This window comes from Arsenicibacter sp. R0_47 (assembly GCF_057652235.1).
Window position 1 is genome coordinate 1 of the sequence record NZ_JBYFCJ010000025.1, and the last position, 108,496, is coordinate 108,496.

Genomic DNA, 108,496 nt, shown 5'->3' on the forward strand with positions numbered 1-108,496 from the left:
ATCGATCAGTTTGCGGATGATTTTAACTCACTAATCGAATTTATGACCATGCATAGGGTTTTATGAGAAAGCCCTGTATTCAGGTGATATTTTACCATCCGGCACGCCGTTTGGTCCGCTGATATCGCGGTATTTCATATCCCCTACCTTCACATTTGTGCTCAGCTTAGGTGAGTTATTGACATCTTCCTGTGTCCGGTAAATGCCTTCCGACACGTAGCCATACCACTCATTAAACTGACTCCCTTTCCGTTTGATCTGGTCGCCCAGAAACTCCGTTCCGCCCAGATCGCCCATTATCGATGTAAACTGCGAGAGGTTACCCGACACGGAATACTTTAGCCCTCCTATGCGGTCACTCCACGACAGGTCGAGGTCAATGCCCTTTGTGCTCATTTTGCCGGTGTTCTGGTTTGGATTTTCAAACCCGACAAAGATGGGTATCTGGAGCGCTAACAGCATATCCGACGTTTGTTTCTGATAAACATCCCCGACAAACCGCAGCCGTTCATTAAAGAAATTCGCATCCAGGCCAATATTGGCAGAGGTGGTTTTTTCCCATGAAATATTCTCGATAGCATACTGAACCTGAGCTGCTGTCTGCTGCGACAGGGCCGCCCCTGACTGATAGAACAGCGCATTTCCGAAATTGATAATCCCCAGATACGGGTAATTACCGATCCGTTCGTTCCCCAGTGTGCCCCATGAACCCCGTAATTTCAGAAACGACAGTACTTTCTGATTTTTCAGGAAGGCCTCTTCACTGAGCACCCATCCGACCGAAAACGAAGGGAATACGCCCCAGCGATACTTACTGTTAAAACGCGAAGAGCCATCGCGCCGGATATTCGCCTGGAGGAGGTATTTTTCACGGAAAGCATAGGTCAACCGGCCGAAGTAAGACCGGTAAGCCGTCTCATAGGCAGACCCTGCATTATCTCTGAAGGTTATGGGTCCCTGATCCAGGTACGGGTAGCCATCAAACAGGTACTGATCCCGGGATGCCGACAGGCTCTCGTATTTGTTGTAATAATTTTCATAGCCCGCCAGCGCCGTAATATCATAATTGCCGAATGTCCGGGCATAGTTGGCCAGTAACTGCGTGGTCAGGGCGAGGTTTGTGTTACGGCCTTCCACGAGCCGGGTTGTTGCGTTGGCTCCGTTTTCAGAAAGCGTAACGACAAACTGGGTCGGATCGGTTGCCGAGAACGCATCAACCCGTTTGTTAAAAAATTTCTGATTGTTAAAATCAAAAATCGGGGCAAGAACACCCGTAATCTTCAGGCCGTCAATGGGTTTAATGTCAATTCCGACGCGGCCGCTGATCTGATTATAAAGGTTGGCATTAGTGCCACCGTATTTCAGCCGCGCCCATACGTTGGCACCTGCTTTTCCGTCGGCTACCCGGCCATCGGCCCACATTGCCGGATACACCGGGGAGGCAATCCGGATTTCGCCGAGCGGATCCCCGTGGGTCGGATCGGTGGTTGTCGTCCGTTTAAAGTTGAAATCGAAGGTAGCACTGAGGTATTTGTTCAGCGTAAAATCATTGTTCAACCGGGCAAAAATCCGCCGGTAATCCTTATTATCGTAGAAGCCGCCTACTTTTTCGTACCGGATCGATGCGTTTGATTTTATAAACTTTGACCCCGCCATCATGCTCAGGCTGTGGGTTTCACGGGGGGCATTCTGCCGCAGGGCTATAGCCATCCAGTCGGTATCCGGATACTTATCAGGATCGGCCGCGTGCTTTTCGGCATAGCCGTCGATCAGGTCCTTCGTAAATGTCGGGTATTGATTTGATCCATTCCCGGCATCATTCCACCGCAATTCATTGACCAGCTGCATGTACCGGACAACGCCCATTTTCTCTGGCAGCTGGGTCGGTTTGTCAACCCCGTTTTCGTAGGAATACTGGATAGAAACCTGATCCGATTTAGCCCGCTTCGTTGTAATTAATATAACCCCGGAAGCAGCCCGCGAGCCGTAAATGGATGAAGCCGCGGCATCTTTCAACACGGTAATGTTCTCAATATCGGCGGAGTTGACCTGGTTTACATCGGCAACCGGTATACCATCGACCATTACTAAGGGGTCTGAATTTCCGATGGTGGTCACCCCGCGTATCCGGATGGTTGCCCCGCCCATCGCCCCGCTCGATCCGCTGCGGGTTACGACTACCCCCGACATGGCCCCCTGAAGCGATTGCGAGACCTGGGTTTCGCGGCGTTCCTTAAACTGATCGGCCCCTATAGACGCTACGGCGCCGGTCAGATCCCGCTTTTTCTGGGTGCCATAACCCACGACCACGACTTCACTCAGCGAACGGTTGTCGGGCTGGAGCGTGATCGAAAGCGTTGTCTGCGTATTTACACTGACCTCCTGTGTCTGGTAACCAATGTACGACACCAACAGGACTGCGGGCCGTTCCGGTACGTTCAAGGTAAATGTACCATCGGCCTGCGTTGACGTACCCTGTTTGGTATTGTTAATTATGATGTTGACGCCGGGAATACCTTCATTGGTTTCGGCGGCAATTACCTTGCCTCTGATCTGAACATCCCGGCCGGACTGAGCCTGTACAAACCGGTTCTGTAGCAGGAGAAAAATCCCTAGCCATAAACCGGAATACAAGTTTAGGTTGCGTGTAAACAAGTACATTGGATTGTGAATTTAGTTATGAGTTTAGTAGACTGGTTCAATTCGTACATCCGGCAGGCACAACATGTCCTGCCCACAGTACCTGCCCGGACACTGACGTGCCGGTTGGTACCGCCGGAATAATTGTTTTCCCTGACGTAGTTTAATCTGCTGCGGTGTTAGTTGCGGTTTTGCGTCCCGAACACCTGAAACTCCCGGATGCCCGGGTAACCGGATGCGTCGTCAATGACCAGCCGGAATTTCCGGGCCACAACCGGTTCAATTTCCCTCGACCAGTTACCCATATTGGTATCGCTGGCCAGCCGTATCCATTTTCCGGCTTTTTCGTACTGAATGGTAAAATCCTTAATCTTCGATTTGTTGTAAACCAACTCGGAGACCGTTATCCGGCTGACTGATTCCGGCCTGCCCAGGTCAACCTCCAGCCAACCTTTCCGGGTAAACAGTTGCATTATAGAATCAGCCATGTAATGCATATTGCGGCCATAATAGCGATCGAAATTAACATCCGTTCGACGGCCCATTTTCCAGGCTGTTCCCGGATTGTCGTCAACAGCCGCGCCGGCATCATGCAGAAAGCTGCCCAATGCGCTTGACGCGCGGGTCGTCCGGCCGTAGGAAAGCGCTCCGCTGGTGCTGAAGGGCCGTATCAACCCCAGCGATGCGGCTGGCTTGTCGAGGGTGAGCGCCAGTACCGTAGCCACCGGATCCCGGCCCGAAGCCGGTAAGCGAATGGTCAGCCCACCCGCTTCCTGGCGGATGTCTACCGGTTGACCGTTCAGTAACCGCGCATTCCTGAGAACCGCATTCAGGGGAGGAAGCCGGATACTGTCAGGGCTTTCCGGAAATATATACAGGTACACCGTATTGTTGCGGTAACTGCTGACGTAATGCCGGGTAGGTGTGTAGGGGCCGCCTCTCAGTTTGTATATGGCTTCGGCATGCCGGTTAATCCAATCCCCCATTTCATTCGTGCGGCTCACAAAAGCGGCCGGAAATACCCCCGTACTATCAGGGCCAATGTTGAACAGCAGGTTGCCGTTACCCCCGATGCAGCGTAAAAGCGTCTGTACACACTCGGGCAATGGCCGCGGGGTATCCCCGAACTTCCACGCCCACTGGTGGCCCATATTGGTACAGGTTTCCCAGGGAACACGCCCGTAACCGGCCACAAAGTTTTCCGGAGTAGCATAATCAGCGTATGGGCCGACTCTGGCATGCGACTCGTCGGGTGTAAATGGTTCGAGCCGGTTGTTGATGATGATGCCAGGCTGTAACCGGCGGGCCAGCTCGTATACCTTTTTAGGATGGGCAGGACTTGGCCAGCCGTCGTAATCAATCCAGAGCAGGCTTATTTTACCGTAATTGGTCAACAGTTCCCGAATCTGGGTAAGCATACGGTCAACAAACAGGGCATTGGTCTCAGGATTGCGGCAATCGGGATCTTTCCAGTCACCCACCGAAAAATACCACCCGATCGCGAGGCCTTCCTTGTGTGCAGCCGCTGCCAGCTCCCTGCATACATCTCTGCCAAACGGAGACCGCATAATGTTGTAGGATATGGTTTTCGTATCCCACATACAGAATCCATCGTGGTGTTTGGCCGTCAATACCAGTTGCCGGAACCCGTTTTGCTTTGCCATCCGGACCCATTCCGTTGCGTTGAAGCGGGTGGGGTTAAAGCCTTTATAGAGTGAATCATAGCGGGCTTTTCCGTATGCCTGCCGTGACCAGCTTATCTCCTGCCCGATCCGGCTGACCGGCCCCCAATGAACAAACAGGCTTAACGGATTATCCCGCCAGCGCGCCAGCCGCCCGTCGTCTTTGCGCGGTCCTCCGGCCAGGGTGTGGCCTGCGATCAGTAAGGCGCAGCTAAGTAGTCTGAGATAGAGATGCATGGCAGTCAGGGGTTAATTGATATCCGGGCACTCACCGGCGGTGCGGCAGTGTGGCCCTTCATTCCATAGTACAGGATATACACATAGCACATGGCAGGCACGATAAACGCCGGGCGAATACCCTGCATGTCCGAAATAATGCCCATGACGGGGGGCACAATTGCGCCGCCCACGATACTCATAATCAGCAGCGATGAACCGGTTTTGGTGTAAGCGCCGAGCTTATGAATACTCAGCGTAAACAAAACCGGATACATGACAGACGTACACAAGCCGACAAGGCTCAATGCATACAAGGCCGGATAACCGGATGTCAGCATGGCTGTAACCACCAGCAGGCAGGCTCCGGCAGCACAAACGCACAATATCCGCGCAGGATCAGCACGTCGCAGCAGCCAGGCACCGGCAAGCCGTCCAGCCAGTACAAACGCCATAAAAAGCGTAATGAACAGCGCAGCCTTCTTTTCCGACATTCCCGGCAGCTGCTCAGCGTTGGCAAACCGGATCAGAAAGCTGACAATGCCCACCTCAGCACCCAGGTAACAAAACACCCCAAGGGCACCGAGCACCGTATGGGGGAACCGGAAAATACCGCGAAGGCGTACCGACGACTCACCTTGTTCAGTTAAGGCCGGCAGCGGTATGCGGGTCAGTAAGAGCCCAAGCAGTAAAAACAGCACGGACAAACCGATATACGGGACCTTGACCAGTTGAGCCTCGCTGTTTAAATAGGCAGCCAGCTGATCTGTATCCGGCTGAATTAGGCCCGTATCCGGCATAGTGTCCGCGTGCAACATAAACTGTGCCCCAATCAGCGGCCCGAGCGTTGCGCCGAGAGAGCCGACCGCTGCGGCCAGACTTAACCGGCTCGACGCTTTTTCCGGATCACCCAATACCGAAATATACGGCGTAGCGGTGACCTCCAGAAACGTAAACCCAGCGGCCATAATAAACAGGGCTCCCAGAAACAGCGGGTAGTACCGGGTTACGGCAGCCGGATAAAACAGGCCTGCCCCTACTGCTGCCGTCAGCAGTCCGGTAACCATACCCGCCCGGTAGCCATAGCGCCGGATAAACTGCCCGACCGGCAGTGCCAGCACAAAATACCCGCCGAAGAAGGCCGTCTGCACCAGTGAGGATTCCAGATCTGACAACTGACAGGCACGCTTCAGATGCGGAATTAACACATCATTGATATTCCGGCTCAGGTTCCAGATGAACATAAGGGTCATAACAGCCAATAACGGAACCAGAACGCGGGACGACGTTTTCATGCAGTTAAAGTTAAGTAAATCAGAAACCGTTCATATTATTCAGCGCTTTTGTGCCCGTACCCAAGCTCAGCCCCGCCACTTACGGGCAGGATACAGCCGGTGATGAAGCGGGCGGCATCCGACACCAGAAAGACAGCGGCATCCGCAATGACGTCGCCTTCGGGACAATAGCCCAGTGCATGGATCCTGTTAAGGTAATTTCCGATTGCAGCCGGATCCGGCTGATCAGCTGCCCATGTCCGTAACATCGGCGTCCACACGCCGGCCGGACAAATGGCATTGACCCGGATACCGAACGGGGCATAATCCAGAGCCATTGCCTTCGTCAGTGCATTCATTCCCCCTTTGGTAGCGACATAGGCAGCATGACGTGTCTGCCCGATTTCACCCACCAGGCTACTCGTGTTCAGGATGCAGCCTTTGGTCGCTTTCAGGGCGTCAATACCAAAACGTGTCGTCCAGTAAACGCTCTTCAGGTTCACTGCAAATAAAGCCTCCCACTCCTCCTCCTCCGTTTCGTGTAATGGCTTTGAGGAGTTAGCAATTCCGGCATTGTTATGGATAACATCCAGCCGGCCGAACTGCGTAAGTGCGGTGTCAATGGCCTGTTTCACATCCGCCCCGAGCTGCACATCCCCGGTAATACCGGTATGGCCTGCACCGAGCTCCTTTAGTAACCCGCTTAGCGCATCCGCATCCCGGTCCAGGACTACTACATGGGCACCGGCACGGGCATACGCCCGCGCGCAGGACTGACCGATACCGGATGCCCCGCCGGTGATTAACACGACCTTATCGAGTAATACGCTCATCCGTTCGTTGCGATTAAGTCACTGCTGCTGCCGGGTTCCTGTGGTACCTGATAGTAGCCGTCGACAATGGTTGCCGGTTGGGTAAAGTATTGCCGCAGATGCGGAATATGCTCCAGAAACAGGTTTTCATGGCCCATGCCGATATGATTAAACAGCACCAGATGCTGGTGGATCTGCCCCATATCACCCACGTGCGGCACAACCGGAATATCAAACTGCTTTGCCAGCAGACTCACGGTCAGAAATTCCGAGATTCCGCCTACCCGCACGGCATCAACCTGGCAGTATGCCATGGCGCCTGCCTGAAAAAAGTTTTTAAAGATAACTTTATTTGGTATGTGCTCACCGGTAGCCACTTTAACGGGCGCAATAGCATCAGCAATAGCTTTGTGGCCGAGTATGTCGTCAGGGTGAGTCGGCTCCTCTATCCAGAACGGATTGATGTGGCTCAACCGCCGGCAAACAGCCAGTGCTTCCGGGACATTCCAGCGCTGGTTGGCATCGAGCATGATGATGGCCTCCTCCCCTGCCGTCTCCCGGATAAGGGCTGCCCGGCGCAGATCCCGCTCAGGGTCATCGGAGCCGACTTTCAGCTTCAACGCCGTAAAACCATGAGCCATTGCCTTTCTGGTATTGTCAATAATTGCCTGATCGGCGTAATTAAACCAGCCTACCGACGTATCGTAGCCCCGGTACCCCGTTTGCAGCACGCCTGACCGGCCACTGCGGCCCGCCTGCGCCTGTGTGAGGAGATCGATGGCTTGTTGGCGGGTCAGTACATCCTCCAGATAACTTAAATCCAGCGTATTAACCAGCTGTTCGGGGGACAAGTCCAGTAACAGCTTCCACAGGGGAACCTGTCTGGTTTTCGCCCACAGGTCAAAACAGGCGTTGACGATGGCAGCCAGCGCCAACTGTACAACCCCTTTCTGCGGACCCAGCCACCGCAATGACGGTGCATCAGCCATGCGGCGGTAAACAGTACCGAAATCAGCCATTAATTCCTCAATTTCGTATCCGACCAGCGGTTGCGCTAAATACGTTATCGCTTTGCAAATCAGATCGTTTCCCGTACCCAGCGTAAAAGCCAGCCCGTTTCCTTCCAGCGCAGTGCCCGTTTTTAACACACACACAGCATAGGAATACTGCGGCGTTTGGTGAATGGCATCCGTACCCACCCCCTCCCCCAGTGTAAACCGGCGATCCTGCGTCGACAGGGCAGTAATGACATTCCGTTTCGGTTGGGCTGTAACCGGGCTCGTTTCCCCTGGGTACGAAGATGCTATCATGGAATTGTGGTAAACGTTACTGTATGTTCAGGAAAATGTTTTCAGTTGTTTCCGGTAATCACGGGGCGTAACCCCTTTTATGCGCTTAAACAGCCGGTTGAAATGGGTCAGATTATTGAACCCGCTTTCATAGGCTACATGCTCAATCTGATTGTAGCGGTCCTGCATCAGTTTGCAGGCATAGCCGATCCGGAGTTCGTTTACAAACTGCGTAAACGGTTTCTGGGTCCGGCTTTTAAAATACCGGCAAAACGAAAACTCATTCATATTCGCCAGCGATGAAATCTCCTCCAGCGGAATCTCACGTCTGAAATTGGCAAAAATAAACTGGAAGAGCCGCTCCATCCGCTGCTGGTCATTTTCAGAATAGCTGTTGATATAATCAGGGCTCGACAGAAACCGGTAGTCTGATGGGTCAGCGTTCATCAACCGGTCGATCAGTTTCAGAAACGCGGCAATTTTGTCCATGCCTTCCCGGTTAAACAGGGTTCTGAAGAGTGCAATCAGTTCCGTTTTCGTTTTACCCCCGTAAATAATTCCCCGGCGCGAAACAGTCAGCCAGTGGTCGAGTGCATTCCGGCACCCGAAGCCCTCCATCGTTCCGGCAAGCTGATCGGGATCAACATACATGGCCAGTGATTGGGCCCTGAGGTGTTCACTTCCCTGAAAATACGCCTTGTCGTTATACCAGACATGGGGTACGCCTGACCCCAGAAAAACTAATTCTCCGGGATCAAAATACTCAATGTTATCACCGACAATCCGCTGACCCGAACTCTCTACTATATACGTCAACTGGCATTCATGGTGAAAATGAAACTCGGTCGCGTAGTAAGGCTGAACGACTTCCTTCGTCAGAAACACTTTATTTGCTGAACTTATGCCTAGTATCGCCTGTACTGGTCTCATAAAAAATTGTCTGTCAGCCTGCTGCAGTTACTTTCAGCGGGTCTGACACATCCAAATGCTGTCTGTTAAACATCAGTCTGGCCGGTTGATAACCTCTGCTTTGAAAAGCAATCAGGGTAATTTAGTCCTACTAAATCCCCTGATTATTGCTTTTGTACAAAGTTATCTTAGATTTTGGCTGATGACAGGCCGGATGTTGACAATTACTAGCACAAAATTGACCTTTTCATGAAGATTCTTACCGTAACGGAACCTGCACATTGTAGGAATGCGACTGATCAATGGTCGTTGCCAGCAGCAGTACGGCCGGTTTACCCTTATCAAACCATAGCTGGGGCCGTTCAAGGTAGCCAACCGGTTCCACCTTACCGTCGGCCCAGTGAATCTGCAGTGTTGAGACCAGTGGATGTTTGGCAAGGTTCCAGTCGAACCCGTCCTTTGAGTCAAACAGCACCAGTGACCGGCCGGCTTTGGTAAACGCACCGTGCATGTCTTTTACAATCGCCCAATACTGGTCACCCTGATACCAGATAAACGGATCTTCGGCCGGGAAGTCCGTGCCTTTGGCATTAAATACAGTATCGGGATACTTTTTAAACGGGCCGGTTGGCTTGTCAGCCGTAGCAACCATGTGTACTACCGGCCCGCCAAACACGCCTGGACGTTTTTTGCCGACAGCTTTGTAGACCATTAAATACCCGCCGTCAGGCCGTCGGGTAATGGACGGGTTACTGGTCAGCAGGGCATCCGGCGCGTTGGCATCCGGACTAACGTCGATCAACGGCGTGTCGGTACGTACCCAGGGGCCATCCGGCGAATTGGCCACAGCAACCCCGATGCGCTGGTTATTCCGATGTGTAAAGTTTAGTGCCTTCATGTTTTTACCGTCGCCGGTATTGCCCATATAATACAGGTAATACTTGCCGTCATATTCGTGAACGGTCGGGTTGTGGGTGCAGAGGCCATCCCAGTACTGAGCCCCGCGGGCCGGCAGCACCACGTCTTTGAAGCTAAACGGACCCAGCGCCTTTCGGGAAGTGGCATGGGCAACCTCTGAATGCGTCACCCAGGCGTTGAAACCCAATTCCTTTTTCCAGCGGGAATAATACAGGTGAAACAACCCGTCCTTGCCCTTTACCATCGTCCCGCACCAGATAAAGTACGCCGAATCACTCAGCACTGCTGTGCGGGGGACCGGCTTCAACATACGCTGAAAGTCAAGATCTTTCTGCGCCAGCACCAGTTCCGGCAACAGCATACACAGAATCAGGCACAAACGGCCGGTTTTTACTAGTTTACTCATTTTACAGAAAGTTGTTCTTGTACGCCTAAACCCCAATACCCATAGGAAACAGTTATTTTTTTTCCGGCCGGAACAGCATATGGAGCTGTAAAAACACCTGAATCCGGGGCCGTTTCCTCCACAAATACTTTGGCAGGTGGATTCGCATCGGTAGCGACCAATACCCAACCGGTTTCCTTTTTAGCGGGGTCAAGGTTAAGGGCGGCAGTCAGTTCCAGTTTGATGGCTTGTCCGGTTTTAGCCGTCGTCAGCGCTTTTTTACCCGATGCATCCAGTATTCTGATTTTCTGTGTACCAAGCGGGGCAAACGTAAGGGTAGCCATCCAGCCCCGGTTTGAAATTGCCCATCCTTCGGTTGCGTAAGCATTCTGTCCGATATGATCGCCCTGACCATCAGCCGGTTTATCAGCGACCGGCGTAGTGCCCGGCCGGGGGAACTGCCCGTCCAGCGGGGTACCATCCAGTGTGCCGCGTACCTTGCCGAGCATGCCATACCCGTTGGGGTGGCTGCGGGGCCAGCCGTGCTCTACCCCTTCCCAATACCCGTTTATCGCCAGCCGCTCCGCACTTTTGTTGCTGAGGTGAGCCCCCACCGGATTCAGACCAAACACAAAATTGACCTGAGACCAGCCAATGTCGCGCAATTGCCGGTCCCCCAGCAGATGCGCCACGGCAAACATGGAACCGCCCAGGGCCGGTGCGCCACCCAGCTCCTTGGTGCGCGGATGTGCCCATTCGGTATCACTGTGGACACGGTACTGCCAGAAATTGGCCGTTTTCTGTTTCATGTGATCACGCCACGCCATGAGTTTTTCACGGGTACCTTTGGGTGCTTTGTCGGGGGCAACCAGCAGGAAAAAGGCCAGTGCCTGCGGGGTGATGTGCTCGGCATTCCGAATCCACCACATATGCCGCGGATTGTTAAAGTCCCAGTTTTTGATAATGTCCTCCGCACCCTCCTGTGCCCAGCGGAGGTATTGGTCCGGCTTGCCGTCGGCTTCTTCTTTTTCAGAAAGATACATGTACAGGTTGCTGAACACCGACTGCCCGAACGCATTACCCATTTCATTGAATTCCTGATAGCCTTCATCAACCCATTTCGTACTGTACGTCCAGTGTCGGACGACCTTATGACGGTCATAAGCCTGCCAGCGTTTGCGGCATTCGTCGCGGTACTTCAGGTAGGTTTCACGGGGCAGATACGGTTTCAGAAAACTCTGGTACCCCGCGCAGACAGCGGCCAGCTGATCCAGCGTGTTCCAGTAATCGTAGTTCATCCGGGGCTGCCCTTCGTAACCCAGCGATCCATGCCGGTTAGCTACCGGTCCGTTGTATTCGACATGGTGGTAGGCAAACTCGCCGTGCCAGAGAATCAGATCAATGAGGTCAGCTGTTTTTTTATCACCCAGCTCGGTTGTCCAGCGGTCGAAGAGGGCGGGGTTCGAGGCATAGAATAACGATTCGAACGTTGTTTCCAGCCCATAGGAGCCCTGATCGCGGGAAGGGCCGCCACCATAGACTTTTGCTTCGTTAGCGTGAACCGGATCGTCTGAGCCGCGTACATCCACAAAAAAGTCATAAGCCAGCTTCGACGAAATGCCCTCGATCAGGTGGTCAGCGATGCGGAAGGGTACCGAGGGTTCACGGCCCTGAACGGTAATTACATATTCCTCCTGCCCGTTTCCCGGATTAAACGCCGAAAAATCACCTGCGCGATTCCTGATGGCACCTTTAAAAACAACGGTTTTATCTGCCTGCCGGATCACCTGAAAGGGCGTTCCGTCAGTTGCTTCGTAGCAGACAAACCGTTTCGCTTCCCCCCGGTTATAACCGGCCTGATTGACAAGCGGCACAGCCAGCGGTTTAGCCGGTTGTGCTACACCGGGAATAGTCAGACACAGAAAAGGAAAAAGAAATCTGAATTTCATTTTGAGCTGGATAATGGTACAAAAATATTCATTGCATGTTCGCGGTTGTGGATACCCATTGCCCCGAACAGCAGTTTAGGTACGCCTTTTTCGGTATACAGGCAGGTCGTTCGGGTTTATCATCAAAAGGGTTACCAGTTGTCTGATATACCGTTTTTCCGATTACTTTCGGAAAACGGGCGGGTTGCCAGTCATAGCCGTTTGTCGAGGTCTTGCTATCAACGTTGTCCATCGAGACCAGCCAACCTTTTTTGTCAAGGACGAGCTGCCGGGCCAGCGTAAGCTGACTGATCAGCAGACAAGCAATAACGGATAGCAAACCTTTCATAACCGGTTGTTCAGCATTAGTTTTGAGCACTATTTAGCTTTGTTATAGATCTTAACGTGCTGAAGCGTACCCCGGAAGTTTTTCATTCTGGCCGTCTCCCGTTCTGATTTACTCACTTCCATCACCACGTCCCCGACGGCTTCAAACGCCGGTCCGACCGTACCTAGCCGGCCGGCAGCCGTTGCATCGCTGGTTGTCTGCGTAATACCGCTTTCAGTTTTTACCAGCGTTCCGTTGCGATACACTGAGGCCGTTCCGTTCCGGAAAACACATTTGACAGACACTACCTGTCCGGGTTTATACATCCCGCCGGCAACAACATCATGGTGATTTCCGGCGCTGCCGATCCGGAAAATCAGTCCGCCGTCTTCCTTGAGCTGAATGGCCCAACCGGCATTTCCGGTTTTAGGCAAACGGGCAATGGGCACCATGTTGGCCTGTTCGGCGGCATTCACATCGAAGGCCACCGTTATGGAGTCCCCGAGACCAACATTCCGGTCAAAAAAGTAAAATTTCTGATCGCCGGTAAACTCGATGGGTTCCCGAATAGCCAGCTGCCAGACGGGTGCATCGGGTTTCAGATACGGCGCTGGTTTAGCCGTCTGCTGTCCGTTTGGTAATGGCTTCATGAACGTGATGTCGTCGATCTCCACCCACTGACCCGCCTCCCCGTCGGCCGTAACGGCAATCGTAACGGAGTTATTGGAGACCTGAACTGGTATCGAAACAGACGTCCACCGGTCTGCTTTAGGGATCGTTACGGACGTTTCTTTTCCGCCAGACCCATATGCCCGAAGTGTTGCCGCTTTCTGCCCGCCCGACGAACGGACATGAGCCGTCAGCTGGTAGGAACCATTCATAATGTATTCGAGTGACTGAGAGACCGTCGCCGTATGGCGGGACGTATGGCCGATCCGCAGTTTATGTCCGTCGCGAAAGGCATCTCCGGCAATTACGTTAACCGCTCCTTCGGTGCCGGAGGGTGCCCAGCAGACAGGTTTCGAGAAATCCGACCGGTTCAGGTTATACTCGAAGTTGCCGTTGGGCAGAATCGTGACACCGGGGTAATCTTTGGCATAATACCGGAAATATTTATACACCGTCTCGGCGGGGAATGCCGTCGAATCCACTTTACCGACCCCGTTGAGCGCTGTGAGCCAGACGGTCTGATGCGCGTTGAGTTCGGGATACTCCGCTTTAGCGACTACCTTGCCATTATCGTAAAAAATGACACCCTCCGGTGTAAACTCATAGGCATCCAGAAACCAGCCATCCGGCCGGAACGTAAACGGGACCTGCGCACGGTGCGGCCACGGGGTATACTTCATGGTCTTGTCCGGCGCCAGGTCAACATACAGATTATTGGTTGCCACCCACGTACCCGCGTCGATTTCGTAGGAATCAATCTCAAAAATGTTGTTGTTCGGATTGGCCCCGCCCCGCTGCCAGAATGAGGAATGTACCCCGTGGCCGGCCATAAACGGTTTCGACAAACACTCATAGTACCCATAGCCGAAATTATGCTTACTGATGATGCCGCCCCCCGTATTCTCCGGTTTACCGTTGATCAGTTCCCGCTTCAGCACTACATGCAGCGCACTGTCTTTTACATACACATTTTCCTTCAGGTTTAACCCATCCATGTAGCCGTATCCCGTTCGCCGGTCAATGCGGTAGCGCCAGTTGGTTTCATTCACGCTGTTACCCGCAAAATCTTCGCTGAACAGTAAAGTGTAGCCTTTATTTGCCGGCGGCTGGGCATTGAGCGGCTGACATACCCCGCAAAGCAGCATCATAACGTAGAGTAAGGAGACCTTCATGATTAATAGCCCGGATTTTGCGGTGCCAGATTCGGATTGTTCACCAGATCAATGTACGGTAACGGCATCAGCAACCGGTTCTGGTCTATGTAGTTAAAATCAGTGAGCGGCTTGTTGTATTCACGGGCCAGATGGGCTTTCATAACCGGAATAAATATGTTCCAGCGAATCAGATCATAATACCGTTTCCCTTCGAAGGCCAGTTCACGCCGGCGCTCCTGACGCAGTTTCTGCCGCAGGTCAGCCTGATCGGTAAACGCCAGCGCCGGTAAACCAGAATGAGGTACCCGCACCGAATTGATAGCGGCCAGCGCTTTGGTCAGGTTAGCGCCTCCCCCCTGCTCAATCAGGGATTCTGCATACATCAATACTACATCTGAATACCGCAACGCGTGAAAATCATTCTGGTTATCGTTGCTGTTACTCAGGTTATCGATGTACTTATTGACAATCGGTATCGTCGTTCCGGGCGTGGTTGTGAGTGAAACAATTGACGAACCGGACTTGCGTGCCATACTCACCGTCCGGCGCAGATCGGTTGACTGATACAATGAATCGATAGCGTCATTGGTCGGTATAATTGAGGTAAAGCCATAGTACCAGTACTGGAGCCGGGTGTAGGCCAGAAATGTGGATGTCTGTCCCGTTACTCCTTTGTAATAGAATATATTTTCCTTATTGGCCGCCTTTTTGGTAACGTCGAAAATATCACGGTAGGCAGGCATCACATCCACGTTGTACAGCGTCTTGTTGGTAATAATCTCCTCCAGTTTGGCGGATGCCAGCGGCCACTTTGCCGAATCGTTCACCGGATAGCCGGCCATTACCATATACACATACCCCAGCAGGGCTTTCGCAGCCACGGCCGTCGCCCGGCCGCCGTTGGCTTCCGTATAGGTGTAGTTGGGCGCCAGGTTCCTTTCGGCATACTGCAGGTCGTCGATAATCTGTTTGTAGACCTCCGCTTTCGGAGCACGTGCGGGATACAGCGTCTGATCGTCGGTAGGCGTCAGCACCAGCGGCACATCCCCGTATAACTGTACCAGCCGGCTATAATAGAACGCGCGCAGAAAACGGGCTTCCGCGAATGAGCGTCTGACAATCGCCCGGTTCAGTGTCGGTATACCCAGCGTATCAACATAGGTAAGCACTGCGTTTGCCCGTCCGATCGCCTTATAGGCTGTATTCCACACGGCCCGGATAAACGAGTGCCGGGAGGCATAAATCAGGTTTTCTACTTCCAGACGTTCCCCCACCGGTGTTCCTCCCGACTTTGCATCATCGGTGGTCATTTCTGCCATCCAGATCGGGGAGATATTTCCCGTCACATCTTCCCGCATGGCGAGATAGATGCCATTAACGGCACCTACCACATCGTTGTCTGTCTTGTAAAAATTTGTGGTAGCAATCAGACTTTTGGGTTCTTCTTCCAGAAAAGAACTACAGCCCGTCAGGGAGGCAATCAGGCAGCAAAGGCTTATAAGAATAGTAAACTGTTTCATTGTCAGAGATCGTTGACGGTTGATAATGGGGCTGCCTGCCTTATAGGGTGAGGTTTATGCCCAGCCGGTAGTTTCTAAAAATCGGGTACGTTCCATTGTCGAGGCCGCGGGTCGCCAGGCTACCGGCACCCACTTCCGGATTGAGGCCGGAGTACCGGGTCCACGTAATCATATTCTGGAGGTTTACATATACCTTCAGGTTACTGATCTTTAACGTTCTGGCCAGACTGCCTGACAGGTTGTAGCCGATATTGATGTCTTTGCAGCGCAGAAACGAACCATCCTCCAGATAAAAATCAGTTACCTCACGACGGTCAAACGTTGAGCCGGCCGTTGGTACGCGGGTGACGGCATTATTGGCCAGAATGGCCTCGCGCCGGGATTCATCGGCAGCCGTCAACGCCGAAAGCGGAATATAGCGGGCATCAAATGTGCGCTGATACACGTTATTATCCCCGCTCATATTGGTCATGTTCCAGTCGTTCTGATTAAAAATCTTATTGCCGTACGAGAAATTAAAGAAGGCTGCGAGGTCAAAATTGAGGTAGCGGAATTCTGTCCGGAAACCGCCGGTAAATTTCGGCAGGGCCGATCCGATCACTACCCGGTCATCATTGGTAAGCAGGCCGTCGTTATTTACATCGGCATAACGCATATCACCTTCGCGGGCTCCGGGCTGAAAGGTTGCCGGTTTGGTTTTGATCGTTTCGGCATTCCAGACTGGTTGAGCCAGTAAGCCGACAAACTGACCGATAGGCTGACCGGGCTGAAGAATGAACAGATACGAACTACCAATTAACTGATTGATTCCCAGAAACTCACCCGAATTACCGGCCAGTTTGTTAACTGTATTCCGGTTGAAGGCGATATTGACGCTCGTTGACCAGCTCATGTTTCTTGATTCGATATTGACCGTAGAGAGCGATAACTCAAGTCCTTTGTTCGTCACACTGGCAACGTTCTTGGTGTAGTTTGTAAACCCTGACGTGCCCGGTAAGTCAATGGTATACAGCAGATCATTCGTTTTTTTCTGATACAGATCTACCTGAACACTAACCCGGTCTTTAAACAATCCCAGATCCAGGCCGAGATTGGTTTGTCTGGTACTTTCCCAGGTCAGGCCGGTATTTGGCAGGCGGCTCAGTGAGTATGCCGCATTGGCCTGGGCATTACCAAAAATCACTGTCCCCGGACTGAGGGTAGACAAGGTATTATAGGGGCCAAGCGCCTGATTACCGATTACGCCGTAACTCGCCCGAAGCTTCAGTTCGCTGACGGCGTTCAGCTCTTTGATAAATTTCTCATTCGCGATACGCCATGAAGCACCTACCGACGGGAAAAAGCCGAACTGATTGGCCTTAGCAAACTTAGAGGAACCATCGTAGCGGGCCGAGACGGTAAGATAATACCGGCTATCGTAGTTATAGCTGGCTCTGAAAATCGACGAAAGCAGCTGATAGCCGCTGTAATCGCTGGCCGGCGCCTGTGGCACCTGCCCCGACTGGATCGAATTCGGGCCGGTTAAGTCATTGACGAATCCCTGCGAAGATACTGTCTGCCGCTTTTCGGTATACTGTTCAGCCGTAGCCCCCACAACAGCATTCAGATTGTGCCGCGCTATTTTTTTATCATAACTCAGCGTCGCCTGATACAGGAGTTTGCTGCTCTGCAAATTGCCGATGGAAGCCACTCCCCGCTGTGTGGTAAAGGCCGGCAGAATGGTCGATGGCAGGTAATTTTCCAGTGTTCCGTTGTAAGTGGTCACCCCCAGAATGCCGGCGAGTTTTAACCCGTCCGTAATCTTATAGCTCAGCGTTGCATTACCGATGATCTGAGTATTCGTATTCCGGTTGATGGTCCCTCCTCCCTTCAGATTACCGTCTATATAGTTGGCCGGGTTATTGGCAAAACTGTTCGGGCTGATATTGGCCAGTACCTCCGTAATTGGAAAACGGGGATTGTAGAATATCCGGCCGAACGTAGGGTCATCATAGGGCTGTGTGCCGTAGTAATAAGGAATGGTAATCTGGTTCAGGTTACCTTCAGGCGTATAAAAGGGCAGAATCGGAGCCCAGCGCTGGGTAGTCTGGATAATGTTATTGGTTAAATTCCCGTTCGACGAACTGGATGTGATATTCAGGCTGGTATTGAGCTTTACCTTTGAGGACAGTTCATTTTCGTAGTTTACCTTAACATTATAGCGCTTAAAGCCGGTTGATTTGATCAGGCCCTGCTGGTTAAAATACTGGCCGGAGATATAATATTTTGAGCGGTTCTCACCCCCTGAGATTGCGATGTTGGCATCCTGTGTAATTGCTTTTATCGTCACGGCCTTCTGCGGATCAAAGGCAACCAGGCCGGGAATTTCGCTGTCCAGGTAAGGTACAAACGTGCTCGCCGGATTACGGTATTTGTAGGCTTCATTGGCCATCCGGGCAAAATCTGCGGCACAAAGTACGTCAACCTGTTTCAGGGGAGTAGCCATTGCCGTCGAGTAATTGAACGTAATTTTAGGTTTCCCTTTCTGGCCGCTTTTCGTCGTAATCAGAACAACGCCGTTTGCCCCGCGGGAGCCATAAATAGCCGTTGCCGACGCATCTTTCAGGATTTCAATGCTGGCAATATCGTTTGGATTTATGGCCGATAACGGGCTGGCGACTGCCCCGCCCGATAAATTGGTATTGGCGTTCAGCGCCCCGACATTCGGCGATTCCAGCGGAATGCCGTCAATAACATAGAGGGGCTGTGTGGAAAAATTCAGCGAACCCGCCCCACGGATTTCAATCGACAGCGCTGATCCGGGCTGACCTGAGGTTTCATTGACCACTACCCCGGCTACCCGTCCGGCTACTGCCTGCTGAAAATTGCCATACCCGCTTTCTTCAACGGTCTTTGTCTTAATCTGCCCGACCGAGCCGGTCAGATCCGATTTTTTCGCCTCCCCATATCCGATAACCACTACTTCATCCAGTACCTTGTCATCGGGGTCTAACCGGACTTCGAGTTTAGCGGCAGCGCCGGCCTTGATTTTTTGCGGCAGATAACCGACAAACGAAAAAACCAGTACCGCATTTGCGTTCGGGACATTAATGATAAACTCCCCGTCCTTGTTGGTCGACGTTCCCTGTGTTGTGTTTTCAAGCACTACGTTTACGCCCGGCAGCCGTTCATCGGTATCGGCTGCGAAAACCACCCCTCTGACCAGTTTTGTTTTCTGAGCAGTTGCGCCGGACGGCAATAAAATTATTCCGCCCAGTAAGGCCAGAAAGCAGATTAGCCTGCACGTGTTAAGTCTGGTAATACCTGTGTTCATAGGAATCGGTTTTGAGTGATGCCCGGGCTCTTTATCCTAACCATTCAGTCCGTTTCCGTTTACTGAACAGCAGGTGTTTGCAGGCATTGGTTTAGTTGAATAATTAAAATTATACTTCGATAAGCACAATACATTCTTGTTTACGGCGACTTTTTTCATGGGAACGCTCCCATTTTGTGGGAGCGTTCCCATGAATTGTACCATGCAATTATGCAGACCTGCCTCCGGTCAGTCTGTGCCGGTATGCATTTCCAGCAATGTCAACCCGTTGACGGGAACGACAAAACAGACCTCTTTTCTCTACCGGAAACCTATATACGTATTCTGATTTCCGGCCATAGCCGGTGCCTGCATAAGCCCTACGTTTGCAGACCTGTGCAGGCCGGCAGATTGTCTTCCTGTACGAGGTTAGTTGTGTCGCTTAGTTAATACCTAAGCATAACAGCGCACTTCCATCAACGCCGCCGGGATGTTTTCGTCAGGGTGCTTCAGGTGGATTGTCAGACTGTTAGTAAGAACCGGCTGCTCAAAGCGGACTATGTGGCGGGTTTGATAATTGTCTGCTACCTCATATATCCGTTGTTTTTGATCATTACAGATTACGATGTCCCGGATACAGAAGGGTGCTGCTGTTTCCGGATGCGTCATCAGCACTGATTCGAGGGGGTGATCGAAATCGGTATCAACGCTCAGTATGATTTCCCGGATTGGCTTTTTCTCCGTCCACGTTAGCGTCAGCGACGGCCGGTTATCCGCCAGCCCGGCAACCCAGGCATTGGGTGCGTTCGTAGGGCGTTGCAGGCCGTTCCGTACATTTGCGGCCCCGAACAGCCGTATGCCGGGGTTAATGCCGACGGCCAGATTATGTCCTCCCGGCCGGCGTTCCGGCGTCCAGAACTCAAAGGCATCAACGCCAATATCCTCCGTAGGCTCCTGTTTACCATAGTTCGATACGGCGGGGTTTGTTTTGTTAAATACCGATACCAGACCCGATATCCGCTGCCGGCTGTATTGCATCGCCACCGCTTCGTTTTTCAGAAAACAGATAAAACCATATCCTTCGTAGGGCATCGGTGTATGAAACTGAAGAATGACCGGTTGTCTGCCCTTTCGCAGGCTGATCTCCTGCCGTTCCAGCACCGTGTCCGGCGTGTGATTCTCCGGTTTGCTGCTCACACGGAATTCTACAGTCAGCGTGGTTTCCTGACCGGCAACCGCCCAGAAGGTAAGTTCCGGAACCGGACCGGCAGTCAGCGGAAGCATCTGCCCTGCCGAATGCCGGAGCATGTTCAGCGGCCCGTCGGGTGGCAGTTCACTAAGAATCAGCTCACTGGATACCGATAACGTTGCCTCCTGCGTCAGATCTTTTGTATCCTGCAACCGGACACCGGGAATATGCTGTCCGGTGCTGAGCAGAGCCTGCTGCAGTTCATGGATTAACAGCGGTTCTGCTGTAATGTCACGGGGTAATATTCCTTTCCGGCTGCAAAGTGCGGCAGCCATGCCGACCGCCTGCCCTCCGTGAGCACTTGTCCCCATTACCCGCGACGAGCCAAACGCCACGTGTGAGGCAGAAATAATCCTTCCTGCCAGAAACAGGTTACTGACATTCCGGCTGTAAAAGCACCGGAACGGCAGGCCATAGATTCCTTTGCTGTGCCATTGATTGCAGCCCGGTTTCTCCGAAAACACGCCGTCGGCGGGGTGCAGGTCAATACTCCAGCCGCCGAATGCTACTGCGTCGGGGTGCTGCCGCTGTTCCACGATATCCTGCTGCGTCAGCATGTAGTCGCCTTCAAAGCGGCGGCTTTCCCGTTTACCCGGAATTTGTCCCACCCATTCAAGGGTGAGGTTTTCCGCTTCAGGGAATTTTCCGGAGTTCTTGATGTAATTCCACGCGCCATAGACCACCCGCCACAACTCCCATTTAATGGTTTCTGTATCATGCACGGTATCGTGTCGGCCGCCATACTCCAGCCACCAGAGCCGGCAGCCATAATCACTGGTATTGAACGAGCGGAACCGGGGAATCCGGGTTATATCCGACAGCGCGTAGGCCGGCGGAACAAAGCGAACCGGCTTACCGGTATCTTTAGAATAGAAGTACAGAGAATGGCCCAGTAAACCGCCGTAATCAGCCGACGGGGCAAACTTTTCACCGAACTCCTCTTTTGACTCCGCACCCATCCGGAAAGCCGCACCTGCCTGAAAGGCCACAATTCCGTCGCCCGACGCATCACAGAACAGCGGTGCCGTCAGGTCATAGCCGGTGCTGTTCTGCGCACAGAATGCCTGCACCGAACCGATTTTACCGGCTTCCTCCGCAGACATGGTCACGTTATATACCGCTGTGTTCAGCAGCAGGGTGATTGCAGGTTCAGCCGTTATTTTCTCCAGCAGGATGGTGTCAAAAATCAAGGGGTTTCCTTCCGGATTGCGGTACAGGTTTTCCAGCAGCAGTTCATCAATTACACCGCCTTCTCTGGCCCAGCGGTTATTATTCCCCATGTGTGATGTGGCGCCCAGAATCCAAAGCCGTACCTCACTTGAGGCATTACCGCCCGGTACGGGTCTGTCCTGTACAAGTACGACCTGTACACCGGCCCGTGCTGCTGTAATGGCACAGCATACGCCCGATAGCCCACCTCCGATCACCACTAAGCCGGCCTCATGCCGGATTGTCCGTAACGGACGTTTATCAGTTGCCTGTTCCCGTATCATTTGTTAACGTAATGGTTATGTAGCCTGTACGAACCGCAGTCAGGTATCCTGCCGGTTCAGCACGGACCGGTTTTATGTTTTTTTTTTATTCCTGCACAGCAGCAGGCGTACTGGTTTCAGGGGCCGGTTTCATGGCAGATGCAGCCCGCCACGGAATCAATGCTGTTACGAACACAATGCCTGCCAGCAGCGCCGTAACACCTGCCCCCTGCGTTGTTAACAGACTGAGCCCGAACAGAATCAAGGCGGTAACTACCAGCGAAACGGCAATAACCCGTAAACCAAACTGATTCTGCCGGTGAATTTCAAGGGCTTCATCGGCCTGCTCCTGTACCGTACTGCTCGGTTCTTCTGCCCGGTTCAATTCGTATTGCCGGTAATCCAAACTATCCTCGCGTTTGCGTGAGGCCAGCCATTCGGCAAGCGCCAGAAAGCATAACGGAGCACCGACGCCAATGACAATTTCCTCTGCCCTGCTGAGTTTCATACCGAACAGGAAAGGCAGCATTATTTTCCCGGTCAGATTCAGCGCCAGGGTAAGCAGGGTGATTCGCAGCGTGGTGTGTCCGGTTAACCGTTTTGAAAAGAGCGCCCAGATCGGTGGTGCAAGCAGCGGTCCGCCCGTTACGGCTCCGATTGTGAGGACAACCTCAACAATTCCACCGATATAAGGTACTAACAGGGCAATGACGATCATCCCGATACCAAAACCCCATGACGATAGTCTGGCCACCCGGATCAGCTGCTGATCGGTAGCTGAAGGGTTCAGCAGACCTTTGTAAATATCATTGGTAAAAACGGCTGACACTACATTAAGAGTCGTATTGGCGCTGGCTGACGTTGAAAAATACATCCCGGTCAGCATCAGTCCAAGAAGCCCTGGCGGTAATACCAGCCTGCAGATTTCGAGATAGGCATTTTCTGTATCCAGTCCGGTCAAAGAAGGATTGATGGTCTTATAAATCATCGGTGGCAGCATCCAGATAACCGGACTGATGAGGTAAAGCGCGGCAAAGAGAAACGCTACTTTCCGGGCTGATGCGGGGCTGTCGACACTGGTATACCGTTGTACAAATGTCCAGTTCCCGCCGATATAGGCTACCTGATAGACAAAGAAGGCAAGCATGAACCCGAATGTGTATTCGCCGCTGAGGAGGTCAAAAAAACCATCCGGCGCCTTACTGGTAAACCCTGCCGTCCCGCCTGCGTACCCGAAAGCCAGCGGCAGTAAAATACAGACGGCGGCCGACAGCACCACAAATTGCAGTATATCGGTGACCATCACCGCCCACAGCCCTCCTACCGACGTGTAGGCAATCATAAAAATACCCAGTCCTATCGTTGTCGGTACCAGCGGCAGGCCTAACGAAACACTGACCAGTTTGCCCACCGGATACAAAACAGAGCCTTTAATGAAAATGCTGACCAGAGTAAAAATGAAAATGTACGTTTTCTGAACCGTCAGTCCAAGCCGCTGCCGGATATACTCCGCGGCTGTCAGAACACCCGTTTTTTTCCAGCGAGGAGCCAGCCAGAGGCCCGTTACCAGGGCGCCTGCGCACATCATCCACTGTATGGTAACCACTACCCAGCCGTGTTTATAGGCAATGCTGCCCCATGCAACAAACGTACTTGCGGAGAAAAAACTCATAAACAGCGATAAGCCCCCGATAAACCAGGGGACAGCTTCGCCCCCCGCAAAAAATGATTTCAGGTTACGGCCTGTGCGGGCAAACAGCAGCCCTATACCGAGTACGAAAGCCGAAAAAATGACGATGACAGCAGTGTCTATTGTTGTATTCACGCGTTGAAATGGTCTGTAGGTTGTCTGGTTTCAATAAACCTGTTCTGCTTTCCGCTTTTGTGCGGCAATACCCGGGCAGATCCGGTTTGTTGCTGCGGACAATCAGTCCGGAGGCCGGCTGATAAACCGGGCCGTTTTCTGCCCGATGTCGTTTAGTCCGGTTTGATTATAGTGCACAAAATCCTTCATCCAGCCCCGTCCGGCAAACTCATCCGTCTCACGGTATACAATATACGTACGGGCAGTACGCGTTGCGACGGAAAGCTGAGCCGCCCGTACCGCATCACTTCCGGCTTTGGTGCGTCCTGTCTGGTAACCCGTCAGAACGATGTAAACCGGTACGTCGCTGCCAAGCTGCTGTCTGAATCGGCTGATGACACCGGTAAGTGCCGTGGCGCACTTCACTGATTCAGTACTATTGCCCTGGCCGACCGCATTACTCTGGCCCGCAATCAGAAACAGCTGCCGTTTTTGGGCGATTGTGGTCGTATAGCTCATAAACAGGATAATTCCGCAAAGCCATCTCATTTTCATAGGCATTAATCCGGTTGATCGTGGGTAAAGGGTTGTTAGTCCTGCACCCTGCCTCTCGTAACGCTATCTATGATACGAAACGCGTTTAATGGGTTTATACGAATAATACAAAAAGCGGTCAGGCCTCAGATCCAGCTACCCTTTTACACTACTGTCTGACATACATTTAAGTATATAAAGACGTAAAACGAAGAAACTGTACAATCCTGATCTTCTTCCCTGAATCCGTACAAATATTAAACTATATAATACAATCACAGTTAGCTATTTTATGATATTTTTTCTGGGAACGGTTCCATTTCATGGGAGCGTTCCCAGAAATTATTTTAATCACTTCATTTGCTTAAAGCGGGTTTTCCTGGTTATTTATAATTTCAATTCATCGATGCAATGAAGCGCCACCAGGTTACCATTATTGATATTGCCCGAAAACTCAACATTTCAAAGTCTACGGTTTCCCGCGCCTTAACCGGACACCCGAGTGTGCGGCCCGAAACCAGACAATCCGTTATGGACCTTGCAGAAAGCATGGATTACCAGCGGAACATGCTTGCCATCAATTTATCATCCAGTCAGAGTAAGACCATTGGCATTATCGTGCCTGAATTTGTCACATCCTTTTTTCCCATTGTTATCATGGGTGCCCAGGAGATAGCCGCCGAAGCAGGGTACTCTGTGCTGATCTGTCAGTCAAATGAAACCTACGAAACAGAAGTCGTCAATGCACGGGTCATGCTGGCCAACCGTGTTGACGGTGTACTGATTTCAATGACACGGGAAACGAAAAATTTTGCTCACTTTGAGATTTTCAAGCGGAAAGGTATACCCATGGTTTTCTTCAACCGTGTCTGTCATGAAATAGAAGCTCCTAAAGTCGTTGTTGATGACTATGAAGGAGCATTCAAAGCTACCGAACATCTGATTTTTTCCGGTAAAGAGCGCATCGCGCATCTGGCAGGTCCTCCCTCGCTTTACATCAGCAGAAAACGACTGGAAGGCTACAAGGATGCCCTGCGAAAACACAAGCGGCCGATCATTGACGAACTGATTATCAGTTATGACCTTAATCTGGAGAATGTAAAGATCTACATTAAATACCTGCTTGACCTTCCGCAACCGCCTGATGCGTTATTTGCCGTAAACGACCCTACTGCAATCGAAGCCCTGAAGGTAATCCGCGAGCATGGCCTGAAGATTCCCGAACAGATTGCCGTTGTCGGATTCAGCAACGATTACGGTTCAGCGCTGATTGAACCCGGTCTTACTACCGTTGCTCAGCCAACACGGGACATTGGACGGGTTTCCGCGCAGCTTCTGCTCGATCAGATCAATACGGATTCGTCCTTCTGGAAGCCAATTACCCGTGTCCTTAAAACCGAACTAATCATCCGTGGATCAAGCCAGCGGGGCTGATATGACGATGCCCAAAAGTGCGTTATCCGGTACTGACTGCCGGCAGTCAGTACTGCAAGCCTGACTAATCAGCTTCTTTGCGATAACCTCAGCAAGGTTATTGCCGGTTAATCACCACAGTGTTGCCGGTGGCCTGAACTGTTTCCCGACAAATCAGGCCGCCTTCCTTTCCGGCCAATTTCGTTACATCATAAGGTTTTTCTGTAAACCAGACAGTTAACACCATTCCGCACGTCGAACCGGTATTCCGGATTACTGAGATACTGTTCCAGACTGGCCTCAAATGTCTCGTACGGTGAAAGTCCTTTACGGAACATTGCCTCCCACCCTTTTCTTAACTCGTCCAGTGCGATAACCTCTTCAATAAACTGTACAGATTCTTTTGTAGCAGGCGATTTATAAACGGGCTTGTTTTCTTTCCAGTGAGCAAATTCACTTGCTAATTGCTGGCTGATGATTGCCTTATAGACAATGGCAGCCAAAGAACGGATCTGTGCCTTATGCTGCAACTGATCGTAATATTGCAGCACAAAATGGATATATTCTTCTTCCAGTTTACCCTGCTGATACCGTAGTTTAATGTCTGCCAGCGCTTTCAGCGACAAGCCAAGCGCCGTCAGGCGGTTGTGAATTGTTTCGGGTAATTCCGCACTGATCATGTTCACCATCGTAGGTCGCAGCAGCGTAAAGGTAACTCCCGTCACAGCCCTGCCCTCCTTTGTCGGCAAATAGTCAAATGCCATATCAGTCGTCCTTAATTCTTCCTGCGCAACATCCAGTACGAACCGCTTAAAATCCGAGAAATTAGCATATTTGCCCACCAGATTAAACATCTGCTTCATTTCCGGTATGCCCGACTGGATAACATCACGCTTATAGGCCGACAGTTTCAGCAGCCAGTATATTCTGAAGGAATAAAAGCTGCGGAAACTCATCAGGGTCAGTTCCTGTGCCGTAGTGAAGCCTCCGCTCAGTTCTAATAGATAGGGCTTCACAAAATTATTGAACTGCGCCATTACGTAGCCCGACTTTTCCTTATAGCGACAGGTCGCCATCAGCGGGTTACTGATAATCTCGCGGTTTCCCTTATCGTCCCTCGATTCAACCGTAACTGTGCGGCCGGCCAGCCGTACAACAGCCTTTTTGATTTGTGAATACGTTTTGCCGCCTACTTTGGAAGGCGTTTTATCGGTACCATCTTCGTTATTTTTTTTATCGTCCTGATAAAACAGTTCGCTTACCGGAATTTTACAGATCGAAAATTCCTTATCACCCCGGTTGATGCGGGCAAGCAAGGCAATAAACAACCGCATTTCCAGCAGTGACATATCGTACTGAGCGCGGATAAGATCATTATGTTGTGTTAAAGGGCGGTCCTGCCGTTGATCAGCGCTGAACAAATCAATTTGTGTTCCCGTTACTGACTCAGCGTTTATGCCTTCCTCTTTACGTTTAGCCATTACTCACCCTCCTGAAATTTAAACAAACATACTTAATCGCACACATATCTTCTAATCTTCTGCGGGTTCTCCCGCCATACTTTGCTGTAACCAGTATTGCCCCGGCGCTGCCTGTAGTCTTATTTGTGTTACTAAAAGTTTTATGCCGCAGCCCATACTGCGAGAAAAAGCCCGTCTGTTTTCGTTCTGGCCAATATAACCGGTTGCTGATCCTTTTTTATAGAACTCTACTTTCCCAAAACAACCTGTTTACAATACGCTTTTCCCGTTATTCTGCCCTCAATTAGTACATTATTCAAACATCCTGCTGTACAATATTACTCAATATCTGACAAACCGGCCTCCGGTGACGCCTGCATTTACTTACTGTATTTACTATGACGGTACTTTTCTCGTAGCTGACGGTACTTTCCTCATAGTAACGGTACTTTCCTCGTAGCGACGGTACTTTTCTCGCAGTTGACGGTACTTTCCTCGCAATTGACGGTACTTTCCTCGTAGTGACGGTACTTTCCTCGCAGTGACGGTACTTTCCTCGTAATTGACGGTACTTTCCTCGTAGTGACGGTACTTTTCTCGCACTGACGGTACTTTTCTCGTAGCTGACGGTACTTTTCTCGTAGTGACGGTACTTTTCTCGCAGTTGGACGGTACTTTTCTCGCAGTTAACGGTACTTTTCTCGTAGTTAGACGGTACTTTTCTCGCAGTTAGACGGTACTTTTCTCGCAGTTAACGGTACTTTTCTCGTAATTGAGTGCTTTTTGTAATTGAAAATCAATAGGTTACAGCGCCCTAATAGTTAATAAGTTAAAAGGTTAAAACCAACCAATTAGGAAAATGGAATTTTTAAGATTTATTTTTTTTAATGGGTTTAATAAAGTGTAGCCTATTCCTTAACCAAACGGTTCTCCCGCGACGGTACTTTTCTCGTAGTTAGATTTTTTCTGCCAGCCGGTTAATCAAACAGCCTAGTATCGATGGAATCTGTAGTACAGAAAGCCGCTATTCAGCATCAGTTGATTATTGATTAAGTGGTTGTACAAAAATAAATACACATTATATATATTTGTACACAATGTAATACATCATCCAAATGCCTGTTACTAATACACAAGTCGTCAATTTTCTCAGGAATAAGGAAGGACTTACCTTATCCAAGGTCGAAAAGGAAGCTGGTATTCCAAGAGGAATGCTTTCTAAAGCTGTTTCCGGTGAACGGGAATTAAATCAGGACCATCTGGCCAAACTCTATCCCGTGTTGGTGGGCTATGGCTGGAAAGAATTTTATAAAACAAAGGCTAAAGTAATTGCCGTGGTGAATCACAAGGGAGGTGTCGGAAAAACAACAACGACATTGAACCTGGGCAGGGCCTTGGTTTTACTCGGGCATAAGGTGCTGGTTATTGACATGGATTCTCAGGGCAACCTATCGCAGGCCCTTGGTGTTGATAATCCGCAAAAGCAGGTTATGCATGCCTTAATTGATGATGAGCCTCTCCCTGTCTACCCTATTGCTGAAAATTTTGATCTTTCGCCGAGTGACCTTACCCTGGCCAGCCGCGAGATAGAAATGATCAGAATGGTGTTAAGTGAATTACAGCTGCAGCGCGCGCTGCAGCCAAAACTGAGTGATTACGATTATATTTTAATAGATTGCCCGCCTGCCTTAAATGTGTTCACGACAAGTGCCCTGATTGCTGCCAATGCCTGCATGATTACGCTGCAGCCGGAAATCTCGGCACTTAAAGGCGTCAGCGGCTTGTTTGAGCATATTTTTCAAATCCAGCGCCGGCTGAACAGTGGTTTGTATATCGAAGGTGTGCTTATTACAATGGTCGATCACCGGTTTAACATCCACCGTGATATTATTGACCAGGTACGCAATCAGCTTTCTGCCTTCAGAATTTTTGATACCCAGATCCGCCTGAATGTTGCGCTTAAGGAATCACAGATTTCTCAGATTGATATTTTCCAGTATGAGCCGACGTCGAATGGTGCCAAAGACTACATGAACCTGGCGAAAGAGATAACCCGTTAACCTACCCTGACCCATGGCTAAGAAGTACCAGACCTCACTGGGAGAGCAGAATATATTTCAACGCTCAGCTTTCCTGCAGCATGAAGAAGTAAAACGCCGGATAACCGTCCTCCCTGAGCTTGAAGCGTTGATCCCTCCGCTGAATGATGATGAAAAGGCTCAGCTTGAAGCAAATATTATAAAAGAAGGATGCCGGGAAGCACTCCTGATCTGGCCGACTACCGAAATGGTAGCCATTCCGGGTTCTCTGTCGCAAACGCCTGTGTATATTTTAGTGGATGGGCATAACCGGTACCGGATATGCCGCCACAACAACCTTGACTTCCCGGTTCATTTTGTCCGGTACGAGAGTCTGGACGAAGTCAGAGCCTTCATGATTGATAATCAGCTAGGCAGACGCAACCTGAGCCCTGAGCAGACATCTTATCTGCGGGGTATTAAATACCTGAACGTACGGCAGGCAAAAGGAAAATATGAGCGGTTAGATCATAAAGATCAAAATGATCCTTATGATCTATCTGAGGTATCATCCCATAAAGATCAAAATGATCCTTATGGTCAGTCGGTACAAAAAAGGAGTACGGCGGAGCAGCTGGCAGCAGAATTTAATGTCGGGCAAGCTACGATCAAACGAGACGCTGAGTATGCGCAAGGCCTTGACATGCTCAATCCGTCGCTGAAAAGCGCCGTTTTGTCGGGGAAAAGTAAGGTGAGTAAACAGATTATTCAGCAACTGGCAAAAAGCAGCGGCCTTACGGAGAAGCTGGATTCGGTGGAAGCCATCAACAGTTTTTTAAACATAAGTCCGGTAACGGAATCCGCAAACGTTCCGTCAGTACCTAAAACCCGCAGTGATGCCCATATCATGAAGGACTTTACAAGGTTACTAAAGGAGGTAAAATCAAGTTCCGGAAGAGAAGCGTTGTGTAAAAAAATGATTGAACTGGTCACGCAGCTTACCGATGCAGAACGGTAACACCGATCCGGAAACAGCGTGAACCTGACGAAACAGGTAAACCGGATTGTTCAGCAGGGAAGGGGTGCTCCTGTCCCGGATCCGGTTCAACTGCCATGCTGCCGGTAGGCGCTACAGCAACCAATGGCCGTATTACCTATACAGTAAGAGGCCATTCTGTAAATATCCGTATCTGACGGCACCTGTTTAGGCATAAACCATAGTAAATTTGGTTCCGGCCTTGCAAATTCTACACACAGGAGTTGAGCGTTTCCATGATCAGAAGTTGCAGGGTAGCCCGGGCCCGGGGGCTTTTTCCGGCGGAGGGCAAATTCACATTTACGCAGTTGAACAATGAACGGTTATCAGCAGCACCCTGATTCAAACCATAAACTAACGCAGCGACTCGATATTGACTTTGCCCTTCAGGCAGCCGGGCTGGGCGTTTGGGAACTTGACCCCGTTACAAAACAAGTAAACTGGGATGACCGTTGCCGTGAGCTCTTTGGTCTGGCAAAGCACAACCGCCTGGCGTATGATCAGGCCATTCAATTTATTCATAAAGACGATGTAGAGCGGGTAAATCTGGCGGTTCAGCAGGCATTGAACCCGCAATCCAGGGGATTCCTTGATGAGACCTACCGGACAATCGGCGCTGATGACAGCAAGTTACGGTGGGTGCGTTTTTATGGCCGGAGTTATTTTTCGGAGTCTGGTGAACTGTACCGGTTTGCCGGAGTTGCTCAGGAGGTAACGCAGTGGGTGCAGACAAAGCAGCGGGAAAAGGCAACGCGCCGGTATGCTGAGCGGCAACAACGGATTCACGAAGCGATTACCGCCAGTACGCCCGATCTGATGTATGTGTTTGACCTGAATTACCGCTTTATTTATGCTAATCAGGCATTACTCGATGTGTGGGGTAGTACTTGGGAGAAGTCGATCGGGAAGAATTTGCTGGAGAACGGCTATGAACCGTGGCATGCCCGGATGCATGAACAGGAAATCGATCAGGTAGTGGCCACGCGGCAACTGATTAGGGGTGAGGTGTCGTTTCCGCATGCACAGCTCGGAAAACGGATATACGATTATGTGTTTGCTCCGGTGCTGAACGAAAACGGGGAAGTAGAAGCCGTGGCAGGTACTACCCGTGACATCACCGAAATCAGGCGGGCAGAAGAAACCCTGCGCGAGTCTGAAAACAATTACCGGACCCTGTTTGAATCCATGCAGGAAGGCTATGCCGTTTGCGAAGCGATCCGTGACGCGTCAGGAAACATGATTAATTACCGGTTCCTGCAGGTCAATGCATCCTTTGGCAAGCTGACCGGTCTGACACCCGAGCAGGCGCTGGGTAAAACCGTACTGGAAATCCTGCCGGATTTAGATCCGAAGTGGTTTTCCGTTTATCAGCAGGTTATCGACACGCGTCAGCCGATACAGACTGAAGACTATATTGGCGGATTGAACGAATGGTATGAGCTGACTGCTTTCTGGTTTGCGGATAATCAGTTTGCCGTACTGTTTGATCAGATAACAGAGCGAAAACGGGCAGAAGCCGCCTTGCAGGAAAGTGAAGAACGGTTCCGGTCGTTCGTTACGGCAAGTTCAGATGTAGTGTATTCTGTCGGGGCAGACTGGAAAGAAATAAAACAGCTGACCGGCAAACCGTTTATGCAGGATCTGCAGAAAGCCGGCCATGACTGGATACTGAGTAATGTGCATCCCGAAGACCAGCAGGCGGTAAAAGCTGCTATTGACCAGGCTGTGGCTACCAGAGAGGTTTTTGAACTGGAACACCGGGTCATGCAGGACGATGGCCGGATTAGCTGGATCTTTTCACGGGCAGTGCCTATTCTGGATAAGCAGGGCGTAATTCTGGAATGGTTTGGTACGGCCAGTGATGTGACCGAACGCAAACGGGCAGAGGAAGCCCTGCGGCAGAGCGAAGAACGGTACCGGCATCTTTCTGCCGAATTAGAAGAACGGGTAAAATCGCGCACACTGGCCTTAAGCCAGGCCAATGCTGATCTGAAGCGTTCAAACGAAAACCTGCAGCAGTTTGCTTACGTGGCGAGCCACGATTTACAGGAGCCGCTGCGCAAAATTCAATCCTTTAGCAGTCTACTGAGCCAGCAATACGGGGAGAGTCTGCCTGAGGACGCTAACGATCATCTGCAGCGTATCGGAGCCGCCGGTGCTCGGATGTCGGCCTTAATCAAAGATTTGCTGGCCTATTCCCGTATTTCGACCCTCAAACAGGTATTCGGTCCTGTGTCATTGGAAACCATTGTGGATGGTGTTTTTTCTACGCTGGATTGGGAGATCAGCAGGTCAGGTGCTGAAATCCATACCGATGCCCTGCCGGTTGTCAGAGGTGATGCGTCGCAGTTAGGACAGCTGTTTCAGAATCTGATTTCGAATGCTATTAAGTTTGTGATCCCGGGCAAGTCGCCTCAGATCACCATTCGCACTTCAGTATGTACGGCGGATGATATACCGCCGGGAATACTGCAGGGCGCCGGCGGAACGCCCTGTCACCGGATTGATGTAGCCGATAAAGGGATCGGCTTCGACGAAAAATATGCTGACCGCATCTTTCAGGTATTCCAGCGGCTTCACGGCAAGAATGAATATGCCGGTACGGGCGTAGGATTAGCCATTTGTCAGCGGGTTATTGATAATCACGGGGGAGCTATTACAGTCAGCAGTAAACCCGGTTACGGTACTACCTTTCACGTCTATTTACCCGCCGGATAATCGCCACCTTAAGAAATCTTAATGGTAAACTAAGGTCGGCTTCACAATAAGAGGCCAATTTGCTGCCAAAACGGCAAATTACCGTATGGCAAATCAGCAGATAACACCCTTGACTTTCATGCAGGACAACCGGCACGTGCAGGAGTACGCACCGGATTATACGGCTTACAACAGCGCATATGAATCGAAAACTTTACATTCTTTTAACCGTCATGCTGATTACCGGTAATCTTAAACAGGCAGAAGCGCAGGTAACGGTTTCAGGAAAGGTGATTGGGTTCGTTTATAACAGGATCGGAGACTATGACGGGCTACGGGTGCAAACGGAACAGGGGACGGCAACCCTGGGATTTCCCCCGCACACGGCAGCCCGTGTGCGGGAACTGGCTGCTGCCGGTCAACGGATCACGGCCAGGACAGAGTCAGGCCCTCATCCCCCCGGCCCGCCTGCACCGATGCCGGGAGGGGAAGGACCGGAAACAGCCGGAACATTCCGGTTGAAAAGCCTTCGCAATGATGCATCCGGTAAGCAGCTATCCCTCCGTGACATACCGCCGCCTTTGCCGAAAGCCGGGCAGCTTATTCAGTCTGAAGGTGAGCTGGTATCGAAAATCGTTGACGGGCAGGGACAGTTAGCAGCATTGCTGACTAAAAAATACCTGATCGAACTAAAACCCCATCAGGCGCAGCAAATCAGTTCTATGTTGCCGGGTGTTCAGCGAATCGGGTTTACAGGTTTTGAACGATCGGCGGAGGGGTTTGTTAACCGGACCGGCCGGCCGGTCATTCACCCCACAACATTAACCATCCATGGCCAAACGTTTGCACTCTGATGAAAATCCTCCTGATAGATGATGAAGAAAAACTGGTAGTACATCTGCAGAAAGGGCTGCGGCAGGCCGGTTATGCCGTTGATACCGCCCTTTCAGCGGCCACCGGTCTGGAAAAGGCCGCTGTCGGCGACTATGAGCTTATTCTGCTTGATCTGATGCTGCCCGGAACAACCGGATTTGATGTATTACGTACGCTCAGAGCGTTTGGGCTTAATGCTCCGGTTATGATTCTGAGTGCGCTCAACCAGTCGAAACACGTGGTTGAAGGGCTGGACTTAGGCGCGGTAGACTACCTTCGGAAACCGTTTGAACTGGAAGAACTGCTTGCCCGGATCCGTACCGTTCAGCGGAATCAGGCTGGAAGTAAGCTTGCCGTCTGGCGGGTTGGTGATCTGGTGATGGACCTCGCTACCCGAAACGTATCACGGGCAGGTCAGACAATCGCGCTGACGCCCCGCGAGTATCAGCTGCTGGAACAGCTCATGCGGCAATCGGGTCGTGTATTGTCAAAAGCGCAGCTTACCGAAAAGGTCTGGGAAACCGATTTTGACCGCGGGAGCAATGTGGTTGAAGTACACATTCACCAGCTTCGCAAGAAGATTGACCGTGGGTTCGGCATGCCGTTGCTCGAAACCGTAGTGGGTGTGGGCTACCGGCTAAAAGGCGCTCTCGAAATAAATTAATACGCCTATGGCAGGTATATGGCCGGTTCGCAGTATCCGGTTTAAGATTGGTCTTGTGTTCGCAGGAACCTTCTTTCTGGGGTTCTCCCTCGCAGCCGCCTATGTGTATGTTCAGGTAAAGGACGTACTGATCAGGCAGGAAAACCGTATACTCACAGAACGGGCAATCAGATTATCTGAACGAACATCGCTCTATCCGCTGGTAATTCCCTTACCCGATCAAGGTGAAGTCATCGCCCTATGGTATACGGCCGGTCGGTTCAGGAAAAAAATCTATCAGTCGCCGAATTTTCCGGATGATTACCCAATCAGGAGCGATTCTGTAGTTACACAGTCCGATACCTTTCAGCTGGTTCGGTATGAGCGTATTCCGGAAAACGGATACGGCCGGCTCACGACCGTTCTGGGGCACAGCAACCGGCCTTTGGTCCGGCAACTGCAGTCAATCGGGTGGCTGTTGACGGGAATTTTATTGCTCAGTGTGTTATTCTCCGGACTCGGTGCCTGGGTGTTCAGTGGCTTATTACTGCGGCCGCTGAAGGCAATCATTGATTCTGCCCGCTCGGTCAATCTGGCCGAGGAGGTAACGCCCATACCAACCCCGGACTCCGACGATGAGTTGCAGGAACTGGCCAGGACGATAAACGATATGCTGGCCCGTATCCGCAGTGCCGCCGATACACAACATAATTTCTTTGCTGCCGCCTCTCATGAACTGCGCACCCCCCTGAGTATACTGCGCACGGAAATTGAAGTTGCGCAGCGGGAAGTAACAAATGAGCGTGAGCGTAGATTCCTGACCAGTCAACTAACTGAGCTTCGCCGGTTAAGCCGCCTGGTCGACGATCTGCTGGCCATGAGCCAGCTCCACGCCGGAACGCTTCAGTTACGGAAGGAAGCAATTGAACTGGATGACCTTACCTTGCGGCTGGCAGAACGGTATCATGGTTCCATAAATCAGAAGCAGCTTTTTCTGGCCATTGCGCTCGACGATGATGCCGCTTCGCTAACGGTCTGGGCCGATCTGGATAAATTAACCAACGTCCTGCTGAATCTGCTGGACAACGCTGTAAAATATGCCAGAACCAGTTCTGAGCTTGAGTTACGGATTATGGCGGGAAACGGTTCAATAACCTGGAGATTAGTGAATCATACCGATATACCGGTACCTGATCCGGCGCGGTTAACCGGCAGTTTTTACCAGGCAGACAGCCGGCATGACGGATATGGACTGGGCTTGTGGATCAGTCATCAGGTAGTCAGGCTGATGGGAGGGGAGTTTACCGTTTCGGCTGTCAGCGGATCCTTTCAGGCAGAGATTAGTTTTCCGGCTCATATAACGGAATGAGCCGGAAAAGATCCACATAACTAATTACCCGCGCGCTTCAGCCATGATCAACTCACCGGATGCCGTAAATCTGAGGGTATACAACTGCTGACCGACAGCCAGATCAATTTTGTATTCACTGCCGGACTGGTGCGGTGGCGTGTGAACTTCCGCTGCCAGAAATGTATAGCTGCTGAACGAAGCCCGCAGCCAGGCAGTAACAGCTGCCGGAAGCTGATCGCCATTCAGAATAATCAGCGGGGCAGCAGGTCCAGCTGTAAATGATGCCGGCGGAGTTGGGCCTCCCGGTTTCGGCCCCTGACCGGCGATCAGGGTAGACGATACCGGCACGCCCGTCGGCTTTCCGGGGGCAACGAGTGACCCTGTGGTATCAAAATGGAGTACAACCGGTCTGGAGCTGCCGAATAACTTCACGTCATACGTAGTTGTGCCGTCATGCACATGCTCCTCGGCCCAACCATACGTGTAGGTTGAATAAGTGCTGCTCAGTGCATTTTTTATTGCTTCAGACAGGTTATCGCGTGAAACATAGCGTACTGTGTGTGTAGTTGCCGGATTGCCCGGAGCAGTATGCGCATCCCGGAACACCCCGCTGCCATCAAAATGGACATCGACACGCTGGTTGTTAGTCAGTATCTGTACCCGGTATTCCTGTGCCGCCCCGTTAATCTGCATTGCTTCAGCAACCAGCAGTTGATAACCAGCGTATGTCTGCCCCAGATAACTACGCACAGCGGACGGCAGCTGATCGCTTGTGAGTGACACAACGATTTCTCCCCGTGGACCGGCCGGCCTGGTCGTAGGTGCTCCGTTTACATCAAAATAATAAGCTACCGGCCGGTCATTCACCTGTACAGTTACTTTTGTACCCGTAAAGGTTGTGGTCCCCGGCTGATATTTTTTTTCAACCTTAATCAGGGTATAGCCGGCAGCAGACTGATCGAGCCAGGATTTAATGGCTGAAGGCAGGATTGAAGCCGGTAGTGCAGCTGAACCCGCAGCAACCCGTGCACTGAACAGGGAACTGGTTTCAGTGTCACTGTACTGATCGGGCAACATTGCGGATTTGTTGCAGCCTGCGGTAAGAAGCGTTGCCAGAATGGCAACTGTCAGGATGGATCGTTTCATTTCATTGGCGTTTTTTTGTTTTACCAAAGTTGCCCGGCCGGATTAAAGATTCGCTTAAGATGAAATTAATTCTGTGTCGCTGCGGATGATGACAAAAAAAAACTCTGATTCATTGCCATTACCGGCATGAATCAGAGGTATACCGGTAAGCAGGACCGGTTTAACAAAGCGGTTACCGCATCAGGAATGATTTACCGTTTGCTGAAATAAGCGACGCCTCAACAACCGTCAGTTTCCGGAGCCGTATTTGGCCCTCGCCCAACGGCTTAACAAACCCGTCCACGGACACCTCATTGGCTTTCGGGACAATATCTCTGATTTGTGAGCCGATATGAGGCGGCACATGTACTATTGTCTGATCGCTGAGCTGGAGACCGTTTATCTGGCCCTGCTTATCGAACTGATAGTCGAGTACTTTTCCTTTAACGGTAATAGCTTGTGGGGTTGCCGGTGTCAGGGGCAAAGACGGGGGCGTATCTGCCACGGTGGTTCCACCGGATGTCAGATTATAAAGCCTGAAAACCGATACGCCTTCAGGTGTGACCTCCTTCAGACCGATGATGGTCACGTTACTGCCTGTTTTCCCGGCCGACTGAATTGCCTTGCCTAAATGCGCCGGAAACTGAACGGTCGTTGTAGCCGATCCTGTGTTCAGGGTAAAGCCGTTCAGAATGGCTTCGTCATTCGTAGTGAACTCCCCGATTGTTCCGTTGAGGGTGGTCAGCGCGACCAGGCCCTCTGCCGGACGAGGACGATTTTCAGTCGCGGGTCTTCCGGGCTTACCGGGGCCGTGCGGTACCGGTGGCTGAGCCTGAACGGCGCTGATGCCTGCTACTATACCTGCCAGCAACATGGCTGAATACTGAAGTTTGCGTGTCATAGCTGTACTGTTTTTGATTACAGCACAAACCTACCGCCAGCACTTAAAGACGGGCTTTCGTAAAGATTAATTCTTCTTAAGGACTTGCTTAAGCCGTGATGGCCGGACACGGCAGCTGCATTTATGGTAATTAGTCACGGTATGTTATTGTTTATCAGGTATATACAAAATGTCTATGCTTTTGTCTACACCCATTTTATGGCATTTTTCACGCTTATGCTAATCTTTGAGTTGAGCTGCCAACCGGCAGTGCCGGTCATGGTCACACCCTACTACTGTCTGGTAACGGGCTTTGTCCGCCGCTAATGTTACGAAACCTGAATAATCTGAACGGAATACGAACTATGTGCTACGCTTACAAAAAATACTGTCCACTCCTATGTAGCCTCCTGCTGGGTTTATTGATTTGCTCCGGCGCAATGGCAAATACCATCCGCTATGTTAAGGCTACAGGTACCGGTTCAGGGACTAGCTGGGCTAATGCCAGCAAAGACCTCCAGGCGATGATTAATGCCAGCTCACCGGGAGATGAAGTCTGGGTAGCTGCCGGAACCTATAAACCTTCAGCAAATAGCCTCATTGCAAGCTTCAATTTGAAAGAGGGGGTGATTATTCTGGGGGGCTTTCCCAATATAAATACACCTCTTTTAAAAGACCGCGATTACACGACCAATATTACCATTCTTTCCGGCGACCTGAACGGTGATGACGGCCCGGACTTTACCAATATAAGTGACAACTCCTATCACGTCGTTCAAAGTGCGAACAATCTGACAAACGCTGCGCGACTGGATGGCTTTGTAATCCGCGGTGGTAATGCCAATATCCCGACAGATAAGGAAAATCCTGATCCTGATGTCGATGGTGGAGGCCTGTACAACATAGGGGGAAGTCCTACGATTGCAAACTGTAGTTTTCAGGGTAATAAAGCAAGTTATGGCGGGGCTATCGGTAATCGGTATGGCGGCACACCTGTAGTACTAAACTGTAGCTTTCAGGGTAATCAGGCAGGATATGGCGGGGCCATAGGCATGCGCGACAATAGCAACTGCATAGTGATCAACAGTAATTTTCAGGGAAACAATGCTAGTATATGGGGAGGTGCCATTTACCTGAATGGCAACATCTATTCAGCCACTAACTGTAGCTTCATAGGCAATGAAGCCTCCTCCGGGGGAGCTATTTATCATAATACAAATAGTAATCCTATATGTGCACAAATAACCAACTGTAGCTTCCTGAACAATAAAGTCAGCAATGTTGGTCTGGACAACGGCAGTGCAATCTATAACTATAGTGCCAATCCGTCACTGATCAACTGTATTTTCTTTGGCAATGGTGGAAACACCACAATAAAAAACTTCCAGAATTCCACTGTTACGGCCCGCTATACCCTGTTCGAAGTTGGTGAACAGGACTTTATTGCTGACGCCACCAACTTTACAACCGCCACCACACCGTTTACAAGTACTTCGTCGGTTGCGTTGGCGCCCTGTTCTCCTGCCATTAATGCAGGCAGTCCAGCCAGCCAGACGGCTGTGTCTGGACCCTACTCGGAAACTGCCGTGCCGGCTACTGATCTGGCCGGTCAACCCCGTATTGCCAACGGACGTATCGATCTCGGCGCTGTTGAGTATCAAAGCACGGCTAACATTCCGCTCGGTATTGTGAAACAACCGGTTGCCGGATCGATTGTCTGTGCGGGCAGTACCGTGGTGATGAGTGTCAGCGTAACGGGGTCAGCGTCCGCCTATCAGTGGTACAATAGCGGTACGGCTCTGTCGGGCATTGCCTCGGCGACGACCGCCAGTCTGACCCTTTCCGCAGTGCAGGTGAGCCAGGCAGGGATTTATTCGGCAGTGGTTACCGGTAATTGCCCCGCTGTAACGTCAACAGCCTTTAGCCTGACCGTAAACCCGCTGCCATCCGTGACCGTAACCGCCGCACCTTCGGCCACCCTTACCTGCACAAACACGAGCCTGACGCTGACGGCCCAGACATCGGCAACTGCTGTTATCTGGAACAGGGGGGGGAGTACAGCCCTCACGCTGCCCGTAAATCAAACCGGCACCTATTCGGTCACCGCCACAGGAGCTAATGGCTGCACGGCCGTGAGCAACAGCATGTCCGTCAGTCAGGATAATACCAGCCCTTCAGTCAGCGTGACGGCCCTGCACAATACACTTTCCTGTCTACAGCCGCAACTGTCGCTGACGGCTACTTCATCCGTGACGGCCCTGCACTGGTCAACCGGCGAAAGTACCACAACCATTAGCGTCACGAACACCGGAACCTATTCGGTCACCGCCAGAGGGCCAAATGGCTGCACGGCTGTCAGTAACGGCCTGACCATTAATGAGAATTTCAGCCTGCCTCCCTTCACCGTTTCTTCGGCAACGGTCTGTCCGGGTGTGGTGGTGAGCCTGTCGGCCAGCGGTTGTACCGGTCAGGTGCGCTGGTCTACAAACGCAACCGGAGCCGTTCTTACCTTGACGGCTGTCAGTAACACCAGTCTGCTGACAGCCACCTGTACCACCGGTGTCTGCTCCACCACTGCCGCCGGAGCACTTACCGTCAGCGGCATCCAGCCCCTGCCTGCCAGCATCATCAGCTTCGCGGCTGACGAATCCGCCTGTCCGGTACGGCTCACGGGCCGTGGCGTAGCCAGCACCTTTACCATGACCGGCGCCCAGGGCTATGTATTCAGCACTATTTTCCGCGAGGGCGGTATGCATGATGCGGTTGGGCTCAACGTGACAAGGTCCGGTGTATATACCCTGACGACCACCTACACGACCAGTTGCGGCACGAGCGTGCCGGTCAGCCAGTCGGTAACCGTTGGACGCAGTTGTCCCTGATTGACGCAGCAGCGCTGTTTGTACAGCATTCGTGGAAACGGAACCTGGCCCTCGTAAATTCGGGTATCAGGCCGGATACCCGTCACGTATCAGCCTCAAATGCCGACCGTCTGGTGTGTAAATCAGAACGCTTACAGGGTTTTGATACAAACTAGACGGCCGGCCTGTAATGCACAGCGTCAGGGTAGCCTAGAACTGGAAATAAATAAATGAACCGCTGCTTTTCTGCGTCAGAATAACCAGAATCAGCATAACTGCCCATCCCAGACTCATGACCCACCATGGCAGACGCTTTGACAGCTCCGACAATGAGCTGTTTCGAAGCAGCCAGTGGCAGCCAATGAGCACTACGGTTACGGTCAGTACGGTAACGATAGCAGTAGTGGTCAGCATCGTACCGCCGTTCGGAATCACGCCGAACATCGACAGCAGCAGCAGCATGGCACCGTTAAACGTGGGTGCCCGGAAAAATACCCAGGTTATATTAACAAAAAAGAGTGTCAGCATAGCGAGCATAAACTGACCGAATGCACTGCCTGAGGTGACCGGCGGAGCCAGTGATGCCTGATTGATGACAATACCCTCTGCCAGTTGAGTGGCTGCGGCCGTACGGCGCCTGCCAGCCGTTTGCCGGATGATCCGCTCCACACACAGAAACAAACCATGTAAGGCGCCCCAGACAACAAATGTCCAAGAGGCTCCGTGCCAGAGTCCGCCCAGGAGCATGGTAATCATCAGGTTGATATACGTGCGGAAGGCGCCATGCCGGTTGCCGCCCAGGGGAATATAGAGGTAATCGCGCAGCCAGGTAGAGAGCGTGATGTGCCAGCGACGCCAGAAATCCTGGAAGCCGATGGAAGCATACGGATACCAGAAATTGTCGGGTAAGACGAACCCCAGGCACAGGGATACACCGATAGCGCAGGTTGAATACCCCGCAAAATCGCAGAAAATCTGTGATGAGAACGCCAGCACACCGGTCCATGCATCCAGCATCTGCACCGGAAATGGCAGTGAAAAGATCAGATCAGCCGTATCGGCCAGGAGGCCGTCAGCAACCGTTACTTTCATGAACAAACCCAGTGAGAGCAGAAAAAGTCCCCAGCTCATCTGTTGAGCCGTGGCCCGGCGCGGACTGTGAAACTGCGGCATCAGGTCTTCCGGCCGTACAATCGGACCGGCCACCAGATGCGGGAAGAACGTCACAAACAGCGCAAAATTGAGGAACGACGGCTCTGGCTCAAACTTACGCCGGTAAACATCCAGCGTGTAGGAAAGCGTTACAAAGGTATAGAACGAGATCCCGACGGGCAGAATAATATCCGGTTTTGCCGCCTGAAATGAAATCCCCAGTGCAGACAACAGAGCCGTAAAGTTTTCGAGCAGGAACCCGCCGTACTTGAAATAGCTCAGCATACCCAGATTCAGTACCAGGCTAACTGTGAGCAGCAGTTTCCGGCGAAGTTGCCGCTGTTCAACGGCAATCAGGCGGGCCATGTAATAATCGACCACCGTTGAGAGCCATAACAGCAGAATAAACGGTGGATTCCAGAGTGCATAGAACAAATAACTACCCAGTAACAGGTTAACCTTTTTGGTCTTCCAGGAAAACGGCAGGTTGTGCAGCAGCAGTATTACGGCAAAAAAGACGATGAATGTAAACGAGTTAAATACCATAGCAGGAGTAGATTATAGTCGGAAAGTCGACGGGTTCGGACGGTTATCAGATAACTTCGGGCCGATCGGCCAGCCTGTTTTTTCGGCGATTACCGGTATCAGCGCTTCAGTAAACAGAATAGCATCCTGCGGAGTCAGGTGTGACCATTCCGGACAAACGAACTGGTTCAGAGAGGTATAGTCCTCAAAATAAATGCCCTGGGTCTGCGTATGGGCCAGTAGCCGGTCCCAGTATTTCGCACGGGGATACATTTTCTTTTCGACTTCCCGCATAATACCGGTCGATGGTGTCCGGACGAACAGTACCTGTCCGCCCCGCGCCCGGATCTGGTCAATTGACTGTTTGGTGGCATCCAGTATTGCCGTCAGGGCCGGCCCATCAACGGGGTTCGGCGGGCTGTGGGCGCCAACATCCAGCCAGACCGCTTTTACTTTGTTCTGTAGCGCGGTATCTCCCACAAAGGCCGGTGTCATTGCTGACTGCCGGTCCCGGTTGACAACATAGAATTCACGCGGGAACTGTGGTCCGCCCCAGGCACCTGGTCGGGCCGGCAGCGGCAGCAGATTCAGGAGCGGGTTTAGTGCCAGGTTCCGGTCGTCAAGAAAGAGCAGCGACGACTCCATGGCCCGGTTCATGTAGAAACCGGCCTGCTGTGAGAGCGACCAGTTTGGGTAAGCCGTTACCCGCTTGATTGCCTCTTTTTCCGGAAACGATCCGTCAGGAGTGAAGAACAGCATCTCCGTAACATCAATAATCAGGGTACCGGCAAACGCCGGATCATTACCGAGATCCGTCAGCATGGGCCTCGGCGATGTTCCGTCCATCGACAGCTGAACCGGCTTTTCGCCGGTAGTGTGCGCCCAGGTACTTAAATCAAGGTCAAATTTGATCCGGGATGATCCGATTACTACCGGTTTCGCGGGCGTGCTGCCATAGATTTCCCGCCGTTTGCTGGCCCACATACTTTCGTCATCGTTGTACGAGAGCGGCAGTCCCTGGCCCCGCCAGTACATCTCCCAGCCGATAACGAAAGCAAGGACAAGTCCGACGGTTAGCCAGGCTGTCTTTACGTAGTTAGTTGCATTCATACATTTTTGAGGGATAGTTTGGTTTTACATGGATTTTACTACCCCACAAAAAAAGCCTGTTAGCCCCTCCGGCTGTTAGCTCATTTTGGACATTCTTTTGCTCATTTTCGACATCAGTAATTTTTTTGCAAAAAAATAGCCCCAAACGAGACATTAAGGAGCTATAATGAGAATAAAGGTAACTTGTTAGCAGCCTGCGTTTCCTTAAGCATGAATGCCTGTTTGTGTCGGCCGGCACTGTGTCATTGATATAAACGTATGGGCTAGGTCAGGGCGAATGCCTCCCTGACTAGCTAAGTATAGCGGGGCAACCGCTATACTTCCGTGTTGTACTGATATAAAAAAAGTAAGTGGCTCGCCGGATAGGGCGTGAAATGTAGTTTTAAAAAAACTGTCAGCGGACCTGATGAATTCACTTTAAGCTTGTCTTTCACAAGAATCCTGCTCAAAATTCCGATTCTATGCCTTAGTGTAGAGCTGGATAATGACAAACGGCCCGGAAGACCGGGTTAATAATTCGGCGATACATTCCTCGGCTTCTTCTCTGGTATCGAAGCGGTAGCGGTTCGGAGCATACCCGTGGCCCTGTACGTGACTGTAATCTACAGGCAATAGCTTGTACTCATAATTTCCTGTTGTATGAAACTGAGTGAGCATAAAAACTTCGTAATTAATCTTCATAGGTTTTACTGATTCAGGTGTCAGTAAATTATGCTCAAAACAGTAACTGAGTCAATGGAAGCCCGGTTTTTTTTGAAAAATACAAGCTAAAGGTCAGCTTCTGCCTGGTTCAGGCTATGATTCGGGTGTATCTTTCGCCTGCCGTTTTTGTGAAAACAGCCAGTCCAGTATACCTGGAGTAGCCTCTAAGCCGGGGGTCTGGTAATGCCCTGTTTCCGGAAACTCAGTGTACCGGGGGTGACCGCCGGCCTGCCGGATGGCCTTGATAACGCGCCGCGAGCCTTCGACCGGTACATTCTGATCGTTCTCGCCATGAAATGCCCATATTGCGACCGCTTTCATATTTTGCGCAAGGGCCGGATCACCGGCACCGCATAAGGGGATGGCAGCGGCAAAAACGCCTGGACGGGTTCCGATAAAATACCAGGTTCCATACCCACCCAGCGATCCGCCCGCCACATACCGCCTGTCAGGGTCAATACTGTACTCCTTTTCCAGCGCGCTCATTAACTCAAAAACAATAGTGTCCCTGGCAACCAGATTTGGGATACCGCCCCAGCCTGTTCCCCGGGAACACTGGGGGGCCAGGACAAAAGCCGGGTATTTTTTTTGGTTTTCCGGTTCTGTAAGCTGCTGAATCTCCCAGCTGGCTAACTGCCGGATATTATCTGTCCCGTAACCGGCTCCCCCGTGCAGACTAACCAGCAATGGGTAGCGTTGGGTTGAATCATAGTCTATTGGCTTTAATAAGCGATAAGAAAGGGTGTCGCCGCGCGGGTTTATGAAAATTCGCGCAGCCGAAACGCCGGCCAGCCTGACGGCTTCTTTCGGTGGATGAATGGCTTTTATCGCTTCGCCGAAGAGTCCTACTCCGGTAAAGAATAATGCGGCCACGCTGATGACGCGTGCTGCCTCGAGGAGCGTTGACTGTCCGGAGGTACCCTCTTGACCATCGGATTGCTGACTGAAGAAGCCAGTGAACAACAAGGGCTGTAAACCGGCAAAAAACGAAAGAAAGAGCTGAAACCGCTCCAGTGTCGGGGTACTGCGGCCATTGTGCATCTGAAATGACCAGAAGAGAAAAGCCAGGGCACAAACAGCTATGAGGACACCCAATATACCGGCAGCTTTTAACCAGCCGTTTTTTCCGGCACGTGACCAAATCAGGCTTATTACCGCTGCAAGTGCGGCGACCAGTTCCAGTATCAGAAAGAAAGGGTAATACTGTTCGGGCGCTCTGCTCAGCGGTACCAGCAGACAATAGAGTACCATCGCACGTAACAGGGCTGTTCCGAAGGCAACCAGACCCGTCAGGAAGGCAATACGGTAGTGCAGGAGGTAGTAGGACCGGAGCAGAAATACCGTTGCCGTACATGATATCAGCGTAGCAGTCAGAAAGTAAGCCGGAAACGCCGGTCGTGTTATCAGGTCGGGCCCGACATAAATATACAGCAGATTCTGAAAGAGCCCTGCTACAACAGAAAGGCCCATGAAGAAGATGGCAGGATGGCGGAAGTTTCTTGTCGTAAACATGCGTTATCGTACTCCGTAACTTAATTACCGTTTATCAGAATTGTACCCTGCTGATGTATCAGCGTGCCCTGCAGGACCAGATGCCGGCAGGCAGCTTTTGGCATCTGCTGATCCAGGGTGACTGTGTGTCCGGCCTTTATGACCACGTTAGTTAGTTTATCGGGTACGTGCCCGCAGGACCATGTTGCCGGATCGTACCAGCTGCCTGTCCGGACACTCTCACAGGCAGGGGCTACAATCATAAGCCCATACTCTTCAACTTCGCCGAATCCCATTCCCGGTCTGCCAGGCAGCGAACAGGCCGTGGGGGCCATATAACCCATATCAAAAATAACCCGGACGCGCAGAATCCGGTTAAGGACAGCATTTGCCGGAATAGTCACCGACTGAACCGAGGTAAACAAATCAACTTCGTTGATCGTGCGGAAAGACATGACCAGTTCCGAGGATTCATCAAAAGCGCCGTCTGCGTTATAATCAATGTACACCCTGCCAAACGTTCCGAATCCGCTGACGCTCAGAAAAAGGGGCTGACCTGCTGTTGCATTGGCACGATAGGAGCAGCTATAATCTGTATACTTACTGCTGGTGACAGCGGTTGCTTTGGTGAATGAGTTAATGCTGACGGCAGAAATACCAAAGTAGTAGCCCCCCGTCACAGCAGGGGGCGTACTGAGCTGACAAACCGGAGACGCCGGTAGTTCGTCAGGAGTCAGGGGCCTGTAAAAACCGGAAGAAGCCAGCCAGTTGTCTTCATTAGCTAAAAAATACCGCATACGCGCAATCTGTCCCGGAGTAAACCGGTCCTGATCACAGCCAAAAGTCATCAGGTTACGGAGTTGCGTACCAAACGGCAATCCGGTACAGGAGTTGATGAATTCCCCGGCATCCGGATTACAGGCATAATAAGGATCCTGATTCCGGGTCGGCTGGGTATCCTCCACCAGATCATTGTACGTATCAGCCGGGCAGGTATACTGGTCGCCCTGCTGATACGATCCTTCATAGGGATGAAACAGGTGCAGGCTATGACCCACTTCATGGGTCGGAACATAATTATACGGATTCAGATCAACTTCACCGGGGACAGTCATATGGACCGCCCCGCCGTAATAGGCAAAAGCGCCGCCCCCCACGCGATGGTACAGGTTGATCACAAGCACACCGCTGCGGGTTGACTGATCAAAAAAGTCGGGAACCAGCGCTGCTAGCTGTTGTTGTATGTTATACTCCGTATTGCCGTTCGCTTCGTAGCTGGGAACGCTGCGGCCATCAACCCGGATAATTCCGGACGTAGCATTACAGCGTTGGGTTCGTTTGGCAAGCAAAAACCGGATTTTACTATCCTGCCCCCGGTAGCCATTTACCCCGATGCCAGCAAAACGTTCATTGATCAGGTTCAGAACATATCCAACTGACTCATCCGAAATATTAGAGCCGGTTCCCTGCGGCTCCCCTAAATGGTAAATGATGAATACTACCGGGATACGATACGTAGCCGTATCCTCCTGAGCCGCTTTCGGGTAAAAACCGGACTGCCTGTTAGGGGAAAAGCTGTCATAATTGGGTGGTTGCCTGACGGAATCGATACCACAGCGAAAGGTCACCTGTTGACCATAAACACTGAAGTTCGGGAAGGTAATGCTGCAAAAAAGCAACAGATAAACCAACCGGCACAAGAATTGAATACGGTTTTGCTGTTGAAACCACGGGTAACTCTTGTCTTGTCTCATCCTGAATCCGCTTAAGTCTGACCAATAGATATGCCCGAATGACGGTTGGCGGGCAGCTGGTAATTCCACATTCAACTTCACTGACCGGCACGACGGAGCCTAAATAATCAGGATAGGAGAGGGGCACCGAAAAATCAGCACCCGTTATCCGGTTACATTTTTGTTAACCAGTCTCATTGTATCGCGCTGACGTTGTTCTACAAGTTTACGGGCGCGGGCGGCTTTGGCTTTTGCCGCTTTCGGATTCCTGGCCATAGCCAGTACCGTTGGTACATAGCGGGATATATCCTGCTCATTGTCCATATCAAACAACCAGTCATCAAGGCCGATGTCTTTCCACATGAACCCCTTGCTTGTTTGTTCGGCAAATCGTCCGACAATGGCGGGAATTCCGTTCCCGATACACATGATGGGCGCATGCATTTCCAGACCAAATAATCCGGCCGAACGGACATAGGTACTGACGGCTTCATCCGTAATCCAGTAATGATCCCGCCATACGACCCGGGCCTTTACATCGTCGGGCAGTTTATCATAGAGGATTTCCTTGCCAAGCCGGACCTGCGTTTCGTCTTCAGGGCAGATCAGGATTTTCATTGGTGTCTGCCTAACCACCTGAATAATAGCTTCCCGCAGCGGAGCATTGTCGTGCTCTTTCATATCCTGATTACGGGCGTTACGCTTTTCATCGAACGGTGTTTTCTTAGCCGGAATTTCCCAGTAAGGCGTAAAGCGGTTCCTGGGAATGACGCACATGAATGTACCGGCCTCAAGGCCATGCGCACGCATAAAGGACGTGGCCGCCTCATCGTTTCGCAAATCCACTGCAAAGGCGCCGTCGGGACAGTATTCCATTACCGCGTTCTGAACCCCGTTCTTCCTGGCAAACTCAAGCGAAACGGAATCCCGGAAGAGCGCAAAACGGGCTTTGTTCAGCAGCTCGACATCCAGTGGATTGGCAGTAACCATTGCTTTCGGATCCGGACTGTAAACGCCGGGAAACGTAATGCCATACACGCCGAATGGTTTTCCGGTTTCCTTATCCCAGCGACCGACATCTTTACGGGCAACCAACGATGGTCCGGAGCCGTGTAACAGGAAGACGCATTCGCTGAAGGCCCGCGCTACTTCGTCAGCCGTCCGGATGACAGGAACCTTAGGAAACCGCCGCCGCAGTAACGTTTCTACCCCGTTATCGAGGCTCGTCGGCCATAATCGGACCTCTACATCCGGCAGGTATTTTTCCAGTAGGGCGAGAACGCCCGGTGTATGCCCGATATCGCCGATATTAACGGTTTGCCACGATGAGCGGAGTATAATTGCTTTTTTAGCAGTGGGCCGCCCGTTGTCGTCTGTCCGGGCAATTGCCGGAAGATTCAGCAAAAGACCGGCAAGTGCGGGTGTATTTCGGATAAAATTTCTGCGGTTCAGCATCATGCATGTTGGATAAGGGCGTGTATACCGGATTACTGACACGGGCTCTGTTTACATTTCAGGTCAGTATCCATACAGGGTTTTATTTCAGGGGAATTATTAGGTAAATGCTGTATTGTAGCATTATGTATAAAATTGTTTACAAAAGCCGGTTCCCGCAGGTATTCTACCCGGCAACCCCTTCTATTTATAGGCTACACACTAAGATTTAGTCTTTTTTTATCATGGCGGCGAGGAAAAATTTGTCCACCTTGCATTCTGCCGTAAAAGGAGGCTTTTTTCTAGGTTTGTACGATCCTCATTGGCATTATCGGCGCTTGGAAAACGCGCTAACTGAATGAAATTATTCACAACCTCTTTACTTGCTCTGCTTTTCGGCTTATTGTCCTGTCAACCTAAAAACGATCCGGATGCGGGTAGTACAAACCCCGATGACTGTGTGCTTACGAAGATTTCGTATTCCACCTCAAATTACGATGTCCCGGCATATGATTCCCGCGGGTTAATCACGTCCATACAGTCGTATGCAAACGGGGCCAAAGCCGCCTTATATACCAGTTCGGTAACCGAGAATCTCCAGTTCGCGCTGATTCACAAACAGCCTGATACATCCCCGAATCGCATTGAACTCTATTCTGCGGTAAACAGCACCGGTGATTATACCGGTACACTGACTAAAACGTCCGACTATGTATATCAGCGGACTGCCAATCAAAGTGGTTTGATGGCTAAACGGACATATACTGTTACCGGTATTACGAATGAATCCGGTTCTGCCACCTACGAATACAGCGGTTGCCGGTAAGTGCTTTCCGAGTATATCCTTCCCTCCGTGTGGTAAAATACGCCTGCCATACGGAGGGCTATCACCAAACATGCCAACTTCTCCAAGCAGCGCACTGCCAATCTCCGTGGTATGATTACCAGCTAAGGTATTTTAAACGATTATTTTGGTTTCCAATGAACCATTAAATTTTACCGAACGTTCGGTATATATAAAAGAAAGGAAAATAAAATGGCTAACGTAAAAGTTGAAACGGATGTAGTCCTCGACCGGCTCATGGATGTATTTCGCTCAGTTGGCTATGATGGGGCGAGTATGGCAGCATTAGCCGACGCGACCGGTTTACAAAAAGCCAGTTTATACCATCGTTTTCCGGGGGGAAAACAGGAGATGGCAGAAGCCGTACTCGATCATGTATCGGAGTGGAATCAGCAGCAGCTTACCGGAGTATTGTATTCCTCATTACCGGCTGAAACCAGGTTAACGACCGCTCTGACGGCGATATATCAGTTGTATGAAGGGGGACAGGTGGCCTGTATTCTAAGGGCCTTGTCTCATGGGACGGCGGCTGAGTTATTCCGCGAACGGATCTCCGCTATGTTTAATCAATGGATTGAGGCATTTGCTCATCTGGCTCAGGATTTCGGGCTCGACCCCGAACCGGCGAGGCGTTTAGGTGAATCTACGTTGATCCGGGTTCAGGGTTCGTTAATCCTCGCCCAGACGCTCCGGCAACCCTCCTTGTTTACACAAGCGTTAGCGGACATAAAAACTGATTTTACTGACCTTTAACGAACTAAACCTGTTTACTCATAACTTTTGATTTTATTTTTACCGATCGTTCGGTAATTTCAATTACTAAACTAGAATTAACCATGTTACACGTTACAGAAACAACCCGCGAAGAAGTCACAGCCAGCAGTACGGCCGATGATGCCTATGACGAACCTTTCGTCAATGATGAATGTGGAGATACGATGTGGGATATGACGATGCTGAATCAGCTGACCGAAGTGCTGACGGATCAACATACCCAAACCGATAAAGCGTCAGCCGAAACAGAATCGGTCGAGTAATCATCCATTCAGACTAAATCTCATGGCACCCAATTATGCATCAGTTGCCTTTACCGACGTAGTAAAGGCCTTACAGGAACAAAACGGAAGCCGTAAAGCCTATGCCCGGCTCGAAAAACAAACGAATGTGGACGGGCTTACCGAGCGGGAGATCCACTTTATTCAGCGTATGGATAGCGTTTATATGGCCAGTATCGGCACCAACGGTTTTCCGTATGTACAACACAGGGGAGGTCCGGAAGGCTTTCTGCGTGTGATCGATAGCCAGACAATCGGATTTGCTGATTTTCAGGGGAACAAACAATACATCTCGGTGGGTAATATCCAGTCTAATCCGCAGGTTTCGTTGCTGTTGATGGATTACGCCCGTCAGGCACGGCTGAAGATTTATGCCAGAGCGGAGATTGTGTCAATAACGGATCAGGAAGCGCTGTTAGCCCAGCTCGATCCGGTTGATTATCCCCATAAAACGGAGCGCATTATCCTGCTGCACATTGAGGCCTATGACTGGAATTGTCCTCAGCATATTGTTCCAAGGTATACGCAGGAGGAGATTAAGGCAGCAATCGCCCCAATGCAGGCTCATATTGCCCGGCTGGAAGCGCAGATTGCGCAGTTAACCCAACGGGATAGCAACACCTAGATTCCTGGTTTTTCAAAAAAGCAGGAAGTCCCTGTATCTAATGAGTGACGTATATACATGAAGGTACATTCGTTTTATCCTGAATTACCGGAATAAGCGCTGATTGGGTTTACTGCTTAAGGTCCGGCTTCTATCCGGCTTTAACAACTGCTTAACAAATGATCAGCCCGGAAACCGATATGTTTGCCTGAACGCTATAAGCAAGCGCTGACATAAATCGGATATGAAGTCTACATTCCTGTTAATCTGGTTGTTTGCGGCCGTGATTCGTATTTCCTGTGAGGCGCAGACCGGTACCGGTCAGTCAGCTGATACCATTCGTGTCCAGATGAAAAACCTGCCAACTGTATATGGCCCCGCCACATCCGTACGCACCAGGATCGACCCCGGCATATCTGGTTTATGCGCCTATGGGTCAGGGGCTTATTGTTATTATAGTACGGCATTTGTGCATTACTGTGTTTTACTGGCGCTACCGGCGGCTGAATCCACTAAATAAGGGTAATCGGGAAAACCTTTCGGGGTAATGATGGGTAGCAAACTTTGCCTTACCTTTACACTTGTATGATTGGTGATGCTGAGTCGCTCGATAACGAAGCCATTTTCCGTGCCCTGGTGATGGAGTCCCCTATACCGATTGCCCTGCTCGTTGGCCGGGAAATGATTATTACCGTCGCCAATGAACCGCAGCTGGCCGTATGGGGAAAAGGAGCAAATGTATTCGGGTTGCCGTTGGCCAAAGCCATCCCCGAAATGGAAGGGCAACCCTTTCTGGCTATTCTGGATGAGGTCTTTACGACAGGGGTAACGTTTGCTACTGACAATACCCCTGCTCAAATGGTGATTGACGGAGAGATTAAAACCGTTTATTTTGATTTTTCCTTTAAGGCACTCCGCAATGCCCGCGGGAATGTTTACGGCATCATTGCCACAGGTGTTGATATTACCGCGCAGGTTGCCGCCCATCAGGCGCTTTTAGCAAGGGAGGAGCAGTTACGGCAGCAGTCGGGGGAGTTGGACCGGCAGGTTGCCGAACGGACCCGGCAACTGGAGGACTCGGTGCAGGACCTGAAGCGGTCAAACCAGAATCTTCAACAGTTTGCCTATATCGCGTCCCATGATTTACAGGAGCCGCTACGTAAAATTCAGCAATTCGGTGACCTCCTCCTGCAGCGATACCGCACTGAACTGGGCGAAGGCGCTTCTTTTCTGGAGCGGATGCAGGGCGCTGCACAGCGCATGTCAAGTCTGATCCGGGATTTACTGATCTATTCGCGGATCTCAACCCAACGGAATACCAGTCAGGTGGTTGCACTAACGACTGTTCTGGATGCCGTCTTCCAGAACCTGGAGCTACTGATTCAGGAAACCGGAGCTGTCATTGAGGTGGGCGAATTACCCCGCTTAGCCGGTGAAGCTTCACAGTTGGAGCAGTTGATGCAGAACCTGGTCAGTAACGCCCTGAAGTTTCACAAACCAGGAATACCTCCGCAGATTAAGATCGTAGCTGGCAGGGTAGCTGCCGACGAACTACCGGCTGGTTTTAACGTTCATCGGATTGCAAAAGTCTATTACCGAATTGATGTGGCAGACAACGGAATCGGCTTTGAGGAAAAATACCTTGACCGCATTTTTATGGTATTCCAGCGCTTACATGGCCGGAGTAACTATGCCGGAACAGGCATCGGATTAGCCATCTGTGAGAAAGTTGCCCTGAATCATGGAGGCTGGATAAGTGCCCGCAGTGAACCAGGTCAGGGGGCGACTTTCAGTGTGTTCCTGCCCGAATAACCGGAGGGGCCATAAGCCCTCCGTTTCTTCTCCTCAGGTGCAGTTTATCGCTCACAGGAGGCTTTTTTGATGACGTGCAACCTTGGGCTTCTTTCTGGCCTCCTGTTATAGAACTTGATCTGGTAGACCTGGATTCAGTACATACGTTTCTCAAGAATTCAGGGTAGAATTCAGACGGGAAATAGACGATGGAAGCTAATTATATCTTCATTACTACCTTATTGGAATCCAAGGGTTTAATGAGTAGCTTTAAGCGCCTGTCCAGGCTCCGGTGTTAAACTTCCATTTATGATTCGTACCTGGCGATATCTGTGCACTGGCTTAATTTTACTTTTGGGCCTGACCGCCTGGGCTCAACAGAAACCGGTTGATAGCCTGCGAAAGGCGCTTCTTCGGGCAAGGGAGGACGCTGTCCGTCTGCGTATACTTCCGTTTCTGGTAAATAGTTACGAAGAAATTAATAATGATTCAGCCCTTTTTTACGGGAAGTGGTATGTACGGCTCGCGCAAGAGTCCTGCCAGCCGGAACGTGAGGCAAATGCCTTGAAAAATCTGGGGTACGTTTATATGAATCAGGGGAATTACGCCCGGTCATTAGCGCTTCTGTTTAAAGCCCTCACTATCGCTCAGAAATATGCTAACACTTCAGAAGAGGCGGATATTTTTCGTTCGATCGGCTATATGTATGTTCTTTATGGCGATTATGAGAAGGCACGGCAATATTTATTGGTTGCTAAAGCCGGTAAACTAAAGACAAATGAATGGCCGCAGTTCGTTTATGCCCATTTAGCCAATGCATACGAAGGACTAAACCGGTTAGATTCAGCCCGCTGGTATGCAAGAGCAGGCTATCACATGGCCGTTGTCAGTAAAACGCAACTTCATCTTGGCTATATGATGGCTTCGCTGGCTAGTGTCTATGCAAGAGTCGGTAAAACAGATTCGTCCATCAAGCTCTATCAGAACAGCCTTAGTGTCTGCCTGCGTCAGCGAAATTACCGTACCTTCAGTCATAACTGTGTAAAACTCGCTCGTCTTTATTACAACGATGGGCAGATGGATTCATGCCGGTATTATGCCCTTATTGCTCTCCGGTTTGCCGGTCAGGTGCACATGACACTGGATATCTGGGAGGCCAGTTCCCTGCTTACTAAGTATTACAAGGCGCGTCATCGACCCGATAGTGCCTTTTATTTTCAGGAAATCTGGCTGGCTGCCCAGGATACACTTTACAACCGGCAACGTGTACAGCAAACCCAGCTAGTGTTGTTTGATGAGCAGCAGCGCGTGCAAAAGGCGGAAATAGTCAGGATTGCATATATCAATCGGGTCCGTCAGTATACGTTGCTTGCCGGGTTAACAGTATCTGGTCTTCTCGGGCTGATGCTATACAGGGCATACCGTCGTAAGCAGTTAACAAATGCCCTCCTAACACAACAACAGCAGGAATTGAGGGATGCTATGGCGGAACTCAAGGCAAGTCAGCAACGTGAAGCGCTGCAGGCCAGGGTTGTCGATGAAATGAAAATGCGCTTTTTCGCAAACATCACCCATGAGTTTCGTACACCATTGTCACTTATCCTGGCTCCGGTAGATAAACTACTGGCTGATGCCGAATACCCTGACCGCTTCTATGGCACGTTACAAACCGTTCGTCAAAATGCACATAAGCTGCTCCGGCTCATAAACCAACTCCTTGATATTGCCAGACTGGAGGAAGGGCGCCTGACAGTGGTTGAAAGTATCGGAAATCCTGTGGAGCGTGTGGCGCAACTGATGATCCTGTTTCGCCCGGTAGCAGAGCAAAAACAAATAGACCTGATTTTTCAGCCCGCGCCATTGACAACCCTGTGGCGGTTCGACGCAGAGAAATGGGATAGTATTTTAACCAACCTGCTGGCAAATGCACTTAAATTCACCCCGGCCGGCGGAACTATCCGGCTTATTATCCGGCTTCTTCCGCTCGGGGAGGGGTTCAATGCTGAGATCAGGTTGACAGATTCCGGCATTGGGATACCTCCTGAACAAATACCGTTAATTTTCGACCGGTTTTACCAGATTGATAACTCACCTACCCGTTCTCAGGATGGTACCGGTATCGGCTTATCACTGGTACGGGAACTGATCATCCTGCTAGGCGGCAATATTGACGTCAGCAGCCGGCCGGGCGAAACTACATTTCTGATTAGCCTGCCAATACGTCCGGCTGAAGCAGATGGTATTGTGACGGCTCCGGCTGTAAATCCGGACCTGATGGCAGCTTTCCCGTTAGGGGCAGAGCCTGCGATTAAGGCAGACCTCTCCGATGAAGATACACCTCTGGTTCTGGTAGTAGAAGACAATCCCGAACTCCGGTCATTTTTGGTTACCGAACTCCGGACCTGTTACCGTGTCCTGATGGCGGCCGATGGGGAGGAGGGATGGCACCTTGCCCGCACTGAATTACCTGATGTCATAATTTCGGATATTATGATGCCTTTGCTGGATGGTTTTGCTCTGACCAAGCGCATTAAATCCAATGATACCACCGACCATATTGCAGTTATCCTGCTTACTGCCAAAGTTGACGGTATTAGTAAACTCGACGGACTGCGGAGCGGGGCTATCGACTATATTGCCAAACCGTTCTCCCTCGAAGAAGTAAAACTAAGGGTATCTAACCAACTGTTGTTGCAGCAAACCATGCGGGAGCATTTCCGACAGCAGTTAAGCGTGTCGGACGAACCCGGGCCGGTTCAGGATATTTTTCTGCAGCGGGTGTATAACCTGCTTGACCAACACCTGAATGATCCCCGGCTAAATGTAGAATGGCTGGCTGATCAACTCGCAGTGAACCGCAAAACGTTGTACCGCAAAACGCAGCGCCTTACACAACTGGTACCGAACGAACTCATCCGGCGGTACCGGCTTAGTAAAGCAACCGGTTTCCTGAAAGAAGGATATTCGGTTGCGGAAACTGCCTATCAGGTGGGATTTGAAACCCCTAATTACTTCAGTCAGTGCTTTAAGGAAGTATACCATCAGACGCCAAGCGAGTATATCGGACAGGCTAGTGTGCGGAATAAACGTATACTGCCCCAAAATTGACCGTATTTGCCCCAAAAGAGGAGGCCCTTCCGGTTTCGGTTTCGGAAGTTTGCAGGGAACTTAATCCCTGAAATCATACCATGAACCGTGTATTGCTTACCGTGGCTTTCGCGCTGATGAGCTCCTGCCTGTGGGCTCAGAACATTCCTCGTTTTACGGAAGAAACTTTTCACAAGGTGATCAGTATTTTTCTGAAAAGTCCGGATACCTTCTTTGAAAAAGAATGTACCGCTGATTTTGTGTCAATCGGAGCCAATGGAAAACGAGTATCATTGAACGACCACAAAAAAATGTTCCGGGAGTTCGTCTGCGAAAAGCGCAGCTATGAAGACCTTCTTATCCGGCAATATGGTTCGACGGGCGTTATGACCGGCATTATTTTTTCGGTCTATCGCCGGAAGGATGGTACTTCATTTACACAAAAAGATTTTTGCACACAACTGTTTGTCTGGCAGCAGGGCGCTTGGAAAATGGCGGGCTACCAGGCCACAGCTCTCGATGGCCGGAGAGAGTAGATCCCAAAAAACGTTAATGGGCGATGCAAAACCTGTTAGTGCCTCATATAAATAATAAAACTCCCTTATCGATTTATTAAAACTAACTAAAATGGAAACGCAGCAAGCGAGCCAAAAAGCGCTATCAACCGAATTTCTGATGGAAATCCGGGTCGATCTCGATTTACAGATTATTGGTGATACACCGGCCGGCCATCGTCGGCTTTACCCCATCAAAGGTGGATGGTTTAAAGGCCCACAGTTACAGGGTACTGTTTTACCTGGTGGTAGTGACTCCTTTCTGGTACGTCCCGACGGAACAGGGATACTCGATGTGCGACTTACGCTGAAGACCGACGATGACTCCCTGATTTTTATTACGTATCAGGGGCTCTTGTACCACACACCTTCGTTAGAGACTAAGCTCATGTCAGGAGAAGCCGTTGACTGGTCGGCGTACTATTTTCGCATTGCACCCTTTTGTGAAACGGCTTCCGAGAAATATGGTTGGCTAAACCGTACGCTGTCAATTGGTGTGGGTGAAGTTGATCCGAATGGTGTTTCCTACTCAGTTTATCAGATCAAATAGCGGTGTAAACGCATGGACGCTTCTTTGGCCTGCTCTTCAGGCTGTTATAGGTACAGCCTGAACATTCTGTTAACGAAGCACAAGCCGGATAAAACTCCGTCAGCACTGCAGGACTTTTCCTGACAGTAGGTTTCAGCTTTATAAAGCATATTACAAAAAAGCACTTCACCTGTTATCCGGGAAGTGCTTTTTTGCAATACAGAACCGTGCGTCTACTGCACCGTAATGCTGCTGGTGGCCGGCGGGCAGCCTTCCGTACCGTATACAGTCAGCGTATAAACGCCGGGGGCGATGATGCCGTTGGCAATGACATTGTACGTACCGGAAGACCGGTATACAGCCGAAAATACATATCCGTTGGGTCCCGTAAAAACGAAGCGGGATCCGGTGCCGGTGGCAGCTAAACGTCCCGGATTGGCGGCATTGGGCTGACCGGACATTGAAATAGGACCTGCCACTGCACCCACTCCCTGATTGACGGTAGCCGTGCCGTACGACTGGCAGCCCGCTCCCGTACCATTGGCTGCAAGTATGGTGTAGGTACCGGTTGAGGTGACCACAAACTGACCGCTGGCACCACTCTGGTTTGCAGGTAAGAGCGTATAGCTTACCGCCCCCGCAGCACTGGCTGACAGCGTCACGCTGTTCGGTCCGCAGCCAATAGCACCGCCCTGGCTTATCGAAACAGGACCGGGCGGGATCAGATTTTCACTTACAGTCAGCGATGTTGTACTAAAACAGCCGGTTGCCGGATTAATGGCGCTTACGGAGTATTGCCCTGTCGCGGCAACAATAATGGAATTACCTGATGTTGTAAACGGATTGGTACCGGTGAAACTGTAGGAGACTCCGTTTGTCGGACTTCCTGCCGTTAAGGTCAGCGTCTGGGTTCCGCAGACAAGTACCCCTCCGTTCGTCGCGGTCAGGCTGACTCCCGGCACTTCGGTGCTGCTTGTAACGGTGGCAGTTGTCGAGCTGACACAGCCATTCTGCGGATTCGTCGCTGTTACAGAATAAATTCCCGTTGTATTGACCGTGAGTAGGTTTGTGGTCTGGACCGCTCCGCCCGGACTGGTAAAGCTGAAACTGCTCCCGGCGGTCGGGCTGCCGGCTGTCAGCGTTACGGCTTGTGTGCTACAGGTAATTATGCCGCTATTGGACACCGATAAGCTTACACCGGGCGAAGCCGTATCGACGAAAACAGACGTGGTGGCAGAAGCAGTACAACCCTCGGCACTAGTGACAGTAACGGTATAGGTCCCTGCCTGACTGGCGATAGCTGTGGTACTGATTGTTGTTGTACTCAGACCGGGCCCTGCAAATACATAGGTTCCGCTGGTACCGCCACTTAAAGATGCCGTTAGTACCTGATTCACGCAGGTTATAGTCCCGCTGTTACCGGCAGTCAGGCTGACGGAAGTTGGCACCTGTACTTCAAAAGCACCTGCATCAGGGGCGCCGATTCGGAGCTTATTGTTGGCGTCCGATGTTGGTATAGTTACTGCTGTGGAAGACGCAACACCCGCATCTTTTGCCGGACTGCAATCGCCGATGCTACATGTAGCAACGAGCCCGCCAGGATTCTGTTGCAGAGGTCCGGCGAAAAGACGCAGGCCTGTTCTGTCGGTCGGATCTGTCAGCGTGCGGCTATCATCAGCATTATCACTAACATTTCCACCCAAAGTAGTCGGTTTCGATGCTGCCGTAAAAAGATTACGATTCTGGTTTCCAGCCATGACACAATTGACTAACCGTGCCCTTGCCCCATCCAGAATCAGAACCATTTCCCCACTAAGATTCCGGATAAAACTACAATGAATAACATCCATAGCGGTTCCGGAGTTCAGGTATATACAAATGCCACCAAAGGTCGAACTGTTGCCGGTAAATGTGCAGTTTGCCATCGTTGCATTGGTAGCGTAAGAATCCAACGCACCTCCATATTTTGCGCTGTTTCCGGTAAACGTACATCGGTTTGCAGTAAAGGTAGAACCGTTAATTGCCAGAGCCCCCCCATATATAACATCGGAATTTGATATAGTTGTAGCCGTATTGTTGGCAAACTGGCAGTCAGATAAAGTAAGCGTACCTGAAATTACTCTTGCCCCACCCCCGGAAATAGCGGTGGAATTACGGATCAGACAGCGGTTGATGGTCACATTACCGCCAGTGGCATTCACATATAAAGCCCCGCCTTCACCACTGCCTGCTGCACCGCCCTGTAGCACCAGATCCTGTAAATAGACGGTTATGCCGGTTCCGTTAAACGATAAAATACGGAAATTTCCGGCTGTACCCAAACGCTCAATGAGGGTGCCGCCGGTAGCGGTGGCAGGTGTAAGCGTGCTGAACCCCGTTATCGTACAGGATCGAGTGATTGCCGGCAGGGCAGCTGTCAGCGTGACCGGACCGGCAGTAGAAAAGGCAACGGTGTAAGGCGCGGCATCTGTTCCGCTGTTGATCCGTGAAATGGCCTCCCGTAACGTGTTAGGACCTGAGTCTGCTGCACTACTGACTACATAGGTCGTTTGCGCGCAGGTTACAGATGAAAGGATAAGAATGCAAAACAGGTAAACGTATTTTTTCATTGATTCAGGATTTGAAGGCTTAAAGGCGGAATGAATGGTAACTGTTTCCTCATGAATGACAAAAGTTTTTTTGTAAATCTGACAGGCCGTTATTTTACAGACTATGTTAGCAGAAAAGTAAGTAAAAATACATACCTATTAGTTGCCTATCAAGTATATAGACACTATAACATAACTATATTAGTTGCTATTTAGGTCAGTATATTACTTGTAAATGCAATTAAAACTATATAAGCTCTCTGTCCTACAACTAGTATGTTTATGTACTTTTTATTAATTTACTGATATTCAATAGAATATTATAAGTAAAAGGTTTGCTGTGCCAAAAGAATTTCTGATATGATCAATAGTTAAAACTTCCCTGCACGTATGTGCTGCTGAGTATATGCTGATTCAACGTTTCATCTGTTCCTGGTGCTGTTTCCCCCACTTGATCATTTCCAGAATAATCGAACCAAATGACTGACAATATTCTGTCGAGGTATATTCTACCCCAACCGGTATTGTCGGAATAACAGTCCGGCGAATCAGACCATTAAGCTCCATCTCTTTCAACTCTCTGGAGAGCATCCGGGTGGTAATACCGGGTATACTTCGTTGGATTTCCCGAAAGCGTTTATTGCCGTTGCAAATCGAATTAATAATTGGAAGCTTCCATTTACCCCCGATCACATAAATCGTATCCTGTAACGCCTGTACTTCTTGGCGTTGCGTATATGGCTTTCCGGAGGATCGGCAAAAAGTGAGTCCTCTTGACATAGACATCCTGACCAAAGCGCAGTTTGCTTACTTCCGGGACTCTGTATCAATGGCTTTTGCCAAAAAACAGTGCGTCAGCTGCCCGATCATGGAATTTTGCCCCGATGGGGCCTTTGCCGTGGATGTCAGAAATGACCAGGCTGCCGATACTTTTTTGCGCGAACACGTTCTCGAAACAGGAAAGTTTTTGTGTACGATTCCTCAATTACGGTTTTCGCCCTGGTGGGAGCTGCCTTCCAAAAAACAAAGCATCAACATATTGGCTTACCGACGAAGCCGTGAGTACGTACAGTCGTTCGGCAGGCTTATTTGGCCTGGAAATGCACTCGCCCATTATGTGTATTGCTCAGGGGATTCCAGCCATTTTTTGCCGGTTTGACGAACAAACCAGTAAAGGGTATATGTGGCGGGACATTGGCCCCGGCGATTGGCTTTTTGACATGGACACCCCGTCCCGTCACCGAGGCATTGATTGCCAGAAATTTCCCGAAAGTAAAAATCGTTCACGGGGCTTTTTTCAACCAGGACGAAGGCTTACAGGGAGACCTGAAAACGGCTTTCGGGCAAGCCGACATTTATATTCATAATTCAGGCATGTCGATGAACTAAGGCTTATTCAATTATGAATGGACCGGGACGATGGCCAATCTTGCCCCTTTTTAGTATTGCATCGAAAACGATATTCCTTTCGGGCTCTACGGCCAGTCTTTTGATAAGTTTGCGCCCCCTTCGCTATCGCTTTACCGTGATGTACTGAGTCGGGCGTCTTTTATCTATTGTCGTGATAACGAATCAGTTAAGTTTCTGAAAGAAAACAAGTTCAAAACGCCAATCATCGAATTCGGGCCCGACGGGTGTTTTGGGATTGATGTACGGGACGAGGCCAGGGGGCTCGCGTATCTTCGTCAGGCAGGCCTGGAAGAAGGCAGGTTTCTGGTGGTGGTGATTCGTACCAATACCCCGCATCTCAACGCTGCCGGAAAGGGGGATATGATGAATCCTGCCCCTACACCCGAACAGCAGGAACAGGATGCGCTGCGATTGGGCAAAGTCAGGGAGTTAATCAACAGCTGGGTCACCACTACGGGCATGAACGTCCTGATTGCTCCCGAAGCGTTGAAAGAAATTAAATACGCCAGGACGATGCTTTACGACCAGCTGGACGAACGTATAAAGGCCAAAGTTGTATGCCGGGAAAGCTTCTGGAGTGCCGACGAAGCCATGTCGGTTTATGCCCGGGCGCACACAATGTTCGGCATGGAGCCCCATTCGCTGATCTTGGGCCTTGCATTAGGTGTACCGGTAGTTCATGCCCGTTCACTCAAACATGGGCGAAAGGGGTGGATGTTTCGGGATATTGGCGTACCGGAGTGGCTTTTCGAGATTGATCAAGCCCCCTCATCCGATATCACGGGAGCCGTTTTATCAATTTATAAAGATTACAAAACGGCCAAAGTAAAAGCGCAAAAAGCGATGGATGTAGTCAAAAGTCGCCAAAAAGAAACAATGGCACTAGTGAAAAAACTGGCGATGGTATAAATACATACGCTGTGCCGCTAAATAGTTTCATCCCTAAAAAAGAAAATCTTATGACCCTTAATCGCCGTCAATTCATACAACAAAGCAGTCTGGTTTCAGCCGCTGCGCTGCTCCCCTTTCTGGTACAAGCCACTAAAAAAGAGAATCCCGTGCTACTCATTACTTCGGGTTGGCAGGATGTAAACATTGGCGATATTGCCCACACACCCGGCCTCCTGGCCCTGCGTACTGAGCTTTGAGTGTCACTCGCCCATCATTGCCCTGACCAACGGCACCCCGGCTTTTTATCTGCGTCAGCCGGAGGATACCATTAAGGGGCAGATGTACTATGACCTGCAACTAACCGATTGGACCTTTGAGATCAATGACGTGACAGGTGAACAGATCGCCGGGCGGCTAATGAGCGTTCATGCGGATTATGCCAAAGCCCGGAATCGGGTGAAGGCATCGATGGATTTGGTTAAACAACGCTATAACGCCGTGTTTGTACCACTGAAAAAACTGACCTGATTAAGGTAAGTTGTATGAATCGGGCTTAATGGAATAAAAAAAGGACATAGCATCAAGAAAGTGTACTATTGCTCCGTGCCTCCCGGCGGTGCGAAAACAACAGTATTCGCTTGCGCTATGTCCGAAAAAGTAATTGAAATTTATTGTCGCTTCGACGCTCCGATCTCCTGACGATTATTTACCGGAAACCCAGCCTTGTGGTTTTGCAAATCATAAGCAATGCCAAAAGTATCTGTCAGTATAGTGCTGACAACAAACATCACCGATCGTTTACCGCTGATAAGCCAGGGAAAAATCGGAGCGCCGAATTGATGGGTTACTGACATCACGGCACAGGCAGCCCTGCTCTATTGCCACAGCAGAAGGTTGGCCTTACCTGGCCGGTACGCAGGTGGGGCAATTTCGGATTTAGCGGATCGGAACGTAAGCTGCCCGTTATATCCATCTAAACTTAGGGGAGTATATTTATCAGTTTAGGCTGTAACCTTTTATCAAAATGGGAGTTGCCACTCGAAATCGCTACCCCCTTTGGGCGGGTAACTGACTACTGTTAGTCAGCAAAGGCGATTTATTGACATGTAAACCAGTTACTAATCAATAAGAGCCAGATCAACTCCTATGAGTCAATTTTTTGTCAAGTTTCTTGTTATCAGCCTCCTCCTGGGGTCATATCAGCTAAGCGCGCAAATAGTGTATAATGTCCGGGAGCACTATACTAAAAGCGAGACGTACATTACAATGCGCGATGGTGTCAGGCTATTCACCGCTATTTATACCCCTAAACAAGCAACGCCCGACCACACCTATCCAATCCTAATGCAACGTACCTGCTATGGCATTACTCCCTATGGCACAGAAAGCTATCCTAACCAGCTAGGCCCATCGGTGACGATGATGAAAGAGGGGTATATCATGGTTTATCAGGACGTGCGGGGTCGCTACAAAAGTGAAGGGCAGTTTACGAACATGACACCCGTAACGGTTCATAAAAGTAATACAGACGTGGACGAAAGCACCGATACCTTTGACACCATTGACTGGTTGGTCAGGCACGTCCCGAACAATAATGGCAATGTGGGTCAGTGGGGGATGTCTTACCCGGGGTTTTACGCAGCAGCCGGTTTGCTGAGTAACCATCCCGCCCTGAAAGCATCCAGCCCGCAGGCACCCGTTTCAGACTTCTTTTTTGATGACTTTCATCATAACGGGGCCTTTTTGGAGAGTTATTTTTTATTATTTCCCTGGTTTGGCGTTCCAAAGAAAGACACAACAACATTTGCCTGGTACGATAGCCCGCCGGTTAATACGGCTAAAGTGGCCCGGGATGGCTATCAAATCTACCTGGATCAAGGCCCGCTGAGCTTTGCTGACACCCATTATAAAGATAACGTCTTTTGGCAGGAAACGGTGAATCATCCCAATTATGACGACTACTGGCGAAAACGAGCTTTACTCCGGCACTTTCAGCCCAATCTTAAAACAGCCGTTATGACCGTTGGGGGCTGGTTTGATGCCGAAGACCTGTCGGGACCACTGAATCTATATAAGACCATTGAGAAGAAGAGCCCCGGCACCTACAACACGATTGTCATGGGGCCGTTTGGTCACGGTGGATGGGCTTATGAGACCGGCCATACCCTGCACAGTAACCTCTATTTCGGCGATAGCCTGGCGAGCTTTTATATGAATAAGATTGAAGCCAGATTCTTTCGTCATTTTTTGAAGGGCATCGGCAACAACACGGGTTTACCGGAAGCGTATATGTTTGATACGGGTCTGAAAAAATGGAATCAGTTTGATAAATGGCCCGCTGCTGGTACTCGTAAGCAAAAGCTTTACCTGAATGCAGCGGGCACATTAGATCAGCAACCACCTAAAAAGATAGAGTCAGTATCTTATCCCAGCGATCCTATGAAGCCCGTTCCTCACACCGAGGATTTGACATCGACGATGAACTTTACGCCTTACAATTACATGAGTGAAGACCAGCGCTTTGCAGGCCGTCGGCCTGACGTTCTGACGTTTCAAACCGGTGCTTTGTCAGAGGATGTGACCCTGGGGGGGGAAATTAAAGCGTATCTAAACATCGCCAGTACAGGTACAGATGCTGATTTCTTTGTCAAACTGATTGATGTATATCCCCTGGACGAACCCAATCATGCCTACATGCCCAATAAAAACGTCACCCTGAGTAATTACTGGCAGATGGTTCGTTCGGAGATGATGCCCGCGCGGTTTCGTAACAGCTTTGAAAAGCCGCAGCCCCTCCGCGCTGGTCAGAAAACGGCCGTCCATTTTCAGTTGCAGGATGTGCTGCATACCTTTAAAAAAGGGCATCGGATCATGATCCAGGTCCAAAGTACGGCTTTCCCCTTATTCGCACGGAACCCCCAGACATTTGTCCGTAATCCCTATAAAGCGAAGTCTTCCGATTATGTGAAGGCCACACAAACTGTTTTCAACGACAGTTTTGTTGAAGTGGATTTGCTGGAAGGGGCCATTACTGAAAAAGCCCGGCAATCTATCTGGAATTTTGAGGACTACCGACCGGGAGTGACTGGCATTACACCATTCGAAAACGGGGCTCAAACTGTTAGCACGAGCACATCGGTGGTCACCCTACACTTCTCCCAAAAGATGGATACCCGATATTATAGTTTTGGGAAAGGCCCTCTGGGTGTAGAAAGCATGGCAAGGGTGAAAAGGTTACTAGGCTTTTCGGAAGATGCAAAATCGTTTTCATTTGAACTTGAGCTGAAACCGAATCAACGACACCAGTTATTGATCGGTTCAAGTTTTCGAAATGAAACCGGGGATCGCCTGAAGCCTTACCTGATTGATTTTAATACTAAAGAATAGGGGTCATCAGGCACTACAGCAGTGCTGACCAGCGCTGTTGTGAATGATACTTCCGGGGGGGGCTATTCCTGAAATGACTTAAAAATTCAGGTCATACAGGGGCGAAAAAAGGTAAAATTTCTATTGAATATTTCCTCACCAAACTCACTTATTACAATACAATAATAAGGTACCCTTAGGGGTGTTTTACATGGTTTTGTACAACTATAAACGAGCGTTTGTATGTCAACCCCATTATGGACAGTTCCGGCCCACAGTCACCGTTCTGGTCACCGGCGCGCTGGTGCCGCAGCTGTTGGTGTAGGTGGCCGTCAAGGTATAGGTGCCCGCCTGCTTCACGTTCAGCCCGATGGCCTCATGCGTGGCTCCCTCGCGGTAAACGGTGCTGAAGACATAATCCTTAGGACCCGTCATGGTAAATGAACTGGCTACGCCCCGACCCGTCAGCCGGACCGGACAGGCCGCCTCATCTGCGGTGAAGCTCAGGATCTGCGCCGGCGGGGGCTGGATGCCGCCCACCACGACCTGACCACTGGCGGTAGTGGAGCAGACACCCGTTGTACAGGTCGCCGTCAGCAGGCTGGTGCTGCTGCCCGCCGTCAGGGTGATCATGGCCGTTGTGGCACCGGTCGACCACAGGATTTGCCCGCCGCAACCGCTGGCAGTGAGGTTAATGGTCTGACCGGGGCAGACGGTGGCCGAGGCGATGGTAAACGGCGGCAGGCTGAAATTCTCCGTGATCGGCAGGTTGTTGCTCACCACGGTACAACCGTTGGCGCCCGTCGCGGTTACCGAGTAGGTACCGGCAGTGCTGACGCTGATCGTGGTAGTGGTCTGGCCGGTCGACCACCGCAGGGCGGTTACCGAAGCCGTGGCTGTCAGCGTCAGCTGCGGTTGTGTACAGGTCAGCTGGTTGCTGATTGCCGATACACTGACCGTCGGGCTGGTATTGTCCCGTGCGATGGTCTGGCTGTTGCTGACGGCCGTGCAGCCGTTGCCATCGGTGACCGTCACAGAGTAAGTACCCGTCTGACTGACGGGCAGGGTCTGGCCCGTGCTACCCGCGCTGCTCCAGGCAAACGCCGTAGCAGACGTCTGAGCCGTTAGCGTCAGGCTTGGGTTAGTACAGGAAAGGGTTGTTGACGGCGCAGCCGTTACTGTTACTGACGGCAGAGCATTGACCGACAAACTGAAAGCGGTGGAGGTCACCGACGGACAATCGCCCGAAATAATGACCGAATAGCTACCAATGTCCGTGAGTTGCGTATTGGTCAGCGTCAGGCTGGCGGTTGTGGCCCAGGCGATACCGGTCAGGGCAGTGCCCGACCGGTACCACTGGTAGGCGGGCGCATTGCCCGTTAGGCTGACACTCATTACAACCGTAGTTCCCGCACACACAATTGAACCGGCAACTGGTTGCTGTACAATCTGCAGCGGTACTCCGTTCTGCTGCTGATACTCAACCGCCCCCATGTCGATCCGCCCGTTTGAAATCCGGACATTGCCAGTCAGATCAGTGGCCGGTAACGCTGTGGCCGAGTAAGGTCCGCTGGCAGCCGTAGCACTGGCGGGATTGCCGGCATTGATGGCCGGTGAGCACGCTGCCAACGCCACCGACGTTGCCGACACAAAGGGCGAGGTAGCGGTGGTCAGGTTGCCCGGCCCCGTAATGTCGACGCCGCTTGTGTTATCGAAGAGGGAGTAGCGGGCGGTGAGCGAGCTGTTACTGATATTATAAAAGGTGTTTTCCCTGCCATTGTTCCACACCACAGTGTTGGTAAGGGTCGGGTTGCTGTTATTATTGAACATCGCCCCGCCTTGGTTGAAAGAGCCCCCCGTAGCCAGATTGCCCTGAAACGAGCAGTTGGTCAGGGTCGGACTGCTATTCCCATTGTACATGGCCCCGCCGACGTTGAAAGTGTCACTGCCCCCCGTAGTCTGATTGCCCTGAAACGAGCAGTTGGTCAGCCCAGGGTTGCTGCTATCATTGTACATGGCCCCGCCGTAGTTGCCAAAGCTACCCGTAGCCTGATTATTCTGAAACAAGCAGTTGGTCAGCACAGGGTTGCTACTGCCGAGATTGGCCATGGCCCCGCCGTAGTTGACAAAGCCCCCCGTAGCCTGATTGCCCTGAAACAAGCAATTGGTCAGGGTCGGGCTACTGTTATCGTTGTACATGGCCCCGCCGTAGTTGACAGAGCCCCCCGTAGCCTGATTGCCCTGAAAGGAGCAGTTGGTCAGGGTCGGGCTGCTGCCATTGTTGTACATACCTCCCCCAAGATCGACACTGCCCCCTCCTGTAATCACAAAGCCATCCAGCACGGCCGATCTCGTCAGGCTCAAACTGGCGGGGTTGTTGATTACCCGGCTGCCATTGCCTGCCAGCGTGGTATTGGATGGATGACCGGGGCGGCCTTCCGTCGTTACCGGGTTGACGGACGGGCGCTGGCTGAGAACCGTTTCGCCCCCCGCAAAGCCCCCATAGATGGCCACGCCCGGTAGCATCGAGAAACTACTCCCGCTGGCAGGTCTGTAGGTACCCTGAGCCACCCAGACCTGATCGCCGGGCTGGCTGGCGTCAATGGCGCCTTGTAAATCGGTGGTGCTCGTCGCCCAGCTGGTAGCGGAGGCGGCCGGCGTGATGCCCGTTGTGGAAACGTAGCGGGTGGTCTGGCTAAAAGCCCAGTGCGTGAGCAGCAGACAACAAAACAGGCCGATGGCCCGGATTCGTATTAATGTATTCATGCGGCGTATTAGTATTCAGTAGAAATCATTGATTGAATCTGACAAAAGAAAACTCGGTTAGTAAGCGCATACCCGGCTGATGCGCTGGTGTTCGAAGGTATAAAGTGGTCGGCAGGCACTCAGCCAGCAGGTGCTCAGCAGGGTCAGCAACACACGGAAAAGCATGGCAGAAAAGGGGTTGTTTGTGGCTGCAAGTTCCCCTTCATACTCCACTTAGTTGTTAGTCATTCGTCCAAAAATGTTTGGCTCCGTGTCAGAATGAAAAAAAAACTTCGTGTATTGTTGCATTTGTCGGCGAATGCACGATACATGTATACTTACAGGCGAATTTCTGCTGCTTTGAAAACGGGCTGTTTTGTCAGGCGGAAAAGCCTGGTGACAGGCGATGTGAGTCCGGTAAAAGATCACCGCAGGCAGGTTTTTTTTACCGGAAATCCGGGGTAAAAAAGGCATGCTCATCAAGCTGCTGATCACCGCAGCAGCCTGACAGGATTTATCCGATTGACTTTGCCGTTACACCGGTTGAGGCGTATAGCCCGCGGGATTGTGTACCTGCGCCCGGACTACCAGACACGAGCGGGTGATGGCCGGATACCTGTTTCCGCAGGTAGGTGCTACCACGGCCATGATCACACTCACGGCAGGTAGCAGTACCACTAAACCTGCATAGGTATTAACCATAGCATTTGTCACCGAACGTAGTCACGTACTAAGTAAATCATAAAGCCGGTGTGCCTGCAGTACGTCAGGCATACCGGCAAAGTATAGTTTTAATAAATCTTAATCCTGAATGTTACGCCGTAGAGCCTGAACAGAGTTATATTTGTCTGGCCTGTCATGTATGATGGATGGCCCGTAAATTACATGTACTCTCAACGTTTACTGAAATACCTGCACCTGGAGTGCTGGATGGTATGTTTATCCGTAAGCATTTCCTTCGGACAGGCTAATCACTTTTCACCGGACAGGAACCCCGCTACCCTTGCCGCTTCTAAAACCGACTCTTTTCGCGCCTACCGTGCTATTAAGCTGGGAGACGGGTTTCTCAATTACAACAGTGATTCCGCCATTTATTATTACCGGCAGGCGGCGCGGTTGGCAGACGCGTCTAAAATCCGGATTTTAAGGCGATTGGCCTATCTGAAACTGGGTAATGAATACCTTTTTTATACAGATTATGAAACGACGATTAACCTGCTCGACAAAGCCGAAGCCCTTGGCCGGCCGTTCCCGGTCGACAGTACACAGTTAGAAATTCTGATCGTGAAAGCAAGGGCTTTCCGCAGTAGCGGACGGTATGATACAGGGCTTCGTCTTTGTCTGGATTTGTTGAATAACTATGAGCACCGGCAAAACCAATGGCCCCGGCAACTGGCCTTGCTGCATGCTGAGTTAGGCGTTATTCATCTGCATTTGCATCATTTTGCTGCTTCAGAACGCTATTTTCAGAAGCAGCTCGCATTGAGTAAAAAAAGCGGGGATAAGCGCCTGGTTCTTATCGCCTTTGGTAATCTGGGTACGCTTTACGGGGCGAGTAACCGGTTTCAGGAAGCGGAACGTTGCTTTAGGCGCTCCTATGAGATCGCTGGACAGTTTTCCAGGCCCATCTTACTGGGTTATGTCTATATTAATCTCGGTGAGCTGGCCATGCATCGTAAAGAATACAAGGCAGCCATTTCGTATTTACGACACAGTTTGCACTATGAGGATAGTTATAACATTGATAAAGGATATACGTATTCATTACTGGCTAGGTGCTACAAAGAAAGCCGGCAGCACACCGAAGCACTACTTCATATCAACCAGGCCATCCGGATTTTTCATTCGATAGCGTCTCTTCAGGATGAGCAGAAAGCAATGAGCCTGAAGGGCTTCTTATTAGCACAATCAGGCCGGTTTAAAGATGCGTACCAAATCAGTGATCAGGCTCAGGTGCTGAAAGACAGCCTGTTTGGTCTGGAAAAAGAAAAAGCCATTGCCGGTATCCAGGCCAATTTTGACCTGGAACGCAAACAGCAGCAGATCGCCGCATTAAAAAAGAACCTGACGATTCAGCAGCAAGCCCGTCAAACGGCACAGCTACAGCTCAGGCTTGTAAATCAACAGCGGGTATTCTTTTTATCCGCATTGCTGTGCATGTCGTGTGTGTTTATTTTTGCCTTTTTGGCCTATCGGAAACAGAAAAAAATCGGCCTGATTCTGGTTCAGCAGAAAGAGGAAATCAGTAAACAGACTATAGAACTAACTGAGCTGAATAAAACAAAAGACAAGCTGTTTTCGCTTATCAGCCACGATCTGCGCAGTCCGGTTACACGGTTGAAGAAACAATTAAACCTGCTCTCCGCAGGCAGTCTGCCCGATGAGGCGAAAGGACCAATCGGCAGGCTGGAGGCACAAACGGATCAGATGCTTAACCTGCTTACAAACTTATTAGACTGGTCATATATCCAGTTGAAAGGCTGGCGCGTAAATCCGGAATGTGTGGATCTGGCTGATATTGTTGATAACGTAATCAGCCAGAAACGCGACCCCATCAGCCAGAAGGGACTCAGGATTTTAAATCAGGTGCCTCCGTCTGCCTGGATTATGGCCGATAAAACCCAGCTTGAAGCGATTATCCGCAACCTGATCAGTAATGCCGTAAAATTTACACCATCCGGTGGTTATATCAGGTTATCCGTCAAACAAACCGGTGAACACCTTAAGCTGACGATTCAGGATACCGGGATCGGAATACCGGCAGAACATCTTGAGCGGATTTTCAGTAATCCGGAGGTGCGGCAGGGGACAGCCAGTGAACAGGGTACCGGACTTGGCCTGCGCGTTTGCCGGGAAATGCTGGGAGCCGATGCGGAGGCGCTGCAGATCATCAGCAAACCGGAAAAAGGCACGCAGGTAAGTATACGTCTTACCGTTGCGGTAAAAAGCGCTCAATCTGACCTAACATGCTGATTCCGTTGGTTGGTACAACTCAATTGTATGATGGTCTTCCCACCTGCGTAATACTGTAGCCATCTGCTGGAGATCATGGTATAGCCAGTTATCGATATTTTTTCCTCGTTTCAGCAGCATCAACCGCGTAATCCGGCATTCTTTGAGCAGCGGAACTCTGACCGAAACAGGCAGCATCATGAGCCTGAATGCCAGCGTGGAAAGTCCGGCCATGAATTCGGTTGATAATCCCAATAGGTCAGCCAGTTTGCTGATTTCGTTTGGTTTCCAGTGACCAGGATCCTTCCGTCGCCGGGAGAGGCTGTTCAGGGAGAGGTTAAGGGAGTCAGTCAGAACGTTGTATGACAGGTTGCTTTCCGATAATGCCTGTAACACAATACTTCGGCCAGTGAGATACAAATTAACTGCGTGAATAAATTCATTTATCGTTGAGTTCATGTCAGGGTTCCTGCGTTTCCAGTACTAAGTTTCATTCCGAACCAACTTTAACCATGTGGATTTCAATAACAAACCGCTGCGTATAGTACTTACCGGTATGTATAAGTTCCACTTTTTATCAAGTAGGGTCCGGAATTTGTTCATGACAAAACAACCACGAAAACTGATAGCATATTACCTGTATTTTCCGGAATACACCTGATTTATGGCAAAACCACAACTAAAGTTGGTGAAATGGACCATTCAGCGGGTAAAGCAGGATAACATTACCCCTCAGACTGAGCAAGTTTGATTTTATAGTGTACTGTATTTGTATAAATAGTAATCTTATGTGTATTGAAATTCGAAAATAGATTCATAAAGTATTCAACCTTAATCGCATGCATACATGCCGGCAAGGTATAGATGAAATTAATATGTACTTTTAAAGTTGATTACAGATGTTAATACAACTTATATGACAATCCGCCACTATTTAATTATTGACGATAATACAGCCGATGCCGAAATACTGGTCAGTCAGCTTGGTACGTTGAGCTTTCTACAGCTCGTTGCAGTTGCCCCGACACTGGAAGAGGCAATTGATGTATTGGAGTCAAAATCAGTGGATTTGATTTTTCTGGACGTACGGCTTGCCAGCCAGTCAGGGTTAACCCTGTTAAAGGCGGTCCTTGGTCTGCCACCCGTTATAATCATCAGTGCTTATCCTGAATATGCTGTAGCTAGTTATGAAATTGGCAAAGCAGCCGATTTTGTGTTAAAACCAGTTAGTGACGAGCGATTACAGATTGCGGTAACCCGTGCCCTAAAAAACACAGCTGAAGGCCGGTCATTGACGGAAACAGATTCTATTTTTTTCAAGGCAGGCCGTAAAATGATCCGGCTTCGGTATTCTGAAGTTGACTATATTCAGGCATATGATGCTTATTGTAAGGTGTTCAACGGTGAACAGATGATATTAATCAGCGAGCCGTTTTTTGTAGTCAACCGAGCCCTGCCGGGAAACCTGTTTGTACGGGTACATAAGTCTTACCTGATCAATGTCACTAAAATTACCGGCTATGACCGGCAGCACCTGTGGATTGGCAAATGTAAAATACCGATTGGCGGTTCGTATAAAGCCGGTTTGCAGAAACTGTTCACCGTACTCGGAAATTTAGACGATGATGAACCGGCTACTTAATAAATTTATTGTTGACAAATTCCTTATTAAACAAGGCAACAAACGCCGCCGGATCATCCATTCCAATCCGGATACGCTGGTGATTACCCTTAAGGGTTAATTCCAGAGCGTTTTCACCGCCAACGGAAAAAAGCATATAATTCCCGGAAGACTTAATTCCCCAGCCCTCATCCTGTCCGATACCCACAACCCGGACAGCATGAATGTCTGACAGCCGTATGGTTCTGGAAATAAGGCCAATGCCCAGTTTAAGGCATAAATTGCCCCTGTTAGCTGCGATTTCTAACCGATAGAATAGTGCCAGTGTCAGTACATGCAGACTTAGCAGCACACAAAGCGGTATGGATATGGCAAAGCCGATTGCCGGCCAAAAACACAGTATGCCGGCTATTAAAAGGAGACTTACTACAGCGTTTATCCGGATGAGTGTTACGGCGTACTGCCTGCTATACCAGACCATGATTATTGGTGATTTTAGGTTGTGCTATATGGACACATGAAAACGGGTACTAAAATAAGTCCGGCGTATTGGCTCCGGCAAGAGGCTTAATTACGCAGCTATGGTAAATTGGTGTAACCCCAGAACCGGCTGATGAAACAGCTGAAAAAACAGGTAAATCCGAAAGGCAGCTAATCCGTAGTATGTTAATAAACTTACGGTAAGAGCGTCAATACGAACGGATAAAGCCTCCTCCATGGTAACTAAACCAGCGATCGGGGCCTTGGGGAATTGATTAATTCACTCCGACTAACATCTGTTTAAGTTATTCTCCCGTATATTCCTGACAAGTTTTCTACTATAATCCCCGTTCTATGCGGTCGTTATTACTCATTGCATTTCTTTTCTTATCAGCCGCAACGGCATTTGCCCAGAAACTTACCGGTCAGGTCGTCGACCAGGTAACGCATCAGCCCATTGTGGGGGCTACCGTACAGGTAAAGCGTAAACAGGCGGGCACGCTCACCAACGCCACGGGCACGTTTACCGTCTCTGGCTTACAGCCGGCCGATGTGCTGACATTTTCTTACCTTGGTTACCAATCACAGGAAATTACGTAAACGGGACAAACCAGCCTGACGGTTGAATTGCTGGCAGGGTTGTCGTTGAATGAAGTTGTTGTCACGGCACTCGGTCTGGAACGCAACGCCCGGAGTCTGGGCTATACCGTCCAGAAAGTTTCCGGCCGGCAGGTCAGCGACGTGAAGGCGCCCAACTTTCTCGACAACTTATCAGGGAAGGTGGCAGGGGTGATGGTTACCGGCGGATCGACAGGTGTGGGTTCATCGTCCCGCATTACAATCCGTGGTGAGTCCTCGTTTACCAATAACAACCCCCTGTTTGTGGTCGACGGTATTCTGATTAACAACGCCACGGTGGTCAACCGGGTCAACGACGATGCCAACGGATTTCAGGAGATCGACTTCGGGAATGGCGCAATGGATATCAACCCCGACGACGTAGCAACGGTATCGGTCCTGAAAGGTCCGGGTGCGGCTGCGCTCTATGGTACCCGTGCCGCCAACGGTGTTATCCTGATCACGACCAAAGACGGTTTAGTACAGAAAGGTAAAGGCATCGGAGTGAGTTTTAACAGCACCTTCTATACCGAGCGCCCGTTTCAGCTGCCCCGGTTTCAGAACAGTTACGGACAGGGCAACAGCGGAGCCTTTAAGTACGTCGATGGCCTGGGCGGTGGTATTAACGATAATATCTCCTATAGCTATGGCCCGCGACTGGATGCCGGTCTGCTGATTCCTCAGTACGACAGTCCCGTAAACCTGCCCGACGGTCGGGTTGTACGCGGGGCCGATACGCGGGTATACAGCGGGTTGCCCATTACCCCAACCCCGTTTGTTTCGCATCCGGACAACCTTAAGAACTTTTATGAAACCGGTCATACCGCGATTAATAACCTGGCCGTCTCCGGCAGCTATGACAAGGGTAGCTACCGGCTGTCCTTCACTGACCTGAACAGCCAGTCAACGATTCCGGGCGTTGATCTGAAGCGTAAAACGCTGGCCGCCCGATTACTGTTTGAGCCTGTCAACCGACTGAAATTCAGCTCGTCTGTTAATTACATCAACACCGGTAGCGACAACCGGCCAGCTACCAAATACGGCTCTGAAAATATCAACTATGCGATGAGTGCCTGGTTAGGCCGGCAAACGGATGTCAACCCGATGAAACAGTACTGGCAGCCGGGACTGGAGGGAATACAGCATTTTTCGTATAACTATACCTACTTCGACAACCCGTACTTCACGCTTTACGAAAACCGTAACTCATTTACCCGTGACCGGCTTATCGGAAATGTGGCCGTGACGGGTGAGCTGGCAACCAATCTGACGCTGATGGTACGGAGCGGCATGGACTATTCAAGTGAGAACCGGCAGTTTCGGCGGGCTTTTAGCAGCAACCGTTTTAAAAATGGGGCCTATGCCGAAAACGCTGTTTTCTTCCGGGAAATCAATTCTGACTTTTTGCTGAATTATACCCGTAGCATTGGCGCACTCTCGTTTGATCTGTCGGCCGGAGGCAACCGGATGGATCAGCTGACGTCGTTTGATCAATACCAGGCCTTAACGCTGGCACAGCCGGGTGTGTTTAAACTTACCAACGCCGCCTCGCCGGTAGAGGCTTATCAGCAGAGCGCCCGCAAACGGATTAACAGCCTGTATGCGCTGGCCAAGCTGGGGTATAAGGATGTGCTTTTTCTGGATATAACGGGCCGTAACGACTGGTCAAGTGCGCTGGCAACACCGTCGTCAACCGCCAACACCTCGTTTTTCTACCCTTCGGTATCGGCCAGCTGGGTACTGTCAAATCAATTCCGGCTTCCTGCGGTGATGTCATTTGCTAAAGTACGGGCCAGTGTAGCCAGCGTTGGCAATGATACCAGCCCGTACCAGACTGTCGGCGTGTTTAACGCCCGTAATCCGGTTTTCTCGCAGCCCGCTTTCAGTGATCAGAGTACCATTGCCAACACCAACCTGAAACCGGAATCGATCCGGTCGGTGGACCTGGGTGCAGATATACGTTTCCTGAATGACCGGTTTGGTATTGACCTGACGTACTACGACGCCCGTACCCGCAACCAGATCCTGTCGTTGCCCATTGCGGTCCCTACCGGCTACAGCGAACGGGTCATCAATGGGGGAGAGGTCCGGTCACGGGGCATTGAAGTGGTGTTATCAGCCATCCCCTTCCGGACAAACGGTATCCGCTGGAACATAGACCTGAATTTCAGCCGCAACCGGACAACTGTGGTGTCACTCCCTGAAGAAGCCGGTACCTTAACATTAGGGTATAACCGTATTTACGATAACGTTAACCAGACAGTCTGGTATCAGGTACGTGCGGGAGACCGGATGGGCGATATGTGGGGAACGGGCTATGAGCGTAATGCTCAGGGCGATTTTATTGTCGGCAAAAACGGCCAATACATTGCTGACAACACCCTCAAGAAACTCGGCAACTATAACCCCGATTTCATGGTGGGCCTTTCCAATCAGCTCAGTGTCCGGAACTGGAACCTGGGCTTCCTGCTCGACTGGCGGCAAGGTGGCATCCTCGTATCACGCACGCTGGCCCTGGCCGGCGTTGCAGGACAGCTCATCGAAACGGCCAATCGTCCGGATGCGGGTATCGTAGCGAAAGGGGTAGTGAATACAGGTACGGCCGATAACCCGAACTACCAGCCCAATACGCTTGCCATTCCGGCTGAAACGTATTACCGGATGTACTATGACCGCAACAATGAAGAAAATAATACATACAATGCATCATACGTGAAGTTGCGGGAAATGAGCATCGGCTACACCCTGCCGGAAACCTCAGGCTTTGCCCGTAAGCTGGGCATGCAGCGGCTGACCATTGCCCTGATAGGGCGAAACCTGCTGGCGCTGTCCCACATTCCACACTTCGACCCCGAACAGACGTCGTTCCAGCAAAATCAGCTTCAGACGGGTGTTGAGGACATGACGTATCCAACGTCGCGTAGTATTGGGGTGAAACTGAGCGTAAATTTTTAAGTCCATTGTTCGGGACGCAAACCAACTGATTATGAAAAGAAAACTTCATATAGTTCTGCTGCTGCTTACGCTAACCGGTGTACTGCCTGGTTGTACGGAGAACTTTCAGGAAATTAATACCAATCCAAACGCACCGGTCGATGTACAGCCATCGCTGCTATTCCGTAAAGTCTTATTCGATTTTGGTGAGCAAATGTCCTACGAAGCTTTTGTGGCGGGCAACCTGCTGGGGCAATATTTCACCGCCATCGACTTCAATCTGTTCGACCGGCACAGCCTCAGCGAACCGCAGTATGGAGGCAACCCGTGGCCATTCATCTATACAAACCTGCGTGACAACGAAATCCTGCTGCAGAAGGCCCGCGCAAATCCTGCTTTCGGTATTTACGAAGGTCCTGCACTGATTATGAAGGCCTATATGGCAGCTACCCTTACCGACCTGTATGGAGATGTACCGTACAGCGAGGCGCTACAGGGCAAGTCAGGTGTTATAACGCCCGCCTACGATACCCAGGAATCCATCTACACCGCTGCCGGGGGTATTCTGGACAACCTCGATAAAGGCATTGCCTCCATCAGCAAGTATTCCGGTGCCTCTGCACTCGAGGGGGACATCCTTTATAATGGCAACCGTAGCAAGTGGGTGCTGTTTGCTAATTCGCTGAAAATTAAAGCACTAATGCGTATTTCGGGCAAGGTGAATGTGAAAGATGCCTTGCAGAAAGTACTGACGGAGGGCAACTTCATCAAAGCCGGTACCGACAATGCAGTGTTCCGGTTCTCCCTCACCCAACCCAATAATTTCCGCATGTCAACGGCCCGCATCGGGGATTATAACCTGTTTATCATGTCGCTGACCAGTCAGGAACTACTGGCCAGTCTGAACGATCCGCGGGTAGGGGTGTACTTCCGGCCGGCGGCTGCCAAACCGGGCACCTACAAAGGGTTGCTTAATGGGCCCGACGCCTCAAAGCTGTCGATTTCGGTGGCCGACTATTCCTTGACGGGAACGATTTTCCGGGAGGATTCGGATAAGTTATCTGCCAATTTTATGACGGCCCATGAAACCAGTTTCTGGCTGGCCGAAGCTGCTGAGCGGGGGCTTGTATCCGCATCGGGTAAAGAATGGTATGAACGGGGGATTACGCAGGCATTTGACTACTGGCGCACCTCGCTGCCAGCCGGTTACCTGACCAGTAGCAAAGTGGCTTACGGGCAGAATGGCCAGAATCCGGTCGAACAGATTCTGACGCAGAAGTGGCTGGGCAACATCAACAATGCGTATGAGGGCTGGACCGAGTACCGGCGCACCGGCTTTCCGAAGCTGAAACCGATTTCGGCCAGCCTTAACAACGGGCTGATTCCGGTCCGGATGCCCTATCCCGGAACCGAGAGCGCGCTAAATGCCGTTCAGTACAAAAAAGCCGCTGACAAAACGGGGAACAACAGCATTAACACGCCCGTCTGGTGGGCTACCCGTTAAGTATTGCTTATGACCACAACCCTGTTGCAATGGGCGCTGGTGCTGGCTTCCAGCATCATCCTGTTTCTGGTATCGCCCCTGGCGCGAACGGCCCCCGAATTTTTCAGAGGTACCCGCAACGAGCGAACGCCCAATACCCTTTTTCTGACGAGTAGCCTTGTCATTTCATGGCTGTTTGCCAAATCAATCACCAATGCCGCTAATCTGGGCCATAGCTTCGGGCTGGTAGGCGGTGTGGCTTATGCAGGCTATTACCTGTCATTTCTGGTGGCGGGGTTTGTGATTGTATCCATGCGTAACAAGGGTGGCTACCGGAGCATTCACCACTTTCTGGAATCAAAATTCGGGGCTGGTGCGGTGGTGGTTTTTACGCTGCTGATCATGATCCGGCTCTATAACGAAATCTGGTCGAATACCATCGTGATCGGTTCGTACTTCGGCGCACAAGGTACAACTAGCTACTATGTTGCCATTCTGGTGTTTACGGTACTAACGCTGGCCTATACCCTTAAAGGTGGTATGAGTAGTTCGATCATGACCGATGTGATACAGCTATCGCTTTTTGTTGTGCTGCTAACGGTTATTCTGGGTTTTATTCTGCCGCAGTACGGGTGGAGCCTGAAACCCTTTGTCACCAGCGGCCGCTGGGAACTGAGTCAGGGAGCTGACCTGCTGCTGGTGGCATTGGTGCAGTGTTTCAGCTATCCGTTCCACGACCCTGTACTGACCGACCGGGGCTTTATATCCGACACACGCACGACGTTGAGGGCCTATAGTTGGGCGGCAGTCATTGGGTCGCTTTGTATCCTTTTCTTCAGCTTTGTCGGGATTTTCGCTAAGCTAAACAGCCTGACGGGCGAAGCACCCGTGGCCGTTGCGCGGTATTTTGGCGTGCCGATGCTGCTGCTTATGAATCTGATTATGGTGACCTCGGCTTCATCGACGCTGGATTCTGCCATGGCGTCGTTCTCCAAACTCATCAGTATTGACCTGAGCCGTGCCGCTGTCCCGAGCGTTACCAAAGGCCGGTGGGCCATGGTCGTGCTGACGGTTTTGGGAACCATTCCCGTCTTTTTTGATCCGGCAATCCTGTCCGCCACGACCATCAGCGGTACCCTGGTGCTTGGTCTGGCACCGGTTTTCCTCCTATGGAACGTACGGGTGCCGCGCCTGGCGTTTCATCTCTCAGTGGTAGGCGGGCTGCTGCTGGGCGGTTTTCTGACGTTTTTCCCGTTACCTGAATCGCTCCGGCTGGGCGACGGAAAATACGGATCGCTGCTTAGTGTGAACCTGATCACGACTGCTTACTGTTTTATTGCTTTCACCGGCAGTAAACTGTTTCAACCCAAACAACATGACTGATCGTCCCGGAACAATAAATCCTGATACTAATAGCGGCAGAATGCTTGTATTCGGAGGGCCTTATTCCAACTTACAGGCGCTTGAAGCCCTGAAAACCATTGCCGCTCAGCTCCGGATTCTGCCCGGCAATATCATCTGTACGGGCGATATTGTCGGCTACTGCGCTCAGCCTGAAGAGGCTGTACAGCTGGTGAAGAACTGGGGCATTCAGTCCATTCAGGGCAATGTGGAACAGAATATTGTCCGGGGAGGAGACGATTGCGGTTGCAATTTCACCGAAGGCGGGCGGTGTGATCTCTTTTCGCGTACCTGGTTTCCCTATGCAGTTCAGACGCTTTCGGCGGAATCGGTCAACTGGCTGAGTACCCTGCCGCTTCAGCTGTCGTTCCGGTATGCCGGTAAACCGGTGACTGTACTGCATGGAGCCGCCACTGGCATCGCTGATTTTGTCTTTGCATCGACGCCCTGGCCGGAAAAAGAAAAATCCTTTGCGGCTACGGAGGCTGAGGTGATCCTGGCTGGTCACGCCGGGCTTCCCTTCGCGGATAGGCAGGTGTCTGATACGGGAATCGACCGGTACTGGCTCAATGCAGGGGTCATCGGTTTGCCGGCCAACGACGGTACCCCCCGCGTATGGTACCTGCTGCTCGACGATACGGATGGCTTGTTTACGTATTCCTTTCACGCATTCACGTACGACAACCTAACGGCCCATGCGGCAATGGTCGCCAACCGGCTTCCTGATTCCTACGCGCAGACGCTGTTAACGGGTATCTGGGATAACTGCGAGATATTACCGGAAGCAGAAAAAGCGCTGCAAGGTCAGGTCATTACCCTCGACAAAAATCCGGCTTTAGATGAAGTTACCGCCCGGTAAGAGGAGAATTACTTTTTGATCGGTCGGATGATGTAGTTTTTCAGCGGGTTCTTTTTGATGATTTTCACCAGTTGCCCGTTTTCATAAAGATATTCATCTTCCCGATCTGCCAATGTTGCCCGATACCTGCCTTTTGTGAGTGGCGTCAGTGTAAAATAATCGCCGAAATATTCAGAGTAGGCGCGGTTCCGGTTCACAGGCTCTGTGAAAAACAGGTCTGTAACGGTAAAGTCGATCCGCTTGGTTTCAGTTGCCTTGTGTGTGTATTTATACTGGTTGGCCGTAATCTCGTAATGATCGCCTTTCCACTCCGTTAGCGAGGAAAAATTGCCCTGATTGGTGTGCGCATCCACCGTAGACCGGACTAATTTTCCCTGCTGAACCAGACTGACAACCTTGTAGTAGATTTTGACCTTATAAATCAAAAAATTCACTTTTACATCGCTGATCAGCGTGTAGAGCACACTTTGCTTATCGCGTTGCTGGCGGTTGGCCGTCATCGTACCAACCTTAATGCCAGCAACTTCGATCGCATAATCTTTTGTGTTTGTGGTATCTGCCGGCGACGTTTGTCCATAACCCGGCCATGACAATACCATCAATAAAGCCAGGCTGATAAGCCAGCTCCGAATGTTATTTGCATTCATTTGTAAACAGAGATCAGGCGCATCAGGGCCCCGCCCGGAGCATTATTGCTCGTTGAGATTCCAGTTGTAATCAAGGTACGTTATGGCGGTCTTATCCGAAATTTTTGTGTCCGAATATTTATTGACCCATTTCACGACCGACTGTCCGTTTTTGTTCCAGTCACCTTTGTACCAATTGAAGTAGTTCGACAGCTGCGCTTCATCCTTACCGATTTTATTCTTAGACGGATTATTCAGAAAGTCGCGTCCCTGATCGTCCATCTGCGCATCCAGTTTATCGGCCATATACGCCTCGTTCCGCAGGCGGGGGCATGAAATAGACGCACATACCAGCGCAAAGTGTATGCGTGGGTCGTTGTATTTTTTACGCAGGGTGCCATGTTCAATGTTATCCAGACTCATTTTTTCGCCGCCTATTGTAAAAAACTTCGCCGCCCAGGGCGTTGTTACAAACGGGATTTTGATCTTTGACCCAATGTCCTTGATACTCTTCAGGGGATAATGGTCGAGAATCAGCCGGATCGTATAGGCATTATAGGCATTAATCCAGTAGGCCATCTGCTCGTTTTTGCTCCAAGAAGCCGCCGGCGGATTTTTGCTGAGCATGGCCAGATAGTCATTAAAGACTTTCTCGTCCGATTTGAACCCCTTGTAATTAACCAGTCCTTTTTCGTTGACGTACTTTTTCAGCAGCCGGTCATAAGCACTGTGATCAACAGGCGCAGCCGTTGGTTCCGTGAAAGCGGTGGTAAGTAACCCGATCAGGCCCACCAGTAAGAATGTATATAGGGAGTGCGTTTTCATGATGATTGTATTTTTCTACATTCAGATATACGCGCCAATCCGTCAAATGGTTTTAAAAATCCGGAATTCAAACCTTGCGGGCATTCTTTTCGTATTATCACTACACGCAATTTACATTCCTGATGGTTTTTTCATCGCTGGTTACTGCCCTGCTCATGTCGGCTCCTGCCGACAGTGTTCCTAAAGCGTTCAGTGTCTTACCCCTGCCACTAATTTATTATACCCCCGAAACCCGGCTGGCGTACGGGGTAGCCGCTACGGCTACGTTTCGGTTCAGACGCGATATGCAACTATTACGGGCCGATTCATCCGGACAAGCCGGCGCTACGGTTCGCCCCTCGCAGATTACACTGGGTTTTGCCTATACGCAGAACAAACAGATACTTTTTTACCTGCCGTTTCAGCTCTTTTACGATCAGGATAAGTACTACATCAATGGCGAAGCCGGGTATTATCGCTATACTTATTTTTTCTATGGCGTTGGGCAGCAGGAGGTTACCCGCGAATTATACGCAGTAGATTTTCCACGGATCCGTATCAATGCCTTCCGGCGCATTGTTCCCGAAATCAGGCGCGGAAAGCTGTATGCCGGCATCCGGTATCAGTATGAAGATTATCAGGTCACAGCAGTTGAACCCGGTGGCCTGCTGGCCTCGGGAACAGTTTCCGGCGGGTCAGGCAGCCGGTTGTCCGGAGCAGGGGTTGGTTTATTCTATGACTCGCGTAACCAGATTTTCTTTCCATCCAAAGGCATTGTGGCTGATTTTTCCTATCTTGTTCATAGTCAGGTATTAGGTGGTAATGTCCGGTTCGGACGCTACACGGCAGACGTGTCCGGGTATCGTTTGTTAAGCAAGCATGCAATCCTGGCGGCCAATTATTTCGTAAGTTTCACTACGGGAGACGCTCCCTTCAATGCCCTGTCCTTGTTGGGTGGAACCAAACGGATGCGGGGTTATTACGAAGGCCGTTATCGTGATCAGAACGTAGCGCTCATTCAGGGAGAAGCCCGGTTCGATCTCTACAAACGGCTCGGTGGCGTGGTGTTTGCTGCTGCTGGGGTGTTGGGAAATGCGGAATCGTTGCTCCGGTTAAAGGATCCTAAACTGGCCTACGGAGCAGGGTTACGGTTTACGATCAACCGTCGTGACCATCTGAACATCCGGTTGGATTACGGACTGGGAAAGCAATCAAGCGGGTTCTATCTGACCATTGGAGAGGCTTTTTAAGCGGAAAAGTGATTTCCGCTGTCCGGGTTTGTCTGAGGGTGATAAATAGTCTAAGTTGCTTACTTATCAATGATCAATGAGGTTTAGTATTATTATTCCAACCTATAATGAAGCGCAGGCAATCGGCCGTTTAGTACGGAACTTGCTGTCCCTTGGGGGGGCTTCCTTACTGGAGGTCTTAGTGATTGATGCGGGAAGCCCTGATGGTACGGCTGAAGTGGCCAGGCAAAACGGGGCCGTTGTCTGGCAGTCCCCGAAAAAGGGCAGGGCTGCCCAGATGAACTACGGGGCCTCGCTGGCGAAAGGGGAGATGCTGTATTTTGTCCACGCCGACGTAGGCATCAATCCTGATTTTATTACAGATATTGAACAGGCCGTTAAGGCAGGGTATGAGGCGGGGTGTTATCGGTTCCGCTTCGATTCAGACAAGATCATGCTCCGGTTCAACAGTTACGGAACCCGTTTTCAGGGGCTTATGAGCCGGGGAGGCGATCAGACGCTGTTTATAACGCGTACCCTCTTTGATCGCTTAGGCGGGTTCAATGAGTACTATACCATCATGGAAGATTTTGACATTATTATCCGGATCCGGAAGGTGGCACCTTTTTTTATAATCCCGAAAGACGTGTTTGTGTCGGCCCGGAAATACGATACCAATAGCTGGCTGCGGGTACAGGTGGCGAACCTGACGGCCTTTTCGCTGTTTTTTATGAACGTGGCCCCCGACCGGATCGCCCGCACCTATAAAACCATGCTGAATTACCGTTGATGGATGCAACCGTTCTGTTAACCGGAGGCAGCGGGTTTCTGGGGGCTCATCTGGCCCGGGAATTACTGGCGCAGCAGTACCGTGTCAGCGTATTGCTGCGCGGGAAGCAACGTCCACCGACGCTGGCCGGTTTACCGGTTGACTATTGCGACGGCGATATTTTAGATAAACCATCGCTTATAAAAGCCGTGTCGGGATGTGACGCTGTTATACACGCAGCGGCACTGGCTCAGGTAAATCCGGCCCGCAATCAGGCTGTATGGTCGGTAAACGTGACCGGAACCGAAAATATGCTTGATGCCGTCCGGAAGGCCGGTAGTCAACGATTTGTTTACGTCGGGACGGCCAACGTATTTGGGTTCGGAACAAAAGAGCATCCGGGGAACGAAACTGTTCCGTTTGCCGGAAAGCGCTATGGCTCTGATTACATCGACAGTAAGCGGGCCGCTACGGACCGCGTTCTGGAAGCAGTGAAGCAGGAAGGCCTGCCTGCGGTGCTGGTTCATCCGACGTTCATGCTGGGTGAGTTTGATGCGAAACCCACGTCCGGCCGGATGTTGCTGGAACTGTACGGGGGCCGTGTCATCGGTTACCCTGCCGGCGGAAAAAATTACGTGCATGTACGGGATGCTGCCGCCGCAACCGTTAATGCCCTGACCCGGGGGCAGATAGGTGAATCCTATATCCTGGGCAACGCAAACCTTAGTTATCAGGAAGCATTTCAACTGATGGCAGAGCGGATGCATGTCTCACCACCGCGATGGCCGGTTCCGCCTGGCCTGGCCCGACTCTATGGTTTTGGCTGTGATGCCCTGGCGAGTCTGACAAACCGGCCCGGCAAACTGAATGCATCCATGATCGCGGTAGCTAACGACGGCCATTATTTTAGAGCGCAGAAAGCCGTTTCGGAACTGGGCCTTCTGCAAACGCCGGTTGAAGCAGCGATCGACGAAGCATTCAACTGGTTTAAACGACATAACTATCTGACTTAACGTGCCCGAACTAACTAAACGAATCGAACCATTGGATGCCGGAACCACACGTACGCCGGTTTCAGCTGCTGCCAGTGCGGATGGTTTGAAAAAGCGTACATCGGGTAAAACGGCAGTTTCGGGGCCCTTTGCCGGTAAAGTAGCCATTGTCACCGGCTCCGAGTCGGGTATTGGTAAAGCTACTGCACGGGCATTGTGCGTTGCCGGGGCGAAAGTGGTTTTAAACGGGCGCAGCAACGAACGCCTGATCCAAACAGAAGAAGAACTTCGCCGCGAGGGGCTGGAGGTCGTCAGTTGTCTGGCCGACGTAACCTGCTTTGAAGACTGTGAACGCCTGATTACCAACGCTATTGCTACATACGGGCAGCTGGATATACTGATTACCAACGCCAGTATCTCCATGCGTGCCTATTTTACCGACATGCAGCCCGAGGTATTCCGGCAGGTACTCGATAGTAATGTGTATGGAACCGTTTATCCGTTGAAAGCTGCTTTACCGTACCTGATTGAAACGAAAGGGGTTGTTACCTTTATTTCATCCATATCCGCGCTGAATGGTATGCCCAGTGGCTCAGCCTACTGCGCAGGAAAAGCGGCGGTGGCCAATCTGGCCCATACGTTACGCCTGGAACTGGCGGATACAGGCATTCAGATCGGTGTGGTACACATTGGTTTTACGCAGAATGATCCGGAAAAAAGGGTACTCGATGCCACGGGGCAGCCGGTACCGATTGCACACCGCCCTCCCCGCTGGCAGAAAAGTCAGGCAGAGGTTGCCCGGATTATTCTCCGGCATATCCGGCGGCGGCGTCAGCGAACGGTCATCTCCGCGCTGGGCAGGCTGATTGTACTGGTCCATACGCATCTGCCCCGGTTAGGTGACTGGATTGTACTCACCACGATTCGCAGACTACGGCATTTTTACGAGTGAAAACACTGTTCACTCATGTACTCTTTATACGTATATAACCTATGAAATCACTAAAAGCCAGCGGGCATCAGTTAGCCAACGTTGCCGTACAGCTTCAGACACTGCAAAGCGAGGTAGCCGACAGGTTGCAGTTACCGCTTTTTCATGAGAAACTTCAAGCCGCAGGGCTGTTTCCGTTAAGTACCGTTGAACCGGCTGTTTTTCAGATAAATCTGGGCAAAATGTGCAACCAGGTTTGCAAGCACTGCCACGTCGATGCCGGTCCTGACCGAAAGGAAATCATGACCCGGGAAACAATGCAGGCGTGTCTGGATGCCCTGGCCCAAACGAGCATTCCAACGGTTGACCTGACGGGTGGCGCACCGGAAATGAACCCGAATTTCCGGTGGTTTGTGGAAGAAGTCCGGAAACTGGGTCGCAAGGTGATGGTCCGCTGCAACCTGACGATTATTGTCGCCAATCCAAAATACAATGACTTGCCCGATTTCTTCCGGCAACACGAGGTTGAAGTCGTCAGTTCGTTACCGTTCTACAATGCCGACAAAACCGACCGGCAGCGCGGGAAAGGTGTTTTTGAGGACTCTGTCCGGGCGCTGCGCATGCTGAATGCGGTGGGTTATGGTCAGCCGGACACGGGGCTGCTGCTGAATCTGGTGTATAATCCCAACGGTGCTTTTCTGCCTGGTTCGCAGGAGAGTTTGAAACGGCAGTTCAAACGGGTATTGCAGGATGAGTTTGGCATTCAGTTCAATGATCTGTACGCCATTACCAATATACCGATCAGCCGGTTTCTGGATTACCTGATTTCGTCGGGCAACTACGACGGCTACATGGAAAAACTGGTGAATGCCTTTAATCCGGTTGCCGCTGCCGGCGTCATGTGCCGGAATACCCTGTCGATCAGCTGGGACGGCTTTATCTATGATTGTGACTTTAACCAGATGCTTGACCTGAAAGTAGCCAGTCCGGTTCAGCACGTTAAGGATTTCGACCTGACGGCCTTAAATCAGCGGTCGGTGGTGATTAACCAGCATTGCTACGGGTGCACGGCCGGCGCAGGATCCAGTTGCGGGGGGACAACTGCCTGAACCGTCGAGTGTTGAGCAGCTAAAGGAGGGGACGATTCAAGAATCACTGTGACAGATCGTTTTGTGCAGTGGTTTTAGCCTTAGATAAACCCGTAAGCGGTTGTAGCCAGATTGTTTACCGGCTAACCGACCAGTGGCCATTAGTGGAGTACAAACCCTGATCGGACGGTCTTAAGCCGGTAAATACACGCTGAACGTAGCTCCCTGGCCAGGTGCACTGTGGGCTGTGATGCCACCGGCGTGATTTTCCACGACCCGCTGACAAATCGCTAACCCGATCCCGCTCCCCGCAAACTCATTCTTGCCGTGCAGCCGCTGGAAGACCTGAAAGATGCGGTCAAGAAACTTAATATCAAACCCGATGCCCTGATCAACCACATTGATCTGATGGTAAAACGGTACCTGCGCGTCTGGTTTGATCGTCAGCGGCAAGTCCTCCGGCGGGCACTGTCTATACCGGATAGCAATGACGGGGGACTGATCCGGCCTGACAAACTTGATGGCATTGGTCAGCAGGTTCTGAAAAAGCTGGCCCAGCTGCGATTCATCGCCATTGACAACCGGCAATTCATCGACCTGAATCCGGGCCTCCGTTTGCTGGATTTCCCATTCGAGCGTCGTCAGCGTATCCTGCACAATGGTCATCAGTGAGACGGGACCGAATGTTTGCTGTCGGGTGGCAATCCGCGAGTAGGCCAACAAGTCTTTAATGAGCAGCGACATACGGGCGCCTGCGGCCGTAATACGCTCTAAGTAACTCCGGCTGGTTTCGTTCAGGTGTTCATCCAGTTGCCGGATCAGCAGGTCGCTAAACGACTGGATCTTACGCAGCGGTTCCTGCAGGTCATGGCTGGCGATGTAAGCAAACTGTTGCAGATTGGCGTTCGAGCGGGTCAGGTCCTGATTAGCTACCACCAGTTCGCGTGTCCGTTCCGCTACACGCTGTTCCAGTTCGTTACTCAACGCCCGGTAACGGGCTTCACTTTGGCGCAGGTCGGTTTCGACCTGTTTACTTTGGGTAATGTCCGTGGACATAACGATGATCCCCAGTACGTTCCCGGTCAGATCCACGTGGGGGGTATAGATGATGTCCAGCCACCGGTCTTCCCCCAGCCTGGCCGGGGCTCTCATCTCATACCGTTGCGGCTGACCGCTGTACGCCAGGGTGAGGTAGGGCGCTACGCGTTGATACGCCGCCGGACCAATAAATTCCTCTACCGTTTTACCCAGCGCGGACGTCGCATCGACACTGAACCAGCGCATAAATGTTTCATTATACGACTGATAACGTTGTTGCGTATCCAGGTAAAATATCATAGCCGGCACCGTATTCTGTAAGAACTTCAGGTGTGCTTCACTGCTGGCCAGCGCCTGTTGAGCGGCTACCTGAACCGTTACATCAATGGCAATATCAAGAATGGCATAGACCTGGCCCGAAGCATCGTAGACCGGCGTGTAGGAAATATTGTAGTAATTGTCATTAAGTACCCCGTTCTGGGTAATCTTAACCAATGAAGCGGGTGAAAGAAAAGGGATCCCCGTAGTGAAGACGTCGTCCAGAATCTTTAAAAAAGGCTGTCCTTCTGTGAGCAGTTCGGGCATCGCTTCCCGCAGTGGTAGTCCCTCTATGCCAGGACCTTTGCCGACAATATCGATAAAGGTCTGATTCGGGTTCTCAATGATCAGATCGCGTCCCACAAACAAGCCGATACCGGCGGGTGCAGCGGCAATGATACTCCGGAGCTTCGTTTCGCTGGCCTCGACCTGCCGGCGGCTTTCCACCTGCCGCGTAACATCCGTGGCAACAACCAGAATCCCGGAGACGGTGCCATCTGGCGCGCGCCGTGGCTGGTATGTTAGATCAACATAGATGGTTTCGAGCCGGTCGTTGCGGCGTAGCTCAACGGCAACCTCTTTGGCAGTAAAGGCAACTCCGGTCCTGATTACTTCCCGCAAGAGGTCATCGAACCCCTGACCGGCGAGTTCGGGTAAAGCCTCCAGTAAAGGCTTGCCGGTCAGTGCCTGTGGAGTCCGGCCAACCAGCTGACCATAAAACGGGTTTGCCGACTGAAATGTGAGCAAGTCATCCGCACTGATGGTGGCAATACCTACGGGCGCCTCTTCAAACAGGCTCAACACCTCCCGCTGGCTCTGCTCCAGTTGTTTATGGGCTTCTACCTGTTGGGTTACCTCCTGAGCCAGTCCGGCAAAGCGGTATAGCTCACCGGTTGGGCTGAAGTAGCCACGACCAAAAAAACGTACCCAGCGCACAATTTGATCATCCGCCCCAATGGTGCGGTAGGTCTGGTCGTAGTTTCCACCGGACAGGGGATTCATGGCCCAGGCAACAGCCTGATTCACACGGTCAAGATCCTGAGGATGGATGTATTGAATGGCCTGTTCGTAGGAAAGCAGGTTGCCCTTAGCCAGCCCAAAAAGCATCCGGCAGCGGTCATCCCATACTACTTTGCTGGTGATCAGGTCTAACTCCCAGACGCCCAGTCCGGCGGCCTGAAGGGCAAAATCAAGATCAAGCCGTTGGGTGAGGTCCTTTGTATAGTCGACAGGTTGTTGATCACGGTTCATCGTAGGTGTACCAGCTATTGTCAAGGTTACCCTGAAATGTTATTCAGGAAATTTAACTGTAAATTTGAATATTCGCTCATACACAAATTTACATCGTCTGCCCAATAGTTTTCGCCTATTGGATAAAGGAATTAAAAAGGGGTTTGTAAAAGATTGATTTACTTCGCCTTAAGAATGTCATGTTATGAAAAATTCACATTCGCTAACGTCAGCTTTTAACTTGGGTTATCACGCGAACAGGCCGGTTTGCCGGATTGGTGCCGGTCACCTGTATACGGTCTATTGTTGACTTCAAGGTAAATAAGGGCCAACAAGAAGTCTGCCTGTAATCAGACATCCTCCGGCGGCATCTTTGAGGTGTCGATTTCCAGCTTATATCCTCTGCCGTGACTATTAACGATGCGTACCGTAGTGGCGGGCTGTAGCTTTTTGCGCAGGCGGGACACGAACACGTCCAGGCTGCGCCCCACAAAGATGCCTTCCTCTCCCCAAACCTGTTCCATGAGCCGGTCCCGGTCAATTACGGCATTGGGAGACGTTGCGAATACCTTCAGTAATCTGGATTCTTTGTCTGACAGCGCAATGCGCTCATTGCCCAATCGCAGAATCTGCTCATCTAAGCAAAACGTAAGGGGGCCTAAATGAACCAGATTAAGGGAGGCTACCAGTTCGGCAGGGGCTGATTGTGGTGATTTCCGGTTGATTAACCACCAACAAATAACGAGCAGAAGAACAAGGGAAAGCAGGCCGGCTACGTATACAGCATCGCTGATGGAGGCCGCCTGAACCGCCGGCGGGTCGAGCTGGATTTTGATGGTATAGGCCCCTGGAGGAGGCGTTCTGGTAAGACAGGGAATCGCCTTGCGGTTCAGTGGTTGACGGACTTCATAGCTATAAACAACAGCGTTTGATTTTTCTTGCCTGACTTCAACCAGATAATTCCGTGACCCTTGATTCTGCTGCAACTGCCGGTGAATGATCTCCAGTAAGGCTGCTGGTTTAAACGTAAAGGGACGTTGAAACCGTATCAGAAAGGTGCGCTCATCGACCTCTTCAATGGGTGACACCCAGGACGTAGAATCGCCCGAGGCCAGCAATATGTCATGACCGATTTTGCGCATTGTCACCAACACGTTTCCCCCATCGCTATAACCAGGCAGGCTGATGACCAGCAAGAGCAATACAGCCAAAATAACGTTTCTCATGGACCAAAAATAGGCCTTGGGGGCGATAAATTTCACGATTTACCCTTAGTTAACACTTGGTTAACACTTTTTTACAGTCGATTAACTCTTTTAACAAAGTCAACCGGTAGGTTTGAATCAGACGAGCGAACAAGGCTGAAATAAGTGTATTGTCTCCCTTGCCATACTTATGCCTGATCGTGTGTCGCTACACGGCACGGCTTGGGAACACAGTCAATTAAACAAAATTATGAACTACCTACGCGTATCTGCGTTGTTATCAACGCTGGTGTTGTACACCTCCTGTGGACAGAACCAAACTGCCCCCTCAACCGATACCATCAAGTCCGGAATCAACGACATAGGACCTAACATGATGGTTCGTAACATAAAAAAAGGCAGCCATGGCACCATGTTGATGGCTGGTCCCAACAACGCATCTTTTGGTGATGTTTTCCGGTACGACCCCGGACAGGCAACGGGAAACCCGTTTATTAATCTTACCCAAAAAACAGGTCAGCACCTATTCGGGGATGTTCTGGAAGACCGGCGGGGGAATCTTTGGTTTACTACTACTGATTCAGGGGTTTATTATGACAACGGAAAATCCATTCAGCATTTCACGACTACGCAGGGACTTGCCAGTAATCAGGTTACGTCGGTTTATGAAGATAAAGCCGGAATTATCTGGTTTGGCACAGCAAACGGACTAAGTCGATACGATCCCAAAGGGGGCGCCGGGAAATCGTTCCGGAATTTCACATCGCCAAACGCCCCGCTTTTTTATAAGGAAAGGCACTGGAACAATGATATTCATACAATCCTCGAAGATAAAACAGGAAAACTGTGGGTCGGTACAAGAGGCGATGCCTTTGTATATGACGGGAAAACGTTTACCACGTTAACCCATAAAGGCGAACCCTTTCTCGACGTCTGGAGCATCATCGAAGACAGAAAAGGTACGATTTGGCTCAGCGGCTACAATGGCTTTAGCGGCAATAGCGGTGGCCTCTATCGCTACGACGGCAGTACCTTTACGAAGGTATCGGAGCGGGGCGCCTATGCTATAATCCAGGATGAAAAAGGAAACATCTGGACTACGGGTCCGGTAAATCCTGCTAACTGGACGGTTCAGGCACTTACCCGGTATGATGCAAAGTCTTTATATAGTCATAAGCCCGAGGTAACCGAACTAATGTCAGGAAGGGCTTTTCTGGGGCTTTCGGAAGCGGGCGACGGCAGTATTTGGTTTGGCGATGCGACCGGCGTGTATCGGTATGATGGAACGACTATCACCGACTTTTATAACAAAGAGGGCCGGAAAAAATATGTCATCGATACAATGCAAAGTGTTGTCGTATGGAAGGGGGCTATGCTGCTTGGCGGATGGGATGGCACTACGTTTCTTGGTGATGGTACCAATATGGGGGACGTCAATATAGAAAAAGGCGAGTTGTTGATCGACAACCGTCACCTGGTGGGCGGTGCCGTTACCGTTGACATGACGACAATTGAAAATTTTGTTGATCAGCATTCCCGCAATAAATTACCCCCTTTTTTTGATGTCAATAAATTCCCTATTTCAACATTCACCATCACAAAGGTGGAAACGGGAAATACAAAAGTCCCGAAAGATGGAAGTATACGGGTTAATGAAGGAAATATAAACGTTACCGGGAACCTGACACTTGAAGGAATCACGAAGACAGTTACGTTTCCGGCCAACCTGCATTTTAAGGACGGAATGGACGGAACTGTCGAGGTTAACGGTGCGCTGACCATCGACCGGACAGACTGGGGTATCGATTATTCATCAGAAAAGCACTTTTTTAAGTCTGGTTATGCAATTTTGAACGAGGTTAAACTCTTTATAAAAATCGTAGCCAAAAAATAGCATGGACAGGGAAGTTGGTTTTATTTAATCGCTACATATTGTCCGCAATAAATTGGGTCGCTTAAACATTTTGAGTAATCTAATTTAGTTTATTACTACCACGCCAACGTTCTGCATTCCGGTCTAAAAAGTAGCGGGTTTACCGTTTACGTACTACAGGTTTTGGCAGGGAAAGGAAACTTTATTGCCCCTAACCTCTCGTAATAAAAGCCTGTTCGCGGAGGTATTTTCCCTGTCTCACACTACGAGTGGCCGCGCTTTTCCGCCTGAAAAAACAGTCCGTTTTAAAAGCAACAAAAAACCAACTTTTAGTATGCCTACTTCGTGTATTAGTTGACAAATGCAACAATACACGAAGTTTTTTTTCAATTTGACACGGAGCCAAACATTTTTGGACGAATGGCTAACAGCTAAGTGTGGTGCAAAGGGGAACTTGCAACTGCAAACGAACCCTTTTCTGCCATGATTTTCCGTGCATTGTTGCCCCTCCTGAGCGCCTGCTGGCTGAGTGCCTACCGATCACTTTATACCATCGAACACCAACGAATCAGGCGGGTATGCGCCTGCTAACCTGCCCGTCCGCTTCTTGCCGGAGCGAACAATCATTTCTAGTAAATTCAATCTACTGGTTCTACCGACCACCAACAATCCATATGAATGTAAGAATACAGATCCGGGCCATCGGCCTGCTGTGCTGCCTGCTGCTCACGCACCGAGCCTTTAGCCAGACGACCCGCTACGTTTCCACGACGGGCATCACACCGGCCGCTTCGGCCACTACCAGCTGGGCCACCAGCACCACCGATTTGCAGGGAGCGATTGAAGCCAGCCAGCCCGGCGATCAGGTCTGGGTGGCGCAAGGCGTGTATAAGCCCACCTCCACGAGCGCCCGCGACATCAGCTTTTCGATGAAGAACGGAGTGAGTATTCTGGGTGGCTTTCCGGCAACCGGCACCCCCACGATGGCGGAGCGAAACCCGGCCAGCTACCCAACCATCCTGTCCGGTGACTTAAATGGCGACGATGGTCCCGATTTCAGCAATAACGGTGATAACAGCTATCATGTCATTCACAACTGGCCGGGTCTGACGAACAGTGCTGTGCTTGATGGCTTTGTCATCACCGGCGGCAATGCAAACGGACAAACCAATGAAACCCTGTCCGGCGGAGGTGTCTATAATAACGGCAGCAGTATACAATTTGTGTGTAACCCGTCTTTCCGTAACTGTTCGTTTGTGGGCAATACTGCCTCGTACGGGGGCGGGGCAATCTACAATTTCGGTACATTTGGAATTCAAGCGAGTCCGGTGCTGACCAACTGCTCGCTGCAACGTAATTCGGCTAACCAGGGTGGAGCAATCTTCAACAACGGCGATATGGGATCATCATCTTCTCCGATACTGACCAACTGCTCACTGCAAAGCAATTCAGCTACCGAAGGCGGAGCAATCTACAACAATGGCGATATGGGATCATCATCTCCGGTACTAACCAACTGCTCGGTGCAAAATAATTCAGCTACCCGGGGCGGGGCGATGTACAACAAAGTGGATGTTGCCGGCTATTCGGATCCGGTATTGATCAACTGCATACTAGTCAACAATGGTAGTGTCCCGTTTTACAATAACAAGGCTACCGGCGCTTCGGCTACCTACTCGCTGTTTGATAACCCAACCAACGTAAACATCACCGGTCCTGGCAACCTCACCGCTACCACGTCGCCGTTTGTATCGGCAACATCGGTTGCATTGGCACCGTGCTCACCGGCCATCAATGCGGGCAACCCCAACACCACAACGCTCACCGTCGGGACGGTCGATCTGACCGGCTCCCCTCGCATTACCGGTACCCGTATTGACATGGGAGCTGTCGAGTATCAAAACCCGAACGGAGTACCGCTTCAGATTGTGCAACAACCCGTTGCCGGTTCAGTTGTCTGTGCCGGAACTACGGTCGTGATGAGTGTCAGCGTAACGGGGTCAGCAACCGCTTACCGGTGGTACCGGTCGGGCACTGCCCTGACCGGTATCGCCTCGGCCACCACCGCCAGCCTTACGTTGACCAACGTTCAGACAACGGATGCGGGTAGTTATTCAGTGATCATTTCCGGCGATTGTCCGTCGGTGACCTCAACGGCCTTCAGCCTGTCGGTGAATGCCCTGCCGTCGGTGACGGTTACGGCTGCCCCGTCAGCCACGCTTTCCTGTACCAACCCAAGCCTGACCTTAACGGCCCAGACGTCCGCTACGGCCTTTGCCTGGAGCGGGGGAGGCAGCACGGGCCAGACCCTGCCGGTCAGCCAGACGGGTGTTTACTCCATCACGGTGACCGGTGCCAACGGCTGCACGGCCGTCAGCAACAGTCTGACCATCGCACGGGATATTGCCAGCCCGACGGTCAGTATTTCGGCAATCAGCACCACACTGTCCTGTACGCAACCGCAGCTGACGTTGACGGCCACGGCATCAGCCACCGCCCTGCGGTGGTCTACCGGCCAGACCACCACCACGATCAGCGTGAGTCAGACGGGGGGCTATTCGGTCACTGCAACCGGCGTCAACGGTTGTTCGGCGGTCAGCAATAACCTGCCGGTGACGGAGAATTTCAGCCTGTCGCCGTTTACCGTTTCTTCCGTTACGGTGTGCCCGGGTCAGTCGGTGAACCTCACCGCCAGCGGCTGTAGCGGGCAAATCCTGTGGTCAACCGGTGCCACAACGGCCAAGATCAGCCTGACAGCGGGCAGCAGCACCAGCCTGCTGACGGCGACCTGCACAACGGGCGTCTGTTCGACCACGGCCAGTGGTCAGGCAGTAGTGGGCGGCATCCAGCCCCCGCCGGCGCAGATCCTGAGCTTCACCGCCGATGAATCAGCTTGTCCGGTAAGGCTGACAGGCCGTGGCGTGGCCAGTTCATTCACCATGACCGGTCCAAAGGACTATGTCTTCAGCACAGTTCACCGCGAGGGAACAACGCATGAGGCTGTCGGACTGAATGTGAAGCAGGCGGGCACCTACACGCTGACAGCCACCTACACCAACACTTGCGGCACCAGCGCACCCGTGACCCGGACGGTGACGGTTAACCGAAACTGTCCGTAACAGCCGGAACGAAACACGTTTTTTGGCAAAAAAGGCCTCAGTTCAGGGGCTTTTTTGCCAAAAAACAGGGTCATGTCCAAAATGAGCAAAAGAATGTCTGAAATGAGCTAACACCATAGCGCTTCCTTTGCTGATATTTATGTAGGTAAACATCAGCGTTTACGGCTAATCTTATGCATAACACGAGATACCCTTTTCCTGCCGGCAACGGCTGTAACATTCAATCTTTTTTTGAGGTCCTGTTCGCTGGTGGGACGACCTCGTCACTCAGCAATCGTTTCCGCCAATGCGGCGCTTCTGTGCTGGCCCTTTTATTGCTGATTGCCGGCTATCCGCTGGCGGCTCAGTCTGTCGACTGGCTGAATACAACCAGCGCGCAGTTAGTTGGTAATGACATAACGGTCGATGCCTCGGGCAACACCTTTACCACCGGTTACTTTTCAGGCACGCTCGCGCTGACCAATGGCCCCAATGCCCTTACCCTATCGGCAGGTCAGGCCAGCCGTGCTATCTTTATCACCAAAACGGATGCCACAGGTAACCTGGTTTGGGCCAAAACGTTTGCGAGCACTAGTACCAGTAGCGGCGACGCGATCCGTGTAGATCCGGCCGGTAACCTGTTTATGACCGGCATCTTCCGTGGATCGCTGGTACTCGGTTCGGGGCCTGCCTCCACGACGCTCACATCCCCCGAATTATTCACGAGCGGCTATGTTGTCAAACTCAACGGAAACGGAGAACTGATCTGGGCCAACCTGATTACCGGTAGCACCCTTGCGCTTCCCGGCAGAATAGCACTCGGTCCCTCGGGAGAGGTGTTTGTCACAGGCAGCTTCGTAGGCACCATCAGCTTTAGTCCGGCGCTGACATCTACCTCCCTTACGGCAGACGGCAGGGATATTTTCATTGCGCGGATCAATGCCGCAGGGGTCATGGAATGGGCTTACGTGTTAGGGCGCGGCTTTGGCAATGCACTCGAGACCGATGCATCCGGTGCTGTCTACCTGGGAGGCAGCATTTCCACGTCGATTGACCTTGATCCCGGCCCGGGGGCACTTACGCTTACCGGAGGCGGGTTTGCCGCTAAATTTAACCCCGACGGGTCACTGAAGTGGGCCTGTCACCTGCAATCCGGCCGGGCGTCAACAGTGGGCCTGACTACGGACGCTTTACACAATGTATATGTAACGGGATTACTTACCGTATCAGCCATTATTGGTACAGGCCCCACAGCAACGACACTCATCAGCGCCGGAGATCAGGATTTATTCCTGCTGAAACTAAACGATGCAGGCAGTGTACAATGGGCCAAAGCTATTGGCGGTGACTCTGATGCTCAGGATGCGGGATTGGCGGTATTGGTTGATAAAGCCGGAGACGTGTTTGTTGCCGGTCGGTATTCGGCTACAACCGTAGTCGGTTCCGGCCCTTCAGCAACTACTTTGATTGCGGGAAATGCGGATACAGACGGGCTGATCGCTAAGTTCGACAACGCCGGTAATGCATTGTGGGCAAGGGGCATTTCCAGCCCAGGCAGCTTTGTCAATGCACTGGGAATGGACCAGACCGGAAATATATATGTACATGGCTTTACAAATAATACGACCATCGCATGGTCATCGACTCCGTTGTCATTACCGACAAGCTATTTCCTCATCAAACTGGCAACGATTTCGGCCAGCCCCACGGTCTCTAACTCGGTGGTCTGTGCCGGTCGTCCGCTTTCCTTTTCCGTACAGGCCACCGGCGGCACCTTGCCTTACAGCTATACGTGGACAGCACCGGCCGGCATCAGCCTGCCCGCCAATACCAATACCTCAGCCATCACCGGAACGGCGACTCAGCAGGCCTCCGGACTATACACACTGACCGTAACGGTGGCTGGTTCGGGCAGCGCCCCCGCCGGTAGCAGTACCATCAGCGTATCGGTCAATGCCCAACCTTCGGTAACCATCACGGGCAACCCCACCGCCGGACCGCTCACCTGCGCCAACCCCAGCCTGACGCTGACGGCCCAGACGACGGCCACGGCCCTTGTATGGAGCAGCGGCGGCACTACGAGCCAGAGCTTGCCCGTTAGCCAGACCGGCGTCTATTCCGTGACGGCCACCGACGCCAGAGGTTGCCAGTCCGTCACGTCCCATACCGTTACCGCCGACTGGAGTCTGCCGGTCGTCAGTATAAGCGCCGCCGGCAGTGTACTGACCTGCGCCAACCCTGCCTTGCAACTGACGGCCGAGACGACGGCCACGGCCCTGCACTGGTCAACGGGCGAAACAACGGCAGCGATCAGCGTAAGTACGGTGGGGGGCTACTCCGTAACGGCAACGGGCGCCAACGGCTGTACGGCGATCAGTAACAGTTTCAGCATCAGTCAGGATTTGTCGCTGCCGTTTACCATCAGTTCAGCGACCGTCTGCGTGGGGCAGCGATTCAGCCTGCTGGCCAATGGTTGTAGCGGACAGGTGATCTGGTCGACCGGCGCATCGGGTAATTCCTTACCACTGACCGCCGGTAGCAGTACGTCTGTCCTGACGGCGACCTGCACGGTAGGTAGCTGCAGCGCAACCGCCAGCGGCAGTGTCGTCATTGGTAACGGTGTACTGCTGCCTCCTGATGCGGGAATACTAAGTCTGTCGGCGGATGAAAGCGGTTGTCCGGTACAGATTACCGGTCAGGCAACGGGCAGTTTGTTTTTGGTAACAGGTCCCGGCGAGGGAGGAGGCTATGTATTCAGCAATGCCTACCGAAGTGGGGGGAAGCACCCGGTCCTCGCGGCCGGTATCACCCGTTCCGGGGTCTACAAGCTGACAGCTACCTACACGACCGAATGCGGCACCAGCGCACCCGTGACCCGGACGGTGACGGTTAACCGGAACTGTCCGTAAATGGATGGCGATCCAAAAGCCGGTATTACCTGATTTGTAAATATAAGCTACAAAGGGAGTGACGGAGATGAACAGCTTGCTCATGTGCATATATGAAGCCAGTGGGCGATTTGTCACTCCCCTTACATCGAAGTAACTGAAAATGCCTTATTTTGCTCTGGAAAGAGCAAATATGATGCGTTTAGTTTACCTTTTATTGTTATTACCGTACTTAGTGCACGCTCAGCAGTTACCACTTGTGAAGGGCTGGCAAGAGTTAACCATTTCTGACGGGCTGTCGCAGGGAATGATTTTCGATTGTAAGCAGGATCGGAAAGGATTTATCTGGGTGGCAACAAAAGATGGACTTAACCGCTACGACGGCTATAATTTTAAGGTATTCACCCACGACCCGTATAACGAATTCAGTATTTCCGACGATGCCTGCTCCGCATTACTTGTTGACCGGAAAGGAAGGCTTTGGGTTGGTACACAGGCCAACGGACTTAATCTGTATGACGACCGGAATGGCCGGTTTTACCATATACTAATTCGTAACAAGGGAAAGGCAACAGCAGGGAATTATGATATCCGGTTGCTGGCCGAGGATCCGGAGGGGAATATCTGGGTAGGGACAAGCGTTGGACGACCGTTTAAAATCGTATTGCCCGAAACCTTGCGCCAGGGGTTTCCCGAACGCTCCGACTTTACGGATCAGGTGTGCTGCATAGCTGTTCAGATTGCCAATGAGGAGCCCAACAACGTTAATTATTCATTTGCATTTGGTGCTGACGGGCAGGCGATAACGGGGATGCAGGATAATGTGTACACGTTTAACTGGAAACACCCTGCCGGATTAAAAAACCTGAACCTGCTTGACGGCACTAAACCGGTCGTTATTGATCTGTATAAAGACTACCGGAACGACTATTTATTTGTCAGTACGGAGAATCAGCTGATCGGCTGGCATAAGGGGGTAAAGAAAGTAATCCGGTTTCCCCGTCAGGGAGAAGCGCCGGATGTCAAGATCGACACGTTTGATGAGACGAGGCTGGCCATTACAAAAGGGGGGAACCTCTGGCTGCTTTCGGCCGGTGACCTGTTCACACGGGATAGCCTGACCAAACAGGATGTGTATGCCTCGCTGCCGCCACAGGTTTTTCAGATAACCAAAGCACTGAAAGATCAGGCCGGGAATATCTGGATCGGTACCGCCGGTTACGGACTGCGGAAGTTCAATCCGGCAGTTAAGCAGTTTCAGAATGTATTATCCGGCAAATCGCTGGGGAATCTGTATGTAGACGGGCAGGGCCGGACCTATGCGAGGGTACTGTACGCCTATGGGCAGATAGCGTTTCAGCAGGATAAGCTGGTCTCTTTTCTGGACGCCCGGATGCCCCCTGCCGATCAGCGGCAGCGCAACTTGATTCAGAGCCGGGACGGATCATTCTGGGTGTCAAACGTAAACTTTGAAACGCATGAAAACCGGTTGTTCTGGTTTTCACCTCAATGGAAGCTGCTTAAAAAATATCCGCTGCCCCAAGGCGTATATTTTGGCTTTACCGGTAACCAGACGTATGAAGACCGGAACGGGAATCTGTGGTTTGCGGCGACCAACGGTAATTTACTCTGCTTCAACCGCCGGACAGAACAGTTTACGATACACCGTTACCAGCATTTATTGCAGCAAAGCGGGGGAGATGTTGAGGCATTTGCCTTTGTTTCGGAAGCTGACAGCGTATTCTGGATAGGTACGCAGAAAGGGCTGGTAAAAGTACAGCACCCGTTGCAGCGGCCCGTTTTTTCAATATTCAGAAATTCCGTTACGGACCGGCAAAGCCTGAGCAATGACTTTATTCTTTGCCTGGCCGCTGATCCGTATCAGCCCGGCCGCTTTCTCTGGATCGGTACAAAAGGCGGTGGACTGGAGCGTCTGGACCGGCAGACCGGCCGGTTTGAGCATGTCAACGTAGCCCGCGGATTGCCCAATAAGGTGGTATACGGCATACTGACCGATGAATTCAGAAATCTGTGGCTGAGTACCAACAAAGGGATTAGCCGGTTCAATCCGCGTACAGTTGAGTTCCGGAATTATACAAAGGCCGACGGACTACAGGATGATGAATTTAATAGCCTGTCCTTCGCAAAGACCCGGTCCGGAGAACTCCTGTTTGGCGGTGTAAACGGACTGACCATTTTCCGGCCGGGGATGCTGACCGGCCAGCGCAGACAGCCACCGAAACTAAACATAACCGGGCTGAAGGTTAACAACAATCCGGTAGAACCAGGGGATGATTCGGGTATATTGGCCGGTACCATTGACCATACCACTGAGCTTCACCTTGCCCATGATCAGAACCTGCTGACGTTTGAGTTTGCGGTGATGGATTATACCAATGTGGGTAAGAACCGGTTCCGGTATCGGCTCGAAGGCATCGACAGGAATTGGGTAGAGGCCGGTACAAACCGGTTTGCCAACTACGCGCAGCTACCCGACGGACACTACACCTTAGAGGTGATGGGTTCGGCGGACGGCGATGTCTGGAGTGCCCCGGTGACGCTGTCGGTATGGGTGCACCCGCCGTTCTACCGGACCTGGTGGGCGTACCTGTTCTACCTGGTCGTGATCACTGTCGTAGTGCTTCAGGCTTACCGTATCCAGACGCAGCGGCTTTTGTTGCAACAGCAAGTCGCGTTTGAGCAACAGGAGGCCGGTCGGCTGGCCGGGCTGGATGCGTTGAAAACCCGTTTTTTTACCAATATCTCACACGAATTCCGCACCCCGCTTACCCTGATTCTGGGCCCGTTGAGTAACCGGCGCCATAAACAACCCGGGGAGGCCGAATTATCCATGATGGAACACAACGGCCGCCGCTTACTGGCACTGATTAATCAGGTACTTGATCTGAGTAAACTGGAAGCCGGCAACATGCAGGTAGAAACCGTTGTGGTTGATGTCGCTTTGTTTATCCGGACGCTCACCGGAGCCTACATGTCGCTGGCTGCCGGTAAGGCGATCCGGTTTGACTTCGACCGGAATCCGGCCCCCTGCTGGGTCTATGCCGATCGGGATAAGCTGGAAAAAATTCTGACTAACCTGCTGTCGAACGCCTTTAAGTTTACGCCACCGGGAGGCACTGTGCAGATGGAGGTGGCCTGGCGGCCGGAAACCTCACAGCTCGAACTGACTGTTTCGGACACGGGCATCGGGATTCCGGCGGAGCAACTACCGAAAATCTTCGACCGGTTTTACCAGGCCGGAAACGGAGAGGGCCGGGCACACGGAGGTACAGGCATTGGGCTGGCACTGGTCCAGGAGCTGGTAACGGTGCTGAAAGGGACGGTTAGTGTAACGAGTACAGAAGGGCAGGGGACCACGTTCCGGGTTGTGTTGCCGATGACCCCGGCGCCGGGGGACAATGAACGTCCCGAGGCTATGTCGGTCCGGCCGGACGAGGCGTTAACAGAGTTGACGGCCTCCTTGTCTGACACCACGGCGCAGGCCGGTGCGGCGTCTGAAAAAATTCTGCTGATCATTGACGACAATGCTGATATCCGGTCCTTCCTGCGCTTGGTTTTTGCCGGCGACTATGTGATCGTGGAGGCAGAAGACGGGTTGCAGGGGTTGCAGAAGGCTACCGACGTAACGCCCGATCTGGTGATCTGCGATCTGATGATGCCGCAGCTGGATGGCTTCGGCTTCTGCCGGCAGCTGAAGACACAGGTGGCGACCAGCCATATTCCCGTGGTGATGCTGACCGCCAGGGCAACGGTCGAAGACCGGATAGAAGGTTTCGGGCTGGGCGCGGATGAGTATCTGACCAAGCCCTTTGACGCGACCGAAATCCGGGTGCGGGTGAGGAACCTGATCCGGCAGCGCGAGCGGCTGGCCCAGTATTATGGGTCACGCCCCGAACCAATGCCTGTTGCAGTGTCTGACCCTGTCAGTGAGCAGCTGATCCTGACAGAAAATAACTTTCTGGAGCAGGTGCAGGCAATTGTGGACAATAATATGAGGAACGCAGCATTTGATGTCGAGCAATTGAGCCGCCAGCTCAACCTGAGCCAGCGGCAGCTGGTCCGGAAACTTAAAATGCTTACCGGCCAGACGACCGTAGAGTTTATCCGGAACCGCCGGCTGGAGCAGTCGGCAGTATTGATCCGGCAGGGAAAGCAGAGCGTTTCAGAGGTAGCATTTGCCGTGGGGTTTGAGAGCCTGTCGTATTTCGCGCGCAGTTTTCAGGAAAAATATGGCGTGCTGCCATCGGCGTATACCGACGAGACACCAGACAGTATGTAAGTATCCATTTATACGTAAAAGCGTTCTTAAGGCCCTGAAAAGGGCCTTTTTTTTTCAAAAAAACAGGGGATGTCCGAAATGAGCAAAAGAATGTCCAAAATGGGTTAATACCGGAAACCCGATTATCCATACCTTTCCTGACAATTGTCTCTCTATTTTATACTATCAGCACTATGTACATTTTGACAAACAGAAGACCGTTTTCTGTTCTCCGATGGCGGGGACTTTTTTGCCGGTTACTCCTGTTACTAACCGGCAATCTGTTTATCAGCCATGCTGTCTACAGTCAATGTTTTGACGTTTCATTAACCCCGTCACTTTTTGCCAGCTATCCGGCGTTAAACGAGCCAAACTCACTTGCCGCCGGTGACTTTAACGGCGATAATGTGTCTGATCTGGTCATTTGCCATTATCGTGCCGGTACTAATTTCAGCATCCTGGTTTACTTTGGCAGCACCTCCGGCGGTCTTTCGGCTCCTACCGCCTATTCAATCGCCGGTAATAATCCCGCTGCTGTAGCTGTAGCTGTTGGTGATTTTAACGGCGATGCCAAACCAGATATAGCCGTTTTAGAATACAATTCCGGTATTTCGATATATTTAAATAATGGTTCGGGTAGTTTTAGCCTGTCAGCAACATTTACCCATTCGTCCTTGGGTGGTTACACCAGTCTGGCGGTCGGTGATTTTAATAATGACAATAAGGCTGATCTGGCTGCAACGGCCCGAAATGTCAATAGCCAGAATTTGGCAGTAGTGTGGCTGGGGAATGGCTTAGGGGGAGCCGGAGCCGCAACGCTTTATCCTGTTGGCACCTCGGCCAAGTGTGTAGCTGTTGGTGACGTTAACGGGGATGCAAACCCGGATCTGGTTACCGCAAACGAAATAAGCAATAATGTTTCTGTCTTACTCAATAACGGTTCGGGCGGGTTCGGCACGGCGACAAATTATCCGGTTGCAGATGGCCCCAAGTCAGTAGCAGTGGCTGATCTGAATGGGGATGCTAACCTAGATCTGGCCGTAGCATCTGGTGACCGCCTATCAATTCTTCTTAATACGGGTTCGGGGACCTTTGGTACCAGCACTTTAGTGGCTGTTGCCGCGTTTCCATACGCAATAAAGGCCGTTGATATTAACAATGATGCAAAGATTGATTTGGTTTCGGCGAATGCTTCCGGAAACAATGTTTCGGTATTAGTCAATAATGGATCGGGCAGTTTCGGGACAAGTGCTAAATACGGCACCGGAGATGAGCCGAGGTCGTTGGCGGTCGGTGATTTCAACGGGGATGGCAAGCCCGACCTGGCAACCGCTAACTACGCAGGTAAAAGTATATCGGTATTGCTGCATGATGCTGCCGACAGCTTTGGAGGCGGTTCTCAGGCAGAGGTAGGATATGGTCCCTATTCAATTGCCAAAGCCGATTTTAACGGCGATTCGTATGTGGATATCGTAACAGTTAACCGGAACACTAATGATGTGACTATCCTGCTCAATAACGCTGCTGGCGGATTCGGTACTCCGTTAAGCTATTCAGCTTCCGAGCTTCCGTATACGGTTGCTGCCGGAGACTTTAATAAAGATGGGAAGCCGGATCTGGTTACGGCTGCCTACCGGAATCCGGGGTATGTGTCTGTTTTAATGAACAGTGGTGGTGGCGTATTTGCAACACCTGTTAATTATTCCGGCTTTAACATACCCGAGTCGGTTGTCGTAGGCGATTTTGATTCGGATACTTATCCTGATATTGCCGTTGCAAACGGTGATTTTAACGGTAGACTATCGGTCTTACTGAATAACCGTTCAGGAGGATTCAGTCCTGTGGTGAATTATACCGGCAACCCGGGCTCAAAGCAGTTAGCTATGGGTGATTTCAATGGCGATAACTACCCTGATCTGATCGTTAGTGTTCAATCCAGGAGTGTGGTCGCCATGTATACCAATAACGGAATGGGGGGATTTGGGACCAGTACTACTTTCTCAACCGGCAGTACTCCGTACTTTATGGTAACCGCTGATTTTAATCATGACGGAAAGGTCGATGTAGCTGTTTCTACCGCTGCCGGCATTGGTGTGTTATTGAATGATGGTTCCGGTAGCCTGAATCCTGTTGTCAGCTATTCCATTGGTGAGGGCTATGGCTTCATAACTGCCGGTGATATCAACGGGGATCAGGTACCTGACCTGATTTTGTCAGCTGGTAACCCCTCGACGTATCAGCTGAATTGGCTGATTAATAGAGGGGATGGTACATTTGGCCCCGCATTCTCCGCACCTACACTGGGGACCTATGGTCCATTAGTTACGCATGATTTTAACAATGACACAAAGCAGGATGTCGCGATAGCATTGGTTTCTGGTAAAAATGTTCAGCTACTGTACAATACGATTACCCCCATTACGTCGCAGCTTGCCAGCGGATCCGTTGTTTGTGCAGGCAGTAAGTACCGTTACGGCGTCTGTTAGTGTTACCGGTACCGTTACCGGCTATCAATGGTTTTATAATGGTACGGCCCTGGCGGGACAGACTACGGCAACCCTCAGCCTGACTAATGTTCAGCCCGCACAGTCGGGTAATTATGACGTAGTACTAACCAGTTCATGCGTAAGCCAGACGTCTACTTCATTTAGTCTGACGGTTCCCTCATTAACCGTCACCGCCGCCCCGTCGCTGACCATCGTTAGCGGCAACAGCGTTACGCTGACGGCTTCCGGAGCAAGTTCATATAGCTGGTCAACGGGGGCTAGTACGTCGGCAATCTCCGTCAGCGCGACCGGTACCTATTCTGTGACCGGAGTCAGCGCCGGATGTAGTAGTACTACCTCGGTGGTGGTGAAGGGGCAATTCACGATCGGCGATCGTGTTTATTTCGACATCAACGGGAATGGCCTTCAGAACGCGGGCGAACCCGGCATTCCCGGCACTGTCATAAATGCATTATGGTTTGGGCCAGACAATAGTGCAGGCGGAGGCGATGATGTCCCCTACAGCACGACAACCGGTGCCGACGGAATCTGGAGTCTGACCGTGCTGGATACCGGTACCTACCGGGTTTCTGCCACTCCGCCCGCTAATCAGGGCTGGGTCATTACCGATGCTTTCGACAACGGCATCGTTTCAGGGACCAATCCGGTTACGCCTCTTATTACGGCATCAAGAAATAACATTGACTTCGGATTCCGCAGTACGGGGCAGGCAGGTGGTCTGGTTTTCAACGACATTGACCGGAACGGCTCACAGAATGCCCCATCCGGCGAGCAGGGTCGGTCCGGAGTAACGGTACAGCTGCGGTACGATGCCAACACCAACGGCACCCTTACCGATCCCGATGATGGCTCATTTACCGGGGTTACAAACGCAGCCGGTGTGTATTCATTTTCCTTCCTGCCCCCCGGTACCTATCAGGCCGAAATACTGACGGCCGGCTTACCGGCTAATTCCCAGCCGACCTATGATCCGGACGGTGTTGCAACGCCCTACACTACAACCCTGACCCTGACATTGGGCCAGTCACTGACAACGGTAAATTTCGGGTATGCCACAGTCTGTTATCCGGTTATTTATGTGACGCAGGCGGGCGCCGGTAGCCGGGATGGTAGTAGCTGGAGCAACGCCTACTCCGGGACGGCACTGCAAACGGCTATCGATGCCGCTGCCGGTTGTAACGGACAGGTCTGGGTCGCCACCGGTACCTATAAGCCCACTACTACTACCGGACCGAACAGCCGCACCATTAGTTTTGCGATGCGCAACAACGTAGCCATCTATGGGGGCTTCCTCGGCTCCGAAACCGCCCTGAGCGGCCGCCCTGCCGTAAATCCTGTAACCGGTAACCCCTCATCCAGTACGCTGAGCGGGGATATTGGCACGCTGGGCAACAGCAGCGATAACAGCTACCACGTCATTCATAATACCCAAAGCTTATCCCTGAATCAGTCGGCGGTCATCGATGGGTTTGTCATTACCGGTGGGAATGGTAATTCGGTCAATTGCCCGGATTACTATGGCGCAGCGATTCACAACGATGGGGCAAGCCCGACGATTCGAAACTGCCTTTTTACCCGTAATAACGCTGGTTGGGGAGGAGCTGTCATGAACCGGCTCAGACAAGGTGACCAGCTTGAACTGACGACTCCGGTGATTACCAACTGTGTGTTCAGCTCTAATACCGCTGGTAGCGGCGGCGGTATGTTTAACCTTTACAGCCAGCCAGCGATCAGCAATGTTATTTTCCGGAATAACTATGCCAGTAACGGCGGGGCTATGTTCAACCGGGCAGGCGGATCCCCGCAGGTAGTGAATAGTACATTTGCGTCTAACAGCGCCCTGAACGGCGGGGCTATATTCAGTGAATTGAGTAGTAATCCACAACTGACCAATTGTAGTTTCCGTGATAATACGGCCAATACAGAGGGCGGTGTTATTTATAATGCTACCTATTACAACAGTAGTAGTGCCACGCTGGTGAATTGTGTCCTGTTTAATAATGGGGGTAGCCACAGTTTTTATAACGACGCCCCCCAAAATACTACCCAGTTATCGTCCATATCGCTGACGTACTCGTTGTTTGAACCTGCATCGGTGAGTGTTACCGGAGTGGATGTGAGTGGCCCCGGAAACCTGACGGCCAATGTGTCGCCTTTCAGCAGTACGACCGGTACCGATCTGGCGGCCTGTTCCCCGGCCATTAATGCGGGGCTTAGTTCGGCTACAGCCCTGACAGGTTTTACAACCGATCTGGCCGGAAATCCCCGTCGTTATCAGAATGGTGTGGTTGACATGGGTGCCTACGAATTTCAGGGGGATGGACCACCGCTCAGTTTCTCTTTACTCGGCAGCGGCACGGCCACTTGTACGGCCTCGCCGACGATTACCCTTTCCGGTTCCGAAACCGGGGTAAGCTATCAGCTCCGGCTTAACGGGGCAGACAGCGGTCCGGCAGTGCCTGGTACGGGTTCACCAATCAGTTTTGGCCCGCAATCGCTTTCCGGAACATACACAGTTCTGGCCACCACCCCCGGAAGCTGCACATTAGCAATGGCAGGATCAGCAACGGTGGTGAGCAGTACGGCAACCATTACCGTTACGGCTCCTGCAATACAAACAGGTACAACCGGTGTATCCTTTACGCAGAACTTTTCGGTCACTAACGGTGTAGAACCCTATACAGTTGCATTGAACCAGGGTACACTTCCAGCAGGTCTTACGCTGAGTAATGCCGGTCAGATAGACGGCATACCAACCCAAAGCGGCACCTTTGCGATTACCATACTGACGACTGGGGGGACCAGCTGTTCGGCTCTGAGCAGTTATTCACTGACCATTAACTGCCCTAGCCTGACGGTAAACACCCCGACAGTAGCGACGGCAGGGATAAACGTATACAATGCCTATATCTGGTCTATCACCGGAATAAGTACCTATTCTTTTAGCTTCGGCAGTCTGCCTCCGGGTTTAGTGGTATCAACAACCTATCCTAATTACAGAGAAATCGGTGGCATACCGACACAACAGGGCGTGTTTCCGGTGAGTCTGACAGTGACCAATGAATATGGTTGTTCATACGTGGCGCCGCCATTCGCCATTACCGTCAACTGTCCGAGCCTGACAGTAATCGCACCGACTGTAACTACAGCAGCAGCAGGAGAAGGGGTGTATAACTTCGACTTCGGGTGGTTTATAGCTGGTACCAGTAGCTATTCTTCTACGTTTAGCGGTT

At 51.2% G+C, this 108,496-nt stretch carries 75 protein-coding genes; 41 read left to right on the forward strand and 34 right to left on the reverse strand.

Going from position 1 to position 108,496, the window contains the following annotated elements; translation table 11 throughout:
* Positions 1–60: 60 nt before the first annotated feature.
* The 15 genes from AC23NW_RS27745 to AC23NW_RS27815 all read right to left on the reverse strand — a co-directional run bounded on the left by AC23NW_RS27745 (position 61) and on the right by AC23NW_RS27815 (position 24,096).
* Positions 61–2,661 (reverse strand): SusC/RagA family TonB-linked outer membrane protein, encoded by a 2,601-nt coding sequence (locus tag AC23NW_RS27745; protein WP_487453632.1) that lies wholly within the window; start codon positions 2,659–2,661, stop codon positions 61–63.
* A 158-nt stretch (positions 2,662–2,819) separates the two neighbouring features.
* Positions 2,820–4,559 (reverse strand): alpha-L-fucosidase, encoded by a 1,740-nt coding sequence (locus AC23NW_RS27750; protein WP_487453634.1) that lies wholly within the window; start codon positions 4,557–4,559, stop codon positions 2,820–2,822.
* A 5-nt stretch (positions 4,560–4,564) separates the two neighbouring features.
* Positions 4,565–5,833, reverse strand: coding sequence for an L-fucose:H+ symporter permease (gene fucP / locus AC23NW_RS27755; protein ID WP_487453635.1), 1,269 nt, complete (start codon positions 5,831–5,833; stop codon positions 4,565–4,567).
* A 35-nt stretch (positions 5,834–5,868) separates the two neighbouring features.
* Complete coding sequence (locus AC23NW_RS27760) at positions 5,869–6,645, reverse strand: SDR family NAD(P)-dependent oxidoreductase (RefSeq protein WP_487453637.1); 777 nt, start codon at positions 6,643–6,645, stop codon at positions 5,869–5,871.
* Positions 6,642–7,934, reverse strand: coding sequence for an enolase C-terminal domain-like protein (locus AC23NW_RS27765; protein ID WP_487453639.1), 1,293 nt, complete (start codon positions 7,932–7,934; stop codon positions 6,642–6,644). The genes AC23NW_RS27760 and AC23NW_RS27765 overlap by 4 nt, the downstream gene beginning before the upstream one ends.
* Before the next feature lie 27 nt (positions 7,935–7,961).
* Positions 7,962–8,843: an AraC family transcriptional regulator gene (locus tag AC23NW_RS27770; protein WP_293840760.1), complete on the reverse strand. Its 882-nt coding sequence runs from the start codon at positions 8,841–8,843 to the stop codon at positions 7,962–7,964.
* A 238-nt stretch (positions 8,844–9,081) separates the two neighbouring features.
* A complete protein-coding gene (locus AC23NW_RS27775) occupies positions 9,082–10,146 on the reverse strand; it encodes a glycoside hydrolase family protein (RefSeq protein WP_487453641.1) in 1,065 nt (354 codons plus the stop codon).
* Entirely contained in the window at positions 10,143–12,074 is a 1,932-nt protein-coding gene (locus tag AC23NW_RS27780; protein ID WP_487453643.1) for a cellulase N-terminal Ig-like domain-containing protein, read from the reverse strand. Before AC23NW_RS27780 ends, AC23NW_RS27775 begins: the two co-directional genes overlap by 4 nt.
* A 28-nt stretch (positions 12,075–12,102) precedes the next feature.
* Positions 12,103–12,402 (reverse strand): hypothetical protein, encoded by a 300-nt coding sequence (locus AC23NW_RS27785; protein WP_487453644.1) that lies wholly within the window; start codon positions 12,400–12,402, stop codon positions 12,103–12,105.
* 29 nt (positions 12,403–12,431) lie between these two features.
* Positions 12,432–14,222, reverse strand: a complete 1,791-nt coding sequence (locus AC23NW_RS27790) for a LamG-like jellyroll fold domain-containing protein (RefSeq protein ID WP_487453646.1) — start codon at positions 14,220–14,222, stop codon at positions 12,432–12,434.
* Between the two features lie 2 nt (positions 14,223–14,224).
* Positions 14,225–15,724 carry a RagB/SusD family nutrient uptake outer membrane protein gene (locus AC23NW_RS27795; protein ID WP_487453648.1) on the reverse strand — a complete coding sequence of 500 codons (1,500 nt, stop codon included), beginning with the start codon at positions 15,722–15,724 and terminating at the stop codon, positions 14,225–14,227.
* Between the two features lie 40 nt (positions 15,725–15,764).
* On the reverse strand, positions 15,765–19,037 hold the full coding sequence (locus AC23NW_RS27800; RefSeq protein WP_487453650.1) for a SusC/RagA family TonB-linked outer membrane protein: 3,273 nt from the start codon (positions 19,035–19,037) through the stop codon (positions 15,765–15,767).
* A 432-nt stretch (positions 19,038–19,469) separates the two neighbouring features.
* The gene (locus AC23NW_RS27805; protein ID WP_487453652.1) at positions 19,470–21,758 is read right to left on the reverse strand and encodes an FAD-dependent oxidoreductase; all 2,289 of its coding nucleotides are present in this window, start codon (positions 21,756–21,758) and stop codon (positions 19,470–19,472) included.
* Between the two features lie 85 nt (positions 21,759–21,843).
* The gene (locus AC23NW_RS27810; RefSeq protein WP_487453654.1) at positions 21,844–23,562 is read right to left on the reverse strand and encodes a sodium:solute symporter family protein; all 1,719 of its coding nucleotides are present in this window, start codon (positions 23,560–23,562) and stop codon (positions 21,844–21,846) included.
* A 102-nt stretch (positions 23,563–23,664) separates the two neighbouring features.
* The gene (locus AC23NW_RS27815) at positions 23,665–24,096 is read right to left on the reverse strand and encodes a hypothetical protein (RefSeq protein WP_487453656.1); all 432 of its coding nucleotides are present in this window, start codon (positions 24,094–24,096) and stop codon (positions 23,665–23,667) included.
* 390 nt (positions 24,097–24,486) lie between these two features.
* Here AC23NW_RS27815 and AC23NW_RS27820 point away from each other — a divergent pair, with 390 nt between their 5' ends.
* Positions 24,487–25,509, forward strand: coding sequence for a LacI family DNA-binding transcriptional regulator (locus AC23NW_RS27820; protein WP_293835692.1), 1,023 nt, complete (start codon positions 24,487–24,489; stop codon positions 25,507–25,509).
* Positions 25,510–25,697: 188 nt separating this feature from the next.
* On the opposite strand, the gene AC23NW_RS27825 is transcribed toward AC23NW_RS27820, so the two are convergent.
* On the reverse strand, positions 25,698–26,969 hold the full coding sequence (locus AC23NW_RS27825; RefSeq protein WP_487453658.1) for a replication initiation protein: 1,272 nt from the start codon (positions 26,967–26,969) through the stop codon (positions 25,698–25,700).
* A gap of 1,094 nt (positions 26,970–28,063) precedes the next feature.
* On the opposite strand from AC23NW_RS27825, the gene AC23NW_RS27830 reads away from it, so the two are divergent.
* The 6 genes from AC23NW_RS27830 (at position 28,064) to AC23NW_RS27855 (ending at position 35,584) form a co-directional block, all read left to right on the forward strand.
* Positions 28,064–29,008 (forward strand): AAA family ATPase, encoded by a 945-nt coding sequence (locus tag AC23NW_RS27830; protein ID WP_487453660.1) that lies wholly within the window; start codon positions 28,064–28,066, stop codon positions 29,006–29,008.
* A gap of 13 nt (positions 29,009–29,021) precedes the next feature.
* Positions 29,022–29,984, forward strand: a complete 963-nt coding sequence (locus AC23NW_RS27835; RefSeq protein WP_487453661.1) for a ParB N-terminal domain-containing protein — start codon at positions 29,022–29,024, stop codon at positions 29,982–29,984.
* 333 nt (positions 29,985–30,317) lie between these two features.
* The gene (locus AC23NW_RS27840) at positions 30,318–32,720 is read left to right on the forward strand and encodes a PAS domain-containing sensor histidine kinase (RefSeq protein WP_487453662.1); all 2,403 of its coding nucleotides are present in this window, start codon (positions 30,318–30,320) and stop codon (positions 32,718–32,720) included.
* Positions 32,721–32,899: 179 nt separating this feature from the next.
* Positions 32,900–33,553 carry a hypothetical protein gene (locus tag AC23NW_RS27845; protein ID WP_487453663.1) on the forward strand — a complete coding sequence of 218 codons (654 nt, stop codon included), beginning with the start codon at positions 32,900–32,902 and terminating at the stop codon, positions 33,551–33,553.
* Positions 33,553–34,236 carry a response regulator transcription factor gene (locus tag AC23NW_RS27850; protein ID WP_487453664.1) on the forward strand — a complete coding sequence of 228 codons (684 nt, stop codon included), beginning with the start codon at positions 33,553–33,555 and terminating at the stop codon, positions 34,234–34,236. Before AC23NW_RS27845 ends, AC23NW_RS27850 begins: the two co-directional genes overlap by 1 nt.
* A 7-nt stretch (positions 34,237–34,243) precedes the next feature.
* Positions 34,244–35,584: a HAMP domain-containing sensor histidine kinase gene (locus tag AC23NW_RS27855; protein ID WP_487453666.1), complete on the forward strand. Its 1,341-nt coding sequence runs from the start codon at positions 34,244–34,246 to the stop codon at positions 35,582–35,584.
* Positions 35,585–35,608: 24 nt separating this feature from the next.
* On the opposite strand, the gene AC23NW_RS27860 is transcribed toward AC23NW_RS27855, so the two are convergent.
* Together AC23NW_RS27860 and AC23NW_RS27865 are read right to left on the reverse strand one after the other, a co-directional pair.
* Positions 35,609–36,712, reverse strand: a complete 1,104-nt coding sequence (locus AC23NW_RS27860) for a PepSY-like domain-containing protein (protein ID WP_487453667.1) — start codon at positions 36,710–36,712, stop codon at positions 35,609–35,611.
* 172 nt (positions 36,713–36,884) lie between these two features.
* Positions 36,885–37,592 (reverse strand): hypothetical protein, encoded by a 708-nt coding sequence (locus tag AC23NW_RS27865; protein WP_487453669.1) that lies wholly within the window; start codon positions 37,590–37,592, stop codon positions 36,885–36,887.
* Positions 37,593–38,011: 419 nt separating this feature from the next.
* Here AC23NW_RS27865 and AC23NW_RS27870 point away from each other — a divergent pair, with 419 nt between their 5' ends.
* Positions 38,012–40,450 carry a choice-of-anchor Q domain-containing protein gene (locus AC23NW_RS27870; protein WP_487453670.1) on the forward strand — a complete coding sequence of 813 codons (2,439 nt, stop codon included), beginning with the start codon at positions 38,012–38,014 and terminating at the stop codon, positions 40,448–40,450.
* A gap of 189 nt (positions 40,451–40,639) precedes the next feature.
* Here the strand turns inward: AC23NW_RS27870 and AC23NW_RS27875 are convergent, their stop codons facing one another.
* From AC23NW_RS27875 to AC23NW_RS27900, 6 genes are all read right to left on the reverse strand, one after another.
* Positions 40,640–42,127 carry an MBOAT family O-acyltransferase gene (locus tag AC23NW_RS27875; RefSeq protein WP_487453672.1) on the reverse strand — a complete coding sequence of 496 codons (1,488 nt, stop codon included), beginning with the start codon at positions 42,125–42,127 and terminating at the stop codon, positions 40,640–40,642.
* Positions 42,128–42,139: 12 nt separating this feature from the next.
* Positions 42,140–43,216: a hypothetical protein gene (locus tag AC23NW_RS27880; RefSeq protein WP_487453673.1), complete on the reverse strand. Its 1,077-nt coding sequence runs from the start codon at positions 43,214–43,216 to the stop codon at positions 42,140–42,142.
* A gap of 459 nt (positions 43,217–43,675) precedes the next feature.
* Positions 43,676–43,897: a hypothetical protein gene (locus tag AC23NW_RS27885; protein WP_487453675.1), complete on the reverse strand. Its 222-nt coding sequence runs from the start codon at positions 43,895–43,897 to the stop codon at positions 43,676–43,678.
* 114 nt (positions 43,898–44,011) lie between these two features.
* Positions 44,012–45,430, reverse strand: coding sequence for a carboxylesterase family protein (locus AC23NW_RS27890; protein WP_487453677.1), 1,419 nt, complete (start codon positions 45,428–45,430; stop codon positions 44,012–44,014).
* A 20-nt stretch (positions 45,431–45,450) separates the two neighbouring features.
* Entirely contained in the window at positions 45,451–47,037 is a 1,587-nt protein-coding gene (locus tag AC23NW_RS27895; protein ID WP_487453678.1) for a GEVED domain-containing protein, read from the reverse strand.
* A gap of 270 nt (positions 47,038–47,307) precedes the next feature.
* Complete coding sequence (locus AC23NW_RS27900; protein ID WP_487453680.1) at positions 47,308–48,600, reverse strand: polysaccharide pyruvyl transferase family protein; 1,293 nt, start codon at positions 48,598–48,600, stop codon at positions 47,308–47,310.
* A 334-nt stretch (positions 48,601–48,934) separates the two neighbouring features.
* Between AC23NW_RS27900 and AC23NW_RS27905 the strand changes: the two genes are divergently transcribed.
* The 9 genes from AC23NW_RS27905 (at position 48,935) to AC23NW_RS27945 (ending at position 57,061) form a co-directional block, all read left to right on the forward strand.
* Positions 48,935–49,402: a hypothetical protein gene (locus AC23NW_RS27905; RefSeq protein ID WP_487453682.1), complete on the forward strand. Its 468-nt coding sequence runs from the start codon at positions 48,935–48,937 to the stop codon at positions 49,400–49,402.
* 210 nt (positions 49,403–49,612) lie between these two features.
* Positions 49,613–50,173 (forward strand): TetR/AcrR family transcriptional regulator, encoded by a 561-nt coding sequence (locus tag AC23NW_RS27910; RefSeq protein ID WP_487453684.1) that lies wholly within the window; start codon positions 49,613–49,615, stop codon positions 50,171–50,173.
* Between the two features lie 83 nt (positions 50,174–50,256).
* Positions 50,257–50,457, forward strand: coding sequence for a hypothetical protein (locus AC23NW_RS27915; protein ID WP_487453686.1), 201 nt, complete (start codon positions 50,257–50,259; stop codon positions 50,455–50,457).
* 22 nt (positions 50,458–50,479) lie between these two features.
* The gene (locus tag AC23NW_RS27920) at positions 50,480–51,100 is read left to right on the forward strand and encodes a pyridoxamine 5'-phosphate oxidase family protein (protein ID WP_487453688.1); all 621 of its coding nucleotides are present in this window, start codon (positions 50,480–50,482) and stop codon (positions 51,098–51,100) included.
* Between the two features lie 223 nt (positions 51,101–51,323).
* On the forward strand, positions 51,324–51,599 hold the full coding sequence (locus tag AC23NW_RS27925; RefSeq protein WP_487453689.1) for a hypothetical protein: 276 nt from the start codon (positions 51,324–51,326) through the stop codon (positions 51,597–51,599).
* A gap of 65 nt (positions 51,600–51,664) precedes the next feature.
* Complete coding sequence (locus AC23NW_RS27930; RefSeq protein ID WP_487453691.1) at positions 51,665–52,891, forward strand: sensor histidine kinase; 1,227 nt, start codon at positions 51,665–51,667, stop codon at positions 52,889–52,891.
* Positions 52,892–53,179: 288 nt separating this feature from the next.
* A complete protein-coding gene (locus AC23NW_RS27935; protein ID WP_487453693.1) occupies positions 53,180–55,978 on the forward strand; it encodes an ATP-binding protein in 2,799 nt (932 codons plus the stop codon).
* Positions 55,979–56,058: 80 nt separating this feature from the next.
* Positions 56,059–56,493 (forward strand): hypothetical protein, encoded by a 435-nt coding sequence (locus tag AC23NW_RS27940; RefSeq protein ID WP_487453695.1) that lies wholly within the window; start codon positions 56,059–56,061, stop codon positions 56,491–56,493.
* A 91-nt stretch (positions 56,494–56,584) separates the two neighbouring features.
* Entirely contained in the window at positions 56,585–57,061 is a 477-nt protein-coding gene (locus AC23NW_RS27945; protein ID WP_487453696.1) for a DUF3237 domain-containing protein, read from the forward strand.
* A gap of 212 nt (positions 57,062–57,273) precedes the next feature.
* Here the strand turns inward: AC23NW_RS27945 and AC23NW_RS27950 are convergent, their stop codons facing one another.
* On the reverse strand, positions 57,274–59,649 hold the full coding sequence (locus AC23NW_RS27950; protein ID WP_487453698.1) for a choice-of-anchor Q domain-containing protein: 2,376 nt from the start codon (positions 59,647–59,649) through the stop codon (positions 57,274–57,276).
* A 393-nt stretch (positions 59,650–60,042) separates the two neighbouring features.
* Entirely contained in the window at positions 60,043–60,414 is a 372-nt protein-coding gene (locus tag AC23NW_RS27955) for a winged helix-turn-helix transcriptional regulator (RefSeq protein ID WP_487453700.1), read from the reverse strand.
* A 43-nt stretch (positions 60,415–60,457) separates the two neighbouring features.
* On the opposite strand from AC23NW_RS27955, the gene AC23NW_RS27960 reads away from it, so the two are divergent.
* The 6 genes from AC23NW_RS27960 (at position 60,458) to AC23NW_RS27985 (ending at position 65,316) form a co-directional block, all read left to right on the forward strand.
* Positions 60,458–60,787: a hypothetical protein gene (locus tag AC23NW_RS27960; RefSeq protein WP_487453702.1), complete on the forward strand. Its 330-nt coding sequence runs from the start codon at positions 60,458–60,460 to the stop codon at positions 60,785–60,787.
* Entirely contained in the window at positions 60,784–61,017 is a 234-nt protein-coding gene (locus AC23NW_RS27965; protein WP_487453703.1) for a hypothetical protein, read from the forward strand. Before AC23NW_RS27960 ends, AC23NW_RS27965 begins: the two co-directional genes overlap by 4 nt.
* 72 nt (positions 61,018–61,089) lie before the next feature.
* The gene (locus AC23NW_RS27970; RefSeq protein WP_487453745.1) at positions 61,090–61,947 is read left to right on the forward strand and encodes a polysaccharide pyruvyl transferase family protein; all 858 of its coding nucleotides are present in this window, start codon (positions 61,090–61,092) and stop codon (positions 61,945–61,947) included.
* 50 nt (positions 61,948–61,997) lie between these two features.
* A complete protein-coding gene (locus AC23NW_RS27975) occupies positions 61,998–62,186 on the forward strand; it encodes a hypothetical protein (protein ID WP_487453705.1) in 189 nt (62 codons plus the stop codon).
* Positions 62,143–62,457: a hypothetical protein gene (locus tag AC23NW_RS27980; RefSeq protein WP_487453707.1), complete on the forward strand. Its 315-nt coding sequence runs from the start codon at positions 62,143–62,145 to the stop codon at positions 62,455–62,457. Before AC23NW_RS27975 ends, AC23NW_RS27980 begins: the two co-directional genes overlap by 44 nt.
* Before the next feature lie 618 nt (positions 62,458–63,075).
* The gene (locus tag AC23NW_RS27985) at positions 63,076–65,316 is read left to right on the forward strand and encodes a CocE/NonD family hydrolase (RefSeq protein ID WP_487453709.1); all 2,241 of its coding nucleotides are present in this window, start codon (positions 63,076–63,078) and stop codon (positions 65,314–65,316) included.
* Positions 65,317–65,550: 234 nt separating this feature from the next.
* On the opposite strand, the gene AC23NW_RS27990 is transcribed toward AC23NW_RS27985, so the two are convergent.
* Together AC23NW_RS27990 and AC23NW_RS27995 are read right to left on the reverse strand one after the other, a co-directional pair.
* Positions 65,551–68,061 (reverse strand): right-handed parallel beta-helix repeat-containing protein, encoded by a 2,511-nt coding sequence (locus AC23NW_RS27990; RefSeq protein WP_487453710.1) that lies wholly within the window; start codon positions 68,059–68,061, stop codon positions 65,551–65,553.
* Between the two features lie 513 nt (positions 68,062–68,574).
* Positions 68,575–68,742, reverse strand: coding sequence for a hypothetical protein (locus AC23NW_RS27995; RefSeq protein ID WP_487453711.1), 168 nt, complete (start codon positions 68,740–68,742; stop codon positions 68,575–68,577).
* Between the two features lie 183 nt (positions 68,743–68,925).
* Between AC23NW_RS27995 and AC23NW_RS28000 the strand changes: the two genes are divergently transcribed.
* Positions 68,926–71,013, forward strand: a complete 2,088-nt coding sequence (locus AC23NW_RS28000) for a tetratricopeptide repeat-containing sensor histidine kinase (RefSeq protein WP_487453713.1) — start codon at positions 68,926–68,928, stop codon at positions 71,011–71,013.
* On the opposite strand, the gene AC23NW_RS28005 is transcribed toward AC23NW_RS28000, so the two are convergent.
* Complete coding sequence (locus AC23NW_RS28005; protein WP_487453714.1) at positions 71,002–71,451, reverse strand: hypothetical protein; 450 nt, start codon at positions 71,449–71,451, stop codon at positions 71,002–71,004. The two genes, AC23NW_RS28000 and AC23NW_RS28005, sit on opposite strands and share 12 nt — an antisense overlap.
* Before the next feature lie 457 nt (positions 71,452–71,908).
* Here AC23NW_RS28005 and AC23NW_RS28010 point away from each other — a divergent pair, with 457 nt between their 5' ends.
* Positions 71,909–72,634, forward strand: coding sequence for a LytR/AlgR family response regulator transcription factor (locus AC23NW_RS28010; protein ID WP_487453715.1), 726 nt, complete (start codon positions 71,909–71,911; stop codon positions 72,632–72,634).
* Here AC23NW_RS28010 and AC23NW_RS28015 read toward each other — a convergent pair.
* A complete protein-coding gene (locus tag AC23NW_RS28015; RefSeq protein ID WP_487453716.1) occupies positions 72,627–72,965 on the reverse strand; it encodes a hypothetical protein in 339 nt (112 codons plus the stop codon). The genes AC23NW_RS28010 and AC23NW_RS28015 overlap by 8 nt on opposite strands.
* 482 nt (positions 72,966–73,447) lie before the next feature.
* Between AC23NW_RS28015 and AC23NW_RS28020 the strand changes: the two genes are divergently transcribed.
* Genes AC23NW_RS28020 through AC23NW_RS28040 form a run of 5 tightly spaced genes read left to right on the forward strand, consistent with a single transcriptional unit; the run spans position 73,448 to position 80,388 of the window.
* The gene (locus AC23NW_RS28020; RefSeq protein ID WP_487453717.1) at positions 73,448–73,693 is read left to right on the forward strand and encodes a carboxypeptidase-like regulatory domain-containing protein; all 246 of its coding nucleotides are present in this window, start codon (positions 73,448–73,450) and stop codon (positions 73,691–73,693) included.
* 45 nt (positions 73,694–73,738) lie between these two features.
* Positions 73,739–76,666, forward strand: coding sequence for a SusC/RagA family TonB-linked outer membrane protein (locus AC23NW_RS28025; RefSeq protein WP_487453719.1), 2,928 nt, complete (start codon positions 73,739–73,741; stop codon positions 76,664–76,666).
* Positions 76,667–76,697: 31 nt separating this feature from the next.
* Positions 76,698–78,149, forward strand: coding sequence for a SusD/RagB family nutrient-binding outer membrane lipoprotein (locus AC23NW_RS28030; protein ID WP_487453721.1), 1,452 nt, complete (start codon positions 76,698–76,700; stop codon positions 78,147–78,149).
* A 9-nt stretch (positions 78,150–78,158) separates the two neighbouring features.
* Positions 78,159–79,511 (forward strand): sodium:solute symporter family transporter, encoded by a 1,353-nt coding sequence (locus tag AC23NW_RS28035; protein ID WP_487453723.1) that lies wholly within the window; start codon positions 78,159–78,161, stop codon positions 79,509–79,511.
* A gap of 40 nt (positions 79,512–79,551) precedes the next feature.
* Entirely contained in the window at positions 79,552–80,388 is an 837-nt protein-coding gene (locus AC23NW_RS28040) for a metallophosphoesterase family protein (protein WP_487453724.1), read from the forward strand.
* 8 nt (positions 80,389–80,396) lie between these two features.
* Here AC23NW_RS28040 and AC23NW_RS28045 read toward each other — a convergent pair whose 3' ends face one another.
* Both AC23NW_RS28045 and AC23NW_RS28050 read right to left on the reverse strand, forming a co-directional pair.
* Positions 80,397–81,035: a DUF6134 family protein gene (locus AC23NW_RS28045; RefSeq protein WP_487453726.1), complete on the reverse strand. Its 639-nt coding sequence runs from the start codon at positions 81,033–81,035 to the stop codon at positions 80,397–80,399.
* A gap of 42 nt (positions 81,036–81,077) precedes the next feature.
* Positions 81,078–81,839, reverse strand: a complete 762-nt coding sequence (locus tag AC23NW_RS28050; RefSeq protein ID WP_487453728.1) for a DUF547 domain-containing protein — start codon at positions 81,837–81,839, stop codon at positions 81,078–81,080.
* Between the two features lie 122 nt (positions 81,840–81,961).
* On the opposite strand from AC23NW_RS28050, the gene AC23NW_RS28055 reads away from it, so the two are divergent.
* The 5 genes from AC23NW_RS28055 (at position 81,962) to arsS (ending at position 86,848) form a co-directional block, all read left to right on the forward strand.
* Positions 81,962–83,068, forward strand: coding sequence for a BamA/TamA family outer membrane protein (locus AC23NW_RS28055; RefSeq protein ID WP_487453729.1), 1,107 nt, complete (start codon positions 81,962–81,964; stop codon positions 83,066–83,068).
* 76 nt (positions 83,069–83,144) lie between these two features.
* Positions 83,145–83,837 (forward strand): TIGR04283 family arsenosugar biosynthesis glycosyltransferase, encoded by a 693-nt coding sequence (locus tag AC23NW_RS28060; protein WP_487453731.1) that lies wholly within the window; start codon positions 83,145–83,147, stop codon positions 83,835–83,837.
* The gene (locus AC23NW_RS28065) at positions 83,837–84,829 is read left to right on the forward strand and encodes an NAD-dependent epimerase/dehydratase family protein (protein WP_487453733.1); all 993 of its coding nucleotides are present in this window, start codon (positions 83,837–83,839) and stop codon (positions 84,827–84,829) included. The genes AC23NW_RS28060 and AC23NW_RS28065 overlap by 1 nt, the downstream gene beginning before the upstream one ends.
* 1 nt (position 84,830) lies before the next feature.
* Entirely contained in the window at positions 84,831–85,760 is a 930-nt protein-coding gene (locus AC23NW_RS28070) for an SDR family oxidoreductase (RefSeq protein ID WP_487453735.1), read from the forward strand.
* A gap of 41 nt (positions 85,761–85,801) precedes the next feature.
* Positions 85,802–86,848, forward strand: a complete 1,047-nt coding sequence (arsS, locus tag AC23NW_RS28075; RefSeq protein WP_487453736.1) for an arsenosugar biosynthesis radical SAM (seleno)protein ArsS — start codon at positions 85,802–85,804, stop codon at positions 86,846–86,848.
* A gap of 171 nt (positions 86,849–87,019) precedes the next feature.
* Here arsS and AC23NW_RS28080 read toward each other — a convergent pair whose 3' ends face one another.
* Both AC23NW_RS28080 and AC23NW_RS28085 read right to left on the reverse strand, forming a co-directional pair.
* Positions 87,020–89,434, reverse strand: coding sequence for a PAS domain-containing protein (locus AC23NW_RS28080; protein WP_487453737.1), 2,415 nt, complete (start codon positions 89,432–89,434; stop codon positions 87,020–87,022).
* Between the two features lie 329 nt (positions 89,435–89,763).
* Positions 89,764–90,639 (reverse strand): winged helix-turn-helix domain-containing protein, encoded by an 876-nt coding sequence (locus AC23NW_RS28085; RefSeq protein WP_487453738.1) that lies wholly within the window; start codon positions 90,637–90,639, stop codon positions 89,764–89,766.
* 229 nt (positions 90,640–90,868) lie between these two features.
* On the opposite strand from AC23NW_RS28085, the gene AC23NW_RS28090 reads away from it, so the two are divergent.
* From AC23NW_RS28090 to AC23NW_RS28115, 6 genes are all read left to right on the forward strand, one after another.
* The gene (locus tag AC23NW_RS28090; RefSeq protein ID WP_487453739.1) at positions 90,869–92,512 is read left to right on the forward strand and encodes a two-component regulator propeller domain-containing protein; all 1,644 of its coding nucleotides are present in this window, start codon (positions 90,869–90,871) and stop codon (positions 92,510–92,512) included.
* Between the two features lie 653 nt (positions 92,513–93,165).
* Positions 93,166–95,610 (forward strand): choice-of-anchor Q domain-containing protein, encoded by a 2,445-nt coding sequence (locus tag AC23NW_RS28095; protein WP_487453740.1) that lies wholly within the window; start codon positions 93,166–93,168, stop codon positions 95,608–95,610.
* A gap of 173 nt (positions 95,611–95,783) precedes the next feature.
* Positions 95,784–98,498, forward strand: coding sequence for a putative Ig domain-containing protein (locus tag AC23NW_RS28100; RefSeq protein WP_487453741.1), 2,715 nt, complete (start codon positions 95,784–95,786; stop codon positions 98,496–98,498).
* A gap of 238 nt (positions 98,499–98,736) precedes the next feature.
* The gene (locus AC23NW_RS28105) at positions 98,737–102,777 is read left to right on the forward strand and encodes a hybrid sensor histidine kinase/response regulator transcription factor (protein ID WP_487453742.1); all 4,041 of its coding nucleotides are present in this window, start codon (positions 98,737–98,739) and stop codon (positions 102,775–102,777) included.
* Between the two features lie 173 nt (positions 102,778–102,950).
* Complete coding sequence (locus AC23NW_RS28110; protein ID WP_487453743.1) at positions 102,951–105,242, forward strand: FG-GAP repeat domain-containing protein; 2,292 nt, start codon at positions 102,951–102,953, stop codon at positions 105,240–105,242.
* The coding region (locus AC23NW_RS28115; protein WP_487453744.1) for an SdrD B-like domain-containing protein at positions 105,187–108,496 on the forward strand (3,310 nt) is incomplete at its 3' end. The genes AC23NW_RS28110 and AC23NW_RS28115, both read left to right, overlap by 56 nt.

Coding starts and splice junctions, on each gene's coding strand:
- AC23NW_RS28050 (WP_487453728.1), bottom strand. CDS start 81,839: ATGAAAACGCACTCCCTATATACATTCTTACTGGTGGGCCTGATCGGG.
- AC23NW_RS27850 (WP_487453664.1), top strand. CDS start 33,553: ATGAAAATCCTCCTGATAGATGATGAAGAAAAACTGGTAGTACATCTG.
- AC23NW_RS28085 (WP_487453738.1), bottom strand. CDS start 90,639: ATGAGAAACGTTATTTTGGCTGTATTGCTCTTGCTGGTCATCAGCCTG.
- AC23NW_RS28110 (WP_487453743.1), top strand. CDS start 102,951: ATGTACATTTTGACAAACAGAAGACCGTTTTCTGTTCTCCGATGGCGG.
- AC23NW_RS28000 (WP_487453713.1), top strand. CDS start 68,926: ATGTACTCTCAACGTTTACTGAAATACCTGCACCTGGAGTGCTGGATG.
- AC23NW_RS27925 (WP_487453689.1), top strand. CDS start 51,324: ATGAAGTCTACATTCCTGTTAATCTGGTTGTTTGCGGCCGTGATTCGT.
- AC23NW_RS27950 (WP_487453698.1), bottom strand. CDS start 59,649: ATGAAAAAATACGTTTACCTGTTTTGCATTCTTATCCTTTCATCTGTA.
- AC23NW_RS27805 (WP_487453652.1), bottom strand. CDS start 21,758: ATGATACGGGAACAGGCAACTGATAAACGTCCGTTACGGACAATCCGG.
- AC23NW_RS28100 (WP_487453741.1), top strand. CDS start 95,784: ATGCATAACACGAGATACCCTTTTCCTGCCGGCAACGGCTGTAACATT.
- AC23NW_RS27915 (WP_487453686.1), top strand. CDS start 50,257: ATGTTACACGTTACAGAAACAACCCGCGAAGAAGTCACAGCCAGCAGT.
- AC23NW_RS27865 (WP_487453669.1), bottom strand. CDS start 37,592: ATGACACGCAAACTTCAGTATTCAGCCATGTTGCTGGCAGGTATAGTA.
- AC23NW_RS27905 (WP_487453682.1), top strand. CDS start 48,935: ATGAAATTATTCACAACCTCTTTACTTGCTCTGCTTTTCGGCTTATTG.
- AC23NW_RS28090 (WP_487453739.1), top strand. CDS start 90,869: ATGAACTACCTACGCGTATCTGCGTTGTTATCAACGCTGGTGTTGTAC.
- AC23NW_RS27870 (WP_487453670.1), top strand. CDS start 38,012: ATGGCAAATACCATCCGCTATGTTAAGGCTACAGGTACCGGTTCAGGG.
- AC23NW_RS27750 (WP_487453634.1), bottom strand. CDS start 4,559: ATGCATCTCTATCTCAGACTACTTAGCTGCGCCTTACTGATCGCAGGC.
- AC23NW_RS27985 (WP_487453709.1), top strand. CDS start 63,076: ATGAGTCAATTTTTTGTCAAGTTTCTTGTTATCAGCCTCCTCCTGGGG.
- AC23NW_RS28030 (WP_487453721.1), top strand. CDS start 76,698: ATGAAAAGAAAACTTCATATAGTTCTGCTGCTGCTTACGCTAACCGGT.
- AC23NW_RS27940 (WP_487453695.1), top strand. CDS start 56,059: ATGAACCGTGTATTGCTTACCGTGGCTTTCGCGCTGATGAGCTCCTGC.
- AC23NW_RS28040 (WP_487453724.1), top strand. CDS start 79,552: ATGCTTGTATTCGGAGGGCCTTATTCCAACTTACAGGCGCTTGAAGCC.
- AC23NW_RS27780 (WP_487453643.1), bottom strand. CDS start 12,074: ATGAAATTCAGATTTCTTTTTCCTTTTCTGTGTCTGACTATTCCCGGT.
- AC23NW_RS27860 (WP_487453667.1), bottom strand. CDS start 36,712: ATGAAACGATCCATCCTGACAGTTGCCATTCTGGCAACGCTTCTTACC.
- AC23NW_RS27880 (WP_487453673.1), bottom strand. CDS start 43,216: ATGAATGCAACTAACTACGTAAAGACAGCCTGGCTAACCGTCGGACTT.
- AC23NW_RS28095 (WP_487453740.1), top strand. CDS start 93,166: ATGAATGTAAGAATACAGATCCGGGCCATCGGCCTGCTGTGCTGCCTG.
- AC23NW_RS27945 (WP_487453696.1), top strand. CDS start 56,585: ATGGAAACGCAGCAAGCGAGCCAAAAAGCGCTATCAACCGAATTTCTG.
- AC23NW_RS27815 (WP_487453656.1), bottom strand. CDS start 24,096: ATGAAAATGAGATGGCTTTGCGGAATTATCCTGTTTATGAGCTATACG.
- AC23NW_RS27795 (WP_487453648.1), bottom strand. CDS start 15,724: ATGAAACAGTTTACTATTCTTATAAGCCTTTGCTGCCTGATTGCCTCC.
- AC23NW_RS27790 (WP_487453646.1), bottom strand. CDS start 14,222: ATGAAGGTCTCCTTACTCTACGTTATGATGCTGCTTTGCGGGGTATGT.
- AC23NW_RS28060 (WP_487453731.1), top strand. CDS start 83,145: ATGAGGTTTAGTATTATTATTCCAACCTATAATGAAGCGCAGGCAATC.
- AC23NW_RS27770 (WP_293840760.1), bottom strand. CDS start 8,843: ATGAGACCAGTACAGGCGATACTAGGCATAAGTTCAGCAAATAAAGTG.
- AC23NW_RS27900 (WP_487453680.1), bottom strand. CDS start 48,600: ATGATGCTGAACCGCAGAAATTTTATCCGAAATACACCCGCACTTGCC.
- fucP (WP_487453635.1), bottom strand. CDS start 5,833: ATGAAAACGTCGTCCCGCGTTCTGGTTCCGTTATTGGCTGTTATGACC.
- AC23NW_RS27765 (WP_487453639.1), bottom strand. CDS start 7,934: ATGATAGCATCTTCGTACCCAGGGGAAACGAGCCCGGTTACAGCCCAA.
- AC23NW_RS27830 (WP_487453660.1), top strand. CDS start 28,064: ATGCCTGTTACTAATACACAAGTCGTCAATTTTCTCAGGAATAAGGAA.
- AC23NW_RS27875 (WP_487453672.1), bottom strand. CDS start 42,127: ATGGTATTTAACTCGTTTACATTCATCGTCTTTTTTGCCGTAATACTG.
- AC23NW_RS27885 (WP_487453675.1), bottom strand. CDS start 43,897: ATGAAGATTAATTACGAAGTTTTTATGCTCACTCAGTTTCATACAACA.
- AC23NW_RS28080 (WP_487453737.1), bottom strand. CDS start 89,434: ATGAACCGTGATCAACAACCTGTCGACTATACAAAGGACCTCACCCAA.
- AC23NW_RS27775 (WP_487453641.1), bottom strand. CDS start 10,146: ATGAGTAAACTAGTAAAAACCGGCCGTTTGTGCCTGATTCTGTGTATG.
- AC23NW_RS27825 (WP_487453658.1), bottom strand. CDS start 26,969: ATGGCTAAACGTAAAGAGGAAGGCATAAACGCTGAGTCAGTAACGGGA.
- AC23NW_RS28035 (WP_487453723.1), top strand. CDS start 78,159: ATGACCACAACCCTGTTGCAATGGGCGCTGGTGCTGGCTTCCAGCATC.
- AC23NW_RS27935 (WP_487453693.1), top strand. CDS start 53,180: ATGATTCGTACCTGGCGATATCTGTGCACTGGCTTAATTTTACTTTTG.
- AC23NW_RS28020 (WP_487453717.1), top strand. CDS start 73,448: ATGCGGTCGTTATTACTCATTGCATTTCTTTTCTTATCAGCCGCAACG.
- AC23NW_RS27990 (WP_487453710.1), bottom strand. CDS start 68,061: ATGAATACATTAATACGAATCCGGGCCATCGGCCTGTTTTGTTGTCTG.
- AC23NW_RS27840 (WP_487453662.1), top strand. CDS start 30,318: ATGAACGGTTATCAGCAGCACCCTGATTCAAACCATAAACTAACGCAG.
- AC23NW_RS27785 (WP_487453644.1), bottom strand. CDS start 12,402: ATGAAAGGTTTGCTATCCGTTATTGCTTGTCTGCTGATCAGTCAGCTT.
- AC23NW_RS27930 (WP_487453691.1), top strand. CDS start 51,665: ATGATTGGTGATGCTGAGTCGCTCGATAACGAAGCCATTTTCCGTGCC.
- AC23NW_RS28005 (WP_487453714.1), bottom strand. CDS start 71,451: ATGAACTCAACGATAAATGAATTTATTCACGCAGTTAATTTGTATCTC.
- AC23NW_RS27910 (WP_487453684.1), top strand. CDS start 49,613: ATGGCTAACGTAAAAGTTGAAACGGATGTAGTCCTCGACCGGCTCATG.
- AC23NW_RS27855 (WP_487453666.1), top strand. CDS start 34,244: ATGGCAGGTATATGGCCGGTTCGCAGTATCCGGTTTAAGATTGGTCTT.
- AC23NW_RS27800 (WP_487453650.1), bottom strand. CDS start 19,037: ATGAACACAGGTATTACCAGACTTAACACGTGCAGGCTAATCTGCTTT.
- AC23NW_RS27955 (WP_487453700.1), bottom strand. CDS start 60,414: ATGTCTATGTCAAGAGGACTCACTTTTTGCCGATCCTCCGGAAAGCCA.
- AC23NW_RS27890 (WP_487453677.1), bottom strand. CDS start 45,430: ATGTTTACGACAAGAAACTTCCGCCATCCTGCCATCTTCTTCATGGGC.
- arsS (WP_487453736.1), top strand. CDS start 85,802: ATGAAATCACTAAAAGCCAGCGGGCATCAGTTAGCCAACGTTGCCGTA.
- AC23NW_RS28045 (WP_487453726.1), bottom strand. CDS start 81,035: ATGAATGCAAATAACATTCGGAGCTGGCTTATCAGCCTGGCTTTATTG.
- AC23NW_RS28065 (WP_487453733.1), top strand. CDS start 83,837: ATGGATGCAACCGTTCTGTTAACCGGAGGCAGCGGGTTTCTGGGGGCT.
- AC23NW_RS27820 (WP_293835692.1), top strand. CDS start 24,487: ATGAAGCGCCACCAGGTTACCATTATTGATATTGCCCGAAAACTCAAC.
- AC23NW_RS27995 (WP_487453711.1), bottom strand. CDS start 68,742: ATGGTTAATACCTATGCAGGTTTAGTGGTACTGCTACCTGCCGTGAGT.
- AC23NW_RS27745 (WP_487453632.1), bottom strand. CDS start 2,661: ATGTACTTGTTTACACGCAACCTAAACTTGTATTCCGGTTTATGGCTA.
- AC23NW_RS28010 (WP_487453715.1), top strand. CDS start 71,909: ATGACAATCCGCCACTATTTAATTATTGACGATAATACAGCCGATGCC.
- AC23NW_RS27975 (WP_487453705.1), top strand. CDS start 61,998: ATGACCCTTAATCGCCGTCAATTCATACAACAAAGCAGTCTGGTTTCA.
- AC23NW_RS27960 (WP_487453702.1), top strand. CDS start 60,458: ATGGCTTTTGCCAAAAAACAGTGCGTCAGCTGCCCGATCATGGAATTT.
- AC23NW_RS28055 (WP_487453729.1), top strand. CDS start 81,962: ATGGTTTTTTCATCGCTGGTTACTGCCCTGCTCATGTCGGCTCCTGCC.
- AC23NW_RS27760 (WP_487453637.1), bottom strand. CDS start 6,645: ATGAGCGTATTACTCGATAAGGTCGTGTTAATCACCGGCGGGGCATCC.
- AC23NW_RS27920 (WP_487453688.1), top strand. CDS start 50,480: ATGGCACCCAATTATGCATCAGTTGCCTTTACCGACGTAGTAAAGGCC.
- AC23NW_RS27835 (WP_487453661.1), top strand. CDS start 29,022: ATGGCTAAGAAGTACCAGACCTCACTGGGAGAGCAGAATATATTTCAA.
- AC23NW_RS27845 (WP_487453663.1), top strand. CDS start 32,900: ATGAATCGAAAACTTTACATTCTTTTAACCGTCATGCTGATTACCGGT.